Source organism: Sphingomonas sp. Leaf5 (assembly GCF_001421155.1).
GTDB lineage: Bacteria > Pseudomonadota > Alphaproteobacteria > Sphingomonadales > Sphingomonadaceae > Sphingomonas.
The window spans coordinates 55752-147274 of record NZ_LMJZ01000002.1; the positions used below are offsets into that span (position 1 = coordinate 55752).

93 protein-coding genes and 1 other RNA gene (1 of these 94 only partly in view) are annotated in these 91523 nt (G+C 66.8%); 38 read left to right on the forward strand and 56 right to left on the reverse strand.

Annotation, left to right across the window (positions count from 1 at the left end; all coding sequences use genetic code 11):
* The 3 genes from ASE50_RS03850 to ASE50_RS18935 form a co-directional block, all read right to left on the reverse strand.
* Positions 1-804: the 5' portion of a serine hydrolase domain-containing protein gene (locus tag ASE50_RS03850; RefSeq protein ID WP_082438783.1), read on the reverse strand. It extends 243 nt beyond the left edge of the window; only the first 804 of its 1047 coding nucleotides appear in the window; it begins with the start codon at positions 802-804; its stop codon lies off the left edge, out of view.
* 93 nt (positions 805-897) lie between these two features.
* Complete coding sequence (locus tag ASE50_RS03855) at positions 898-2199, reverse strand: MFS transporter (protein WP_056396063.1); 1302 nt, start codon at positions 2197-2199, stop codon at positions 898-900.
* Between the two features lie 44 nt (positions 2200-2243).
* On the reverse strand, positions 2244-2423 hold the full coding sequence (locus ASE50_RS18935) for a hypothetical protein (RefSeq protein ID WP_162236156.1): 180 nt from the start codon (positions 2421-2423) through the stop codon (positions 2244-2246).
* Between ASE50_RS18935 and ASE50_RS03860 the strand changes: the two genes are divergently transcribed.
* The 4 genes from ASE50_RS03860 to ASE50_RS03875 all read left to right on the forward strand — a co-directional run bounded on the left by ASE50_RS03860 (position 2422) and on the right by ASE50_RS03875 (position 8176).
* A complete protein-coding gene (locus ASE50_RS03860; protein WP_056396066.1) occupies positions 2422-4194 on the forward strand; it encodes a sensor histidine kinase in 1773 nt (590 codons plus the stop codon). The genes ASE50_RS18935 and ASE50_RS03860 overlap by 2 nt on opposite strands.
* The gene (locus ASE50_RS03865) at positions 4175-5476 is read left to right on the forward strand and encodes a sigma-54-dependent transcriptional regulator (protein ID WP_056395837.1); all 1302 of its coding nucleotides are present in this window, start codon (positions 4175-4177) and stop codon (positions 5474-5476) included. The genes ASE50_RS03860 and ASE50_RS03865 overlap by 20 nt, the downstream gene beginning before the upstream one ends.
* Positions 5473-6813 carry an FAD/NAD(P)-binding protein gene (locus ASE50_RS03870; RefSeq protein WP_056395840.1) on the forward strand — a complete coding sequence of 447 codons (1341 nt, stop codon included), beginning with the start codon at positions 5473-5475 and terminating at the stop codon, positions 6811-6813. Before ASE50_RS03865 ends, ASE50_RS03870 begins: the two co-directional genes overlap by 4 nt.
* 67 nt (positions 6814-6880) lie before the next feature.
* Positions 6881-8176, forward strand: a complete 1296-nt coding sequence (locus ASE50_RS03875; protein WP_056395843.1) for a dicarboxylate/amino acid:cation symporter — start codon at positions 6881-6883, stop codon at positions 8174-8176.
* 6 nt (positions 8177-8182) lie between these two features.
* Here the strand turns inward: ASE50_RS03875 and ASE50_RS03880 are convergent, their stop codons facing one another.
* Positions 8183-8779, reverse strand: a complete 597-nt coding sequence (locus ASE50_RS03880; protein ID WP_056395844.1) for an ankyrin repeat domain-containing protein — start codon at positions 8777-8779, stop codon at positions 8183-8185.
* A gap of 55 nt (positions 8780-8834) precedes the next feature.
* Here ASE50_RS03880 and ASE50_RS03885 point away from each other — a divergent pair, with 55 nt between their 5' ends.
* Genes ASE50_RS03885 through ASE50_RS03895 form a run of 3 tightly spaced genes read left to right on the forward strand, consistent with a single transcriptional unit; the run spans position 8835 to position 10674 of the window.
* Positions 8835-9443 (forward strand): SCO family protein, encoded by a 609-nt coding sequence (locus ASE50_RS03885; protein WP_056396069.1) that lies wholly within the window; start codon positions 8835-8837, stop codon positions 9441-9443.
* The gene (locus tag ASE50_RS03890; RefSeq protein ID WP_414881717.1) at positions 9440-9874 is read left to right on the forward strand and encodes a YcgN family cysteine cluster protein; all 435 of its coding nucleotides are present in this window, start codon (positions 9440-9442) and stop codon (positions 9872-9874) included. The genes ASE50_RS03885 and ASE50_RS03890 overlap by 4 nt, the downstream gene beginning before the upstream one ends.
* The gene (locus tag ASE50_RS03895; RefSeq protein WP_056395850.1) at positions 9871-10674 is read left to right on the forward strand and encodes a M48 family metallopeptidase; all 804 of its coding nucleotides are present in this window, start codon (positions 9871-9873) and stop codon (positions 10672-10674) included. Before ASE50_RS03890 ends, ASE50_RS03895 begins: the two co-directional genes overlap by 4 nt.
* On the opposite strand, the gene ASE50_RS03900 is transcribed toward ASE50_RS03895, so the two are convergent.
* The 11 genes from ASE50_RS03900 to rimP form a co-directional block, all read right to left on the reverse strand.
* A complete protein-coding gene (locus tag ASE50_RS03900; protein ID WP_082438778.1) occupies positions 10641-12791 on the reverse strand; it encodes a PBP1A family penicillin-binding protein in 2151 nt (716 codons plus the stop codon). The genes ASE50_RS03895 and ASE50_RS03900 overlap by 34 nt on opposite strands.
* Positions 12792-12997: 206 nt before the next feature.
* Positions 12998-15349 carry a polyribonucleotide nucleotidyltransferase gene (pnp, locus tag ASE50_RS03905; RefSeq protein ID WP_056395856.1) on the reverse strand — a complete coding sequence of 784 codons (2352 nt, stop codon included), beginning with the start codon at positions 15347-15349 and terminating at the stop codon, positions 12998-13000.
* A gap of 231 nt (positions 15350-15580) precedes the next feature.
* Positions 15581-15850, reverse strand: coding sequence for a 30S ribosomal protein S15 (gene rpsO, locus ASE50_RS03910; protein WP_055757416.1), 270 nt, complete (start codon positions 15848-15850; stop codon positions 15581-15583).
* An 11-nt stretch (positions 15851-15861) separates the two neighbouring features.
* Positions 15862-16818 carry a tRNA pseudouridine synthase B gene (locus tag ASE50_RS03915; RefSeq protein WP_056395859.1) on the reverse strand — a complete coding sequence of 319 codons (957 nt, stop codon included), beginning with the start codon at positions 16816-16818 and terminating at the stop codon, positions 15862-15864.
* Positions 16818-17393 (reverse strand): thymidine kinase, encoded by a 576-nt coding sequence (locus ASE50_RS03920; protein ID WP_056395862.1) that lies wholly within the window; start codon positions 17391-17393, stop codon positions 16818-16820. The genes ASE50_RS03915 and ASE50_RS03920 overlap by 1 nt, the downstream gene beginning before the upstream one ends.
* A complete protein-coding gene (rbfA, locus tag ASE50_RS03925; protein WP_056395865.1) occupies positions 17394-17807 on the reverse strand; it encodes a 30S ribosome-binding factor RbfA in 414 nt (137 codons plus the stop codon).
* Positions 17808-17810: 3 nt separating this feature from the next.
* On the reverse strand, positions 17811-18344 hold the full coding sequence (locus ASE50_RS03930; RefSeq protein WP_056395867.1) for a hypothetical protein: 534 nt from the start codon (positions 18342-18344) through the stop codon (positions 17811-17813).
* A gap of 68 nt (positions 18345-18412) precedes the next feature.
* Positions 18413-21274, reverse strand: coding sequence for a translation initiation factor IF-2 (gene infB, locus ASE50_RS03935; RefSeq protein ID WP_056395870.1), 2862 nt, complete (start codon positions 21272-21274; stop codon positions 18413-18415).
* Between the two features lie 4 nt (positions 21275-21278).
* Complete coding sequence (locus tag ASE50_RS03940) at positions 21279-22070, reverse strand: DUF448 domain-containing protein (protein WP_082438779.1); 792 nt, start codon at positions 22068-22070, stop codon at positions 21279-21281.
* On the reverse strand, positions 22015-23637 hold the full coding sequence (gene nusA / locus ASE50_RS03945) for a transcription termination factor NusA (RefSeq protein WP_056395876.1): 1623 nt from the start codon (positions 23635-23637) through the stop codon (positions 22015-22017). The genes ASE50_RS03940 and nusA overlap by 56 nt, the downstream gene beginning before the upstream one ends.
* A 1-nt stretch (position 23638) precedes the next feature.
* Entirely contained in the window at positions 23639-24199 is a 561-nt protein-coding gene (rimP, locus tag ASE50_RS03950) for a ribosome maturation protein RimP (protein WP_056395879.1), read from the reverse strand.
* 185 nt (positions 24200-24384) lie between these two features.
* Here rimP and ASE50_RS03955 point away from each other — a divergent pair, with 185 nt between their 5' ends.
* On the forward strand, positions 24385-25551 hold the full coding sequence (locus ASE50_RS03955) for a PQQ-dependent sugar dehydrogenase (protein ID WP_056395881.1): 1167 nt from the start codon (positions 24385-24387) through the stop codon (positions 25549-25551).
* 14 nt (positions 25552-25565) lie between these two features.
* On the opposite strand, the gene ASE50_RS03960 is transcribed toward ASE50_RS03955, so the two are convergent.
* The gene (locus ASE50_RS03960) at positions 25566-25982 is read right to left on the reverse strand and encodes a DUF1810 domain-containing protein (RefSeq protein WP_056395883.1); all 417 of its coding nucleotides are present in this window, start codon (positions 25980-25982) and stop codon (positions 25566-25568) included.
* Positions 25983-26178: 196 nt separating this feature from the next.
* Here ASE50_RS03960 and ASE50_RS03965 point away from each other — a divergent pair, with 196 nt between their 5' ends.
* Positions 26179-26721 carry a hypothetical protein gene (locus tag ASE50_RS03965; protein ID WP_156347290.1) on the forward strand — a complete coding sequence of 181 codons (543 nt, stop codon included), beginning with the start codon at positions 26179-26181 and terminating at the stop codon, positions 26719-26721.
* A gap of 19 nt (positions 26722-26740) precedes the next feature.
* On the opposite strand, the gene ubiG is transcribed toward ASE50_RS03965, so the two are convergent.
* Positions 26741-27481, reverse strand: a complete 741-nt coding sequence (gene ubiG, locus ASE50_RS03970) for a bifunctional 2-polyprenyl-6-hydroxyphenol methylase/3-demethylubiquinol 3-O-methyltransferase UbiG (protein ID WP_235512146.1) — start codon at positions 27479-27481, stop codon at positions 26741-26743.
* Positions 27482-27560: 79 nt separating this feature from the next.
* On the opposite strand from ubiG, the gene ASE50_RS03975 reads away from it, so the two are divergent.
* Entirely contained in the window at positions 27561-28808 is a 1248-nt protein-coding gene (locus tag ASE50_RS03975) for an aspartate kinase (protein ID WP_056396075.1), read from the forward strand.
* Positions 28809-29348: 540 nt separating this feature from the next.
* On the opposite strand, the gene ASE50_RS03980 is transcribed toward ASE50_RS03975, so the two are convergent.
* Entirely contained in the window at positions 29349-29765 is a 417-nt protein-coding gene (locus ASE50_RS03980; RefSeq protein ID WP_056396078.1) for a secondary thiamine-phosphate synthase enzyme YjbQ, read from the reverse strand.
* Positions 29766-29854: 89 nt separating this feature from the next.
* Between ASE50_RS03980 and ASE50_RS03985 the strand changes: the two genes are divergently transcribed.
* On the forward strand, positions 29855-30841 hold the full coding sequence (locus ASE50_RS03985; protein ID WP_056396082.1) for an NAD(P)H-dependent flavin oxidoreductase: 987 nt from the start codon (positions 29855-29857) through the stop codon (positions 30839-30841).
* Positions 30842-31284: 443 nt separating this feature from the next.
* On the opposite strand, the gene ASE50_RS03990 is transcribed toward ASE50_RS03985, so the two are convergent.
* Both ASE50_RS03990 and ASE50_RS03995 read right to left on the reverse strand, forming a co-directional pair.
* Entirely contained in the window at positions 31285-31692 is a 408-nt protein-coding gene (locus ASE50_RS03990) for a hypothetical protein (protein WP_056395889.1), read from the reverse strand.
* 54 nt (positions 31693-31746) lie between these two features.
* Positions 31747-32760: a polyprenyl synthetase family protein gene (locus tag ASE50_RS03995; RefSeq protein ID WP_056395890.1), complete on the reverse strand. Its 1014-nt coding sequence runs from the start codon at positions 32758-32760 to the stop codon at positions 31747-31749.
* Positions 32761-32876: 116 nt separating this feature from the next.
* Between ASE50_RS03995 and ASE50_RS04000 the strand changes: the two genes are divergently transcribed.
* Positions 32877-33170 carry a chorismate mutase gene (locus tag ASE50_RS04000; protein ID WP_056395893.1) on the forward strand — a complete coding sequence of 98 codons (294 nt, stop codon included), beginning with the start codon at positions 32877-32879 and terminating at the stop codon, positions 33168-33170.
* Entirely contained in the window at positions 33167-34276 is a 1110-nt protein-coding gene (locus ASE50_RS04005; RefSeq protein WP_056395896.1) for a glycosidase, read from the forward strand. The genes ASE50_RS04000 and ASE50_RS04005 overlap by 4 nt, the downstream gene beginning before the upstream one ends.
* Positions 34277-34428: 152 nt before the next feature.
* Here ASE50_RS04005 and ASE50_RS04010 read toward each other — a convergent pair whose 3' ends face one another.
* Positions 34429-35202, reverse strand: a complete 774-nt coding sequence (locus ASE50_RS04010) for a TSUP family transporter (protein WP_056395901.1) — start codon at positions 35200-35202, stop codon at positions 34429-34431.
* Positions 35203-35368: 166 nt separating this feature from the next.
* Positions 35369-35754, reverse strand: a transfer-messenger RNA (tmRNA) gene (gene ssrA, locus ASE50_RS18120).
* A 43-nt stretch (positions 35755-35797) separates the two neighbouring features.
* Between ssrA and ASE50_RS04015 the strand changes: the two genes are divergently transcribed.
* Positions 35798-36229, forward strand: a complete 432-nt coding sequence (locus ASE50_RS04015) for an RrF2 family transcriptional regulator (RefSeq protein WP_056395904.1) — start codon at positions 35798-35800, stop codon at positions 36227-36229.
* 116 nt (positions 36230-36345) lie between these two features.
* Here the strand turns inward: ASE50_RS04015 and mscL are convergent, their stop codons facing one another.
* Positions 36346-36816 carry a large conductance mechanosensitive channel protein MscL gene (mscL, locus tag ASE50_RS04020; protein ID WP_056396088.1) on the reverse strand — a complete coding sequence of 157 codons (471 nt, stop codon included), beginning with the start codon at positions 36814-36816 and terminating at the stop codon, positions 36346-36348.
* 77 nt (positions 36817-36893) lie between these two features.
* On the opposite strand from mscL, the gene ASE50_RS04025 reads away from it, so the two are divergent.
* Positions 36894-37418, forward strand: coding sequence for an NUDIX hydrolase (locus ASE50_RS04025; RefSeq protein WP_056395907.1), 525 nt, complete (start codon positions 36894-36896; stop codon positions 37416-37418).
* Positions 37419-37753: 335 nt separating this feature from the next.
* Here the strand turns inward: ASE50_RS04025 and ASE50_RS04030 are convergent, their stop codons facing one another.
* The 9 genes from ASE50_RS04030 to ASE50_RS04070 all read right to left on the reverse strand — a co-directional run bounded on the left by ASE50_RS04030 (position 37754) and on the right by ASE50_RS04070 (position 46233).
* Positions 37754-38512 (reverse strand): class I SAM-dependent methyltransferase, encoded by a 759-nt coding sequence (locus ASE50_RS04030; protein WP_082438781.1) that lies wholly within the window; start codon positions 38510-38512, stop codon positions 37754-37756.
* A 1-nt stretch (position 38513) separates the two neighbouring features.
* Complete coding sequence (gene prfB / locus ASE50_RS04035; RefSeq protein WP_056395911.1) at positions 38514-39641, reverse strand: peptide chain release factor 2; 1128 nt, start codon at positions 39639-39641, stop codon at positions 38514-38516.
* A 57-nt stretch (positions 39642-39698) separates the two neighbouring features.
* A complete protein-coding gene (locus tag ASE50_RS04040) occupies positions 39699-42209 on the reverse strand; it encodes a penicillin-binding protein 1A (protein ID WP_056395914.1) in 2511 nt (836 codons plus the stop codon).
* A gap of 88 nt (positions 42210-42297) precedes the next feature.
* Complete coding sequence (locus ASE50_RS04045) at positions 42298-42666, reverse strand: MerR family transcriptional regulator (protein WP_056395918.1); 369 nt, start codon at positions 42664-42666, stop codon at positions 42298-42300.
* 10 nt (positions 42667-42676) lie between these two features.
* On the reverse strand, positions 42677-42973 hold the full coding sequence (locus ASE50_RS04050) for an integration host factor subunit alpha (protein ID WP_056395921.1): 297 nt from the start codon (positions 42971-42973) through the stop codon (positions 42677-42679).
* Between the two features lie 73 nt (positions 42974-43046).
* Positions 43047-44015, reverse strand: coding sequence for a beta-ketoacyl-ACP synthase III (locus ASE50_RS04055; protein ID WP_056395924.1), 969 nt, complete (start codon positions 44013-44015; stop codon positions 43047-43049).
* On the reverse strand, positions 44012-45043 hold the full coding sequence (gene plsX / locus ASE50_RS04060; protein ID WP_055998921.1) for a phosphate acyltransferase PlsX: 1032 nt from the start codon (positions 45041-45043) through the stop codon (positions 44012-44014). Before plsX ends, ASE50_RS04055 begins: the two co-directional genes overlap by 4 nt.
* Before the next feature lie 26 nt (positions 45044-45069).
* Complete coding sequence (gene rpmF, locus ASE50_RS04065; RefSeq protein ID WP_055762192.1) at positions 45070-45249, reverse strand: 50S ribosomal protein L32; 180 nt, start codon at positions 45247-45249, stop codon at positions 45070-45072.
* A gap of 324 nt (positions 45250-45573) precedes the next feature.
* Entirely contained in the window at positions 45574-46233 is a 660-nt protein-coding gene (locus ASE50_RS04070; RefSeq protein WP_056395928.1) for an MBL fold metallo-hydrolase, read from the reverse strand.
* An 84-nt stretch (positions 46234-46317) separates the two neighbouring features.
* Here ASE50_RS04070 and pabB point away from each other — a divergent pair, with 84 nt between their 5' ends.
* The 5 genes from pabB to msrA all read left to right on the forward strand — a co-directional run bounded on the left by pabB (position 46318) and on the right by msrA (position 51579).
* Entirely contained in the window at positions 46318-48078 is a 1761-nt protein-coding gene (gene pabB, locus ASE50_RS04075; RefSeq protein ID WP_056395931.1) for an aminodeoxychorismate synthase component I, read from the forward strand.
* Between the two features lie 38 nt (positions 48079-48116).
* Entirely contained in the window at positions 48117-49316 is a 1200-nt protein-coding gene (locus tag ASE50_RS04080; protein WP_056395934.1) for a pyridoxal phosphate-dependent aminotransferase, read from the forward strand.
* An 88-nt stretch (positions 49317-49404) separates the two neighbouring features.
* Complete coding sequence (locus ASE50_RS04085; protein ID WP_056395937.1) at positions 49405-50568, forward strand: GGDEF domain-containing protein; 1164 nt, start codon at positions 49405-49407, stop codon at positions 50566-50568.
* 149 nt (positions 50569-50717) lie between these two features.
* Positions 50718-50864: a hypothetical protein gene (locus tag ASE50_RS18450; protein ID WP_156347291.1), complete on the forward strand. Its 147-nt coding sequence runs from the start codon at positions 50718-50720 to the stop codon at positions 50862-50864.
* 58 nt (positions 50865-50922) lie between these two features.
* Positions 50923-51579, forward strand: a complete 657-nt coding sequence (gene msrA / locus ASE50_RS04090) for a peptide-methionine (S)-S-oxide reductase MsrA (protein WP_056395940.1) — start codon at positions 50923-50925, stop codon at positions 51577-51579.
* Positions 51580-51775: 196 nt separating this feature from the next.
* Here msrA and ASE50_RS04095 read toward each other — a convergent pair whose 3' ends face one another.
* Both ASE50_RS04095 and mgtE read right to left on the reverse strand, forming a co-directional pair.
* Positions 51776-52174 (reverse strand): DUF1489 family protein, encoded by a 399-nt coding sequence (locus ASE50_RS04095; RefSeq protein ID WP_056395944.1) that lies wholly within the window; start codon positions 52172-52174, stop codon positions 51776-51778.
* Between the two features lie 31 nt (positions 52175-52205).
* Positions 52206-53597: a magnesium transporter gene (mgtE, locus tag ASE50_RS04100; RefSeq protein WP_056395947.1), complete on the reverse strand. Its 1392-nt coding sequence runs from the start codon at positions 53595-53597 to the stop codon at positions 52206-52208.
* A 124-nt stretch (positions 53598-53721) separates the two neighbouring features.
* On the opposite strand from mgtE, the gene ASE50_RS04105 reads away from it, so the two are divergent.
* Positions 53722-54183 carry a peptidylprolyl isomerase gene (locus tag ASE50_RS04105; protein WP_055998934.1) on the forward strand — a complete coding sequence of 154 codons (462 nt, stop codon included), beginning with the start codon at positions 53722-53724 and terminating at the stop codon, positions 54181-54183.
* 143 nt (positions 54184-54326) lie between these two features.
* Here ASE50_RS04105 and ASE50_RS04110 read toward each other — a convergent pair whose 3' ends face one another.
* Positions 54327-55214, reverse strand: coding sequence for a LysR substrate-binding domain-containing protein (locus ASE50_RS04110; RefSeq protein WP_056395950.1), 888 nt, complete (start codon positions 55212-55214; stop codon positions 54327-54329).
* Positions 55215-55491: 277 nt separating this feature from the next.
* Here ASE50_RS04110 and ASE50_RS04115 point away from each other — a divergent pair, with 277 nt between their 5' ends.
* From ASE50_RS04115 to ASE50_RS04135, 5 genes are all read left to right on the forward strand, one after another.
* Positions 55492-57780 (forward strand): CDC48 family AAA ATPase, encoded by a 2289-nt coding sequence (locus ASE50_RS04115; RefSeq protein WP_056395952.1) that lies wholly within the window; start codon positions 55492-55494, stop codon positions 57778-57780.
* A 194-nt stretch (positions 57781-57974) separates the two neighbouring features.
* Complete coding sequence (locus ASE50_RS04120; RefSeq protein ID WP_056395956.1) at positions 57975-58583, forward strand: class I SAM-dependent methyltransferase; 609 nt, start codon at positions 57975-57977, stop codon at positions 58581-58583.
* A 39-nt stretch (positions 58584-58622) separates the two neighbouring features.
* The gene (locus ASE50_RS04125) at positions 58623-59702 is read left to right on the forward strand and encodes a type III polyketide synthase (protein ID WP_056395958.1); all 1080 of its coding nucleotides are present in this window, start codon (positions 58623-58625) and stop codon (positions 59700-59702) included.
* Positions 59699-60385 (forward strand): methyltransferase domain-containing protein, encoded by a 687-nt coding sequence (locus tag ASE50_RS04130; RefSeq protein ID WP_056395962.1) that lies wholly within the window; start codon positions 59699-59701, stop codon positions 60383-60385. The genes ASE50_RS04125 and ASE50_RS04130 overlap by 4 nt, the downstream gene beginning before the upstream one ends.
* Positions 60364-61461, forward strand: a complete 1098-nt coding sequence (locus tag ASE50_RS04135; RefSeq protein WP_056395964.1) for an NAD(P)/FAD-dependent oxidoreductase — start codon at positions 60364-60366, stop codon at positions 61459-61461. The genes ASE50_RS04130 and ASE50_RS04135 overlap by 22 nt, the downstream gene beginning before the upstream one ends.
* On the opposite strand, the gene ASE50_RS04140 is transcribed toward ASE50_RS04135, so the two are convergent.
* Positions 61437-62189, reverse strand: a complete 753-nt coding sequence (locus ASE50_RS04140) for a molybdopterin-dependent oxidoreductase (RefSeq protein ID WP_056395967.1) — start codon at positions 62187-62189, stop codon at positions 61437-61439. The two genes, ASE50_RS04135 and ASE50_RS04140, sit on opposite strands and share 25 nt — an antisense overlap.
* On the reverse strand, positions 62186-62878 hold the full coding sequence (locus ASE50_RS04145) for a cytochrome b/b6 domain-containing protein (RefSeq protein ID WP_056395969.1): 693 nt from the start codon (positions 62876-62878) through the stop codon (positions 62186-62188). Before ASE50_RS04145 ends, ASE50_RS04140 begins: the two co-directional genes overlap by 4 nt.
* A 78-nt stretch (positions 62879-62956) precedes the next feature.
* Between ASE50_RS04145 and ASE50_RS04150 the strand changes: the two genes are divergently transcribed.
* A complete protein-coding gene (locus ASE50_RS04150; protein ID WP_056395973.1) occupies positions 62957-63562 on the forward strand; it encodes a flavin reductase family protein in 606 nt (201 codons plus the stop codon).
* 3 nt (positions 63563-63565) lie between these two features.
* Here the strand turns inward: ASE50_RS04150 and ASE50_RS04155 are convergent, their stop codons facing one another.
* From ASE50_RS04155 to ASE50_RS04175, 5 genes are all read right to left on the reverse strand, one after another.
* Entirely contained in the window at positions 63566-64324 is a 759-nt protein-coding gene (locus ASE50_RS04155; protein ID WP_056395977.1) for a TSUP family transporter, read from the reverse strand.
* A gap of 69 nt (positions 64325-64393) precedes the next feature.
* Positions 64394-65587, reverse strand: a complete 1194-nt coding sequence (gene rlmN, locus ASE50_RS04160; RefSeq protein WP_235512148.1) for a 23S rRNA (adenine(2503)-C(2))-methyltransferase RlmN — start codon at positions 65585-65587, stop codon at positions 64394-64396.
* Positions 65584-66201, reverse strand: coding sequence for an NYN domain-containing protein (locus tag ASE50_RS04165; RefSeq protein ID WP_200909474.1), 618 nt, complete (start codon positions 66199-66201; stop codon positions 65584-65586). The genes rlmN and ASE50_RS04165 overlap by 4 nt, the downstream gene beginning before the upstream one ends.
* 234 nt (positions 66202-66435) lie before the next feature.
* On the reverse strand, positions 66436-66885 hold the full coding sequence (locus tag ASE50_RS04170; protein ID WP_056395983.1) for a hypothetical protein: 450 nt from the start codon (positions 66883-66885) through the stop codon (positions 66436-66438).
* Positions 66882-67547, reverse strand: coding sequence for a histidine phosphatase family protein (locus tag ASE50_RS04175; protein WP_056395985.1), 666 nt, complete (start codon positions 67545-67547; stop codon positions 66882-66884). The genes ASE50_RS04170 and ASE50_RS04175 overlap by 4 nt, the downstream gene beginning before the upstream one ends.
* 131 nt (positions 67548-67678) lie before the next feature.
* Here ASE50_RS04175 and ASE50_RS04180 point away from each other — a divergent pair, with 131 nt between their 5' ends.
* The 4 genes from ASE50_RS04180 (at position 67679) to ASE50_RS04195 (ending at position 72398) form a co-directional block, all read left to right on the forward strand.
* Positions 67679-68338 carry an outer membrane protein gene (locus tag ASE50_RS04180; protein ID WP_056396095.1) on the forward strand — a complete coding sequence of 220 codons (660 nt, stop codon included), beginning with the start codon at positions 67679-67681 and terminating at the stop codon, positions 68336-68338.
* Positions 68339-68637: 299 nt separating this feature from the next.
* Positions 68638-69750 (forward strand): DNA polymerase III subunit beta, encoded by a 1113-nt coding sequence (gene dnaN / locus ASE50_RS04185; protein WP_056395987.1) that lies wholly within the window; start codon positions 68638-68640, stop codon positions 69748-69750.
* Positions 69751-69954: 204 nt separating this feature from the next.
* Positions 69955-71838: a signal peptide peptidase SppA gene (sppA, locus tag ASE50_RS04190; protein ID WP_056395990.1), complete on the forward strand. Its 1884-nt coding sequence runs from the start codon at positions 69955-69957 to the stop codon at positions 71836-71838.
* Positions 71835-72398, forward strand: a complete 564-nt coding sequence (locus ASE50_RS04195; protein WP_056395993.1) for a GNAT family N-acetyltransferase — start codon at positions 71835-71837, stop codon at positions 72396-72398. The genes sppA and ASE50_RS04195 overlap by 4 nt, the downstream gene beginning before the upstream one ends.
* Positions 72399-72729: 331 nt before the next feature.
* Here ASE50_RS04195 and ASE50_RS04200 read toward each other — a convergent pair whose 3' ends face one another.
* Complete coding sequence (locus ASE50_RS04200) at positions 72730-73359, reverse strand: trimeric intracellular cation channel family protein (RefSeq protein ID WP_056395995.1); 630 nt, start codon at positions 73357-73359, stop codon at positions 72730-72732.
* A 178-nt stretch (positions 73360-73537) separates the two neighbouring features.
* On the opposite strand from ASE50_RS04200, the gene ASE50_RS04205 reads away from it, so the two are divergent.
* A complete protein-coding gene (locus ASE50_RS04205) occupies positions 73538-74194 on the forward strand; it encodes a YoaK family protein (RefSeq protein WP_056395996.1) in 657 nt (218 codons plus the stop codon).
* Positions 74195-74494: 300 nt separating this feature from the next.
* Here the strand turns inward: ASE50_RS04205 and ASE50_RS04210 are convergent, their stop codons facing one another.
* A complete protein-coding gene (locus ASE50_RS04210) occupies positions 74495-74875 on the reverse strand; it encodes a response regulator (protein WP_056395998.1) in 381 nt (126 codons plus the stop codon).
* Between the two features lie 41 nt (positions 74876-74916).
* Between ASE50_RS04210 and ASE50_RS04215 the strand changes: the two genes are divergently transcribed.
* From ASE50_RS04215 to ASE50_RS04230, 4 genes are all read left to right on the forward strand, one after another.
* The gene (locus tag ASE50_RS04215; protein ID WP_056396000.1) at positions 74917-75189 is read left to right on the forward strand and encodes a DUF3572 domain-containing protein; all 273 of its coding nucleotides are present in this window, start codon (positions 74917-74919) and stop codon (positions 75187-75189) included.
* Positions 75186-75809 carry a hypothetical protein gene (locus tag ASE50_RS04220; protein WP_056396003.1) on the forward strand — a complete coding sequence of 208 codons (624 nt, stop codon included), beginning with the start codon at positions 75186-75188 and terminating at the stop codon, positions 75807-75809. The genes ASE50_RS04215 and ASE50_RS04220 overlap by 4 nt, the downstream gene beginning before the upstream one ends.
* A gap of 32 nt (positions 75810-75841) precedes the next feature.
* Positions 75842-76306, forward strand: a complete 465-nt coding sequence (locus ASE50_RS04225) for a RidA family protein (protein ID WP_056396006.1) — start codon at positions 75842-75844, stop codon at positions 76304-76306.
* Positions 76307-76573: 267 nt separating this feature from the next.
* Positions 76574-77407 (forward strand): TorF family putative porin, encoded by an 834-nt coding sequence (locus ASE50_RS04230; RefSeq protein ID WP_056396009.1) that lies wholly within the window; start codon positions 76574-76576, stop codon positions 77405-77407.
* A gap of 428 nt (positions 77408-77835) precedes the next feature.
* Here the strand turns inward: ASE50_RS04230 and ASE50_RS04235 are convergent, their stop codons facing one another.
* The 11 genes from ASE50_RS04235 to tldD all read right to left on the reverse strand — a co-directional run bounded on the left by ASE50_RS04235 (position 77836) and on the right by tldD (position 89217).
* Positions 77836-78237: a DUF3035 domain-containing protein gene (locus ASE50_RS04235; RefSeq protein ID WP_056396014.1), complete on the reverse strand. Its 402-nt coding sequence runs from the start codon at positions 78235-78237 to the stop codon at positions 77836-77838.
* Positions 78230-78733, reverse strand: coding sequence for a signal peptidase II (gene lspA, locus ASE50_RS04240; protein WP_055999261.1), 504 nt, complete (start codon positions 78731-78733; stop codon positions 78230-78232). Before lspA ends, ASE50_RS04235 begins: the two co-directional genes overlap by 8 nt.
* Positions 78733-81693: an isoleucine--tRNA ligase gene (ileS, locus tag ASE50_RS04245; protein WP_056396017.1), complete on the reverse strand. Its 2961-nt coding sequence runs from the start codon at positions 81691-81693 to the stop codon at positions 78733-78735. The genes lspA and ileS overlap by 1 nt, the downstream gene beginning before the upstream one ends.
* Positions 81694-81940: 247 nt before the next feature.
* Positions 81941-82870: a bifunctional riboflavin kinase/FAD synthetase gene (locus tag ASE50_RS04250; protein ID WP_056396019.1), complete on the reverse strand. Its 930-nt coding sequence runs from the start codon at positions 82868-82870 to the stop codon at positions 81941-81943.
* A 9-nt stretch (positions 82871-82879) separates the two neighbouring features.
* Entirely contained in the window at positions 82880-84076 is a 1197-nt protein-coding gene (locus ASE50_RS04255) for a dipeptidase (protein WP_056396021.1), read from the reverse strand.
* Positions 84077-84122: 46 nt separating this feature from the next.
* A complete protein-coding gene (locus tag ASE50_RS04260) occupies positions 84123-84602 on the reverse strand; it encodes a dihydrofolate reductase (protein WP_056396026.1) in 480 nt (159 codons plus the stop codon).
* On the reverse strand, positions 84599-85393 hold the full coding sequence (locus ASE50_RS04265; RefSeq protein ID WP_056396027.1) for a thymidylate synthase: 795 nt from the start codon (positions 85391-85393) through the stop codon (positions 84599-84601). The genes ASE50_RS04260 and ASE50_RS04265 overlap by 4 nt, the downstream gene beginning before the upstream one ends.
* Positions 85394-85730: 337 nt before the next feature.
* Complete coding sequence (locus tag ASE50_RS04270) at positions 85731-87095, reverse strand: ammonium transporter (protein ID WP_056396098.1); 1365 nt, start codon at positions 87093-87095, stop codon at positions 85731-85733.
* Positions 87096-87106: 11 nt separating this feature from the next.
* On the reverse strand, positions 87107-87445 hold the full coding sequence (locus tag ASE50_RS04275) for a P-II family nitrogen regulator (RefSeq protein ID WP_055999021.1): 339 nt from the start codon (positions 87443-87445) through the stop codon (positions 87107-87109).
* 147 nt (positions 87446-87592) lie between these two features.
* Positions 87593-87796 (reverse strand): DUF2007 domain-containing protein, encoded by a 204-nt coding sequence (locus tag ASE50_RS04280; RefSeq protein ID WP_056396030.1) that lies wholly within the window; start codon positions 87794-87796, stop codon positions 87593-87595.
* The gene (gene tldD / locus ASE50_RS04285) at positions 87796-89217 is read right to left on the reverse strand and encodes a metalloprotease TldD (RefSeq protein WP_056396033.1); all 1422 of its coding nucleotides are present in this window, start codon (positions 89215-89217) and stop codon (positions 87796-87798) included. The genes ASE50_RS04280 and tldD overlap by 1 nt, the downstream gene beginning before the upstream one ends.
* 153 nt (positions 89218-89370) lie before the next feature.
* On the opposite strand from tldD, the gene ASE50_RS04290 reads away from it, so the two are divergent.
* Positions 89371-89832 carry a hypothetical protein gene (locus ASE50_RS04290; protein WP_056396038.1) on the forward strand — a complete coding sequence of 154 codons (462 nt, stop codon included), beginning with the start codon at positions 89371-89373 and terminating at the stop codon, positions 89830-89832.
* A 301-nt stretch (positions 89833-90133) separates the two neighbouring features.
* On the opposite strand, the gene ASE50_RS04295 is transcribed toward ASE50_RS04290, so the two are convergent.
* Positions 90134-90361 carry a zinc-finger domain-containing protein gene (locus ASE50_RS04295; protein ID WP_055999033.1) on the reverse strand — a complete coding sequence of 76 codons (228 nt, stop codon included), beginning with the start codon at positions 90359-90361 and terminating at the stop codon, positions 90134-90136.
* A gap of 86 nt (positions 90362-90447) precedes the next feature.
* On the opposite strand from ASE50_RS04295, the gene ASE50_RS04300 reads away from it, so the two are divergent.
* Positions 90448-91383: an ABC transporter ATP-binding protein gene (locus tag ASE50_RS04300; RefSeq protein ID WP_056396041.1), complete on the forward strand. Its 936-nt coding sequence runs from the start codon at positions 90448-90450 to the stop codon at positions 91381-91383.
* Positions 91384-91523 lie beyond the last annotated feature (140 nt).

The following is a 91523-nucleotide window of genomic DNA, read 5'->3' on the forward strand; positions in this document are numbered from 1 at the left end:
CGCGCGCGGCGTCCAGCTGGTCCGCACCCAACCGGCCGGCAGGACGCGTTTGCCGTCGACCATGCCGTCCAGCCGATAGAGTTCGCCGAACCGGGCGAGCGCGCGCGGCGACAGCCGCATCTCGTTGCCGCCGAAATAGATGCCCTGGGGGTCGGCGGGCCAGACGGGAATCGTAATACCCAACGGTTCGCCCAGCCAGTCGCGGGCATTGGCCAGCGTACTGCGACCGCTCGCCCGGGTCAGCGCCGCCGACAGCAGGTGCGTCGATCCGGTTGAATAGAGCATGTCCGTGCCCGGATCGGCGACGAACGGCCGCGACAATGCGAAGCGGACCCAATTGGGGCTGGAAACCCAGCGACCATAATATTCACCCGAGGTCCGCTCCAGCCCGGCCTGCATCGACAGCAGGTTGCCGATCGTCACGCGGGCGAGGCGCGGGTCGGGGTTGGCCGGCGCATCGGCGCGCAGGATCGGCAGCACCGGCTGATCGACGCCGGTGAATACGCCACGCGCGACGGCGATGCCGACCAGCGCCGACATCACCGATTTCGAGGCCGATTTGATGTTGACCGGTCGGTCGAGCGCCGGACCGCCGTTGAAGACGCGTTCGGCGAGCGTCTGGCCGTCGCGCAGCACCAGCAGCGATCGTAATCGCGGCAGGCGTTGCGCATCGGCCATGGCCGCCTGCATCGTGTCGGCGTTCAGCCCGCGGGTCGCGGCGCTTGCTTCGGGTTGCGGCTGGGGCGTGGCACCGCCGTCACAGGCAGCGGTCAGGAACAACAGACAGGGGAGCAGTGCACGCATCGCTTCCATGTCGGCGGTCGTGGCTGCCATACAAGAAGGGCGGCGAGGTATCTCGCCGCCCGTCAGAGGTGGAAGGAGATCGGCGTAGGCGGATCAATCCTCCTGGATCAGGCTGTTCTTCGACGAGTCCCGCATCCGCAGATACACGACCAGCGAGATGCCGATCATCGCGGTGACGTACCAGTAGAAGCCGCGCTCCCACCCGGCATCCTTGAAACTCAGCGCGACATATTCCGCCGTGCCGCCAAAGATCGTGTTGGCGAGTGCATAGGGTAGCGCCACGCCCAGTGCGCGGATATGCGCCGGGAACAACTCGGCCTTCACCACCGCGTTGATCGAGGTGTAGCCGGTGACGATGATGAGCGCCGCCATCACCAGCAGGCCGGCGGTCATGGCGTCGCGGGTCTGTTCCAGCGCGCTGAAGATCGGATAGGTGAACAGCACCCCGGCGATGCCGAAGGCGATCATCAACGGCTTGCGCCCGATCTTGTCCGACAGGCCGCCGGCGATCGGCTGCAACAGCATGAACACGAACAGGGTGATCGCGTTGATCTGGGTCGCGGTTTCCTTGGTGAAGCCCGAGGTGTTGACCAGGAACTTCTGCATGTAGATCGAATAGGCGTAGAAGGCGAGCGTACCTCCGGCGGTCAGCAGCATGACCAGCGCGGTTTCCTTCGGGTGATTGCGCAGCAGCATGAGGAAGCCCGACTTGGGCGCATCGGTCTTCTTCGTGTTCTTGAAGCTCTCGGTCTCGGCGAGGCCGCGCCGCAGGTAGAAGACAACGACGGCAAGCACCGCACCGACGAAGAACGGAATGCGCCAGCCCCAAGCTTCCAGTTCGGCCTTCGGCATCACCGATTGCAGCAGCAGCAGGAGCAGGATCGCCAGCAACTGGCCCGAGATCAGCGTGACGTACTGGAAGGACGAGAAGAAACCGCGCCGGTCCTTGCCCGCCATTTCCGACAGATAGGTCGCGCTGGCACCATATTCGCCGCCGACCGACAAGCCCTGCATCAACCGCGCAAGGACCAGCAGCGACGGCGCGAGCAGGCCGATCGCTTCATAGTCGGGCGTACAGGCGATGATGAGCGATCCGGCGCACATCAGCGTCACCGACAGCGTCAGACCCGCCTTGCGCCCATGGCGGTCGGCGTAGATGCCCATGATCCACGCACCGATCGGCCGCATGACGAAACCGATCGCAAAGACGGCGGCGGCGCTCAGCAGCTGTGCGGTCTGGCTGGTCGATGGAAAGAAGTGCGGCGCGAAATACAGGGTGAACGCCGAATAGACATACCAGTCGAACCATTCGACCAGATTGCCGGTCGATCCGCCGATGATCGATTTCAGCCGCGAATTGGTCGACGGACCGGTCGCGACCGACGGGTGCGGTATGGAGGTCAAGGCATCTCTCCCAAGATTGCAGATTGGGTACGGAATCATGTTCCGCCCGATGGAGGAGAGAATGCAGGATCGCCTGCTGCCCGCAAAACAATATCGCGAATCCATACAAGTAATTGTGATACCATCATAAAATAACAATCTGACAGTCCGGCTATGGCATCCGGCGCGAAATTCCGCATGGTATGGCTGCAAGCATTGCGATATTCTGCACGCATGGGGTGGATCCATCGCCGGATGACGCTGCTGGCCGGGCTGATCGCGGCGATGGCGATGGTCGGGCTGATCTGGCTGGCCGCGCTAGTCTGGTTCGAGCGCGCCGGGATCGACCGGCTGCGCGAAGATACCGCCCGCACCGCCCGACAACAGGCTCGGTTGTTCGCCAGCGACCTTGCCCGGTTTCGACTGCTGCCGATCGTGCTGGGCGAATATACCGATCTGTTCGACACGCTGCGGCGGGGCGATCCCGATGCGACCCGGCGGATGAACGGCAAGCTGGCGTTGCTGGCGCAGCGGACTGGGGCGCCGGTGCTGTACCTGCTCGACCGGCGGGGCAGGACGGTGGCGGCCTCAAACGCCGGGACGGCGGAAAGCTTCGTCGGGCGCGACTATCGTTTCCGGCCCTATTTCATCCGGGCGATGCAGCGGGGGGCGGCCGAATATTATGCGGTCGGCAATGTCAGCGGCCGGCCCGGACTGTTCCTCGCGCGCCGGATCGGCACGGCGCGCGACCCGGCCGGCGTCATCATCGTCAAGGTCGAGTTCGACGACCTCACCCGGGCATGGTCGAGCGATCCGGGACAGACGCTGGTCGCCGATGGGCGCGGCATCCTGTTGTTCGCGACCGATGCCGCAGAGCGGTTCCGCATCACCCGGCCGTTGTCTGCCGCGGTTCGCGCCGACATCGCCCGCAGCGGCCAGTTCGGCGACGCGCCGCTGTCGTCCAGCCGCTATCGCTTCGGCCACGATACGGCGCGGGGGCCGGGGGGCGAGGACATGCTGCTCGCCCGCGCCGCCATGCCGCTGGCCGGCTGGCAGTTGCTGCATGTCGTGCCGACGCAGCGGACGCTTCGCGACGCCGCCGCGCTGGCGCGATTGACGACGATCGCCGCATCGCTGGCGATTGCCGCGTTGCTGGCGCTGTTCGTGTGGCGATCGGCGCGGGCGGCGCAGGCGGCACGCTATCGCGCGTCGCTGGAAACGGCGGTGGCGCAGCGGACCGCGGCGTTGCGCGCCGAGATCGCCGAGCGGACCGAGATCGACCGACGTTTCCGCGCGGCGCGGGAGGAACTGGCACAGGCCAATCGGCTGGGATCGCTGGGATCGATCACCGCCGGCCTTGTCCACGAAATCAACCAGCCGGTCGCGACGATCCGCACTCTGGCGGAAAATGCGCAACATCATCTGGCCAGCGGCCGGATCGACCGGGTGACGGCGAACCTGTCGACGACGGTCGACCTGACCGCCCGGATCGGTGCGATCACGCAGGAGATGCGACGCTTCGCCCGGCGGGGGAAGGGGACGATCGGTCCGGTGCCGCTCGATGCGGTGATTGCGGGCGCGCTGCTGCTGGTCGGGGACGGGTTTCGCGGCGCCGGAGTCGCGCTCATGCTGCCGCCGACCGGGCAGCCGGTGGTGCGTGCCGGTCGGGTGCGACTGGAACAGGTGCTGGTCAACCTGCTGACCAACGCGCTGGAGGCGGTGCGCGACACGCTCGATCCATGGGTGGAGGTGCGCGTCGATCCCGTCGGGCAGCAGGTGTTGCTGACCGTCGCCGATAACGGTCCCGGCATCGACCCGGCCATCGCCGACGACATCTTCCAACCCTTCGTCACCGGCAAAGCCGACGGCCTCGGGCTGGGACTGGGCATCGTCCGCGATATCGTGACCGAATTCGGCGGGACGGTTGCGGTCGTGCCATCCTGTGCAGGCGCAACGTTTCGCGTGACATTACAGAAGGAAGCCGGCGATGATCCTGCTGATCGATGACGACGACGCGCTGCGGGCGGCGCTGGTCGATTCCTTCGCCATTGCCGGGCTGGAGGTGGAGGCGTTCGCCGATGCCGCCAGCGCGCTGGCCCGGGTGCGACCGGATTTTCCCGGCATCGTCGTCACCGATATCCGCATGCCCAGGATGGACGGCCATGCCGTGTTCGAAGCGGTCAGCGCGCGCGACGGCGAGATTCCGGTGCTGCTGATGACCGGGCATGGCGATGTCGCGATGGCGGTGGCGGCGATGCGCGGCGGTGCGTTCGACTTCATCGCCAAGCCCTTTGCCGCCGACCATCTGATCGCCAGCGTCCGCCGTGCGCTGGAAACCCGGCGGCTGGTGCTCGAAAACCGGCGATTGCGGGCATCGGTCGAGGCGGCGGAGGAGGATTATCCGCTGATCGGTACGACGCCGGCCATGGACGCGCTGCGCGACAAGCTGCGGCAGCTGGCGCAGATCGACGTCGATCTGCTGATCGAGGGGGAGACGGGCACCGGCAAGGAACTGGCCGCGCGCCAGCTGCATCGCTGGAGCAAGCGGCGCAATCATGGCTTCGTGTCGGTCGATTGCGCGGCGCTGCCCGACCATCTGGTCGACGAGATCCTGTTCGGCACGCGCGGCAGCGGCGGGCGGATCGCCGAGGCCGATCGCGGCACGCTGTTCCTCGACGAGATCGACAGCATGTCGAGCGCGATGCAGGGCAAGCTGCTGCGCGTGATCGAGGAGCGCGAGCTGCCCGCCAATGGGCGCGAACCGCCGCGCGTCGTCAACCTGCGCGTCATCGCCGCCGCCAAGTCCAATCTGGCCGATGAGGTGGCAAGCGGGCGGTTCCGCGAGGACCTGCTCTATCGGCTGGAAACGATCCGGCTGCGCATCCCGCCGTTACGCGAACGCCGCGCCGACGTGCCGATGCTGTTCGCGTGGTTCCTGCGCGACGCGGCGACGCAGTACGACCGGCCGGTGCCCGCGATCACCGCCGAAGTAGAGGCGCGGCTGATGACCGATCCGTGGCGCGGCAACGTCCGGGCGCTCCGCAACTTCGCCGTGCAGACCGTGCTGGCGCTGGCCCGCGACGATCAGGACGGGGGGAGCCTGTCGCTGACCGAACGGCTCGCCCGGCTGGAAGCGGCGATGATCGCGGAGGCATTGCAACAGGCCGGCGGCGATGTAGCCGCGACGGCCGAGGCACTGGGGCTGCCGCGCCGCAGCCTGTACGACCGGTTGCAGCGCCACGGCATCGACGCCAGCAGCTTTCGTCGTCGCGAAGGGGATGTCGCATGATCGGTCATGTCGCGATCGTCGGGGCCGGCTTTTCGGGAACGCTGCTCGCCATCAACCTGCTGCGCCATGACGGGCCGCGCGCCACGCTGATCGAACGCGGCGACGCGGCGGGGCAGGGGGTGGCGTACGGCATGGCGCAGCCCGACCATCTGCTCAACGTCCGTGCCGCGAATATGAGCGCCTTTCCCGATCGGCCCGATCATTTCGTCCGCTGGCTCGCAGAACAGGGCGGCGCGCAGGGCGGCGGCGATTTCGTGCCGCGCGCGACCTATGGCGCATATCTGCGCGAATTGCTGGCCGGCGCGCAGGCAGCGGCGCCCGACCGGCTGACGATCGTCGCGGGCGAGGCGGTCGATTGCGACGGCGGCAAGGTGACGCTGTGCGACGGACGAACGATCGCCGCCGATGCGGTGGTGCTGGCGGTCGGCAATCTCGCACCGCAAGTGCCGCCGGGACTGGACGCGGTGACGGGATCGCCCGCCTATGTCGGCAATCCATGGGATGCGCGCGGGACCGCCGGGCTGTGCGACGACGACCGCGTACTGTTGATCGGTACCGGGCTGACCATGATCGATGTCGTGCTGACGCTGGAGGCGCGGGGCTTTGGTGGGAAGATCGTCGCCCTGTCGCGGCGCGGGCTGCTGCCGCATCGCCATGCCCCCGCCACGCCCGGCGAACCGCCATTGGCCGAACGCCCGACCCCGCCGCTGTCGGCGCTAGTGCAAGCGGTGCGGGCGCGCGGGCAGGCGATCGGCTGGCGCAGCGCGATCGACGAATTGCGACCCTTCACCCAGGGTATCTGGGCAGCGGCCGACCACGGTGAACGCCGCCGCTTCCTGCGCCATTTGCGGCCATGGTGGGATATCCATCGCCACCGGCTGGCCCCCGCCGTCGCCGACCGGATCGCGGCGCTGATCGATGGCGGGCGGCTGACCGTGCTGGCGGGCAAGACATGCGATGCGATGCCGGTGGGGGACAGCGTCGACGTGCGGTGGCGTCCGCGCGGGGACGATACCGTCCAGACCCTGCACGTCACCCGCATCATCGCGTGCACCGGCCCGCAGGGCGACCTGACCCGGACCGACGACCCGCTGCTCGCCCGGCTGCATGATGCCGGGCGCATCCGGCCCGATCCCGAACATCTGGGGATCGAGGTCGAATCGACCGGTCGCGTGCTGCGGGCCGATGGCACGGCGGACGAGCAATTGTTCGCGATCGGCCCGATGACGCGGGGAGCCTTCTGGGAAATCGTCGCCGTGCCCGATTTGCGGCGACAGGTGTGGGATGTCGCACGCTATCTGTCGAACGCACATTGGGTCGGCGGGGAGGGCCTGTAATACCGCGTTGCAGCAAGCCTAGTTTTGCTTGGTTGTCGCGGTGGCCCGTTCCCCCGACATATCTTCGATGCAGCTTTCCAGATATTGGCCGTCGTTCGGCGTGCAGGTCGCGATCGGCATGGCGGTCGGCATCGGCCTCGGTTTCGTCGCGGCGGAGGCGGGCGGCGCGGACGGTGCGCTCGGCACGACGCTGCACACGGTCGGGCAGATCTTCGTCCAGTTGCTGAAAACGCTGGTCCCGGCATTGGTATTCACCGCGATCGTCGGATCGATCGCGGCACTGCGCGACCTGCCCAATGCCGCGCGACTGGTCGGACAGACATTGTTGTGGTTCGCGATCACTGCGCTGATCGCGGTGTCGGTCGGCATCGTGCTGGGATTGGTGATGCAGCCGGGCCTGCATAGCAGCGCGCCCATCGCCGCCGCCGCTGCGCCGACCGCCGTGGGCAGCTGGCTCGATTTCCTGAAAGGGCTAGTTCCCGCCAATCTGCTCGGTCTGACCGCGGTGACGAAACTCGCCGATGGCGCGGCGACGACCACGCTGGGCTTCAACGTGTTGCAGATCATCGTCGTCGCCATCGCGGTCGGGGCTGCCGCCGTCCGGGTCGGGGCGGCGGGGGAGCCGTTTCTGGCGTTCAACACCTCGGCCCTGATGATCCTGCGCCGGTTGCTGCGGTGGGTGATCGCGCTGACACCGATCGGATCGGCGGCGCTGATCGGTGATGCGATCGTCCGCTATGGCTGGAGCACCCTGTCGTCGCTCGGCGCGTTCGCGGCGACGGTCTATCTGGGTCTCGGCATCGTCCTGCTGGTCGTTTACCCGCTGCTGCTGGCGGTGCATCGCATCGACCCGCTCTGGTTCTTCCGCCGGGCATGGCCCGCGATCCAGATCGGCTTCGTCACCCGGTCGTCGGTCGGGACGCTACCGGTGACGCAGGAACTGACCGAGCGCGCGCTGGGGGTACCCTCCGCCTATACCGCGTTCGCCGTACCGCTCGGATCGACGACCAAGATGGACGGATGCGCCGCCATCTATCCGGCGGTCGCGGCGATCTTCGTCGCGCAATTCTTCGGGCTGACGCTGCACGCCGGCGATTACGCGCTGATCGTGATGGTGTCGGTGCTGGGATCGGCGGCGACCGCCGGGCTGACCGGCGCAACCGTCATGCTCACGCTGACACTGACCACGCTCGGCCTGCCATTGGAAGGGGCGGGGCTGTTGCTGGCGATCGACCCGATCCTCGACATGGGGCGAACCGCGGTCAACGTCGCCGGGCAGATGCTGGTCCCGCTGATCGTCGCCAAGCGCGAGGGATTGCTGGCCGATCGGTCCGCGCCCGCCGACGTCGCGCTGGCCGGCTGAACCGCGTTACAGATTCGGGCCGGCGACCGCGCCCTTTTCCGCCTTGGCCGGCTTGTCGTCGATCGTCTTGAGCAGCACCGGCGATCGCGTATCGCGCTTGGCATAATCGCGCGCCGACAGGCCGGCCATCACGTCGGGCTGATCGGGATTGGCCCCGGCGGCGATCAGGGTGCGCACCATGTCGACGTTGCGCAGCTGCACCGCGCGGATCAGCGGCGTCTCACCGCTGCTGTTGCCGAGGTTCAGGTTCGCCTTCCGCGCGACGAGCGCGTTGATCGCCTCGACCGATCCGGCCTCGACCGCCAGCAGCGCGGGGGTGTTGCCGCGATTGTCCTGGATATTCGGGTTCGCGCCCTTGGCGAGCAGGAAGCGCAGATAGGTCAGGTTGCCGTTCTTCGCGACGATGTGCAGCGCGCTTTCGCCGGTCGAACGATCCTTGGTATTGATGATCGTCTGGCCCGGCTGGCCGAGGATGTCGTTGACCTTGTTCCCGTCCTCGTCGCGAACCGCCTTCAGGAACACATAGCCCGGCGACATCTGCTGCGCTCCGGCGGCGGCGGGCAGCATCAGCGCGGCGGCGAGGAGAAGGCGGATGGCGGACATGGGAACAGGCTCCGAAAGGACGTTACGCGGCTTGCAAGGCGTCGCCTATCAGATCATGGCTGGCAACACCATGAACAGCATCGTCCGTACCCTTGCGCCAGCGTTCGCGCTGGCCCTTGCCGCCTGTAGCGGGCAGGCCGAATCGCCTGGTGCCCCGCCGCTGGCCGGCGCGCGCATCGGCGGGCCGTTCGTCCTGACCGATCCTGCGGGCAAGGTGGTGCGCGACACCGACTTCGCCGGCAAATGGCGGATCATGTATTTCGGCTATACCTATTGCCCCGATGTCTGCCCGGTCGATGTCCAGAATATCGCGGCCGGTCTGAAGGCGTTCGAGGACGAAGCGCCCGAATTGGGCGCGAAGGTCGTGCCGATCTTCATCACCGTCGATCCCGAACGCGATACCCCGGCGGTGGTCGGCAAGTTCGTCTCCGCCTTCCACCCGCGCATGGTTGGCCTAACCGGTAGTGCGCAGGCGATCGCCGATGCGGCGCGTGCCTACGGCATCACGTACGCCAAGTCGCAGCCGCCCGGTGCCACCGAATATCTGATGGACCATAGCCGCACCGCGATCCTGATGGACCCGCAGGGTCGCCCGGTCGCGCTGCTGCCACAGGAAGAAGGCGGCCCGGCCGTCGCCGCCGAGCTGAAGAAGTGGGTCCGGTGAGCGGGCGCTTCTGGGAAGAGCTGCCGCTGGCGGCACTCGACCGCGCGCAATGGGAAGCCTTGTGCGACGGTTGCGGCAAATGCTGCCTCCACAAGCTGGAGGATGAGGATACCGGCGAAATCCATGCGACCAACGTCGCGTGCAAACTGCTCGACCGGCGCATGGGCCAGTGCAGCGACTATCGCCACCGCCATGCCTATGTTCCCGAATGCGTCCGGCTGAACGCGTGCAATGTCGGCGATATCGAATGGCTGCCCTCGACCTGCGCCTATCGTCTGCGCAACGAGGGCAAGCCGCTGCCCGACTGGCATTATCTGAACACCGGCGACCGCGAGAGCGTCCATGCCGCCGGCCAGTCGACGCGCGGCTGGACCGTGTCGGAAAATGACGTCGGCGATCTCGAGAACCACCTGACCGACCGTATCTTGTGATCGAAGGGGTCGAGGTCGTCCGCCATCCGCGCGCGCGTGTCGCGCGGCTGTCGGTCGACCCGGCGACCGGTCGGGTACGCCTCATCGTGCCGAAGCGGATGGCGCTGGCCAAGGCCGTGGCATGGGCGGGCGAGAAGGCTGACTGGATCGCAGCGCAGCGGGCAAGGCTGCCGCATGGGCGGCCGTTCGTCGATGGCGCGACGGTGCCAGTGGCGGATCGGGCGGTGTGGTTGCGGTGGGTCGAGGGGGGCTCACGGACGGTGCAGTTTGTGTCCGGTGACCAACCGCATCCGTCACCCCAGCGCAGGCTGGGGTCTTCCGCGGCGAGGAGCGACGCTCCTTTACCGGAAGACCCCAGCCTGCGCTGGGGTGACGTCGGTGGCGAAGGAGACGACGCCATCCTCACCTGCGGCGGCCCGATCGAACAATTCCCCGCCCGCATCGAACGCTGGCTCAAGCGCGAGGCGTTGCGCATGCTCGCCGAAGACACCGCGCACTATGCCGCAAAGGCCGGCGTTACCGTGGCGCAGGTTGCGATCGGCGACCCGAAAGCCCGCTGGGGCAGTTGCAGTTCGACGGGGACGATCCGCTATAGCTGGCGGCTGTTGCTCGCCCCCGGCTTCGTCCGCCGGGCGACCGTCGCGCATGAGGTCGCGCACCGCGTGCACATGCATCACGGTCCCGCCTTCCACGCACTGGTCGCCGACCTGTTCGAGGGCGATCCCGATACCGCCCGCCGCTGGTTGCGCGCGGACGGGGCGGCGCTTCACTGGTTCGGGCGGGCGTCTTCTTCGGAATAGCCGGGCGGCGGCTGACGACGATCGGGCAACGGTCGACGTTGTGCCGGCACGGGCTGCTCGGGACGCTGCTGCCCCCGGCCGAGCGCGCGGTCGATCCAGTCCTGATCGAGCTGTTCGTCGGGTACGCGCGGCTGCACCGGTGTTTCGTCGTCGTCCGGTTCGGCCTGCGGGTTGCTATCGCCGGGGCGCGGCTGTTCGATCGGGTTGCCGTCGGGATCGACATAGATCCGGTCGTCGGGCGCACTGTAATAGCTCTCCGCGTCGGGCTCCTCCTGCCATTCGGGCAGCGTCACCTTGGTATTGAACTCCTCGACCGGGCGGTTCGCCACTGCCTGTCGCATGAACGCAGCAAAGGCGCGCGCGGGGGCGGTGCCGCCCTGCAGCCCGCCGACCGCCTTCGCATCGTCGCGGCCCATCCAGACGCCGGTGGTGATCCCCGACGAGAAGCCCATGAACCAGCCGTCCTTGTACGAACTGGTCGTGCCGGTCTTGCCCGCGACGGGGCGTCCGATCTGCGCCGCGCGACCGGTGCCGGTATTGACCGCGGTCTGAAGCAGGTCGGTCATCTGCTGCGCGACATAGGGCGCGACCAGCACGCGCGAACTGTCGACCTGATGCTGGTAGATCACCGATCCGTTGGCGGTGACCCGGGTGATGCCATAGGGAACGACCGCCGTCCCGCCGCTGGCGACCGAGGCATAGGCGCGGGTCAGGTCGATCAGCCGCACGTCGGACGTGCCAAGCACCATCGCCGGCTTGGTGTTGACCGGGGTGGTGATGCCGAAGCGCCGTGCCATGTCGGCAACGGTCGCAAAGCCGACCTCCTGCCCCAGCCGTGCCGACACGGTGTTGAGTGAATAGGCGAAGGCGGTGCGCAGCGACACCTGCCCGCTATACCGCCGCGACGCGTTGCGCGGGCTCCAGCCGTCGATGGTGATCGGCGCGTCGGTGACCTGGCTGTCGGGGTTCATGCCCGCTTCGAGCGCCGAGAGGTAGACGAACAGCTTCCACGCCGACCCCGGCTGGCGCGTCGCCTGTGTCGCGCGGTTGTAGATCGACGACACATAGTCCTTGCCGCCGACCATCGCCCGCACCGCGCCGTCACGGTCGAGCGCGACCAGCGCGCCCTGTACCCCGGCGGGGGCATTGGCGCGGATCGCGGTATCGGCGCTCTGCTGCATCGACGGGTCGAGCGTGGTCCACACGTCGAGCGGCGCTTCGGTCTCGTCGATCAGTGTTTCGAGCTGCGGCAATGCCCAGTCGGTGAAATAGCGGACGCTGTTCTGCTGTGGTTCGGGGGCCAGCTTGATCGCCTTCGGATCGGCGTCCATCGCCTCGCTCGCGGTGATCGCGCCGGTTTCCTGCATCAGCTTCAGGACCACGCCGGCGCGGCCGACCGCTGCCTCGGCATCGGCGGTCGGCGAATAGCGCGACGGTGCCTTGACCAGCCCGGCGATGACCGCCGCTTCGGACAGCGACAAATCGGTGCCGGGATGGTTGAAGAAGCGCCGCGACGCCGCATCGATGCCGTATGCACCACCGCCGAAATAAACCTTGTTCAGATAGAGTTCGAGAATCTGGTTCTTGGTGAACTTGCGCTCCAGCGCCAGCGCGAGGATGATTTCGCGGAACTTGCGCCCGACCGTATAGCTGTTCGACAGGAAGATGGTGCGGGCGACCTGCTGCGTGATCGTCGACGCGCCCTGCAACCGCCGGCCGGTGCCACGGGTCTCGATCGCGAATTTGGTGATCCGCGCGAGTGCCACCGGATCGACGCCCCAGTGCGACCGGAACCGGCGATCCTCGACCGCGACCATCGCCTCGCGCATCGGAACGGGGATCTGCGAATACGGAATCCATTCGCCATAACTCGGCCCCAGCGAGACGAGGATCGACCCGTCGGCGGCCCGCACACGAATCATCTGCCCGTTCGGCGAGGATTTGAGCTGGCTGAAGCTGGGGATGTTCGACCTGGCATTATAGATCGCGACGACCAGCGCGATCGCCGCCATCACCGCAAGGCCGAACCCGATCCCCAGAGTCCAGCGCAAGATGCGCCGCCAGCGGGATGGAGCGGCGGCGGGCCGCTTTTGCGGACGTTGGGAAGAGCGTGCCATGAAGATGCGCCGGATACCGCTTCCGGGCGGTGGGGCACAAGCCCTGTGGTTTGTTCGCGGCGGTTGGGAAGAAGAATGGGTTCGCGCGGAGGCGCGGAGGCGTGGAAAGGGTTGTGTTTTCCTGAACCTGCCCGACGCCAGCCTGCACGCAATAAAAAAGGGGCCCGCGTCGCCGCGAGCCCCTCTTCAAAACCAATCGCGAACGATCAGTTGTCGGTGATGAACGACGGCAGGCCGGCATTGCCGCCTTCGTCCTTGCCCTCTTCGCGACGCGGACGGTCGCCACGGTCGCGGCGGGGCCCACGATCACCGCTGTCGCGGCGCGGGCCACGATCGCCGCCCTCGCCGCGGGGCCCACGATCGCCGCCATCACGGCCGCTGCCGTCACGACGCGGACCGCGCGGGCCACGATCGCCGCCTTCGCGCGGTTCACGTGCCGGACGCGAGTCTTCCAGCTCGGCACCGGTTTCCTGATCGACGACGCGCATCGACAGGCGAACCTTGCCGCGCGGATCGACTTCGAGGACCTTGACCTTCACTTCCTGGCCTTCGGACAGGACGTCGGCGACCTTCTCGACCCGCTCGTTGCGGATTTCGCTGACATGGACGAGACCGTCCTTGCCGCCCATGAAGTTCACGAACGCGCCGAAATCGACGAGGTTGACGACCTTGCCATTGTAGATCTTGCCGACCTCTGCCTCTTCGACCAGGCCCTTGATCCAGTTGATCGCGGCTTCGATCTGCGCCGGATCGGACGACGACACCTTGATGACGCCCTCGTCGTCGATGTCGACCTTCGCGCCGGTGGTGGCGACGATCTCACGGATCACCTTGCCGCCGGTGCCGATCACTTCACGGATCTTCGACTTGTCGATCGTGAAGGTCTCGATGCGCGGGGCATGGGCCGACAGCTCGGTGCGGGTCTCGCCCAGCGCCTTCGCCATTTCGCCGAGGATATGGGCGCGGCCTTCACTGGCCTGTGCCAGCGCGACCTTCATGATCTCCTCGGTGATACCGGCGATCTTGATGTCCATCTGGAGCGAGGTGATGCCCTCGCTGGTGCCTGCCACCTTGAAATCCATGTCGCCGAGATGATCCTCGTCGCCGAGGATGTCGCTGATGACCGCGTAATCCTTGCCTTCGAGGATCAGGCCCATCGCGATGCCCGACACCGGACGCTTGAGCGGAACGCCCGCGTCCATCATCGACAGCGAACCGCCGCAGACCGTCGCCATCGATGACGAGCCGTTCGACTCGGTGATGTCCGACAGGACGCGGATCGTGTACGGGAACTCGTCCTTCGACGGCAGCACTGGGTTCAGCGCGCGCCATGCGAGCTTGCCGTGACCGACCTCGCGACGACCCGGCGCACCGAAGCGGCCGACTTCACCGACCGAATAGGGCGGGAAGTTATAGTGCAGCATGAAGCGTTCATAGTGCAGGCCGTTCAGGCCGTCGATCATCTGCTCGGCGTCCTTGGTGCCGAGCGTGGTGGTGCAGATCGCCTGCGTCTCACCACGGGTGAACAGCGCCGAACCGTGCGCGCGCGGCAGGAAGTGGACCATCGACTCGATCGGGCGGACCGTCTTCGTGTCGCGACCGTCGATGCGGCGGCCGTCCTTCAGAATGGCGGTCCGGACGATCTCGGCTTCCAGCTTCTTTACGAGCTTGAGCGTGCCGAGATACTGCGCCGGATCGCTTTCCTTCAGGTCGGCAAGGGCTTCGCGTGCCTTGGTGCGGGCGTCGTTGATCGCGTTCTGACGGGCCTGCTTGTCGGTCAGCTTGTACGCGGCGGCAAGATCCTTGCCGATCAGCGTCTTCAGCTTCTTCTTCGCCGCCGACTGGTCGGCTACCGGCGTCAGTTCCCACGGCTCCTTGGCGGCCTGTTCGGCCAGATCGATGATGCAGTTCACGATCTTCTTCGACGCATCGTGCGCGAAGACGACGGCACCCAGCATGATCTCTTCCGACAGCTCCTTGGCTTCCGATTCGACCATCATCACCGCGTCGCCGGTGGCGGCGACGACCAGATCGAGATCGCCGGTCTTCACCTGATCCAGCGTCGGGTTCAGGATATAGTCGCCATCGACATAGCCGACGCGCGCGGCACCGATCGGCCCCATGAACGGCACGCCCGAAATGGTCAGCGCCGCCGACGCCGCGATCATCGCGACGATGTCCGGCTCGTTCTCGCCGTCATAGCTCAGCACCTGGGCGATGACGTTGATTTCGTTGTAGAAGCCTTCGGGAAACAGCGGGCGGATCGGACGGTCGATCAGGCGGCTGGTCAGCGTTTCCTTTTCGGTCGCACCGCGTTCGCGCTTGAAGAAGCCGCCGGGGATGCGGCCCGCGGCCGAATATTTTTCCTGATAATGGACGGTCAGCGGGAAGAAGTCCTGCCCTTCCTTGACCGAGCGTGCGGCGGTGACCGCGCACAGCACCACGGTCTCACCCAACGTCGCGATGACCGCGCCGTCGGCCTGACGGGCAACGCGGCCCGTTTCGAGGGTCAGCGTCTTGCCGCCCAGGTCCATGGTGCTTTTCTTGATATCGAACATGTCGTTTCCTTTACGCCGGCGGCCGGATGCGCGCCGGGGCAGCTTGGGTGGAGATCCACCCCTTTGATCGGGCCGTTTCGACCCGGTGTCCCGCGTCGCCGGATTGCGACGGGACGGCTTGGCCGGAGATCCGGTCGCAAAGCCTATACCCCGTTTTGCGGGGAATTGGGTGACGGAGTTCGTGCCGCCCCACATGGAAAAAGGGCGGCCCGTCGGACCGCCCTTTCTTCGTTACTTCCGAAGGCCGAGCTTCGCGATCAGCGTCGTATAACGCTCCGCGTCCTTTTTCTTCAGATAGTCGAGCAACGAACGCCGCTTGTTGACCAGCATCAGCAGACCGCGACGCGAATGATTGTCCTTCGCATGGGTCTTGAAGTGCTCGGTCAGGTTCTGGATGCGGGTGGTCAGGATCGCGACCTGCACTTCCGGGCTGCCGGTGTCGCCTTCGGCGCGGGCATGTTCCTGGATGAGGGCCTGACGGTTCTCAGCGGTAATCGACATCGTCGTCCTTTCTATTCGAGGTTGAAGCCGCGCACGACACGGGTTTCCCCGTCGAGTGTCTCGACCAGCGCCACCGGCACATCGTCCAGTGTCGCGAAGCCCAGACCGTCGTCCGCTGCAAACCCGATCAGTCGAAGCCCCTTGCGGAGCCGCCCTGCCTGATCGGGGTTCAGGGACAGAGCCGGGATGTCGTCCAGCCCCGCCCCCAGTGGCAGGAGCGTTTCTTCAAGCGCGTGGCCCTTACCCAATTCCGCCAGTTTGTCCAGCGAAATGGCCGATTCGAGGGTGAACGGGCCGGCTTTGGTGCGGCGGAGCATTCTGACATGGCCGACCGTGCCGAGCGCCAGCGCGATATCGCGCGCGAGGGAGCGGATGTAGGTACCCTTGGAAACGAAGGCAGAGAGGGTGATTTCCTGCAACTCCTCCCCGGCACGGGGAGGGGGACCATCCGTAGGATGGTGGAGGGGGGTGTCCGCGTCCACAACGGTTGCGTTGCGTGGTAGGCCCCCTCCACCAGCTTCGCTGGTCCCCCTTTGTCCGCCGGGTCGTCCGCTGCGGCACGGCGGTTCATTGATCGTACAGCCCCTTTCCCCTAAGGGCGCCGAATAGGCGGGCGGGACCTGCTCGATCGGCCCGGTAAACCGCGCCAGCACCGATTCGATGTCGGCAAGCGTCGGTCGAACCGGCGACTCGGCAATGACCTTACCCTCCAGATCGAGCGTATCGGTCTGCGCGCCGAAGCGAATCGTAAAATCATAGCGTTTCGACGCATCGAGCATTCGCCCGGCGAGCTTCGTCGCTTCGCCGATCGCGACCGGCAGCACGCCGGTCGCCAGCGGATCGAGCGTCCCGCCATGGCCGACCTTGTGCTTTCCATAGCCGCCGTCGCGCAGTGCGCGCTTCACTGCCGAGACGATCTGCGTCGATCCGGGGCCGAGCGGTTTGTCGATGATGATCCAGCCGTGCATCAGCGCATCGCCTCACAGAAGTGGCGGCGGCAGAGCGCAACATAGCGATCGTTGCCGCCGATCTCGGTCTGTTGCCCGTCGCGGACGGCGCGGCCTTGCGCATCGACGCGCAGGTTCATCGTCGCCTTCCGGCCGCAGGTGCAAACCGATTTGAGTTCGATCAGCGCATCCGCGATCGCCAGCAGTCGGGCCGAACCGGGGAAGAGGCTTCCCCGAAAATCGGTGCGCAGGCCATAGGCAAGGACGGGTACGCCGAGGTCGTCGGCAACCTTCGCCAGTTGGTCGACCTGATCCGCCGACAGGAACTGCGCTTCGTCCACCAACACGCAGCCGACGGCGTGCTGCCGATGCTGCGCAGCGACGCTTTCGAGCAGATCGGTGTCCGCGTCGAACGGCGTCGCCGGCGCAGACAGGCCGATGCGCGACCCAATCGTCCCGGTGCCTTCGCGGGTGTCGATCGCGGCGGTGAACAGCAACGTGGTCAGCCCGCGCTCGCGATAATTGAAATCGGCTTGCAGCAGCGTCGTCGATTTGCCCGCGTTCATCGACGCATAATAGAAATACAGCTTGGCCACTCAGTCCTCGGCCCCGCCCTCGCTATCGTCGCTTTCCAGATCGCGCGCGACCTTGGGATCGCGCAGCAACTGTTCGATGCGAGTGCCTTCGTCGAAACTTTCGTCGATCAGGAATTTGAGCTTGGCGGCGTATTTCAGGTTCACCCGCCGTGCGACCTCCGACTGGAGATAGGCGGTGTTGGTGCGCAGCGCCTTGAGCACCAGCTCCTCGTCCTTGCCAAGCAGCGGCTTCACGAAAACCGTCGCATGGCGCAGGTCGGGCGACATGCGGACTTCGGTGACCGACACCAGATGCTTTTCGAGCACCGGGTCATGCACATCGCCGCGTGCAAGGATTTCGGACAGGATATGGCGGACCTGTTCGCCAACGCGCAGCAGGCGGACGGAGCGGGTTTCGGGCGTGGTTTCTGACATGACTCAACCGAATTGACAGTGGAACCAATGACTGTCGAGTCGCTGGCACCAGATGGTGGAATTGCCGAAGACGTTTCGAATGTCGGCGGCGACCGGTCCGCCGTTCCAACCGCGCGCGGTGGCCATGCGGTCGGTGGGATCGTAAACGATGCCGGCCCGGTTTCCCGACACGCCGTTCACGGTTCGAAACACCATGCGCGGACCGGAACGCACAACATCGGCGACACCCTTCGGTATGGGACCACCGGCAAGCGCCCGATCGAACGAACCTTGTTCAGACCGCAGCCGCCACCAAGATGGCGCGACGTGCGACCAGTACAGCGCGTGGTTCGCACAAAACGCAGCAAAGGGCAGGGCGATGAGCGGGAGGAAGGCCGGCAACGACGCCGGCAATCCCGTCGCGCGCAGCTGCCAGCTTCGTACCAGTCCGTCGATCCACAGCGCCAGCCAGCACAGCGCCAGCAGCGCCGTGACGACCGGTATCGCCCAATAGGACAGCAGGTTGGCGACAAACAACACCGCCGCCCCGCCGGTCACCCATGCCGTGGCAAGGCGCAGCCGGGGCCGTAGGGTGGCGGCAAGGGTTGCCCCTTGCCGCCCGTCAATCACAGCGTGCGATCGCGCAGTTCGACTTCGTAGGTTTCAAGATAGTCGCCCGCCTTGATGTCGGTGAAGTTCTGCGTGAACGTGACACCGCATTCGAGGCCCGCGCGCACTTCGGGAACATCGTCCTTGAAGCGACGCAGCGACGCGATTTCACCCTGGTAGATGATGACGTCGTTGCGCGTGATGCGTGCCTTGAGCGCCTTGCGGATGATCCCTTCGACCACAAGCAGACCGGCGGCCCGACCATGTTTGCCCGCCGAGAAGACTTCGCGGATTTCGGCACGGCCGACGACGGTTTCGAACGCTTCCGGACCCAGCGTACCCGCCATGCCCGCACGAATATCGTCGGTCAGCGTATAGATGACGTCGTAATATTTGAACGCCACCTTGTTCCGTTCGGCGATTTCGCGCGCCTTGGCATTGGGACGGGTATTGAAGCCGATGATCGGCGCACCCGATGCCGCCGCCAGCGTCACGTCGCTCTCGGTGATGCCGCCGACGCCCGAATGCAGGATGCGCACACGGATATCGTCGGTCGAGATCTTGTTGAGCGCCCCGACAATGGCTTCGACCGAACCCTGGGTATCGGCCTTGACCACCAGCGGATATTCGATCGCCTGCTTCGACTTGAGCGCCGAGAACATGCTCTCGAGGCTTGCCGGTGCCTGGGTCGTGCGCTTCTGGAGCAGCACGCTCTGGCGATATTCGGCGACCTCGCGGGCACGCGCCTCGCTCTCGACGACCTGCAGCGGATCCCCCGCCATCGGCACGCCCGACAGGCCCAGCACCTCGACCGGGGTCGACGGGCCAGCTTCCTTCACCTGACGTCCCTTGTCGTCGATCAGCGCACGGACCTTGCCGCTTTCCGCACCGACAACGAACACGTCACCGACGCGCAGGGTGCCACGACGGACCAGCACGGTCGCAACCGGACCGCGACCCTTGTCGAGCTTTGCCTCGATCACGCTGGCTTCGGCCGGGCGATCGGGGTTGGCCTGCAGTTCGAGCAGTTCGGCCTGGAGCTGAATCTTCTCGATCAGTTGTTCAAGGCCGGTCTTCTTCAATGCCGAGACTTCGACGTCCTGGGTTTCGCCGCCCATTTCCTCGACCTGCACGTCATGTTCGAGCAGGCGTTCGCGGATACGCTGCGGGTTCGCCTCGTGCTTGTCGACCTTGTTGATCGCGACGATCATCGGCTTGCCAGCGGCACGCGTGTGATGGATCGCCTCGATCGTCTGCGGCATCAGCCCGTCGTCCGCCGCAACCGCCAGGATGACGATGTCGGTCACGTCGGCACCGCGTGCGCGCATCTCGCTGAACGCTTCGTGGCCCGGCGTATCGAGGAAGGTGATCCGCGACTTGTCCTTCATCGTCACCTGATAGGCGCCGATATGCTGGGTGATGCCGCCGGCCTCGCCGCGGACCACGTCGGTGCCGCGCAGTGCGTCGAGCAACGACGTCTTGCCGTGATCGACGTGACCCATGATCGTGACGACCGGCGGACGCGGACGCAGCGATTCGACCGCATCCTCGACTGTGTCGAGCGCGAGGTCGATGTCCGAATCACTGACGCGAACGATGTTGTGGCCGAATTCGGTCACCAGCAGTTCGGCGGTGTCCTGATCGATCGTCTGCGTCATCGTGACGGGCGAACCCATCTTAAACAGCATCTTGACCAAATCCGCACCCTTTTCGGCCATGCGGTTGGCGAGTTCCTGCACAGTGATGGTTTCGGGAACCTGCACGTCGCGGACCTGCTTGATCTGCGGCTCGCGCGGGCCACCAAAGCCACGCTTTTCCTTCTCGCGCGCACGCTTCAGCGCCGCGAGGCTACGCGAGCGCGCACCATCGTCGCCCAGAGCGCGCGTGACGGTTAGCTTGCCCGACTGGCGGCGATCGTCGCCCTTGCGGTCACGCGACGGCGCGGGACGCGCCGGTTCGTTGCGACGGGGGGTCGCCTGACCCGAGCCCGACGGACCGGGACGCGCAGGTTGACCGCCAGCCGCCGGACGGGCGGCAGGCGTCGCTGCCGCAGCGGCAACCGGCGCGGGGGCCGGCTCGGGCTTGGGCTGCGGCTTGGGGATTTCGGGACGCTGCACCGGGGTGAAGCGACGCGGCGCCGGCCGGTTGGGGTCGGCGGTGAGGACGATCGGCTGCGGTGCCGGTGCCGGCGCAGCGGCTGGACGCGGCGCAGGACGTGCCGGTGCAGGCTTGGCCGCAACCGGCGCGGGTGCTGGCGTCGGCTTGGGCGCAGGCGTCTCCGCGACCGGTTCCGGCGCCGGCTCCGCTACGGGCGCAGGTGCTGCCTCGACCGGGGCCGGAGCAGGCGTCGGCTCGGGAGCCGGCGTCGGTTCCGGGGCGGGTTCGGCAACCGGCGCGGGCGTCGGTTCCGGCGCGGGTGCCGGGGTCGGTTCCGGAGCAGGCGTCGGATCGGCGGCGGCACGCGCCTTTTCCTCGACACGGGCACGCTCGGCCTCGACGGCCTCGCGGGCGAGGCGCTCGTCGCGACGACGATGTTCCTCGGCCGCGTTCATACGTGCCTCTTCGGCCTCGCGCAGCAGCTTGGCCTGCAACTCGTGACGCGACAGACCGGCATTGCTGGCCGCCGGACGCGGGGCAGGGGCCGCCGGCGCGGGGGCCGGACGCTGCTGTGCGGGCGTCGCTTCGGGTGCGGCCTGTTCGACCGGCTGCTGTTCTTCGCCGGGACGGCCAAGCACACGGCGGCGCTTCACCTCCACGACCACCGTATTGGAGCGGCCATGGCTGAAGCTCTGCTTCACCTTGCCGGTTTCCACGGTGCGCTTGAGGCCGAGCGGCGCGCGTGTGCCCAGCTTCGGCTTGTCGTTGTCGATGTCGCTCATCCGGTTACTCAGGTTCCTGCTTCAATTGGTCGACGCCAATGTGACCGACAACGTCCGTGCCGGAAAATTGCGCCGTCGATGCGCCCTGCGAAGATGTTTCGCAAGCCGTAGGGATAGGTTCGGGTCCGATAAAGTGCAGCCAGCGGGACAGCGCGTCATTGGCCCGCTGTGCCGCCCGTGCGTCGGTCAGGCCGACATGTACCACATTTTCGCGCCCAAGCGCCAATGACAATATGGTGCGTGGGACCGGCAATGCCAATCCCTTGCGACCCGATCCTTCTTCGTCGCTGCCGACGCGCCATGCCTGCGCCAGTTTGCCGGCACCATCGGGCGCGGCGTCGGACGCATGGTACAGAGCGTACAGCTTGCCGCTGCGTGCCGCCTTGTCGATCGCGGTGCCGCCGACGACGACGAACCCCGACTTGGCCTCCAGTCCCAGCCGGTCGAGCGCATGACGCCGCAGCGCATCCTCGATCAACTGCGGAAGATCGGCGGGGATCGTCAGCGTCGCGCCCTTGAACGCACGCGCCAACGCCCCCTTCAACTTCCCCTTGGCCATCGCCGTTTCCAGCTCGGCCCGGGTCACCCCGATCCACGCACCACGGCCGGGAGCCTTGGCGCGGACATCGGGAAGTACGTTACCGTCGGGGGAGAGGGCGAGTCGCACCAGCCCGTCACGCAAACCGTGTTCGCGTGACAGGATGCAGCTGCGCTCGGGGCTGTCGGTTAGCCGCGCGGTGTCATTGTTCGGATTCCGCAACTGCGTCCTCCGACTCTTCGACCGCGACGTCCTCATCGGCGAACCAATGGGCGCGGGCGGCCATGATGATCTCGTTACCCTGTTCGTCGGTCAGGCCATATTCGGCGAGAATGCCGCCCTTGGGCGCTTCGCGCTTCGGTGCATCGTCGCCGCGACGACGCGGTTCCGCCTTCTTCTTTTCGACCAGTTCGTCGGTGGCGAGGTCGGCGAGGTCGTCGAGCGTCTTGATGCCCGCCTTGCCCAGCGTCACCAGCATCGCTTCGGTCAGATAGGGCAGCTCGGCCAGCGCATCCTCGACACCAAGCGCAGTGCGCTCTTCGCGGGCGGCCTGTTCGCGGCGTTCGAGTGCTTCCTGCGCACGGCTTTGCAGCTCCTGCGCAAGGTCTTCGTCGAAGCCTTCGATGCCCGCCAGTTCCTCGATCTCGACATAGGCGACTTCTTCCAGCTCGCCGAACCCTTCGGCGACCAGCAGCTGTGCCAGCGTCTCGTCGACGTCGAGTTCCTTCTCGAACATGCCCGAGCGTTCGATGAATTCCTTCTGACGCTTTTCCGACGCATCGGCTTCGGTCAGGATGTCGATCGCCTTGCCGGTCAACTGGCTGGCGAGGCGGACATTCTGGCCGCGACGGCCGATGGCGAGCGACAGCTGATCGTCGGGAACGACGACTTCGATGCGGTCCTCTTCCTCGTCGAGCACGACGCGCGCGACATTGGCCGGCTGCAACGCGTTGACGACGAAGGTCGCGGTGTCGGGCGACCACGGGATGATGTCGATCTTTTCGCCCTGCATTTCCTGCACGACGGCCTGCACGCGGCTGCCCTTCATGCCGACGCACGCGCCGACCGGATCGATCGAGCCGTCATGCGAAATGACGCCGATCTTGGCGCGCGACCCCGGATCGCGGGCAGCGGCCTTGATCTCGATGATGCCGTCGTAGATTTCGGGCACTTCCTGTGCGAACAGCTTCTTCATGAAGTCGGGATGCGCGCGGCTGAGGAAGATTTGCGGCCCGCGGTTCTCGCGGCGCACGTTCAGGATCAGCGAGCGGACGCGGTCGCCGACACGGACCGCTTCTCGCGGAATCTGCTGGTCGCGGCGGATGACGCCTTCGGCGCGACCCAGATCGACGACGACATGGCCGAATTCGACGCGCTTGACGACGCCGGTGATGATCTCACCCTGCCGATCCTTGAATTCCTCGAACTGGCGTTCGCGCTCGGCGTCGCGGACTTTTTGCAGGATGACCTGCTTCGATGCTTGCGCCTGAATGCGGCCGAATTCGATCGGGGGCAGCGGGTCGACGATATAGTCGCCGATCGCCGCACCCTTTTGCAGCTTCTGCGCGTCCTTCTCGCCGATCTGCTTGAAATGGTCGTCGACCAGCTCGGTGACTTCTAGCACGCGCCACAGGCGAAGGTCGCCGGTGTTCGGATCGAGCTTGGCGCGGATGTCGTTTTCCGACCCGTAGCGCGTCTTGGCGGCGCGCTGGATCGCGTCTTCCATCGCCTCGATCACGATGGCCTTGTCGATCATCTTTTCCGATGCGACCGCATTCGCGATCGCGATCAGTTCCGCCCGGTTGGCGGTGACGGCGGTGGCCATGTCAGTTCTGTCCTTCTGCGTCAGCCGGTTCGTCGTCGGCCGGTTCGTCTTCATACTCGTCGGCACCCGCGGTCGAAAGCGGCGCGGTCGCCTTCAGCAGGGCATCGGTAATGACCAGTTTCGCATCGATGATCGCGGCGAAGGGGACGGTCATCGGCTTGTGCTTGCGCACGTCGACAGTGACCTGATCGCCTTCGGTTCCCATCAGGATCCCCGTCAACTGCTTGCGACTGTCGATCGGGGCATCGAGCGTCACGCGCGCCTCGAACCCCTTCCAGTCGTCATAATCGGCAAGGCGCGTCAGCGGCCGGTCGATACCGGGCGACGACACCTCCAGACGATACGCCTCCTCGATCGGATCGTTCTCGTCCATCAGGTCGGAAATGCGACGCGACAGTTCGGCGCAGTCGTCGATGGTCAGCTGCCGCGTGTCGGGCCGTTCGGCCATGACCTGCAACGTCGGGTCCGACTTGCCACCGATCATCTTCACCCGCACGAGCGCAAAGCCCAGTGCCTGTGCTTCCGGTTCGATCAATCGCGTCAGTTCGGCGATATCCGCCATGCCGTCTCCATCAGCTACGCCGCTTCGCCGCCGGTCCCTGCTGGAACCGGCCTCGGCACGTTGGCGATGTCGAGGAAGCAACGTCCCTATATGTAAAATTGCATGTCTCGGCAAGGGGCACCGGATCGTGCCCGCCGGCACCGCGTTGCCAACGGCAACAATGTTGTTTCGAGAGGATTCCGCCGATGCCGTCATTCCGTTCGCTGATTCCCGCCGCCGCATTGCTGGCGGCGTGCAACGCCGGCAGCGACGTGGACGCGGCCCCCGCCATCGTCGCCCCGGCCCCGAGCGCCACCACGACTCCGGCCCCCGCACCCGGCCCGACCACCGGCGGCCTGCCGTTCGCAGCGCGGGAAGTGGCGACGTTCAACGCGCCATGGGCGATGACCTTCCTGCCCGACGGGCGGATGCTGGTGACCGAAAAGGGCGGCACGCTGCTGCTGGTCAGCACCGATGGGAGCCAGCGCACCACCGCCGCGACCATCCCGGTCGATTCGGCGGGGCAGGGCGGGCTGATGGACGTGGTGCTCGCCCCCGATTTCGCCAACAGCCGCCGGGTGTATCTCAGCTATTCGGTGGCCGGGGACGGCGGCAAGGGCGTCGTGCTGGCGCGCGGGGTGCTCGACGGCAACCGGCTGACCGGCATGACCGAATTGTTCCGCGCGACACCGTTCGTCAGTGGCGACGGCCATTATTCGGGCCGGATCGCGTTCGCCCCCGATGGGCAGCACCTGTTCTTCACCAATGGCGAGCGGCAGAAATTCGATCCAGCGCAGGACCCCAAGGCGACGCTGGGCAAGGTGCTGCGCCTGACGCTCGACGGACAACCGGCGGGCGATCCGGGGCTGACCGCGAACGGCTTCCATCCCGCGGTCTGGTCGTACGGGCACCGCAATCTGCTCGGCATCGCGTTCGATGCGCAGGGCAAATTGTGGGAACAGGAAATGGGACCGAAAGGCGGCGACGAGGTCAATCTGATCGTCGCCGGGCGCAATTACGGATATCCGCTGGTGTCGGAGGGCGATCATTATGACGGCCGTCCGATCCCGCGCCACAGCACCCGCCCCGATCTGGAAGCGCCGAAGGTCGCGTGGAACCCGGTGATCTCGCCGGGCGGGCTGATCGTCTATTCGGGCAAGCTGTTCCCGCAATATGCCGGCGACCTGTTCATCGGCGGTCTGTCGAGCGAGGCGCTGGTCCGGGTCGATGTGAACGGCACCAGCGCCGCCAAGGGCGACCAGTGGCCGATGAACGCCCGTATCCGCGAAGTCGAGGAGGGGCAGGACGGCGCGATCTGGGTCTTGCAGGACGGGGCCAATGCCAAGCTGCTGAAACTGACCCCGCGCGGTTGATACCCCGCGGCCGATTACAGGCGGGCGAGCGTGGCCGGATCACGCTCGCCGCCGTAGAAGCCGTCGAGGATCGCGGCGAAGACCGGTTCGCCGCCATCCGCTGCCGCGTCGAACAGCGTCATCGACGAGCGCAGCTTGATCGCGTCGATCGGGCCGAGGATGTGGGCGATGTCGTGACCGCGATGCGCGAGCAAGGCCTCGCTCGATTCGCGCAGTCGTTCACCGAGCAAGGGATGCGCCAGATAGGCGCGGGCTTCTGCCAGATCGCGAATCGCGAAATGCCGTGCGGTGGTGCTGTGGCCGAGGCCGGCGATCTGCGGAAACACGAACCATATCCAGTGGCTGCGCTTCGCACCGGCGCGAAGCTCGGCGAGCGCATCGGCATAGCTGTCGCGTTGCGAGGTGGTGAAGCGGTGCAGGTCGTCGTCCATCACCGCAAGATGGGAAGAGCGATCCCGACAGCCAATGCCGAGGGTCTGTTGCGAACCGCGCGAAAGGGCGAGTTTCGAGCCGGTGCCGCAACGCGCCTAACCGTGCGTTTCCGGACAGACCCTGACAACGTTTACCGTTGAACGGTCGACCACGATTCGCCTAGCATCCTCGCTCCAACATTCCTTGGGAGGGGATATGCATAAAAGCTGGATGGCAGCCGCGCTGGTTGCCGTGGTCGCCGCGCCGTCGACCGCGCAGACCGCCGAAGATTTTGCCGCAAAGGTCATCAACGCGCCGATGCCGGGCAGCCTGCAGGTCTATGGCATTCCGAAGCCGCCGCTGACGCGCAGCAAGGATGTCGATGGCGGCAAGGTGCTGAAGCTGTCGATTCCGGGTGCCGACAAGAATCCGTGGAACATCCAGCTCCAGTCGCCGACGACCGCGCCGGTGGCGAAGGGCGACCGCCTCGTCCTCGCCTTCCACGTCCGTGCGACGGGGATGCCGGCGGGGACCAAGGCGAAGATCGCCAGTGCGGGCATTCAGCTGAACAAGGAACCCTATACCACCATCGTCGGCGGGCCGATCGAAGCGGGTGAGGCGTTCGAGTTCCAGCAGGTAGCGGGCAAGGCCGATCGCGACTATGCGGCGGGCGAATTGATGGCGTCGCTGCAACTGGCGACCGGCAAGCAGACGTTCGAATTCGGGCCGCTGTTCATCATCAACCTCGACAAGAAGTGATGCGGGTGGCGACGCGGACCTAGCCCCGCGTCGCCGTCAGGAAATAGTCGAGCGAAACGTCGTCGGACAGTTTGAAGCCGTGCGTCGCCGAGAAGGCGAGGCCGGTCGGCGGCGATACGGTCATGCCCCCGGCGCGCAGGTGCGCCGTCAGTTCGTCGGGGGTCAGGAACCGGTCCCAGTCATGGGTGCCGCGCGGGATCAGGCCGATCCCTTCGCCGACCGAGATCATCGCTAGGCGCGAGAGCGGGGTGCGGTTGGGCGTCGACACGACCAGCAGCCCGCCCGGTGCCACCGCCTGTGTCAGCGCATGGACGAAGGCGGCGGGATCGGCGACATGCTCGATCACTTCGAGCGAGGTGACGAGGTCGAACCGGCGGCCGACGACGGCTTCGACACCGCCCGACAGATAGTCGATCGACAGGCCGCTCATCGCTGCATGGGCACGGGCCGCGCCGATATTTTCGGGCGCGGCATCGACGCCGGTGACCTGGCCGCCGAGCCGCGCGAGCGGTTCGGCGAGCAACCCCGCGCCACAGCCGACGTCGAGCACCGTCTTGCCCGCCAGCGGGGTGAAGCCGACGCCATCGCCGCCCCAATGCGAATCGATCGCGGTGCGCAGGAACGCGAGGCGTACCGGGTTCAGCCGGTGGAGCATCGCCGAGCTGCCGTGCGGGTTCCACCAGTCGGCGGCCATCTCCCCGAAATGGGCGGCTTCGCGCGCGACGACGCTTGATTGCGTGCCCAAGGCTTTTTCGGACATAAAGATTGCTTCGCTTGCGTTCGTCATGGCGCTCTCCTATCAGCCGCCGCCATTCCCCCCAAGGATGAATGGCAAACGCATGGCGCGGATCGTGATGAAGTTCGGTGGCACCTCGATGGCGGGGATCGAACGCATTCGCAACGTCGCCGAGCGCGTGAAGCGCGAGGTCGAATCGGGCAATCAGGTCGCGGTGGTCGTGTCGGCGATGGCCGGCGATACCGACCGGCTGGTCGGCTTTTGTCGCGAGGCATCGGCGCTGTACGACCCGCGCGAATATGATGCGGTGGTGTCGTCGGGCGAACAGGTGACCAGCGGGCTGCTGGCGATCGCGTTGCAGGCGATCGGCGTGCCGGCGCGCTCGTGGCTGGGCTGGCAATTGCCGATCCGCACCAGCGACGCCCATGCGACCGCGCGGATCGAATCGATCGACACGACCGCGCTCGACGAATCGCTGGCGCGCGGCGAAGTGGCGGTGATCCCCGGATTTCAGGGCGTGACCGACGACCGGCGCATCACCACGCTGGGCCGCGGCGGGTCGGACACGTCGGCGGTGGCGATGGCGGCGGCGATGCAGGCCGATCGCTGCGACATCTACACCGATGTCGACGGCGTCTATACCACCGACCCGCGCATCGTCCCGCGCGCGCGCAAGCTGGCGCGGGTGACGTACGAGGAAATGCTCGAACTCGCATCGGTCGGGGCAAAGGTGCTCCAGACCCGATCGGTCGGGCTGGCGATGAAGGAACAGGTCCGCGTCCGCGTGCTGTCGTCGTTCGACGATACGCGCGACGAGGACGGATATCGTGGAACGCTGATCGTCGGCGAAGAGGAAGTGACGGACATGGAACGGCAGCTCATCACCGGCATCGCGCACGACAAGAACGAGGCGAAGATCACTCTGGTCGCCGTGCCCGACCGTCCGGGTTCGGTCGGATCGATCTTTGCCCCGCTGGCGGCGGCCGGCATCAATGTCGACATGATCGTGCAGAATATCGCGCATTCGGCGGGGTCGACCGACGTGACCTTCACCGTGCCCGCCGCCGAACTGGCCCGCGCGCTCGACACGCTGGACAAGGCGAGCGGCGATATCGGTTTCGCCAAGCTGCTCCACGACACGCGGGTCGCCAAGATCTCGATCGTCGGCGTCGGCATGCGCAGCCATGCGGGTGTGGCGTCGACCATGTTCCAGACGCTGGGCGACCGCGGCATCAACATCCAGGCGATCACCACGTCGGAGATCAAGGTCAGCGTGCTGATCGAGGAGGATTATACTGAACTGGCGGTGCGGGTGCTGCACACGGCCTATGGGCTGGACGCCGAGGGGTAACGCTCCGTCCCGGCGAGCGGGCCGGAAGTTGACGAAGTTGACGGGACGTCGGGGTTGCGCAGCGGCCCCGGCGTTTTGTTTTTCGTGGTTGGTCAGGGGGTTGGTGGCTTGTCGGGGCGGCAGGGCTGCGTGGAAGTTGACACGGGGGCACTTGCAACCGTCGGTTTGTCACCCCGGACTTGAGCAAGACCACTGCGAAAGTACCTAGTCCGGTCCCCTGCCGCACCCCCGCGCAGGCGGGGGGGCCAGGGTTCCAGGCGCAAGCCGTTATTCTGCCTGGCTCTGGACCCCCGCCTACGCGGGGGTACGGTGCGTTTTCGGCGAAGCTTGCGACTTTCGCAGCGTTCTCGACTTGACCCGCGGTCCCTTGCGATGTGGGGGATCAAGGCCTGGCGGAAGGCGAAGGCTTACGAAGGGAAAGAACTTCGTGAGGCTGACAGGGTTGGCGGGTGTAGGAAAGCGCTTCCCGACTACCGTTCCGGGTGCGGAAATCTCCCTCCACCAGCTTCGCTGGTCCCCCTCCCCGTGCCGGGGAGGATTTTATTCGCCTAGCAGGTGGACGGCGATGCGTCGGCGATGCGCGCCCTTGCGGTGTTCGAACAGGTAGATGCCCTGCCAGATGCCGAGGACCGGGCGACGGCCGACGACGGGGATCGACAGCGACGTGTTGGTCAGCGCGGTGCGCAGATGCGCGGGCATGTCGTCGGGCCCTTCCTCGTCATGGGCATAGCGGTCGCTTTCGGGGGCGATGTGGCGGAAGAAGCGTTCGAGGTCGTCGCGCGCGGCGGCGCTGGCATTTTCCTGCACCAGCAGCGAGGCCGACGTGTGGCGGCAGAACATCGTCAGCAATCCGTCGCCGATGCCGGTCGCATCGACCCAGTGCCGGACCTGTCCGGTCATCAGGACCAGCCCCTGTCCGTTGGTGGTGACCACCAGCTCGCCATGTTCCTGTCGCATCATCGTCCCTGCTTGCCCGAAGCCGCCCGCCCGCGCTAGGCGGGGCAATGACCAACGCTTCGATCGGCGCCGAGCGCCTTGAGCGCCGCATGGCGCGCGGCCGCGACTTCCTCGGTTCCGAGACCGCCATCCTGTGTGGCGCGATGTCGTGGGTGTCCGAGCGCAACCTTGTCGCCGCCATCTCCAACGCCGGCGGGTTCGGCGTGATCGCATGCGGGGCGATGACCCCCGACCTGCTCGATGCAGAGATCGCCGGGACCAGGGCGCTGACGGACAAGCCGTTCGGCGTGAACCTGATTACCATGCACCCGGCGCTGTTCGACCTGATCGACGTGTGCGGGCGGCACGGCGTCACCCATGTCGTGCTGGCCGGCGGCCTGCCGCCCAAGGGGTCGCTGGAAGCGATCAAGGCGACGGGGGCCAAGGTCATCGCCTTCTCCCCCGCGCTGGCGCTGGCGAAAAAGCTGATCCGGTCGGGCGCGGACGCGCTGGTGATCGAGGGGATGGAGGCGGGCGGCCATATCGGTCCGGTGTCGACCAGCGTGCTGGCGCAGGAGATGCTGCCCGAGGTCGCCGAAAAGGTCCCGGTGTTCGTCGCGGGCGGGATCGGCCGTGGCGAGGCGATCGCGGGGTATCTCGACATGGGTGCGGCGGGGGTGCAGCTCGGCACGCGCTTCGTCTGTGCGACCGAATCGATCGCGCATCCGGCGTTCAAGAAGGCGTTCCTGCGCGCATCGGCCCGCGATGCGGTGGCCAGCGTACAGATCGACGCGCGCCTGCCGGTCATCCCGGTGCGCGCGCTGAAGAATGCCGGGGGCGAGCTGTTCACCGCGAAGCAGCGCGAAGTGGCGCAGATGCTCGACGAGGGCGGCGTGGCGATGGCCGAGGCGCAGTTGCAGATCGAACATTACTGGGCGGGCGCGCTGCGCCGCGCGGTGATCGACGGCGATGTCGAGCATGGCAGCCTGATGGCCGGCCAGTCGGTCGGCATGGTGACGAAGGAAGAACCGGCGGCCGAGATCATCGCGACGCTGATGGCGGAGGCGGCGCAGGCGTTGGAGAAGCGGGCGGTTTGAGGTCGAAGGTCACGAAGGTCACACTCGTGCGCGGTTTGTGGTGGTGACGTCGATGGGCTGACGGGCGCGCGGTTTTGACCGTGCGGGTCGGAATGGCGACGATGCGACAGAGCGTTGGGCGAGCCTGTCACGGGTTTGCGGTGTAGGAAAGTATGGGTCGGTGCCGGGAAGTGGTGTGTCCCGGTTCCATGGCTATTCATCGGCGTCGCGGCAGACCTTGCTCCCCTCCCTGACAAGGGAGGGGCTGGGGGTGGGTCGGCCCGCGAGGGAACGGTTAGCGCGCCACAACCGGCCTACCCACCCCCGACCCCTCCCTTGTCAGGGAGGGGAGATGCCCGATCCGTCGGGGGGGTGTCCGTAGATTGTCGATGCCCGGCAACGGGCGGACCTGCCTTCGCAGAGGTTTCAGTCAGGTCCGGGGTGACATCGAATGCCCGGAAGCGTCAGCGCGCCGCCGGCCCGTCCTCCGCCAACCACGCCAGTGCCGGCTCGCGTGCTTCGAACAGGGCGATGTTCGGCGCGAGGCGCTTGGCCTGCATCTTCAACAACGTGCTGTTAACGACGATCGCAATGCGGCGGGAGGAGACGCCGGGATTGGCGGCGATCTGTTCGAGCAGGGGCAGCACCTCGCGCGGCTGGACCGCGAACTGCGTCATGTCGAACAGCGTGACCTGCTGCCCCAGCGGACAGCCCAGTGCCGGCAGTCGGGCGAGCATCGTCGCCAGCGCATCGCGGAACCGCACGACGATCGCCGGGTCCCATAGCCCGCGCAGGTCGATGTCGAGCAGCTTGCGCGCCGGATCGATGCGGATGGTGAAGGCGGCGTCGTCGAGCGTCGGCGAATCAGGCATGGTAACCCATTCCGCCACAAGCGATTTTGGTGCAACCGGACGTGGCCGGTCCGATCAATAGGCGCGGCGAACCGCGAATTCGACCGCCTCGACCATCGCGTCCTTGGCCGGGCCATCGGGGAAGCGACCGATCGCGTCGATCGCACGCTGGCCGTAATGGCGGGCGCGGGCGAGCGTATCGTCGACCGCGCGCGACGACTGGACCAGCGTGATCGCATGGGCGAAATCGGCATCGCCCGCACGCTTGCCCGACACCGCGTCGCGCCAGAAGCTGCGCGCGGCTTCGTCGCCGCGGGCATAGGCGAGGATGACCGGCAGCGTCATCTTGCCTTCGCGGAAATCGTCGCCGGCATCCTTGCCCATGGTATCGGCGTCGGACACGTAATCGATGGCGTCGTCGACCAGCTGGAACGCGATGCCGAGATTGCGGCCATAGGCGTCGAGCGCGGCTTCGTCGGCGTCGGAACGTTCGGCGACGATCGCGGCGATACGGCAGGCGGCGGCGAACAGCGCGGCGGTCTTGGCACCGATGATGTCGAGATAGCGGTCCTCGGGCGTGTCGATGCGGCGGATCGCGGTCAGTTGGTTGACCTCACCCTCGGCGATGACGGCGGACGCGCCCGACAGGACGCGCAACGCCTTCAGGCTTTCGGCCTCGACCATCAGTTCGAAGCTCTTGGAGAACAGGAAGTCGCCGACCAGCACGCTGGCGGGATTGCCCCAGATGATGTTGGCGGTGCGCTTGCCCCGGCGCAGGTCGGAGCCGTCGACCACGTCGTCGTGGAGCAGCGTCGCGGTGTGGATGAATTCGACCGCCGCCGACAGCAGGTGGTGGCGCGTGCCGCCATAGCCGATCAGCCGGGCCGCAGCGAGCGTCAGCATCGGCCGCATCCGCTTGCCGCCGCCCGCGATCAGGTGGCCGGCGAGTTCGGGGATCAACGGGATCTTCGATTGCATCCGGTCGAGGATGACCGAATTCACGCGATTCATGTCGTCGGCGACGAGCGCCATCAGCGGATCGAGCGAAGGTTCGGTGCGCTTGTCGAGGCGGTGCAGGGTAGCCGTCATGTCCCAGCGATGTGGCGGTTCGGACACGCGAACGCAAGGGAAAGGCGGGGTTGCGTGACGCGGCCGGTCGCGCGAAAGGGGCATATTCCGGCACCGACCGCCCATGAAGGACGCCCATGCACGACGCGACGCTGCAACGCTTTCGCCAGAGCATCGACAATATCGATGCCGCGCTGGTCTTTTTGCTGGCCGAGCGGTTCAAGGTGACGCAGGCGGTCGGCCGCTACAAGGCGGACGAGGGGCTGCCCGCCGCCGATCCGGGGCGCGAGGAGGCGCAGATCGCGCGGCTGCGGTCGCTGGCCCGCGATGCCGATCTCGACCCCGAATTTTCGGAGAAGTTCCTGCGGTTCATCATCGACGAGGTGATCCGCCATCATCAGTCGATGCAGGACGGCAGTTCGGCCGCGTGAGCGACGACCGGATCGTCTTCGCCCCCGACGATGTCGACCTGACCCGATCGCCGCTCAGGCGGGGCATATCCGAACCGACCTATGTGCTGGGGGCGTTCAATCCGGCGCTGACGCGGTTGCCGAACGGCAATTTGCTGCTGCTGGTGCGGATCGCCGAGGCGCTCTGCGAACCGGTGCGGGGCGGACAGGTGCGCTCAATCCGCTGGACGGCGAAGGGCTATGTGCTCGACGGGTTCGCGGCGGACGCGGCCGATGTGCGCGATCCGCGATTCTTCGCGCTGACAGGCGGGGCCTATCCGTTTCTGGGGCTGACGTCGTTGTCGTGGCTGTTGCCGGTCGAATTGTCGGCCGACGGGCAGCGGGTGGTGGCGGTGCGGTACGACCGCGCGGTCGAACCCTCTGCCGACTACGCGCAATATGGCATCGAGGACCCGCGCATCGTGGCGATCGACGGTGTGTACTGGATGACGGTGTGTGGGGTGTCGGGCGGGCGGCTGTGTACGGTGATGTACCGGTCGGACGACGGGCTTGGCTGGCAGTCGCAGGGCATGGTGCTCGACCATGGCAACAAGGACATGGTCCCGTTCGAGGGGCGGGTGGGCGAGCGATTCGTGTCGCTGACCCGGCCGCTGTCGGATGCGTGGTTCGTGGCGCCGCCCGAGGGCGCGGAGGGCAGCGGGCCGAGCATCAACCTCGCCACCTCGCCCGACATGCTGCACTGGCGGCCGCTGGCCGAACCGGCGCTGCGACCGTTGAAGGGCGCGGCGGCGTATAAGCTGGGCGGTGGCACGCCGCCGGTGCGGACGGCGCGCGGGTGGATGCTGCTGTATCACGGCGTCGAGAAACAGGGGGCGGTCGGGGTGTACCGGACCTATCGCGCGCTGATCGATGCGGATGCCGGCCGGGTGCTGGAGCGCGACGAATCGGTCGTGGTGCTGGCGGCGGCACCGGCGCTGATCGCGCCGTTCGCGCATCAGGCGTATCTGCCGCAGCCGGTGGTGTTCACGACCGGCATCGTCCGCGACGACGACGACTGGATCGTCGCGTCGGGCGAGGCGGATCTGGCGTGCCGGCTGACGCGGATCGCGGGGCGGCGGCTGGATTGAGGCTTGCCGTTATTCCTCCACCATTTGCTTCGAGCGCAGGCTCGAGCCTGTCGAGAACCGAAGTCGAGAAGGGTGTGCCCCAAACGGGGCGTTCTCGACGGGCGCTTCTCGACAGGCCCGAAGCTGCTCGAACCGAACGGGTAGCGTAGAGATCAGACCCCCAGCCAGACCCGCAGCGGGTTGGCCGGGTCGGCCAGCAGCTTCACCGTCAATGCCAGCGACAGGACGACCAGCAGCGGCCGGATCGCGCGCCCGCCCCAGCGGATGGCGAGCGCCGCGCCGACCTGCCCCCCGGCAAGGCTGGCGAGCGCCATGGCGAGGCCGAGCGTCCACCACACATGGCCGCCCGCGACCAGCACGGCGACCCCGGCCAGATTGCTGGCGAGGTTCAGCAGCTTGGTATGCGCCACCGCGCGCGTCGCGCCCATGCCGGCGGCGGTGACCAGCAGCAGGGTGAAGAACGATCCGGTGCCCGGTCCGAAAAATCCGTCATAGGTTCCGATCGCTGCGATCGCGAGCAGCAGGCCGGCGGGGGCGAGGCGGACATGGGTATCGACGTCGGACAGGCGCGGCCCGAACAGGAAATACAGCGCCATCGCGATCAGCAGGACCGGCAGCACCGCCGACAGGAAATGCGGGTCGATCGCCTGCACCAGCGCCGCGCCGCCCGCCGCCCCGGCGAACGAAGCGAGCGCGGGCCAGGTGAAGCGGCGCAGGTCGATATGGCCCTTGCGCCAGAAGGCGAAGGTCGCACCGGCCGTCCCGCACGCGCTTTGCAGCTTGTTGGTACCCAGCGCCGCGACCGGCGGCACCCCGGCGGCGAGCAGCGCGGGCAGGGTGATGAGCCCGCCGCCCCCCGCCATCGCATCGAGCGTCGCCGCGCCGAACGCGACCAGCATGAGCAGGGCGATGAGGTCGATGTCCATGCGCGGGCCGTAGCGGGGATCCTGGTGGTGGGGAACCTTCCGTCGCTTTCCCTTCGTCATTCCCGCGCAGGCGGGAATACATAGACGCCGGTGCCAATGATGGGGGCGCGACGGCATGGGTTATGGGTTCCCGCCTTCGCGGGAACGACATCGGATGTTCGGAACAGGTGGGGAGCTTCTGTTGCCCGGTGCCCCCCGTACCGCTGGAATCCGATTCTGTTGCCCGGTTCGGTCCAACCGCGCTATTTTGGAGTAACTTCAGGCCGTGAAGCCCTTAGTTACGCCGCAATCGCGAGTGCTTCGTTATCGTTGGCACTTGTGTGTATGGGCCGTTGCGGTGGTCCCATTCCGAACGAAAACAGCGCTTTTCAACACACGTCGATCCTGGTTCGGCCCCGTCAGAAACGGTGTCCAGAAACACCACCTTATGGTGGAGCCGCCGGGTACTGCCCCCGGGTCCGCTGCGTCTATTGCACGCCGCAGTTTATCGTCATAGCCGGCTGGAAGCCGACACCGACCCATATAGGCGACTGTCCCTGCTTTGAAAAGAACCGTACTTCCCTTGCCGGAGCGCAAGTGGCATGGGCAGGGGACGATGTTGACCCAGCGTTCCCGCTATGCATTGCGCGCGATGCTGTTCCTTGCCGAACAACCCGCGGGCGAGGCACCCATGCCGATGCACCGCATCGCCACCGCCGCCAACGTGCCGCGCAAATTCCTCGAACTGATTCTGGCGGACCTGCGCGAGGCCGGGTTCCTGTCGTCGACGCGGGGCAAGGCGGGTGGCTATCACCTCGCGCGGGCGGCGCATCTGATTTCGCTGGGCGAGATCATCCGCGTGATCGAAGGGCCGCTGGCGCTGGTGCCGTGCGTTAGCCGCACCGCCTATCGCCCCTGCGGCGACTGCAAGGACGAAGCGGGCTGCGCGATCCGCCACGCGATGGCGCGGGTGCGCGACGAGACCGCGCGGATTCTCGACGGCACGAGTCTGGCGCAGGCAGCGGCGCTGGAATTGGCGGCGGCCTGAGCTAGCCCCTCCCCGGAAGGGAGGGGTTGGGGTGGGTTGGCCGGTTGTGGCGCGGGATCGTTTCCTCGCGGGCCGACCCACCCCCGGCCCCTCCCTTGTCAGGGAGGGGAGGAAGGTCAGGCTTCCGGCCGTGCCCGCGCCGCGCGCAGTTCGTCGCGGATTTCGCGGAGCAGCGCGACGTCGACCGGATCGGCGGCGGGCTCGGCTGCGCCGGTCTTCTGTTCTTCATGGACCACCGCGATCGCGCGGTTCACGAACTTGACCAGCAGGAAGACGATGAAGGCGAGGATCAGGAAGTTGATGATCACGCTGATGAATTCGCCATAGCCGAACAGCGGTACACCTGCCGCCTTGAGTGCCGCGTAGTTGTCGGGCGAACCGGTATAGCTGGCCGGGATCGGGCCGAGCTGCACGAAATAGCTGGAAAAATCGAAACCACCGAAGAGATAGCCGATCACCGGCATGATGATGTCGTCGGTCAGCGATTTGGTGATCGTACCGAACGCAGCGCCGATGATGACGCCGACCGCGAGGTCGAGGACGTTGCCGCGCGCGACGAAGGTTCGGAATTCCTTGATCATTCCCATGACCATCTCCCCATGGTTGAGGCCGCTGTTGTGCTTCGATACGGTGGCGACGCGCAAGGGCCATGACAGGACGTTCGATGATCGACAGCGATGCTCCCGAAGAAGTGATGTGGGCGGGACGCTTCATCACCGCGAAAAAACGCGGGCGATGGGAATATGTCGGGCGCGCGAACGGCATCGGCGCGGCGGTGATCGTGGCGATCGACGACGGCCATGTGCTGCTGGTCGAGCAATATCGCGTGCCGCTGGGCCGGGCCTGTATCGAACTGCCCGCCGGGCTGGTCGGCGACGACAGCGCCGGCGAGGCGGCGGCGGTCGCCGCGGCGCGCGAGCTGGAGGAAGAGACCGGCTATCGCGCGGCCAGCATGACCGCGCTCGGCGAATATCATTCGTCGCCGGGGATGGTGTCGGAAAGCTTCACGCTGTTCCGCGCGGGCGCATTGACGCGGGTCGGCGATGGCGGCGGTGTGCCGGGGGAGGACATCATCGTCCACCGGGTGGCGCTGGCGGACCTCGCCGGGTTCGTGGCGGACCAGCGGGCGGCGGGGAAGGCGGTCGATGTGAAGTTGTTGCTGTTGCTGGCACCGGTGTTGTTGGGGTGACGGTTAGGCCCGATCGACCATCAAGGGCCGATTTGATCTCTCCCCTCCCTGAGAAGGGAGGGGCCGGGGGTGGGTTGGTCCGTTGGCGGACGTGGCCTTTCCTCGCGGGCCTACCCACCCCCAACCCCTCCCTTGTCAGGGAGGGGAGCAACTTCGCTGAATGTCGATCGGGCTTGGCTTTCCCGCTCCGTTTGCTTCGAGCTTGTCGAGAACCGTCGTCGAAAAGGGGGTGCTCCAAGCGGCCGGGTTCTCGACGGACGTTTCTCGACTTCGCTCGAAACTGCTCGAACTGAACGGGTTTGGTGCGGGTGCTGAGGTAAGAGGGAGAGCGCCCGTCAGCCCTTGTGGTTGCCGCTGGGACTCGCACTCGGCGTGGGCACCGGCACGCGGCATGGTACGATCCTGTCCGGCGCGGGGCGTGCGCCCTCGGGCGTGAACATCGCGATATAGCCGCCGGCCGAGGGCATGCGCTGCAACTCGACCTGGCGGTATCCGACCGCTTCGAATTCGCATTTCAGCAGCGCGGGCGGGGTGCCGTGATTCTGGGTCGGACGGTCGGCGTCGACCACCACCACCTGTCCGCCGGGGCGCAGCGACGGGCGCAGGTTCCACAGGAACGCATACGGCTCGGCGATCTCATGGTACATATGGACCATCAGCACCCGGTCGAAACTGTTCGCGGGCAGCTTCGCATCATCGGGTTCGCCCAGCCGCACGCTGACATTGTCGAGCCGTTCGCGCGCCACGCGTTGCGCCAGCGCATCGCGGATCTGCGGAATGATGTCCTCGGCCAGCACCCGCCCGTCCGGGCCGACGCGCTGCGCCATGCGGATGGTGTAATAGCCCTCGCCCGCGCCGATATCGGCGACGGTCATGCCGGACGCGATGCCGGCGCGGTCCATCACCAGTTCGGCCTCGTTCAGCCGGTCGCGCGCTTCCTCGGTCGACCAGCGGGCCGACACGATCGTCGCCACCGGCCGGTCGGCCTTCGGAAAGTCGTGCCGGTCCTCCCGCTGCGCATTGGCACCCGCGCTCGGCTGCGTCGCATCGCAGCCGGCCAGCAGCAACAGCAGGGCCGGGAGGACGCGGCGCATCTCAGTCGACATCCTCGACTTCGACCGCTTCGCCGGTCACCCGCTGCGACAGCGCCGCCGCCATGAACGGATCGAGCGCGCCGTCGAGTACGTCGCCCGGCGCGGTCGAGACGACGCCGGTGCGCAGGTCCTTCACCATCTGGTACGGCTGCAACACATAGGAGCGGATCTGGTGACCCCAGCCGATATCGGTCTTGGTCGCGTTCTCCGCATTGGCCTCCGCTTCGCGGATCGCCAGTTCGCGTTCGTACAGGCGGGCGCGCAGCTGGTTATAGGCTTCGGCCTTGTTCTTGTGCTGCGACCGCTGATTCTGACACTGTACGACGATGCCGGTCGGAATATGGGTGATCCGCACCGCCGAATCGGTGGTGTTGATGTGCTGACCACCAGCACCCGACGCGCGATAGGTGTCGATGCGCAGGTCGCTTTCGTTATAGTCGACCTCGATATTGTCGTCGATTACCGGATAGACCCAGATCGACGCGAACGAGGTGTGCCGGCGTGCGGCGCTGTCATAGGGGCTGATGCGGACGAGGCGATGGACGCCGCCTTCGGTCTTGGCGAAGCCGTACGCATTCTCGCCCTTGATGAGCAAGGTCGCCGATTTGATGCCGGCCTGTTCGCCGGTATGCTGGTCGACCAGTTCGACCTTCAGCCCACGTCGTTCGGCCCAGCGGGTGTACATGCGTTGCAGCATGCCGGCCCAGTCCTGGCTCTCGGTCCCGCCCGCGCCGGCGTTGATCTCGATATAGGTGTCGTTGGCATCGGCTTCGCCCGACAGCAGCGCCTGTACCTTGTCGTGATCGGCGCGCTTCGCGAGTTCGGCGAGATTGGCGACGCCTTCGTCGGCCATCTCGGCATCGCCTTCCTCGTCGGCCATCTCGATCAGTTCGACGGTGTCGGACAGTTCACGCTCGATGGTGCGGGTGGCGGTGATCGCCTCGTCCAGCCGGCGACGTTCGCGCATGACGTCCTGCGCGGCCTTGGGATCGTTCCACAATGCCTGGTCCTCGACGCGCGCGTTCAGCTCGTCGAGCCGACGCAGCGCGCGGTCCCAGTCGAGGAAGCGGCGCAGCAGCGAGAGCGCATCGTTGATCTTGTCTACATGGGCTTGCGCTTCGGCGCGCATGGGGAAACTCCGGGAATAAGCGTAATCAGGGGGAATGCCGCCGATATAGGCGGCGCGCTAGTAGATTCCCCCTTCGCGTTGCAAGAAGTCGCTGTCGCGCGGTTGCGCCTGTTGCTGGGTGGGCACGGCGCGGGTCGGATCGCGGGTCACCGGCGCGCGCGCTTCGCCCAGCCGTCCGGTGGCGCGGCGCGCCTCGGTCTCGGGCTTGAACGCCTCCCAGATCACCGCCGCCTTGGGATCGGTGGTCGGCCACGCGCCATAGACCGGGCGGCCGCTCGCGCGATCGATGCGGACCATGCGGATGCCGGCGGGCGCGCGGAACGGCAGCGCCTCCATGTCCTTGTACGCCTTGACCGCGAAGGTCTTGTAGATCGGCGCGGCGATCGTCCCTCCCTGCGCATAGCCGCCGAGATTGCGGGGGCTGTCGAAGCCGAGATAGAGGCCGGCGATCATCTGCGGCGTGCCGCCGACGAACCAGACATCGGTCGGACCGGTCGAGGTGCCGGTCTTGCCCATGATCGGACGATTGAGGTCGCGCAGCGTCGTGGCGGTGCCGCGCTGGATCACCCCTTCCATGATGTGGACCATCTGGTACGCGCTCATCGCGTCCATGACCTGGCGCGACCTGATCTGCGGACGCGGCATCGGCTTGCCGTCCCAATCGGCGGCGTTGCAGCCGTCGCAGGCGCGCCAGTTTTCGGGCAGGATCACCTTGCCGCGCCGGTCCTGCACGAAATCAATGACCGTCGGCTTCAACTCGCGGCCCTGATTGGCAAGGATCGAATAGGCGTTGACCATGCGCAGCACCGTCGTCTCGCCCGCACCCAGCGCATAGGAGAGATAGGGCGGAAACTTCTCGTCGCTGATGCCGACGCGCTGGATCAGGTCGTTGACCTTGTCCATGCCGGTCTGGGCGGCGGCGCGCACCGTCATCAGGTTGCGCGACTGTTCGACGCCCCAGCGCATGGTATGCGGGCCGGCCCCGCCGCCGCCGAAGTTGCGGAAGCATTTCTGGCCCAGGCGCCCGCCCTGATTCACGCAGAACGGGCCGTCGACGATGATCGAGGCCGGGGTCATCCCTGCCTCCAGCGCGGCGGCATAGACGATCGGTTTGATCGTCGATCCCGGCTGGCGCATCGCCTGCGTCGCGCGGTTGAACGACTGGATCCGGCTGTCGAATCCGCCCTGCATCGCGAGGATGCGGCCGGTGCGCGGGTCCTCGACCACCATGCCGCCCGACACGCGCGGGACCGAGCGCAGCGACCAGTCGCCGCCCGCCGGTGCCACGGCGAGGATGTCGCCACGCTGGATCGCGCCGAATGCGTTGCCGGTGCCGCCGCGGACCGGCATCTGCGCATTGCCGCGCGGCAGGGTGCCGGTGCGGCCGTCGGCAAAGCCGATCCGCGCCTCGCCGCCCTCCTTGTCGATGACGATCGCCGCCTGCCAATCCTGATAATCGACGCCGATATTGGTGTTGAGCAGCGCCTGCTGCCAATTGTTGCCATCGATCGTCGTGCGCGGTTTGTTGAGCGGGCCGGACCAGCCGCGCCCGGCATCGAACCGGATCAGCCCGCTGCGCAGCGCATCCTGCGCATCCTGCTGGATCTTGGGGTCGAGCGAGGTGCGGACCCACAGGCCGCCGGCATAGACGCTGTACGGCCCGTCCTTCGCATTCTCCCCGAACTGGCCGAGCAGCTGGCGGCGGACTTCTTCGATGAAATAGCCGCCTGCCGTTTCCTGACGCGGAGTCTGGCGCGGGATGGTGCCGAGCGGCTGGACGATGGCGGCGGCGCGCTGGGCCGCGGTGATGAAGCCGTTGCGCTCCATTTCGCCCAACACCCAGTTGCGCCGCGTGATCGCACGATCATAGCCGCGCTCGGGCGTGTAGTTCGACGGTCCTTTCGGCAGGATCGCGAGATACGCCATTTGCGGCAGGGTCAACTCACGCAGTTCCTTGCCGAAATACGCATGCGACGCTGCCTCGACGCCGAACGCGTTCCGGCCGAGCGCGATCTGGTTGAGATAGAGTTCGAGGATCTGCTGCTTGGTCAGCGCGTCCTCGATGCGCCAGGCGAGCAGCGCCTCTTTCGCCTTGCGGACATAGCTGACCTCGCTGGTCAGCAGCAGGTTCTTGGCGACCTGTTGCGTGATCGTCGACGCGCCGATCGGGCGACCGTCGTTGCGCAGATTGGTGAGCATCGCCGATGCAATGCCAGGGTAATCGACGCCGTGATGCTCGAAAAACGTCCGGTCCTCGGCGGCGAGGAACGCGCGGACCAGCAGCGGCGGATATTCGGCATAGGACAGCTGCACGCGGCGTTCGCGGGCATAGCTGTGGATCGGATCGCCCTCTATTCCCCGGACGTTCGTGGGCAAGGGCGGTTCATAGGCGCGCAGCGAATCGACCGATGGCAGGGTGCGCCACAGCAGCAGCCAGATCAGGAATACGCCGATCCCCGACAGCAACAGCGCGATCGCGGGCAGGCGGAACCACCACCGTCGCCGGATGCGGGCGAAACGCGCCCGCCGGGACGGGGCGGGGGAGGTGTCGGGTTCGGATACGCTCATCGCCCGCGCGGTTTAGCAGGTTTGGCGGTCGGGGAAAGCGGCGCGTCGATCGGCGAAATGAGCCGCACCATGCCGGGGCGCTGCCGTGCTACTCGGCCGCGCCGTCGGTCGCGAGCGCGTCGGCAAGCAGCGATCGGATCGCGCGCAATTCGAGGATGCGTGCGGCGCGGCGGGTGATCGGGGCGACGGGGTTCGCCGGGGCCTTTGCCTCCTGCGCCAGCAATTGCTGCACGCCGCGCACGGTATAGCCCTGATCCCCCAGCAATGTCTGGATACGGCGCAGCAGCGCCACATCCTCCGGCCGGTAATAGCGGCGGTCGCCGGCGCGGGTCAGCGGGCGGATCTGCGCGAAACGCCCTTCCCAATAGCGGAGCCGATGCTGCGGCACCCCCAGTTCGCGCGCCACTTCGCCGATCGTGCGATAGGCGTTGGCGGATTTGTCGACCGGGGGCGGCAATCGGCCTCGTTCAGTTGGCGGTGATGCGGTCGCGCATCATCTGGCTGGCGCGGAAGGTCAGGACGCGGCGCGGCGCGATCGGCACTTCGACCCCGGTCTTGGGATTGCGGCCGACCCGCTCGCCCTTGTCGCGCAGCACGAAGCTGCCGAAGCCCGAAATCTTGACGTTCTCGCCCTGCGACAGCGCCTCGCACATATGATCGAGGATCTGTTCGACGACGCGCGCGGAATCGGCCCGCGACAGACCGATCTCGCGGTGCATCTCTTCGGAGAGATCGGCGCGGGTCAGCGTACCATCGGAAACCATCAGTGAAATCCTTTTTCGTCTACACCGCCTGCCGCTAGCATAGCGTATACGAAGATTCAAAAATACTAAAGGATTACCAACGCACTACGGCGGCACCCCAGGTGAAACCACCGCCCATCGCCTCCAGCACGACGATGTCGCCGCGCTTGATCCGTCCGTCGCGGGTGGCGACGTCGAGCGCGAGCGGAACCGATGCGGCCGAGGTGTTGGCGTGCATGTCGACGGTCACCACGACCTTTTCCCGCGGCAGGCCCAGCTTGCGCGCCGTTGCGTCGAGGATGCGGGCATTGGCCTGGTGCGGCACGACCCAGTCGACATCGTCGGAGGTCAGGCCCGCCAGTTCGAGCGATTCGCCCATGACGGTAGCCAGATTGACTACCGCATGGCGGAACACTTCCTTGCCCTTCATGCGCAGCTTGCCGACCGTGCCGGTCGTCGACGGACCGCCATCGACATAGAGCAAGCCATTGTGCCGGCCATCGGCGTGAAGGCGGGTCGCGAGAATGCCCTGCGGCGCGTCGCCACCGGTTTCGCGTGCTTCGAGGACGATCGCACCCGCGCCGTCGCCGAACAGGACGCAGGTGGTGCGGTCCTGCCAGTCGAGGAGGCGGCTGAATGTCTCGGCTCCGATCACTAATGCCCGGTGGTGGATACCGGTGCGCAGCATCGCATCGGCGACCTGCACGGCATAGAGAAAGCCCGAGCACACCGCCGCCACATCGAACGCGACGCAGTCGTCGATGCCGAGCATCGCCTGCACCTTCGTCGCGGTCGCCGGGAAGGTCTGGTCGGGGGTGGCGGTCGCCAGCACGATCAGGTCGATCGCCTGCGCTTCGATCCCGGCAGCGGCGATGGCGGCGCGGGCGGCATCGGCGGCGAGCGTCCCGGTCGTCTCATGCTCGGCGGCGATATGGCGGAAGCGGATGCCGGTCCGTTCGACGATCCATTCGTCGGACGTATCGACCTGTTCGGCCAGTTCGGCATTCGACACCCGCCGGGCAGGGAGCGCGGAACCGGTGCCGGTGACGACCGAACGGATCATGCCGCGCGCGCCTCGATCGCCGCGAGATCGCTGGCGATGCTGCGGGTCAGGTCGTCGCGCACCATCTTGGCCGCGACCTGGATCGCGTTCGAAATGCCGGCTTCGTTGGCGCTGCCATGGCTTTTGACCACCAGCCCGTTGAGGCCGAGAAAGACCGCGCCGTTGTGGTTGTTGGGATCGAGGTGATGGCGCAGCAATTCGGTCGCCGGGCGCGAGATCAGGAACCCGATCTTCGACCGGATCGACGAACGGAAGGCGCGCTTGAGCAGGTCGGCGACGAATCGCGCGGTGCCCTCGGCGGTCTTCAGCGCGATATTGCCCGAAAAGCCGTCACAAACGACGACATCGACCTGTCCGCGCGACAGGCGATCGCCCTCGATATAGCCCGAAAAGGTCATCGGCAAATGCGGCGAGGCGCGCAGGATCGCTGCTGCTTCCCGGACGCTGTCGATGCCCTTCAGCTCCTCGGTGCCGATGTTCAGCAGCGCGACGCGGGGCGATTCGAGGTCGAGCGCGGTGCGGGCATAGGCCGCCCCCATCACCGCGAACTGGACGAGGTTGCGGGCATCGCACTCGGCATTGGCGCCGAGGTCGAGCATGACGAGGTCATTGTCGCCGAGACTGGGCAGCAACGCCGCCAGTGCCGGGCGATCGATGCCCGGCATGGTGCGCAGCGCCAGCTTCGCCATCGCCATCAGCGCGCCGGTATTGCCCGCCGACACCGCAGCGGCGGCACGGCCCTGCTTCACCAGCCCGATGGCGACGCCCATCGACGTCGTCTTGGCCCGGCGAATCGCCTGGCTGGGCTTGTCCGACGATCCGACGACTTCGGGGGCGTGGACGATTTCCGACGCGGCGGACAGGTTCGGGTGCGATTCGAGTCCGGCACGAATCGCCGCTTCGTCCCCGACCAGCAGGAACCGCATCGATTCGTGGCGGCGTCGCGCATGGGCGACGCCCGCCAGCATGGTGGCAAGCCCTTCGTCACCGCCCATCGCGTCGATGGCGATCCAGGACCCGTCAGCCATGCGTGCTTCCCTGTCCGGTCCGGCGGTTACGCTTCGACCGAGACGACTTCGCGACCGTTATAATGGCCGCAGGCGTTGCACAGGTTGTGCGGACGCTTCAGTTCGCCACAGTTCGGGCATTCCTGGAACGATTCGACGCTCAGCGAATCGTGGCTGCGACGCATACCGCGCTTGGAGGGCGAGGTCTTTCTCTTGGGAACTGCCATTTCGGCACCTTTATCACTTGGGTATCGGTTGGTTTCACCACCAACTGACGACGCGGCCCAGGCAAGTGCCCGACCGCTTTCCGCGACCGGCGACCCGCCGGACCGGCAGACAGGCTGGTCGCGAAGCGAACCGCGCCTATAGCGTTTTCGAGCGGGGTTGCAAGCTTCGGGTTGGATTCAGCGCCCAGCGCGATGCCGATCTCTCCGCGTCATCCCAGCGAAGGCTGGGATCTCCCGGTGACGGTTCGGGACAGGAGCCGCGCAAGACCCCAGCCTGCGCTGGGGTGACGAACTTCAGGAAGGGCAGCCTTATATAAGGTGACGCTATCCCGCCAGCACCTTGTCACCGACAAATGGATTCGTCGCCCGCTCATGGCCGAAGGTACTGCCCGGACCATGGCCCGGCACGAACGCGATATCGTCGCCCAGCGGCCACAGCTTCGTCACGACCGAATCGATCAGCGCCTGTGTATCCGACAGCGGAAAGTCGGTGCGACCGATCGATCCCTGGAACAGGACGTCGCCGACCAGCGCGAATTTGGCGTCGGCGTGATGGAAGATAACATGGCCGGGGGTGTGGCCGGGGGTCTCGTACACCGCGAAGCTGGCCTCGCCGACGGTGACGGTGTCGCCCTCGACCAGCCAGCGATCGGGTTCGAACGGGACGCCGCGCAGGCCCCAGCGTTTGCCGTCCTCGTCCAGCCGCGCGATCCAGAACCGGTCGGCCTCGTGCGGCCCCTCGATCGGTACGCCCAGTTGCTCGGCGAGCGGCTTGGCCTCGCCGCAATGATCGATATGCCCGTGGGTGAGCAGGATCTTTTCGATTCGCACGCCATGGTGCTCGGCAGCGGCGAGCAGGCGCGGCAGGTCGCCGCCGGGATCGACGAAGGCGCCGCGCATCGTCGTGGTACACCAGAGCAGCGTGCAATTCTGCTGGAGCGGCGTCACCGGGATGATCGCCGCGCGGATCGGGGATGGGGTCATGCCCGTGCCTTACCGCCGAATACCGTACCGACAAAGCGCGGTTCGACGCTTGCCCCGCGCGGCGGCAAACGGCAAGCGTGGGCGATGTTCGATACGACCCGGCCTTTCGTGCTGTTCGACGATGCCCGGCCGGGCGGCTCGGGCAAGCTGTATCGCGCGCCGTCCCGCATCATTCGTGCCGATCACGTCGGCGAGGTGGCGGCGGCGCTGGCCGACTTGTCGACCGCGATCGGCGAAGGCGCGTCGGTCGCGGGTTATCTCCAGTATGAAGCCGGGGCAGCACTGGTGCCGGGGCTGCGGATGCGCAGCGGTACTGCGCCGTTGCTGTGGTTCGGCGTCTTCGCCGCGGCCGAAACGGTCGACGTCGCCGCTGCCTTGCCCGACCCGCAGGGCGCATGGATCGGCGAGGTCGAGCCGGCGATCGATGCCGATCGCTACACGGCACAATGCACCACCGTCCTCGACCTGATCGCGGCGGGCGACCTGTATCAGGCGAACCTGACCTTCGGCGCGCAGGTGCCGGTCGCGGGCCATCCGCTGGCGCTGTATGCCGCGATTCGGCCGTGCGCGGCGGCGGGGCATGGCGCGGTGGTGTGGACCGGCGAGGACTGGATTCTCTCCTTCTCGCCCGAACTGTTCTTTGCGGTCGACGGGCGGCGCATCACCGCGCGGCCGATGAAGGGCACCGCCGCGCGCGATCCCGATCCGGCGCGCGATGCCGCCGCCGCGCGCGCACTGGCCGCCGATCCCAAGCAGCGCGCCGAAAATCTGATGATCGTCGACCTGATGCGCAACGACCTGTCGCAGGTCAGCGTCGCGGGCAGCGTGCACGTGCCCGAGCGATTCGTCGTCGAAACCTATCCGAGCATCCATCAGATGGTGTCGTCGGTCACCGCCGACCTGCTGCCCGACCGGAATGGGGTCGATGCGCTGGCGGCGCTGTTCCCGTGCGGGTCGATCACCGGCGCGCCCAAGAAGCGGGCGATGGAGGCGATCGACGGTATCGAGGATCGCGCGCGCGGCATCTATACCGGGGCGATCGGCTGGATCAACGGCACTGGCGACGCGTCATTCAACGTCGCGATCCGCACGCTGCATCTGGCACCCGAAGGCGCCCATGCGACGCTGGGGCTGGGATCGGGGATCGTCGCCGATTCGCGCGCCGCCGACGAATGGTCCGAATGTCTCGCCAAGGCACGGTTCCTGAACCTGCCGCCGGCGCGCTACGATCTGGTCGAAACGATGGCGTTCGATCCGCTGGAGGGGATCGCCCTGCTCGAAGGGCATATCGCCCGCCTGACGCAAAGCGCGCGGCGGCTGGGCTTCGCGTTCGATCGCCATGCGACGCGCAACGAATTGCAGGCGGCGACCTTTCGCCTGCGCAATCCGTCGCGCATCCGGCTGTTGCTGTCGCGATCGGGCGCGATCTCGGTCGATGTCACGCCGCTGCCGACGCTGCCCGCCGGGCCGGTCCTGGTGGCGGTCGCGCCGCTGCCGCTGGCCGCGACCGACCTGCGCATCGCCCACAAGACCAGCGACCGGCGCTTCTGGCCCGCGCCGCCGCCGGGCTGTTTCGAAACGATCTTCACCCGCGCCGATGGCGAGGTGACCGAGGGCAGCTTCACCTCGATCTTCGTCCGGCGGGAGGAGGGCGGGCAGCTGCTGACCCCGCCGCTCGATCGGGGATTGTTGCCGGGGGTGCTGCGCGCCGAACTGATCGCGCGCGGCGATGCGGTCGAAATGCCGCTGACGCCGGCCGATCTTGCGCAAGGATTTTACATCGGCAACGCCGTTCGCGGATTGATTGATGCGCGGCTGGTTGCGGCGGGGGAACGGGGCGGCTAAGGGCGCGGCACCTGTTCCTTCTCAGCATCGGACGTCCCATGAAGCCCTCCGCCGCGCTCGACCGCATCAATCCGTCGCCGACCCTCGCCATCACGTCGAAGGTGCTCGAACTGAAGCGGCAGGGCGTCGACGTCATCGGGCTGGGCGCGGGCGAACCCGATTTCGACACACCCGATTTCGTCAAGGAAGCCGCGATCGAGGCGATTCGCGCCGGCAAGACGAAATACACCAATGTCGACGGCACCGCCGAGCTGAAGGACGCGATCATCGCGAAGTTCAAGCGCGACAACGGCCTGACCTACGCCGCGAATCAGGTCAGCGTGAATGTCGGCGGCAAGCACACGTTGTTCAACGCGCTGGTCGCGACGGTCGACGCCGGCGATGAAGTGATCGTGCCGGCCCCCTATTGGGTCAGCTATCCCGACGTCGTCCAGTTCGCGGGCGGCACGCCGGTGTTCATCGCCGCCGGGGCCGACCAGCAGTACAAGATCACGCCCGAACAGCTCGACGCCGCGATCACCGAACGCACCAAGTGGGTGATCCTGAATTCGCCGTCCAACCCGACCGGTGCCGGCTATACCCGCGCCGAACTGCGCGAACTGGGCAAGGTTCTGGAACGGCATCCGCATGTCTGGATCTTTGCCGACGATATGTACGAGCATATCGTCTATCCGGGATTCGAATTCGCGACGATCGCGGAGGTGAACCCGACGCTGTACGATCGCACGCTGACCGTGAACGGCTGTTCGAAAGCCTATGCGATGACCGGCTGGCGGATCGGCTATGCCGGCGGCGCGGCATGGCTGATCAAGGCGATCGCCAAGCTGCAGTCGCAATCGACCTCCAACCCGTGTTCGATCGCACAGGCGGCGGCCGTCGCCGCGCTGAACGGCGACCAGTCGTTCCTTGCCGAGCGCAATGCCGCGTTCCAGCGTCGCCGCGACATGGTCGTCGCCGAACTGAATGCGATCGACGGCGTGACCTGTCCGATGCCCGAGGGTGCCTTCTACGTCTATCCCGACCTGTCGGGGCTGATCGGCACGTCGACGCCCGCGGGCCGGCGGATCGCCACCGACGAGGATTTCGTCGGTTATCTGCTGGAGGATGCGAAGGTCGCGGCGGTGCAGGGCGCGGCGTTCGGCCTCTCGCCGGCGATGCGGATCAGCTATGCGACGTCGGATGCATTGCTGCGCGAGGCTTGTGCGCGTATCCGTACCGCGTGCGCCGCGCTGAAGTAACCACCGAGTAGAAAGAGACTATTAGGCCTTTTTGATCTATCGCGACTTTGGTTGCGATAGTGAGGACGGCTTGCTCGATCTTTCCACAATGTACGTCATGGTTTCGCTGGCATCGATCGTTGCCGGCATCATCCATGTCGTTCCGTGGGCGACCGGGCGGTTCGACAACTGGGCCGCATGGTGGGGGTTCGGGCATATCCTGCTCGGTGTCACCGCGGCCGGCGCGGTGTTCCGCGATATGGGTGGTGGCGACTATATCGTCTGGCTGGGCAACCCGCTGGCAGTGGTCGCCTATGCCGCGATCTTCATCGGCCTGCGCACCTTCGCCTATCCGGACGGCAGCAACCGGCTGATCCTCGCGGCGGCGCTGGTCGCGGCGACTCCGCTGTTCTTCTCGGTCCGGATCGAGGAACTCGGGTTCCGGGTCGGGTATCTCAGCAGCCTGCGCGCGCTGTTCGACCTTGCCATCGTGCTGACCGCGATCCGGCTGGCGCGGCGTGAATCGCTGCATACCGCGTGGATCGTCGTCGCGCTGTTCGCGCCGACCGTACCGCTGTTCGTCGCGCGATCATGGTCGGCGTATCATGGCGATATCGGCACCAGCCTGACGGGCATGAAACACGGGCTGGGGGCGTGGCTGACCGTGCTGCCGATCTCGTTCATCATGTTCCGCGGCGTGTCGCTGCTGACGATGGATGCCGAGCGCGGGCATCAGGCGCTGTCGGCGCTGCTCGAACGCGATCCGCTGACCAATGCCTATAACCGTGCCGGGTTCGACCGGCGGCTGGCGCGGTGGCGGGGCGGGGGCGCGGTGCTGATGATCGACCTCGACCATTTCAAGCCGTTGAACGATCGCTGCGGCCATGCGGTGGGCGATGCCGCGCTGGTCGCGCTGGTCCGCGCGACGACGGCGGCCTTGCCCGACGGGGGGCGGGTGTTTCGCTGGGGCGGCGACGAATTCGTGTGCGTCCTGCCCGATGCCGATCAGGCGGGGGCCGATGCCACCGCCGCCGCCATCGCCGTCCGCTATGCCCATGCGATGACGGGAATCGTGCCGGGCGACCTGCCCGTCGCGCTCAGCATCGGTACCGCGGTCGGGACGCTCGACCATATCACCGACCTGATCGTCGCCGCCGACCACGACATGTATGCCGTCAAGCAGCGCAACCGCACCAAAATGCCGGTCGTGCAACGCAGCGTTTCCGAAATCCACCCCGTCATCGACTTGATTTCGCACCCGCAACATGGTTGAGGCTGTGCAGGAGATGAACGGACGCGCCAGCATCGGTTCACCGCCCCCAACTATATCTTGCCGCTGAAGAACGGGTCGCCCGCCGCCATGGCGATCGACCCGCTGCCGCGCACCATCCGGGTGTGCGGCCGGGCAAGAGGATGAGACAGATGACCGCCAAGCGCACCGGATTCCTTCGCCATTTCGTCAGCGGCTTCGCCATGGGCGCCGTCGCGCTGTTCGCGGTGCAGATCGCCGATCCGAGCGATGCGAAGTCGGTCCGTTCCGCACCGGCGGTCGTCGAACGCATCGGTTGATCTGGCGGGGCGCACGGCCGCGCCCCATCTTTGGTCGGTTCGCGTCAAGGAACCGACCATGAAACCCCTGCTACCCCTGTCGATCGGTGCCATCGGCCTTGCTGCCGCACTGACGATCCAGCCCGCCACCGCCGAACGCGCGGTGCCGGTCCCCGCCATCGCCAGCGATGTTCCCGCCAGCCCCGGCGCTGCCACCGCTGTGCTGGCGGGTGGCTGTTTCTGGGGCATGGAGGCGGTGTTCGAACGGGTGAAGGGCGTGCGATCGGTCGTCAGCGGCTATGCCGGCGGCACCCGCGCTACCGCCACCTACGACCAGGTATCGACCGAACGCACCGGTCATGCAGAGGCGATTCGCATCACCTACGACCCGCGCGTCGTCAGCTATGGCACGTTGCTGCGCCTGTATTTCTCGGTCGCGCACGATCCGACGCAGGTCGACGGCCAATATCCCGATCGCGGCCCCAGCTATCGCTCGGCGATCTTTGCACAGACCCCCGAGCAGGCGGCGGTGGCGCGCCGCTATATCGCGCAACTGACCCGGGCGAAGGCGTTCCCCAAGCCGATCGCGACGAAGGTCGAGACGGGTGCCTTCTACCCCGCCGAAGCCGGTCATCAGGACTTCGCACGGCGAAACCCGTCGCATCCGTATATCGTGCGGTGGGACAAGCCGAAGGTCGCGGCGGCACGGGCGGCGTATCCGGGGCTGGTTGGGTAGAAGAAGATTCGGTTTCACGCGGAGGCGCGGAGACGCGGAGCAGTTGCGTTCGCTGCAACTGGATCGCGCAGCGATCAATCCTCTCGATCGCTGCCATGAAATGGAAGGTTCCGCTGACGCGGAACCGCGGGAAGCCGCAACCTCCTCCGCGCCTCCGCGCCTCCGCGCCTCCGCGCCTCCGCGCGAACCACTCTTCTTACAGCAACCCCAGCGCCATCAACTCCCCGACGAGACGCGGCGGCAACGCGTCCGCGCCCGTGCCCTCGCCACCCAGATCGGCGGGCGCGTCGGCCTCCTCCAGATAGCGCCACCCCTGATGCGCCCGCTTGGGTCGCGCCTCGACCAGCACCAGTTTCGGCCCCAGATGGATCGCAACGCGGCCACCCTCGGCCTCGCCGAAGCCGAGGATCGGCGAGCGCGCGACCAGCCGGTGCTTCAGGATCCAGAACAGCGACCCGCCCGCGATCTCGGCAGCGCGTTTCGGCAGATAGCGGGTGGTCAGCGCCCCGCCCTCGGCATGGCGCGCGGCCAGCCGTTCGGCGAGTTGTTCGACCGATTCGATGGCGAACGCGACTTTGGTGAGATGCAGCGGCACGCGACCCACATGGGAAGCGCAGTCGCGTGCCTCAAGCTGTCAGTCCGCTGACCGTCGCAAGGCCGAGAAACACCAGAAACCCCATCGAATCGGTGGTCATCGTCACGAAGATCGACGACGCGACCGCCGGATCGGCATTGAACCGGTCGAGCGTCAGCGGCACGAACACCCCGGCAAAGCCGGCGATGACGACGTTCAGCAGCATCGCCGTGCCGATCACCGCCCCCAGTTGCGGGTTGCCGAACCATAGCGTCACGCCGGTGCCGATCAGCGCGGCGACGGTCAGGCCGTTCATCAGTGCGATCACCATCTCGCGCCGGATCGCGCGCAGCGTGTTCGACTGGGTCAGCTGATTGGTGGCCAGCGCGCGGACGGTGACCGCCATGGTCTGCGTCCCCGCATTGCCGCCCAGACCCGCGACGATCGGCATCAGCGCCGCCAGCGTCACCATCCGGTCGATCGTCGCCCCGAATGCGCCGATGATCGTCGCGGGCAACAGCGCGGTGATCAGATTGGTAATCAGCCAGCGCACGCGCGCCTTGTACGAATCGCGGATCGGTTCGTTGATGTCGCCTTCGCCCGCGCCCGACAGCAGCAGCGCGTCCTCGCCCGCCTCGGCCTGGATGATGTGGACGACGTCGTCGACGGTAATCATGCCGACCAGCCGCCCGCTGCCATCGACCACCGCCGCGGAGATCAGCGCGTATTTCTGGAAACGGAGCGCGACTTCTTCCTGATCCATGTCGACCGGGATCAGTGTCTGTTCGCGCGCCATCACGTCGCCGATCGCGACGTCGCGCGGCGTCCGCAGGATCCACGACAACTGACAGGTGCCGATCGGCTTGTGCGCCGGATCGACCACGAAGATTTCCCAGAAATCGGTGGTCAGCACTTCGTCGGCGCGCAGATAGTCGAGCGCGTCGCCGACGCTCCAGTGCTCGGGCACCGCGACCAGTTCGCGCTGCATCAACCGGCCGGCGGATTCCTCGGGATAGGACAGCGCCTCCTCGATCGCGGCGCGATCGTCGGGGTCGAGCGCGCGCAGCACCGCACGCTGGTCGGCATCGTCGAGATCCTCGATGATCGCGACCGCGTCGTCGGTGTCGAGTTGCGCGGCGAGATCGGCGACCTGCGTCGCGGTCAGCGCGTCGATGACGGCGTCGCGGACCCAGTCGTTCATCTCGGCGAGCACGTCGCCGTTCAGCCGCTCGGCGATCGCCGCCGCCAGTGCCGCGCGCTGTTCGCCCGGCACCAGTTCGAACAGATCGGCGAGATCGGCAGGGTGGAGCGGCTCGACCAGCTCGCGCGCCGCCTCGTCGTCGCCGCGGTCGACCGCTTCGCAAACGGCGCGGACGAATTCGGGCTTCAGCCGGTCGTCCTCGTCCAGTTCGCTGGTCGTTTCGGGAAGGTCGAGTTCGGTCATGGGTGCAACCCTCCTGCCACGTGCGTCCGGCCGCTGTAGCCATGCTGCACCGCCGTGCAAACCCTGTGCGGTTGCCAGTGCCGTTCCGGCACCCTAGCTAGGCGCGACTTTCAAGGAGCTTTCAATGGCCGATACCCCCAGCACGCTCGTGATGACGCTCGACACGGGCGAAGTACGGATCAAGCTGCGCCCCGATCTGGCGCCCAACCACGTCGAACGCATCGTCAAGCTTGCCGATTCGGGCTTTTACGACGGCGTGGTGTTCCACCGCGTGATCGACGGCTTCATGGCGCAGGGCGGCGACGGCGGTCGCGGCGACGGCACCGGCGGGTCGAAGGAACCGAACCTCAAGCAGGAATTCAACGCCGAACCGCATGTGCGCGGCGTGTGTTCGATGGCGCGGACGCAGGACCCGAACTCGGCCAACAGCCAGTTTTTCATCTGCCTCGACGATGCGACCTTCCTCGACCGTCAGTACACGGTGTGGGGCGTGGTCGAGAGCGGCATGGACGCCGTCGACGCGCTGCCCAAGGGCGAACCGCCCCGCAACCCCGGCAAGATCGTGACCGCACGTAGCGAAGCGTAAGCGGTTTGCTCCCCCGTCCGTCATTCCGGCGCAGGCCGGAATCCACGGACGGGGGGGACGGCAGCGATCGTTCGATAGCGTCCGACACAATGGATTCCGGCCTTCGCCGGAATGACGGGGGGGCGGCGAAGGCGCTCCCGACCCTACTCCGCCGGCGCGCCCAGCGCCTGCACCAGCCAGTCGTGGAACAGCTTCACCGGTCGCTGCTGCAACATGCGCGGGCGGCACACGAACCAGTGGCTATAGGTCGAATCGACCGCGCGATCGAACAGCGGCACCAGCCGGTCGTCGCGCGCCGTTTCGAAATGCGATTCGAGCATGAAGGCGACGCCAAGCCCCTGCGCCGCCGCCTCCAGCATCAATGTGCCCGAATCGAACCGGTCGATCGCGGCAGGCTCGAGATCGGGCAGGCCGGCGGCGTGCATCCAGTCGGAAAAGGTGTCCGGCATGTCGCGGTGGATCAATGCGGTATGCTGCGCCAGTTGCGCCGGATCGGTGATCGGCGACCGGTCGATCAGCGCCCGTCCGGCGATGGCATAGACGCGGTTCCGGTCGAGCCGACGGGCATAGAGCGCCGGATCGATCGCATGGTCGAGCACGATCGCGACGTCGATCCCTTCGCCCAGCCGCCCTAACCCGTGATGCGCGGTATCGAAATCGAGATGCAGTTCGGGATGCTGGTCGTGCAGGTCGCCCATGCGCGGCATCAGCCGCTGGATCGCGAACAGCGGCAGCACGCCCAAGCGCAGGCGCAGCACCGTGACCGCACCCGACATCTGTTCGACCGCGTCGGACAGGGTGTCGAGCGCGCCCGACAACAGCGTCAGCAACCGTTCGCCATCGTCGTTCAGGCGCAATGCCTGATGCCGCCGTTCGAACAGTGGCTTGCCAATGAAGCGCTCCAGCGCCTGCACCCGGCGGCTGAGCGCGGGCGACGACAGCGCCAGTTCGTCGGCGGCAAGTTTGACCGAGCCGAGGCGCGCGACGTGCACGAATGCTTCGATGGCGGTCAATGGCGGAAGGCGACGCATCCGATACCCTAACTTCGTTGCGGTGCGATACAGGCTGCACCCCGATTGCGCGTATGGCAACTGCCGACCGGAAGCGTGTTGCAGAATTTGCAATATCGATTGCTCCGTTCGCACTTGCACAAAAATACGCTGCGCTGCAATTAGAGCAGGCCTTTCAGGCATCCTCTCCTAAAAACTTTCCGGCCGGTCCTTTGCGATCGGCCGTTTTTTTCGTCTTGTTGCCGGCGGCGCACCGCCCATATCCGCCGTTCAATTGCGTTGAGCATGGCAGGAATAGATGGCGGACAGCGAAACAGGCGGGCGGCGGTTGCAGGTGGCGAATGCCCGGCCCGAAGACAGCGGACGCGGCATCGCCCATTTGCCCCGCTCGGTCATGGCCCTGCTCGGCATCAACGAAGGCGACGTGGTCGAGATCGTCGGCAAGAAGACGACGCCCGCGCGCGCCATCGCCCCCTATCCCGAGGATGAAGGCCTCGACATCGTCCGCATCGACGGGTTGCAGCGCGCCAATGCCGGCGTCGGGTCGGGCGATCAGGTCGAGGTCCGCAAAGCCGAATCGCGTCCCGCCACCCGCGTCGTCTTCGCACCCGCACAGCAGAATCTGCGGCTGCAGGGATCGTCGAACGCGCTCAAGCGCACCTTTTTCGGGCGGCCGCTGTGTCAGGGCGATATCGTCGCCACCACCGGCCACCAGCGCGTCGACAATCTGTCGCCCAATGTCCGCCGCTATGTGAATGCGCCGGCCTTTTCGTTGCAGGAAATCCGCCTCCTCGTCGTCTCGGCGACGCCCAAGGGCGTGGTCCATATCGACGAATCGACCGAGATCGAACTGCGCTCGGAATATGAGACGCCGCGCGAGACGCGCCGGGCCGACGTCACCTATGACGATATCGGCGGCATGGGTCAGACGATCGACCAGTTGCGCGAGATGGTCGAATTGCCGCTGCGCTATCCCGAACTCTTCCAGCGGCTGGGCGTCGATCCGCCCAAGGGCGTGTTGCTGCATGGACCGCCCGGCACCGGCAAGACGCGGCTGGCACGCGCGGTCGCCAACGAATCCGATGCCGAATTCTTCCTCATCAACGGTCCCGAAATCATGGGATCGGCCTATGGCGAGTCGGAAAAGCGGCTGCGCGAAGTGTTCGAGGAGGCGACGAAGGCATCGCCGTCGATCGTGTTCATCGACGAGATCGATTCGATTGCGCCGAAACGTGGACAGGTGTCGGGCGAGGCCGAAAAGCGGCTGGTCGCGCAGTTGCTGACGCTGATGGACGGGCTCGAATCGCGCGCCAACATCGTCGTCATCGCCGCGACCAACCGGCCCGAGGCGATCGACGAAGCACTGCGCCGGCCGGGCCGGTTCGACCGCGAGATCGTGGTCGGGGTGCCCGACGAACGCGGGCGACGCGAGATCCTTGGCATCCACACCCGCGGCATGCCGCTCGACGAGCATGTCGATCTGGGCGAGCTGTCGCGCACCACCTATGGTTTTGTCGGTGCCGATCTGGCGGCGCTGACCCGCGAGGCGGCGATCGATTCGGTGCGGCGGATCATGCCGCGCATCGACCTGTCGGCGGGCACGATCCCGCAGGACGTGCTCGACAGCCTGTCGGTGACCCGCGACGATTTCGTCGAGGCGTTGAAGCGGGTGCAGCCAAGCGCGATGCGTGAGGTGATGGTGCAGGCCCCGACCGTCCGCTGGGACGATGTCGGCGGTCTTGACGATGCGCAGGTCAGGTTGAAGGAAGGCGTCGAGCTGCCGCTCAAGTCGCCGGAATCCTTCCGCCGGCTCGGCATCCGGCCGGCCAAGGGCTTTTTGCTCTATGGCCCGCCCGGCACCGGCAAGACGCTGTTGGCGAAAGCGGTCGCGCGCGAGGCGGAGGCGAATTTCATCGCCACCAAATCGAGCGACCTGTTGTCGAAATGGTATGGCGAGAGCGAGCAGCAGATCGCCCGCCTGTTCGCGCGTGCGCGACAGGTCGCGCCGACGGTGATCTTCATCGACGAACTCGATTCGCTGGTGCCCGCGCGTGGCGGTGGCCTTGGCGAACCGCAGGTGACCGAGCGGGTCGTGAACACGATCCTCGCGGAGATGGACGGGCTGGAGGAACTGCAATCCGTGGTGGTCATCGGCGCGACCAACCGGCCGAACATGGTCGATCCCGCATTGCTGCGTCCCGGCCGCTTCGACGAACTGATTTATGTCGGCGTGCCCGACCGGGCAGGGCGCGCGCGCATTCTCGGCATCCAGACGCAGAAGATGCCGCTGGCCGACGATGTCGATCTGGATGTGGTCGCCGGCCGGACCGACCGGTTCACCGGTGCCGATCTGGAGGATGTGGTCCGCCGTGCCGGCCTGTTCGCGCTGCGGGAATCGCTGGATACGCGCGCGGTGACGATGGCGCATTTCGAATCCGCACTTGGGGAGTCGCGCGCATCGGTGACGCCGGAGATGGAGGAGGAATATCGCGCCATGTCGTCGCGGCTGAAGCAGGATGCGCTGTCCATCCAGCCGCTGGGCTTCATCGCGCCGGGCATGGTCGAGGGGCGCGGTCCGAAAGGTTAGCCCGCGCCGCGCGTCGCTCCGGAGCCGGTTCGGGGGCACGCGACGACAGGTCCGGACCCGTCGTCGCGATCTTGCCGCGATGAGTCGCGCGACGTACCTGCGACGGACCGCGCAACCGATATGCTTGCAAGTTGGTTTCGCTTTTGCGACGACGCGATGACCATGGCCGCCCGGCCATCCGTTCGAGGATTTCCATGACGACGAGTTCCAACGCCGCGACCCGACGGAAGCCGCGCGGCGTACCATCGCCGGCCGGCATTTTCCTGCGTGGGTTCGTGAAGCATCCGGTCATGGTCGGGTCGGTCATCCCGTCGTCGAACCGCCTGATCCGCAAGATGCTCGGCCCGATCGACTGGGCCACGGCCAAGGTGGTGGTCGAATATGGCCCCGGCGTCGGCACCTTCTGTCGCCCGATCCTGCAACGCCTCGCCCCCGATGCGCAGTTGATCGTCATCGATACCAACCCCGATTTCATCGATTACCTCAACGCGACGATCCTCGATTCGCGGTTCTCGGCGGTGCATGGATCGGCGGCGGACGTCGAACGGATCGTCGCCGATCATGGGCAGCCCCATGCCGATTACGTGCTGTCCGGCCTGCCATTCTCGACGTTGCCCGCCGGAGTCGGTGACGACATCGCCGCGGCGACGCAGGCGGTGCTGCGGCCGGGTGGCGCGTTCCTCGTCTATCAGTTCAATCCGCGCGTCCGCGACTTTCTCGACCGCCAATTCGCGCGGATCGATCACGACATGGAATGGTGGAACATGCCGCCCGCCCAATTGTGGTGGGCGTGGAAGGACTGATGTCGTAGCCATTCGCGGCTCCGGTGCGTTGACGCCGCAATGACTTCGACCGCCGCGCCCGTCGCCTGGATCAACGCGATCGCCACCGCGACGCCCGATCACGACATCCATCACGCGTTTATCGACTGGGCACGCGAGCGACTGTCGCCGCGCGAGGCGCGGCTGTTCGACCGGATGGTCGAGCGGGCCGGCATCGCCCGTCGCTGGTCGGTGCTGCCGGTCGGCAGTGATGGCGGATCGCCAGTCGCGGCCGGTGGCTTCTATGCCGATGCGATGCCGGGCACCGCCGCCCGGATGCGCATCTATGCCGAAGCCGCCCCGGCGCTGGCGCTGTCGGCGATCGACCGCCTTTCCGCCCGCACCCCGCTCGGCCATGTCACCCATCTGGTCGTGGCGAGCTGCACCGGTTTCGTCGCGCCCGGCATCGATCAGATCGTCGCCGCTCGGCTCGGCCTGCCGTCCACCACCGAACGGCTGCTGATCGGGTTCATGGGCTGTTACGCCGCCGTCGCCGCATTGCGCAGCGCCCGCCATATCGTCCGGTCCGAACCCGATGCGCGGGTGCTGGTACTGACGGTCGAACTGTCGACGCTGCACCTGCAACCGGCCGTCACCCTCGAACCGTTGCTGGCGATGCTGCAATTCGGCGACGGTGCGGCGGCGGCGTTGGTCACCCGCAATCCGACCGGCCTCGCGATCGAGACGCCGTTCGCCGCCGCCCTGCCCGATTCGGCCGACCTGATCCGCTGGGACATCACCGATGCCGGTTTCGCGATGCATCTGTCGGGTGAGGTGCCCGGCCGCATCGCCACCGCGCTCACCGATCCGGGGTTTGCGGCGGCGGCGACCGGCGGGCGATCGCTCAGCGACGTCGACGGCTGGGCGGTCCATGCCGGCGGGCGGTCGATCCTCGACGCCGTCGAACGCAGCCTGTCGCTGTCGGCCGATGCGCTGAACGCATCGCGCGGGGTGCTGGCCGCGAACGGCAACATGTCGTCGGCGACGTTGATGTTCGTCCTTGCCGAACTGCTTGCCGGGCCGCCGGTCGCCAATGGCATCGCGCTCGCCTTCGGTCCCGGCCTCGCCGCCGAAGGCTTCGGCTTCCGGAGCGCGGCATGAGCTTCGCACGCGTCGATGCCGAAGAGGCGATGGACGATCCCGCGCTTGACCCCGCCGTCTATGCCGCGGTGCTGCGCGATCTGGCGCGGGTCAACCGGGTGACGATGGCGGCGCGACCGACGCTCGCCTTCCTATCGGTCATCGCCAAGCGCGGTGATCGGCTGAAACTGCTCGATGTCGGCTATGGCGATGGCGACATGCTGCGCCGCATTGCCCGCTGGGCGGCGGCACGGGGCGTCGAGGCGGAACTGGTCGGCATCGACCTGAACCCGCGCAGCGAAACCATCGCCCGTGCCGATACGCCTGCCGATCTGGCCATAACCTATCGCACCGGCGATTATGCCGGTCTGGCGGGGCAGGGCTGGGACGTGATCGTCTCCAGCCTCGTCGCGCATCACATGACCCATGACCAGCTCGTCGTGTTCTTGCGGTTCATGGAGGCACAGGCGACGCGCGGCTGGTTCGTCAACGACCTGCACCGCCATCGGTTCGCCCATCGCGGCTATCCGTTGCTGGCGACGCTGATGCGCTGGCACCCGATCGTGCGTGCCGACGGGACGCTGTCGATCGCGCGTTCCTATCGACCGGCCGAATGGTCGCCGATCCTTGCCGAAGCAGGGATTCCGGACGCGCGGGTGCGGCGGCATTTTCCGTTCCGGCTATGCGTCGAACGTCGGCGCTGATCGCGGGCGGCGGCCCGGCCGGCGCGGTCGCGGCGCTGCTGCTGGCGCGGCACGGCGCGGCACCGGTCCTGCTGGAACGATCGCGCGGCACGCCCGATGCGCTGTGCGGTGGGTTCCTGTCGTGGCGGACGCTGGCATCGCTGCGCGAGATCGGTGTCGAACCGGACGGCCATGTCGTGCGCCGGGTGGTGCTGTTCGCGGGCGGTCGCAGGTCCGAATCCCCCTTGCCCGCGCCCGCGATCGGCCTGTCACGGCGACGGCTCGACGCGCTGCTGCTCGAAGCGGCGCAGGCGGCGGGGGCGGGGGTCGAGCGCGGCGTGACGATCCGCTCGGCCGAGGCGCGTACCTTGCATACCGGCGACGGGGCGGACGTTGCCGGCGAGACGCTGTTCCTCGCCACCGGCAAACACGACCTGCGCGGGGCGATGCGCGATGCCGACCCCGGTCCCGATCCGGCGATGGGGGTACGCATCCGGCTGGGACCGCATCCGGCGCTGACCCGGGTGGTCGGCGATGCGATCGAACTGCACGCCTTTGCCGGCGGCTATGGCGGGCTGGTCGCGCAGGAGGATGGCAGCGCCAATCTGTGCATGGCGCTGCGCCGGTCGCGGCTGCGCGCGGCGGGCGATCTGCCGTCGCTGCTGCGGGTACTGGCGGACGAATGTCCGGCGCTGGGCGACCGGCTGGCCTATCTCGGCGAAACTCCGGCGATCGATGCGGTCGCCAACGTCCCCTATGGCTGGCGCGCGCGCGCGACCGAAACGGGCGTCTATCGGCTGGGCGATCAGGCGGGGGTGATCCCCTCGCTCGCCGGCGAAGGCATGGGTATCGCCATCGCCAGCGCGATCCGCGCGGTGGCGGCGTGGCAGCGTCAGGGCGCGGCGGGGGCGATCGGCTATCAGCGTGACCTGGCCCGTGCGCTCCGCCGTCCGATCATTCTGGCGGGGTTGCTCAGGACGCTCGCCGAAGATCGCCGGGGCAGCGCGCTGTTACTGGCCGGCGGGCGGGTGCGATGGCTGGTTGGCCGGGCGGCGGCATGGACCCGGGTCGATCAGATGCCGGCATACCAGTCGTAACCGGCGACATCCTCCCAGAACCCGCCCTTGCCGCCGGCAAGTCCGGTTAGCGAGGCGACCGCCTCGATCCGCTCGACATATTTGGCGTGTTTATAGCCCAGTTGCCGCTCGACCCGCAGCCGTAGCGGCGCACCGTTCGGCACACCCAGCAACCGGTCGTTGAGCGCCCATGCCAATATGGTCTGCGGGTGGAAGGCATCGATCAGGTCGATCGATTCATAATAAGGCCGCCCGCCGATCGCATCGGCGCAGTGGAACACCAGATAGCGGGCGTCGGGCCGCAATCCCGCGAGGTCGAGAATGCGCGACAGCCGCGGCCCCGTCCATTTGCCGATCGCGCTCCACCCCTCGACACAATCATGCCGCGTGATCTGCTGGCGCGACGGCATCGACCGGATCTGGTCGAGGCGGAGCGACAGCGGCCGCGCGACCAGCCCGTCGACCGTCACCCGCCAATCGGCGAAGCGGTTCGCGGCATGGGCGTTATAGTCGGGCGTGTTGGGATTGTTGGTGCCGTTGGCGCGAAAGATCGGCGAACGCTGATCCGGCCGATATTCGACCGCCAGCGCGTCACGCGCGGTGATCGCACGTTGCAGCCCGCGATGCGCGACCTCCGCTCCGCCAAGCAGCGTCTGGGCGGCGGGTAGCTGCGCCACTCGGTCGCACGCCGCGACCAGCCCGCCGGCACCGACCACCAGCGCCGATCGCCGCGACAAGATCCGGCTCATTCGGGCACCCGCCAGCGACCGGTGACCATCGACCGCACCTCGTTCACCGCTCCGGCCAATATCACCAGCACCAGATGGACGACGACGAACAGGGTGATGCCACTTGCCGCAAGGAAATGGACCGACCGCGCCGACTGCCGCCCACCGAGCAGGTCCAGCACCCACGGAAACGCCGCGTTCAGCCCCGGCGACATTGCGATGCCGGTCAGGATCGCGAGCGGCAACAGGCCGAAGATCACCAGCACATAGCTGAGTTTCTGGAGCACGTTATAGTCGCCCGGCGCTTCCGGATCATGGAAGCGGAACGCCAGATGCGCGCGGATATCGGCAGCCACATGCCGCCGCGACAATTCGCCCCGCCGTATCGCCAAGTCGCGCTGGAAATGGCGGTTGATCAGGCTGACGATCATATAGGCCAGCAACCCGAAGCCCAGCACCAGCGCAAAGGTCAGATGCCAGTTACGCGCCAGCGCCAGATTATAGGTCTGCGGAATCGTGACCCACCCCGGAAACCGGTCGAAGGTCAGCCAGGCGGCATCGAAGTTCGCGCCATAGCGTCCCCAATAAAGCCGGGGATGCGCGTTCAGGATCATCAGCCCGCTGCCGATCAGGATGATGACCGCCACCGCATTGACCCAATGCCACAGCCGTGTGGCCAGCCGGTGGCGATAGATGTTCTGCGCCGTCATGACCCGACCCTAGGCCCGATCGCGGCCGATGCGAAGCACGCTTGCGTCGATGGTGCGCATCGTGCGTTGGGGACGGGCATGACCGATTTCCATTCCTATGCGCCGGCCGACGGCCATCGCCTGCTCCACGATCCGTTCAACGCGATCGTCGCGCCGCGGCCGATCGGCTGGATCGCCAGCGTGTCGGAGCAGGGAAAACGCAATCTCGCCCCCTACAGTTTCTTCAACGCCTTCAACTATCACCCGCCGATCATCGGTTTCGCATCGACCGGGGCCAAGGACACGCTCGCCAATGTCCGCGCGACCGGCGAGTTCGTCTGGAACCTCGCGACGCGGGCGCAGGCGGAGGCGATGAACGCGACGTCGGCAATGACCGACGCCGACGAATTCACGCTTGCCGGCCTCGACACCGTGCCGTCGCTGGCCGTCGCCCCGCCGCGGGTCGCCGGGTCGCCGGTCCAGTTCGAATGCCGATCGACCCAGATCGTTCGCCTGACCGATCATGCGGGCGGCGAGATCGATACATGGCTGGTGCTCGGCGAAGTGGTGCAGGTCCATATCGACCCGGCGCTGCTGGAGGACGGCATCTACCGCACCGCCGCCGCGCACCCGATCCTGCGCGGCGGCGGGGCGGGGGACTATTTCGAACCCGGCGAACGCTTCGACATGCGCCGGCCGCGCTGACGTTCAGCCATAGGCGCGGACGAAGAACACCACCGTCACGCTGAACGTCACCAGCAGCGTCCACGCCCGGATCTGCCCCGGCGTCAGCTGTGCGCCCAGCTTCGCGCCCAGCCATCCGCCGAGGATTCCGCCAAGGATCATCGGGATACAGGCCGCCCACACGACCATCCCGCAGGCGACGAACACGATCGCCGCCGCGCTGTTGGCGGTGGCCAGCATCAGCGTGCGCGGCGCGGCCATCGACTGGACGCTCTGCCCGGCCAGCAGGCCATAGGTCGCGGTGACCATCATGCCGACGCCGCCGCCGAAATAGCCGCCATAGATCCCCAGCAGCACTTGCGCGACGACCAGCGTCGCCGGCCCGATCGTGACCCGGTCATGCAGCCAGTCCGCCGCCCGCCGCCCGACCGCAATGGCGAGGAACGCGACCAGCAACAGCCATGGCACGATCACGTCGAACAGGCTGCTGGGCGTCCACACCAGCAACAGGCTGCCGAGCAGCCCGGAGACGAAGGTAATGCTGGCAAGCAACCGGATCGGCAGCCCGCCGAGCGGCCCTAGACCCCGGCGATAGGCCCATGCGCTGGCGATCGCGCCGGGTTGCAGCGCGACGTTGGAGGTCGCGTTGGCGATCGATCCGGGCAGGCCCAGCCCGATCAGCGCCGGCATCGTCGCAAAGGTACCGCCCCCGGCCAGCGCATTCATCGCGCCGCCGAGCACACCGGCACCGGCGGCAAGGGCAAGGGAGGTCACGTCCAGCATCGTCGCGCTAGATACGATCGGGCCGGCGTTGTCGAGCGGGGCGATCAGGGCGACCGCCGCCCCGCCCGATCAATCCGCTCCGAGCGCGTCCGCTTCCTCGCGGTCGCGCTCGGCACGGCTCTTCTTCTCCGCCGCCGTCTTCAACTGGCCGCAGGCCGCGCCGATATCCTGCCCGCGCGTCCGGCGTACGGGCGCGGAGATGCCGCCTTCGAACACGATGTCGCTGAATGCCCGGATGCGTTCCGGCGTCGAACATTCGTAGACGGTGCCCGGCCATGGGTTGAACGGGATCAGGTTGACCTTGGCCGGCAGCTGGTACTTGCGCAGCAACCGCACCAGTTCGCGCGCATCGGCGTCGCTGTCGTTCTTGTCCTTCAGCATCACATATTCGAACGTGATGCGCCGGGCATTGTTGGCACCGGGATAATCGGCGCACGCCTGCAACAATTCCTCGATGCCGTATTTGCGGTTGAGCGGCACGATCTCGTCGCGGACTTCCTTGGTTACCGCGTGCAGCGATACGGCGAGGTTCACGCCGATCTCGGCACCCGCGCGTGCCATCATCGGGACGACGCCCGACGTGCTGAGCGTGATCCGCCGTTTGCTGAGCGCGAGGCCGTCGCCGTCCATCACGACGCTCAGCGCATCGCGCACCGCATCGAAATTATACAGCGGTTCACCCATGCCCATCATCACGATGTTGGTGAGCATCCGCCCCTCGGGCTGGCTCGGCCATTCGCCCAACGCATCGCGCGCCAGCATCACCTGTCCCACGATCTCGCCCGGGGTCAGGTTGCGCACCAGCCGCATCGTGCCGGTGTGGCAGAAGGTGCAATTGAGCGTACAGCCGACCTGGCTCGACACGCACAGCGTTCCCCGATCGGCATCGGGGATGAACACCATCTCGTAATCCTGCCCGTCGGGCGAGGTCAGCAGCCATTTGCGCGTGCCGTCGTTCGACACCTGCGCCTCCTTTACATCGGGGCGACCGATGACGAAGTGACGTTCGAGCGTCGGGTGCTGCGCCTTGGCGATATCGGTCATCGCCGAAAATTCGGTCGCGCCGCGATTATAGATCCAGTGCCAGATCTGCTTGGCACGCAGCTTCGCCTGTTTGGCGTCGAACCCGGCAGCTTCGAGCGCGGCGCGGATTTCCGGTTTCGACAGGCCGACCAGATCGGTCCGCCCATCGGGACGCGGGGCCAGCGGCCGCGGAACGGGCACGGGGTCGACATGGCCGGGAATCGGCATGGGGGGCATCATGGGCGATCTTCCGCTATCGGCGAGCCGATCTGCATCCGGCAATTGCGGACGCCATCGACATGTTGAAGTAGGTCCGGCGCGACATGCGCCGACATCGGGTCGAGAACGACATCGATTCCTTCGCGCCGTGCCAATTTGGCCGGTGGCACGAAATCGGCATCTGCGGTGACCATGACAATCTGGTCGACCTGCCGCTTATAGGCCATCGAGGCGACGTCCAGTCCGAGCCGCATATCGACGCCCTTCTGGATCACATCGAGTTCGAAGTCGTCATCGGTGGGTTCGAACCCGTCGCGTCGCCAGCGATCCACCGCACCGGGCTTTAATCGCCATGGTGACAGCTTGTCGTTCAGCCGGCCGAGCCGCACCGCGACCTTGCGGGTCCGATGCAAATGGTCGTGAACCGCCATGCGCAACTGCGCTTCCGGCGTCCGGCCGAAATTGATCGATCGTTTGCCGACGGGCGTATGCAGGCGCTTCGTCCAGGGAGGGCAGTCGTAGAAGAAGATCCGATATAATTCCGGCGTTTCTTCCGGGCGATAGCGTTCGCCGTCGACATTGCCGTTCCACGTCGGCGTCGCGTGTAACCGCGTCGAGACATGGAAGGCGGCCATACATTGTACGCCGAGCGCGACGTCCGCAGCACTGGCTGAATCGAGGTTTGGGAAAGCATTGCTGAACCGGCGCAGGAAAAAAGCGCCGTCGATAACGACCGCAGTCGGCATGATATGGCCCAAATACAGGTTGCCCCCGGGGGCGGCCTTGAGCTGATATCTGCTCTTGCGAGCGCCTCAAGACGGCTACCGGGGGCCTGATGGGTCAATACATAAACGTATAGCCGATAAAAATCAACCCCGCAGGCACCCCAGCGCCGCCGCATCGATCGCGGTCGCGGCACCCGCCAGCGCATAGACGTCGACGAACGCAGCGCCGTTTTCGGCGACGCTTTCGATACTCATCGACCGCCCGCCGCGCATCGCCGCCACGATCGCGCGGTCGGTGGCGGTGTCGGGGCTCCATGCGTCAACCCGCCCGGCCTTCAGTTCGAACCGCCGCTCGCCGATCGCCAGCACCACGCGCGCGCGGTCGCTGCGCGCGCGGCTCAACCGGATATGGACCTGACCGCGCGCACCCGCACCGGGCCAGTTGCCGATGCTGGCGAAGGATGCGCCGCTGCGCCCGCGCACCGGTCGGCTGATCGCATAGCAGCGTGTCGGCGCGTCGTCGCGAAACGCACCCCAACGCTGATGAATACCGATCGCCTGCGGTGCCGCCACCGCCAGCAGCAGCGCGATCAAGCCGGTGCCGCCATCGACGGCCCGCCGCTGCCCCGATGCGCGATCGTCTCGCGTCCGCCCTCGATCAGCGCGATCGATCCTTGCGGCAGATCGTCGGCGACCGGCGCGGCGAACCGCGGATCGACCGGTATGCCGGTCAGGACGCCGCGCAGCACCCGGCTCGACATGCCGTGCATGATGACCAGCCGGTCGCCGGGATCGTCGTCGGTATCGCCCGCCCACGCGCCCACCCGCGCCGCGATCGCATCATACCATTCGCCGCCGGGCGCGGGGCGGCGATACAGCCGCGCCTCGGCATCGAGGAAGTCGGCGTCCGGCCCGGTCAGTTCGCGATAATAGCGCCCCGACCAGTCGCCCATGCCGATTTCGACCAGCCGGTCGTCGCGCCGTGCCGCATGCCAGTCGAGTTCGAGATGCTCGGCGATGATCGCCAGCGTCTGGAGTGCCCGCCCCGCGCTCGACGCCCATAGCGTCAGCTTCGGCTTGACCCCCAGCAGGTCGCGCAGCGCCGCGCCCATCGCATCGGCCTGGGCGAACCCCGCGCGGGTCAGCGGGGTGTGCGGGTGATCGCCCTGCATCCGCTGCGCGATATTGTACACGGTCTCGCCGTGGCGGGCGATGAAATCGCGTCCCTTGCGGGCGGCGTGGGGGTGGATCGTCATGGTCCTGCTTTCAAGCCCGTGTTGCGCGAATGCAACGGTTTTCGCTGTTTAGGTGAGGTTCATGCAACGCCCGGCGAATGCGTCCATTGAACCCCGGCGTCCATATGGACGGTGTTTATGGAGTTTTGACGATGCGTACCCTCATCCTTGGTCTTGCCGCTGCCGGCACCGCCCTTTCCGCTACACCCGCCATGGCGCAGGACGTGAACCCGGCCTTCACCGGTTTCCGCGTCGGCGCGCTCGCCGGCTATGACGGCATCCGTCCGGGCAGTACCCAGGATACCGACCTCGACGGCGATAACCAGACGGTCAACGGCCTGCTCTATGGCGTCGATGCCGGATATGATTTCGCGCTGAGCAACTTCCTCGTCGGTGTCGAAGGCGAATATACCGGATCGACCGGCAAGGTCGAAACCGCGCGCACCGACCCGAACTTCTTCGGCTTCGGCACCGTGTCGACCGGCCGCGACCTCTATGTCGGTGCCCGCGCCGGTCTGGTCGTCGCGCCGACCACGCTCGCCTATGTGAAGGGCGGCTATACCAACGCCCGCCTGAACGTGCTGGCCAGCGACGGCACCGTCGACAGCCGCGAGAATTTCGAACTGAACGGCTACCGCGTGGGTGCCGGCGTCGAGCAGGCGATCGGGTCGCGCGCCTATGCCAAGCTCGAATATCGTTATTCGAACTACAACAACGCCGATTTTCAGCGCGTGGATGGCAGCACCACGTCGCAGTTCGACATCGATACCGACCGGCATCAGGTCGTGGCCGGCGTCGGCATCCGGTTCTGATCGTCGACGGGAACGCGCCGATGCGCGTTCCCGCAGGCGGTGCCGGCTCGCTCCCCCGCCCCGCGACCCACGACAGTATCCTGAATGGGTGGCGGGGCGGGGGAGCGGGCCGGCACCGCAAGTCGCTCGAGAGAGCGACCAGACCGTGTGCGTTTACATCCCGGTAACCAAGTTGCGCGAGGAGGGTCGGAGCAGTTTGCGCCGGCCCTTCTTTGCGCTAGACACGCTGCTCGGTTTTCTAAGGGGTCGGCACCGAATCCGCCGGCCCGAGTGCGAGCGCATCCGCGCGGGGGAACATCATGAAGGCGACGATCGAACGCGCGACCCTGTTAAAGGGCCTCAGCCACGTCCAGTCGGTGGTCGAGCGGCGCAATACCATCCCCATCCTGTCGAACGTGTTGATCGAGGCCGGCGAATCGACGCTGCGCCTGATGGCGACCGACCTCGATCTCCAGATCGACGAGACGATTTCGGCGGCGATCGATCAGCAGGGCGCGATCACCGTATCGGCGCACACGCTGTTCGACATCGCGCGCAAGCTGCCGGATGGCGCGCAGGTGCAATTGTCGGCAGCCGAAGGGCGGCTGACCGTGGTGGCCGGGCGCGCGCGCTTCAGCCTCGCGACGCTGCCGCGCGACGATTTCCCGGTGATCGCCGAAGGTGAGCTGCCGACCCAGTTCGAACTACCCGCGACGACGCTGAAGGCGATCATCGACAAGACCCGGTTCGCGATCTCGACCGAGGAAACGCGCTATTACCTCAACGGCATCTTCCTGCACGTCGCCGAAAACGACGGCAAGCCGGTGCTGAAGGCTGCGGCGACCGACGGCCACCGCCTCGCCCGCATGACCGTGGACCGGCCGGAAGGCGCGGAAAAGATGCCCGACGTCATTGTGCCGCGCAAATGCGTCGCCGAACTGCGCAAGCTGTTGGACGAAGTCGACGGCTCGGTCGGCGTGTCGCTGTCGGGCAGCAAGATCCGCTTCGATCTGGGGCAGGCGATCCTGACCAGCAAGCTGATCGACGGCACCTTCCCCGATTATTCGCGCGTCATCCCGACTGCGAACGACAAGCTGCTGAAACTCGACCCGAAAAGCTTCATGGCCGGCGTCGACCGCGTGTCGACCATCGCCACTGAAAAGACCCGCGCGGTGAAGATGGCGCTCGACCGCGACAAGATCACCCTGTCGGTGACCAGCCCCGAAAACGGTGCGGCGGCGGAGGAAGTGCCTGGGGAATATACCGCGCTCCCCTTCGAAATCGGCTTCAACAGCCGCTATCTGCTCGACATTCTTGGGCAGATCGACAGCGACCTGTGCGAAGTCCATCTGTCGGACGCAGCCGCCCCGACGCTGATCCGTGAAAATGACGCGTCGCCCGCGCTCTATGTGCTGATGCCGATGCGCGTCTGACGCAGCGTCTTTCTGCTGCCAAACACGTCATCCCAGCGAAGGCTGGGATCTCCCCGTGATGGCGCGGTCTGCTTGCCGCGGGAGATCCCAGCCTGCGCTGGGATGACGTTTATGGGGAAGACCGTTCGGGCATCCGTGCGGACTCCACTTTACTCGCCCGACCATCCGACTATTTATCGCTAGACGATAAATGAAGGAATTGCCGTGAAACTGGTCCGGGGTGCGTGGAAGCTGCTGGTCGGGATCAAGGACGCACTGGTCCTGTTCCTGCTGCTGCTGTTCTTCGGCAGTCTGTTCGCTGCCCTGTCCACCCGGCCCAATACCCGGGTGACCGATGGCGCGCTGCTGCTCGACCTGTCGGGATCGATCGTCGAGCAACCCGCCGAGACCGATCCGGTGGCGGTGCTGAGCGGTCAGCCGGTCGCCCAGCAATTGCGGTTGCGCGACGTGGTCCGCGCGCTCGATGCGGCAAAGGGCGATGCGCGGGTCAAGGTCGTCGTGCTCGACCTCGACAAGTTCGCCGGCGGCTATCCGTCGGCACTGGCCGAGGTCGGCGATGCCGTCGCCCATGTCCGAGCGTCGGGCAAGCCGGTGCTGGCCTATGCCACGCTCTATACCGATGGCGGCTATCGCATCGCGTCGAACGCCAGCGAGATCTGGCAGAATCCGTTCGGCGGCACGCTGTTCCGCGGCCCCGGCGGATCGCAGCCCTATTACAAGGGGTTGATCGACAAGCTGGGCGTCAATGCCCATGTCTACCGCGTCGGCCAGTTCAAGTCGGCGGTGGAACCCTTTACCCGCGCCGACCAGTCCGAACCGGCCCGCGCCGCCAATCAGGCGCTGTACGGCGCGATCTTCGACCAATGGCGCGCGGCGGTGCAGAAAGCGCGGCCCAAGGCGCAGCTAGACGCCTTCCTGACCCGCCCGGCGGAAACGGTGCAGGCGGCGGGCGGCGATATCGCGCAGGCCAATCTGCGCGGCGGGCTGATCGACCAGCTCGGCGACCGCATCGCCTTCGGCAAGCGCGTCGCGGCGCTGGCCGGTGAGGATGCCGGCAAGGCGGCGGGCAGTTTCCGCACGATCAAATATGCCAACTGGTTGGCGGCGAACCCGGTCCCGACCGGCGGCGACGCGATCGGGATCATCACCGTCGCCGGCACGATCGTCGATGGCGAGGCGAAGGCCGGTACGGCAGGCGGCGACACCATCGCCAAGCTGCTGCTCGACGGGCTCGCCACCAAGAACCTGAAGGCGTTGGTCGTCCGCGTCGATTCGCCGGGCGGGTCGGTGCTCGCCTCCGAACGCATCCGCCAGGCGATCCTGCAGGCCAAGCAGGTCGCGAAGATCCCGGTCGTGGTATCGATGGGCGGCCTCGCCGCATCGGGCGGCTATTGGGTGTCGACGCCGGGCGACGTGATCTTCGCCGAACCCAACACCATCACCGGGTCGATCGGCGTGTTCGGGGTCATCCCGACCTTCGAAAACACGCTGGCGAAGATCGGCGTCACGTCCGACGGCGTCGCCACCACGCCGCTTAGCGGCCAGCCCGACGTGATGCGCGGCACCAGCCCGGCGTTCGACGCGATCATGCAGGGCAATGTCGAGGATATCTATCGTCGCTTCACCGGCCTCGTTGCCGCGTCGCGCAAGCTGACGCCGCAGCGCGTCGACCAGATCGGGCAGGGCCGGGTGTGGGACGGCGGCACCGCGCGCCAACTGGGGCTGGTCGACCGCTTCGGCAATCTGAACGATGCCGTCGCCGAGGCTGCCCGCCGTGCGAAACTCGACCCGGCCAGCGCCCGTGCGATCTATCTCGACCGCGAACCCAGCGCCTATGAAAAGCTGCTGAAGAGCTTCGCCGACCGGGAGAAGGGCGAGACGACCGAGGCAGCCACCGACCTGCTCGGGGCCGCCGCGATCGAACAGCGGGCGTTGATGGCGCAGGCGCTGGGCGATGCCCGCCGGATGCTGACCGCGCGAACCGGCGTGCAGGCGCGCTGCCTCGAATGCGCCGGGCTGGGACCGGTGACGGTGTCGGCCGACGATGCGTCGCTGCTCGACCTGATCGTGGCGCGGCTGTTCCGATGATCGCGATCCGCGCCGCCCGGCCCGAGGACGCCGCCGCGATCGCCGCGATCTATGCGCCCTATGTGCTGGGCGGCACGGTGTCGTTCGAAACCGACGCCCCTGACACCCGCGCGATCCGCCACCGCATGGCCGCCAGCGACGGTTTCTATCCGTGGCTGGTCGCGACCACCGGGGAGGCGGGGGGCGATGCCGTGCTCGGCTATGCCTATGCGACGAAGTTCCGCGAACGGCCGGCCTATCGCTACGTCGTCGAAACCTCGATCTACATGGCCGGCAGCGCGCAACAGCGCGGCACCGGACGGCTATTGTACGAAGCGTTGATCGACACCCTGCGCGCGCAGGGGTTCACGCAGGCGATCGGCGTGCTGTCGCTGCCCAACGACGCCTCGATCACGCTGCACGAGGCGGTCGGCTTCCGCCGTGCCGGGGTGTACCGCGGGGTCGGGTTCAAACAGGGGCGCTGGATCGATGTCGGCTTCTGGCAATGCCGGCTGAACGAAGGGACCGTCCCGCCGAAGGAACCGCGGGCGTTCAGTGCGGTCGGGGTGGTGCGGGGGTAAACCGCGCCTACCTTCTTGCTCGCATCCGTTTGCCCCCCCAACCGTTCGGTTCGAGCAGCTTCGAGCGAAGTCGAGAAGCGCCCGTCGAGAACGGGCCGCTTGAGGCACCCCCTTCTCGACTACGGTTCTCGACAGGCTCGAACCTCCGCTCGAAGCGAACGGGGGAGGGGAGCGCCCGGCAGACGCAGACCGACAACGCCCGTGCCAAAACCGTTCGTGCTGAGTAGGGGCCGAGCCTGTCCAAGACCCGTATCGAAGCACGGCCCCGTCGATACGCTGTTTCGACAAGCTCGACAGCGACGCAGGACGAACGGCGTTCGACCGGCACCCCCTACCGCTTTCCCCGATACGCCGGCAGCGCGATCCGGAACCGGATCGCCGCCCCGCGCAGCGCGAAGCCCGCCGTCGCCGCCGGCAGCGCCGCCACGAACGGCGGCAGGCCCAGCGCGACCAGCACCACATGCAGCCCCGCCGCCAGCGCCGCCGCCGTCACATACAGTTCCGGCCGCATCAGGATCGACGGCACCCCCGCCAGCACGTCGCGCAGGATGCCGCCGACGCACGCGGTCAGCACCCCCATCACCGCCGCCTGAAGTGGTGGCACGCCATAGGTCAGCGCCTTGGCCGCGCCGAACACGCCGTACGCCGCCAGCCCCGCCGCATCGAGCCAGTCGAGCGCCTTGTCGCGCCACCAATGTTCGGGCGTGATCCACACCAGCATCGCCATGCCGACACAGATCGCCGCCACCGGCGATCCATGGACCCAGAAGACCGGCGCCCCGATCAACAGGTCGCGCACCGTGCCCCCGCCGACCCCGGTGATGAGCGCGAAGAACGCCGCCGTGACGAACGTCTGCGCCGCCCGCGTCGCTGCCAGCGCGCCCGACGCCGCGAACACCGCTATACCGATCATGTCGAGCGCCCCGAGCATTTGCCCCAGCGCCTGCGGAGAAGGAACCATGGCGTCTCGCTAACGTACCGCAGGGGAAGAGTCCGTTTCAAAAACATGCGGGCCGGTCGGTTTTTTCGATCGCCATCCATCGTCGCCACGCCGGCACCGGCGCGCAACGCCGATGGAGGTCGGATCGGCCGCGCCCCGCCCTTGCCGACCCACCGCCCGATCGGGCAAAGGAACCGCCATGCGACGCCTGTCCTCCGCCGCCACGCTCACCACCGTCCTGCTGGCCGCGCTGGCCGGTATCGTCGACGCGCTGGCGTTCAGCGGCCTTGGCGGGTTCTTCGCGTCGTTCATGAGCGGCAACTCGACGCGCTTGGGCGTCGGCCTCGCCCATGGCTGGGATTATGCCGCCGCGACGGCCGCCGCGCTGGTGCTGTCGTTCGTCGCCGGGGCGATGCTCGGCACCATCGCCGGCGCGGCCGCGGCCGAACGGCTGGGGCAGGGGCGTCGGGCGGAGGCGGTGATGGGGGTCGTCACCCTGCTGCTCGCGATCGGCGCGGCGATGGCCGCCTTCGCCCCACTGACGCTCGCCATGCTGCTGCTCGCCGCGGCGATGGGTGCGCAGAACGGCGTCGTCGCCCCCGATGGCGAGGTGCGGGTCGGCCTCACCTACATGACCGGCACGCTGGTCCGCATCGGCCAGCGCGCCGCGCGGCGGCTGCTCGGCGACCGCTCGGCACCGGGGCTGCGTCGCGACGCGCTATTGTGGCTGGGCTTCGTGGCGGGGGTGACGATCGGCACGATCGGCTGGAACTGGCTGGGGTTGGCGGCACTGTGGGTCGTTGCCGCGCTGTCGGCGCTGCTGACGATGCTGGTCGCGCGGGTCGACCTGCAATAGGTGCCGCAGATCTTTGCTCCTCGCCACCCGCTCAAATCCGTTATCCGTTTAGTTCGAGCAGCTTCGAGCTTGTCGAGAAGCGTCCGTCGAGAACTCGGTCGCTTGGGGCAACGCCTTCTCGACTTCGGTTCTCGACAGGCTCGAACCTGCGCTCGAAGCAAACGGGGAAGGGAATGTCCCCGTTCGTCCTGAATTGCTGTTGAGCTGGTCGAAATGGCGTATCGAAGGACTTAACAGGTGCTTCGAAACTTCGCTGAGCCCCCATCAGGCACGAACGGACCGGCTTCCGTACGACCGCCTTTAAACTTCCCCCTCCGCCGGCAACAACCCGCGCACTTCGCCGATGAACCGCACCACCGAAATCGGCTTGGTCACATAGGCATTGGCCCCCGCCCCGCGCACCCGGTCCTCGTCGTCGCGCCCCGAATAGGCGGTGACCGCCATGATCGGGATCGTCCGCAGCCGGCTATCGCCCTTCAGCATGGTGATGAGCTCGAGGCCAGTCATATGCGGCAGCTGGATATCGGTGATGATCAGGTCGGGCAGAAAGGCGCGCGCCCGCGTCACCGCCTCCCGCCCGTCGCGCACCGGTTCGGTGTCGTACCCGTGCGCGCGCAGCAGGTCGCAGAACAGTTTCAGGTTGAGTTCGTTGTCCTCGACAACGAGTACCCTTTTTGCCACGCGCGTTGCATCCCCTGATAGTTCCAACGACGGTGTAAGCGATGCGACAGCGCGAGACAAATCAAGACGCGGCAACCCTTGCGTTACAGGCACTTGGCTGGGTGATCGGCGATGAGACCCGCGCCTCGCGCTTCCTCGCGCTGACCGGCATCGACCCGGCCGATCTGCGCGCGCGGGCCGGTGAGCCGTCATTTCTGGCGCAGGTCGTCGCCCATCTCGAATCCCATGAACCCGATCTGCTGGCCTGTGCCGATGCGCTGGCGGTGCCGCCCGCCGCGCTGGTGCAGGCCCGCGCCGAACTGGAGACTGCATGAAACCGCTGCTCATCACCGATTGCGACGAAGTCCTGCTGCACATGGTCCGCCATTTCGGCACCTGGCTGAAGGACGCGCACGCGATCGATTTCCGCCTGCACGGGGGTGGATTCGCCGAATCCATGACCCGCGCCGACGGTACGACGGTCGAACCGCTGGAGATGTGGGGGTTGCTCGACGGCTTCTTCCCCGCCGAAATGGCGCGGCAGACGCTGGTGCCGCATGCCCGCGATGCACTGGCGGCGCTGGCCGAACAGGCCGACATCGTCGTCCTCACCAACCTGCAGGATCATTGCCGCAGCCACCGCATCGACCAACTGGCGACGCACGGCATCGTCCACCGCGTCGAATGCAATCAGGGTGGCAAGGGGCCACCGGTCGCGCGGCTGGTCGCCGAATATGCTCCCAGCGTTACCGTGTTCGTCGACGACCTCGCCGTGCATCACCAATCGGTCGCCGATACCGCGCCGGACGTGTTCCGGCTGCACATGGTGTCCGAACCCGACCTTGCGGTGCATGTCGCGCCGGCCCCCGCCGCCCATGCCCGTATCGATGACTGGGTGGAGGCCAGAGGCTGGATCGAGGCACGGTTTGCCGAAGGACGCCCGGCACAGGCTTGACCTTGCCCCCGATCAACGAAAGGAACGCATCCATGGCATATGACATCCCCGCAAAGCTGGCCGAACGCGGCCTTTCGCTCCCCGCCGCCGCCGCCCCGGTCGCCGCCTATGTTCCGGCCGTCGAGGCCGGCGGGCTGCTCCACCTCTCGGGCCAGCTGCCCTTCGAGGACGGCAATCTGATGACCGGCCGCGCCGGCGAGGACCGCGATCTTGCCTATGCGACCAGCGCCGCGCAGAAATGCGCGCTGATGATCCTTGCGCAGGCCGAAAAGGCGCTCGGCAGCCTCGACCGTATCGAACGCGTCGTGAAGCTCGGCGTGTTCGTCAATTCGGCGGGCAGCTTCACCGACCAGCCGAAGGTCGCCAACGGCGCGTCCGAACTGATGGTCGAACTGTTCGGCGACGCCGGCCGTCACGCCCGCAGCGCGGTCGGCGTGCCGGTCCTGCCGCTGGGTGCCGTGGTGGAGATCGACGCGATCCTCGCCATCCGGCCGTAAGCCCTTCGGCACCGGCCCACTCTCTCGTCCGGAGCGGGCCGGTGCCCTCCGTCGCGCGTATTCGCGTGGTTTACGAGCGGCGGGCTGTTGCGATCGCGCAACAGCCGGCGCGTCGTCTCTTGTCCACGCGCAATTCCGATTGTGCGGCGCGGTACGCTAAGACATATTCGATCGCAGAGCGTCAGACCGCACGGGCCAGCAGGCCCACCGAATCGCGGCGACGTTCGAACGCAGGAGAATCACCACGGAACCTAGAAAGGGTTTACGATGCGATTCTCGATCATTCTCCCGGCCGCCATTCTGGCCGCCACCACCGCGATGCCCGCCATGGCGCAGGACGAAACCGCGCCGCCCGCACCGATCACGATCAGCGGCAGCGCCGGCGTCACCTCCGACTATCGTTTTCGCGGCGTGTCGCAGAGCGACAAGAACGTCGCCGTTCAGGGCGGCATTACCATCGCCCATGACAGCGGTCTCTATATCGGCACCTGGGGCTCGAACCTCGCCGGTTGGGGCACGTTCGGCGGCGCGAACCTCGAACTCGATCTGATCGCGGGCTACAAGAAGACCTTCGGCACCGCGACCGTCGATGCCGGCGTCACCTGGTACACCTATCCAGGCGGTGCCGACGAAACCGACGTCGTCGAATTCTATGGCAAGCTGTCGGGCACCGCCGGTCCCGCCACGCTGACCGGCGGCGTGTTCTACGCGCCCAAGCAGACGTCGCTCGGTTACTTCACCGCCTCGGCCACGCCGCTGGTGGCGGGCGACGGCAGCCGCCAGAAGAACCTGTACCTCTCGGGCGACGCCGCGGCCGGCGTGCCGTCGACGCCGGTCACGCTGAAGGCGCATATCGGCTATTCGGACGGCAACCCCGGCCTCGGCCCCAACGGCACCAGCCTTGCCCCGACCGGCAAATATTGGGACTGGCTGGTCGGCGCGGACTATACCTACAAGAATCTGACGCTGGGCGTCGCCTATGTCGATACCGACATTTCGCGGTCGGAATCGGCCTATATCCAGCCGAACTTCAGCAAGACCACCAATGGCAGCCCGATCGCCGCCAGCACGGTGGTGGTATCGCTGACCGCGGCGTTCTGATCGGACGGCGGGCGGTACAACCGCCCGCCGACGGGACGGAGATTCACGACCATCGTCATGCCCACGCACGCCGGGATATTCCGTGGAACGGGCGACACCTTCGCCGCGAGAGACGCCAGTCTGCGCTGGGGGACGGTTGTGGTCGGGGTGTTAGCGTGACTGGCTGGGGCTGAAAGGTCACCCGCCCTATCCGTTCGGTTCGAGCAGCTTCGAGCTTGTCGAGAAGCGTCCGTCGAGAACGCCCCGTTTAGGGCACCGCCTTCTCGACTTCGGTTCTCGACAAGCTCGAACCTGCGCTCGAAGCAAGCGGATGGGGAATGGGAGATGGGGTTGAGGCCCAGAGCCCAACCCCTAAGGTCATGCAACCACAAAAAGGCCGGCCACCCGACAGGGCGACCGGCCTTTTCGCTTGTCCGAACCCGCAACCCTTACGGCGTGGTCGTCCGCGCGCTCTGTCCGTCGCCGGCAGGAGCGGCGATGATGTCGCGGGTCGTCGACCCCTTGTCGACGACGTTGGTGCCCGGATCGGCCACGGCCGAACGGATGCCGGTATCGGCGTCGGCATTGCCCGCCTGCTCCAGCGTCAGCCGCTCGGTGGCGCTGCGCGGGGCCGGGCCGCCGAACAGCGCCTGCATCGCCTGTGTCGACGCGGCGGTGTCCTGCGGACGCGCGGCACCCGGCTGCGGCGGCACCAGCGAATAATCGGGCGGGATCACCAGCGGTGCCTGCCGCGCGACCGCGAATTCGTCGGGGCGCGATCGGTTGAGGGCATTGCCCTGACACCCGGCAAGGATCAGGCCCAGGCTGCCGAGAACGATGAACTTACGCATTGGCCTTCTCCACAGGAACGTCGGTTTTCGGCTCTCGGGTGAACAATGCCCGGATGAGCAGGATCACGACGCCGATCGAAATCGCCGCATCGGCGAGGTTGAATACCATGAACAGGCTGTACCCGAAAACGTGCAGGTCGGCATAATCGACGACATAGCCGAACCGGATGCGGTCGACGATATTGCCCAGCGCCCCGCCGAGTACCAGCCCCAGCCCGATCAACTCGGGCTTCTGCGTCTCGCGCCGGATCCACACCGCCACACCGGTCGCGATCAGCGCGGTCATCGCCACCAGCGCCCAGCGCGCGGTATCGCTGCCCGCCTGCAACAGCCCCAGCGACACGCCGAAATTCTGCACGAAGCGCAGCGTGAAGATCGGCAGCACGTTCAGCTCGGCACCCGGATAGTCGATGCCCATCGGCCCGGTGACCCAGTATTTCACCAGCTGGTCGAACGCGAAGACGGCCAGCGCGATGACGATCGCGACCTTGCGCATCACGCCACCACCGCTGCACAGCGCCCGCACAGGTCGCCGTCGGTCGCCACGTCGGGCAGATGCCGCCAGCAGCGCCCGCACTTCGCTTTTTCGGTCCGGGTCACCGCGATCTCGCCATCGCCCGCCGCGACCTTCGCCACGATGAACAATTCGGCCAGCTCGTCGGCCGGCAGGGGCAGCGTCGGCACGGTCACCTCCGCCTCGAGACTCGACCGCACCGTCTTCGCGCGGCGCAACGGCTCGATCGCCTCGGTGACCTGCTGGCGCAGCCGGCGCACATCGGACCATTCGGTGCCGAGCGGCTGGTCGGCGGGCAGCGGCGGCACGTCGGGCCATTCGAGCAGATGCACCGATCCATCTTCGCTCGGAAACCGCGCCTGCCACACCTCTTCGGCGGTGAACGCGAGGATCGGCGCGGCATAGCGGACCAGCGCGTGGAACAGGACGTCGAGCACGGTGCGATACGCCCGCCGCCGCACATCGTCGGCCGCGTCGCAATAGAGCGAATCCTTGCGGATATCGAAGAAGAACGCCGACAGATCCTCGTTCGCGAAATCGGTCAGCGCGCGGGCATAGCGATTGAACTCGAACGCTTCCGCCGCATTGCGCAACTCGGTGTCGAGCGACCCCAGCAGATGCAGGACATAGCGTTCCAGCCCCGGCATCTCCGCCACCGGCACCCGCTCGTCCTCGCTAAACCCGTCGAGCGCGCCCAGCATGTAGCGGAAGGTGTTGCGCAGCTTGCGATAGGTATCGCCGGTGCCGGCCAGCACTTCCTTGCCGATCCGCACATCCTCGAAATAATCGGTCTGCGCGACCCACAGGCGCAGAATGTCCGCGCCCGATTCGCCGATCACCTTCAACGGATCGACGACATTGCCGAGCGACTTCGACATCTTCCGGCCATTGCCGTCCAGCGCGAAGCCATGCGTCAGCACCGTGTCATAGGGCGCCTGCCCCCGCGTCCCGCAGCTTTCGAGCAGCGACGACTGGAACCAGCCGCGATGCTGGTCCGACCCTTCGAGATACAGGTTCGCGCGGGTACCCGCCCCGAACCGCTTCTCGATCGTGAAGACATGAGTGCAGCCCGAATCGAACCACACGTCGAGAATGTCGGTCACGACCTCATAATCGGCGAGCGCGTAGTCCGGCCCCAGCAGCGCCTGATGATCGGCCGCATACCACGCATCGGCCCCGCCCTCGCGGAAGGCGGCGAGGATGCGGTCGTTCACCGCTTCGTCGCGCAGATAGTCGCCGGTCGTCCGGTTGACGTACAGCGCGATCGGCACGCCCCACGCCCGCTGGCGGCTGATGACCCAGTCGGGCCGCCCCGACACCATTGCCCCGATCCGGTTGCGCCCCTTTTCGGGCACGAACCGCGTCCGCTCGATCGCGTCCAAAGCGATTTCACGCAACGTAGCCCCATTCGACTCCCTCTCCCCTTCAGGGGAGAGGGCCGGGGAGAGGGGGAGTGCGGAGAGATTGGTTACATCAAGCAACGGATCGCCCGACAGCCCCTCTCCCAACCCTCTCCCCTGAAGGGGAGAGGGCTTCGAAAAAGCGCGGTCCATCGGGATAAACCACTGCGGCGTCGCGCGGAAAATGACCTTCGCCTTCGACCGCCAGCTATGCGGATAGCTATGCGCAAAGTCGTCCGACGCCGCCAGCAGCGCGCCGCTCAAGCGCAGGTCGCGACAGATCGGCCCTTCCTCCAGCTTGCCGCCACGCCCCGCCGCGACGAACTTCGGGTTGATGACGCTGCCTTCACCGCCCAGCCACGCCCAGTCGTCGCGATAGCGGCCGTCGCCTTGCACCGCGAACACCGGCTCGATGCCGTTCGCCTTGCACAGCTCGAAATCGTCCTCGCCATGGTCGGGGGCCATATGGACCAGACCGGTACCTGCATCGGTCGTGACGAAATCGCCCGGCAGCAGCGGACGCGGCTTGGCAAAGAACCCGCCGCGCGCGTGCATCGGGTGGCGCGCGGTGGCACCGGCGAGATCTGAACCCCTGCCAGACCAATGCTCGGAGATAGCCGTGAAACCGAGACGTTTTTGGGTGGCCGGGATCAGTTCCCGCGCAATCAACAGCTTCTTATGTGATACTGCTTCCGAATTTTCGAACGAAGTATCAGTCAGTTCCCGGCCATAGCTAGGCGTCAACAGGACGTATTCGATGTCCGGTCCATAGGCCAGCGCTTGGTTAACCGGGATAGTCCACGGGGTAGTCGTCCAAATTACGGCGTAGGCACCTGCCAACCATTGCGCATTCGGCGCGTCGACGATCTCGAACGCCACGTCGATCTGCGTCGACACGACATCCTCATATTCGACCTCGGCCTCGGCGAGCGCGGTCTTTTCGACCGGCGACCACATCACCGGCTTGGCCCCGCGATACAGCTGGCCCGACATCGCGAACTTCAGCAATTCCTCGGCGATGGTCGCCTCGGCGTCGAACTTCATGGTCAGATACGGGTCTTCCCAATCGCCCATGATGCCCAGCCGCTGGAACTGGCCCTTCTGCACATCGACCCATTTGGCGGCATAGGCGCGGCATTCGGCGCGGAACTCGGCCGGGGGGACCTCGTCCTTGTTGCGCTTCTTGGCGCGATACGCCTCCTCGATCTTCCATTCGATCGGCAGGCCGTGACAGTCCCATCCCGGGATGTACGGCGCATCCTTGCCCATCAGCGACTGGGTGCGGACGACGATGTCCTTCAGCACCTTGTTCATCGCATGGCCCATATGAATGTCGCCATTGGCGTAGGGCGGGCCGTCGTGCAGCAGGAACCGTTCGCGCCCGGCACGTGCCTGCCGCAGCCGCTCGTACAGCCCGATCTTCGCCCAGCGATCGAGGATCGCCGGTTCCTTGGCGGCAAGGCCGGCCTTCATCGGGAAGTCGGTCTTCGGCAGGAAGACGGTGTCGCGCCAGTCGCGCGTGGGTTCGGGCGTATCGGTCATAGGAATGCCCGCGATTAGCCGATGCCGCGTCACTACGCCAGCGGGTGGTTTTCTGTCGTGGGCGATGGTTGAAAAGAAGCAGAATTGGTTCGCGCAAAGGCGCGGAGGAGGTTGCGGATATGGCGCCCGCCCGGAGATCGGGAGACCCGACGCCGGTTGCAGCGGGAATAAAGGCCGCTGGCGCGGATGCGGTCGCGCCGAGCGAACCCCCTCCGCGCCTCTGCGCCTCTGCGCGAACCAAGTTTTTCTAGGCCGCCAGCACCGCCCGTGCCAGCTCACAATCCGCCGCCATCTGCACCTTCAGCGCATCGAGCGACTCGAACTTCGCCTCCGGCCGCAGAAACTCGATCAACGCGACCTCAATCACCTGCCCGTACAGATCGCCCGAGAAATCGAAGAAATACGGCTCCAGCAACTCGATCGGCTCGCCCGCGATCGTCGGCCGGATGCCCAGATTCGCCGCGCCCTGCAACACCCGCCCATCGGGCAGCCGCCCGGTTACCGCATAGATGCCATAGGCCGGGCGCAGATATTTGCCCATCGACAGGTTGGCGGTCGGATAGCCCAGTTGCCGCCCCAGTTGCGCGCCCGGCTCGACCACCCCCTCGACCGCGAACGGCCGGGTCAGCATCGCCGCCGCCTCGCGCGGACGCCCTTCGCGTAGGCAATCGCGGATGCGTGACGACGACACCACCGCCTGTCCGTCGCCAACCGGCGCGACCGTTTCGGCGACGAAGCCGTATTGCTCGCCCAGCGCCTTCAACACGCCGACGGTACCGCCGCGCCCCTTGCCGAAGGTGAAGTCGGTACCGGTCACGACGCCCGCCGCGCCGGCCATCGCCGCCAGCCGTTCGGCCGCGAACGCTTCGGCCGACAGCCCGGCGAGCGCCGTATCGAACGCGAAGACCAGCATCGCATCGGCCCCGGCGGCGGCGAACAGCCGCTCGCGCTGGTCGAGATTGGTCAGCCGGAACGGCGGCAGATGCGGCTGGAAATAGCGGCGCGGATGCGGGTCGAAGGTCGCGACGATCGCCGGTCGCCCCTCGGCCCGCGCGCGTGCGACGACGCGGGCGACCACCGCCTGGTGCCCGGCATGAAAGCCGTCGAAATTGCCGAGCGCGACGATCCCCCCGCGCATCGCCGCTGGAATCGTCGCGCCTCCGTCGAGACGCTGCATCGCCGCCCCCTAGCGTCCGGCGGCTTCGTGCGAAAGGGGCTGTATGCCGGCGCGCAGCACGCGCAGCGCATTGCCGCCAATGACCTTGTCGATCTCGCCCTGGTTCAGCCCCGCCTGTCGCAGCGCCTCGGCGACCAATCCGACCCATGCGGTGTCGAACCCGGTCGTCACCGCCCCGTCGAAATCGGACCCCAGCGCGACATGATCGATCCCGGCGACGTCGCGGACATGGACGATGGCGCGGGCGATCGCGGCCGGATCGGTCGAACACACCGCGCCCGGCCAGTAACCGATGCCGACGATCCCGCCGGTCCGCGCGATGCCCCGCACCTCGGCATCGGTCAGGTTGCGATTGACGTTGCAGGTCGCCTGCACCCCGCCATGGCTCGACACCACCGGCCGCCGTGCCTGCGCAAGCACATCGGCCAGCGCGGCATGGCTGGCATGGGCGACATCGACGATCATCCCCATCGCTTCCATCCGCGCGACCACCTGCCGCCCGAACGGGGTCAGCCCGCGCTTCGCCTCGCCGTGCATCGACCCGGCGACCTCATTGTCGTAGAAATGGGTCAGCCCCGCCATCCGGAACCCGCTGCGATACAGCCGGTCGAGATTGGCGAGACTTCCCTCCAGCCCGTTCAGCCCCTCGACCGACAGCATTCCCCCGACCGGCCGCACCGGCCCGCCGGCCGCGCGTGCCGCCAGCAGTGCGTCGAGTCCGGCCGGCGTGGTCACCACCCGCAACTGCCCGCCCGACGCCCGCGCCGCCCGCCGCAGCCGCGTGGCATGCCATAGCGACCGGTTGAGCAGCGATCCCCACGTCCGCACCGGCTGCAACTGCGCGATCACCAGCGGGGTGATATTGTCGCTGTTGCCCTCGTTTGCGTCGTAATTCTGCCCTCGCGGCGTCTTCGTCACCGACGAAAAGATCTGGAGCGCGACATTGCCCTCCTGCAATCGCGGCAGGTCGACCTGCCCCCGCGTCGCCCGCGTCAGCAGGTCGCGCGACCATAGCAGCGTGTCGGCATGCAGGTCGACGATCGGCCCGGCAAACGCCGGGCGGGGCGGGGTTGCGATCCGTCTGGCCAGCGCCGCCGACGGCTCGACCTTGTTCATCGATCGCTCGACGATGCCCGGCACCAGCGCGAAAAAGGCAGCCGCCAGCACCGCCAGCAACGCGACGCCCCACCAAACCGCCTTGCGCATCCGTCGTTTAACCCCTGCGGTGCTGGATTCGGCACCGACCAGTCCCTTACGCGGTCGGGGCCGGGCGGAGCAATGTGACGAAGCTGTAGGCCGGACGATCTCCCGCGGCACTGTGGTCCTCGCGCCACGCTTCGCGCCAGCCGGTAAATGGCGGCACGACAGCATCGCCCGCGGGTGTCGCATGGACTTCGGTCAATTCGATCCGTTCGATCCGCGGCAGCAGCAGCGCGAGGATCTCCGCGCCGCCGATTACCGCGGCGTCCGGCCCGGCCAGCGCCAGCGCCGCGTCGGGATCGTGCGCGACTTCCACCCCCGCCGCCTGCCACCCCGGCGCGCGGGTCAGCACGATATGGCGGCGGCCGGGCAGCGGCGATGGAAAGCTCTCGAACGTCTTGCGGCCCATCACCATCGCCCGGCCCATCGTCAGCGCCTTGAACCGCTTCAGGTCGGCGGGCAAATGCCATGGCAGGGTGCCATCGACGCCGATCACGCCATTGTCGGCACGGGCGAGGATCGCGTCGATCATATCGCTACCGCCGCCTTGATATGCGGTTGCGCGACATAATCGTGCAGCACGAAATCCTCGATCGCGTAGCCGTCGATCGCATCCGGCCGCCGCGCAATCTCCAGCCGGGGCAGAGGGCCGGGCGTGCGGGTCAGCTGCTCACGTGCCTGATCCAGATGGTTTTCGTACAGATGGCAATCGCCGCCGGTCCAGATGAACTCGCCTACGCCCAAATCGCATTGCTGCGCCAGCATATGGGTCAGCAGCGCGTAGCTGGCGATATTGAACGGCACGCCGAGAAAGATGTCGGCGCTGCGCTGATACAGCTGCAACGACAGCTTGCCATTGGCGACATGGGTCTGGAACAGGCAGTGGCATGGGCTGAGCGCCATCGCGTGCAACTCGCCCGGATTCCACGCGGTCACGATCTGCCGGCGCGAGGCGGGGTTGGTGCGGATCGTCGCGATCAGCTCGGCGATCTGGTCGATATGCCGCCCGTCCGCCGCCGCCCAGTCGCGCCATTGCTTGCCGTAGACGGGGCCGAGATCGCCCTTCGCGTCGGCCCATTCGTCCCAGATGCTGACCCGCTGCTCCTGCAACCACCGCACATTGGTGTCGCCGCGCAGGAACCACAGCAGCTCGATGATGATCGAGCGCAGATGCAGCTTCTTGGTCGTCAGCACCGGAAAGCCGGCGGACAGGTCGAAGCGCATCTGGTGCCCGAACACCGACCGGGTGCCGACCCCGGTGCGGTCGTCGGTCGGAACGCCTTGATCGAGAGCGCGCTGCATGAGGTCGAGATAGGGGGTCATGGCCCGTGTCTTAGGCTCCAAAATAGGAGAAGGAAAAGGGGTTCACGCGGAGGCGCGGAGTCGCGGAGGAGTCGCGGTTTCCGAACCGTTCCCCGCGCCAGCGGCCTCATCCCCGCTCCAAGCGCACGAATCGAGAGCGCTGACGCGCAACAGTGTCGCCGAACGCAACCCCTCCGCGTCTCCGCGCCTCCGCGCGAAACCCGATCTTCTTCCCCCCCACTCGCCCAAACACAAAAAAAGGGCCGATGCGTTTCCGCACCGGCCCAGGGGTTTTCCGCAGGAGGAAAGTGGTGACCGGACGGCAGGGGACTAGGCCGCCGCCCGGAAGAGGAGAAACTCAGTAGTTGTAGGCGCGCTCGCCATGCTCGCCGAGGTCGAGACCTTCCAGTTCGACTTCCTTCGACACCCGGCCACCGGTCAGCGCCTTGGCGATAACCCAAGCGATCGCGGTACCGACCGACGCCCAGACGATGGTCACGATCACCGCGAACACCTGCACGCCGAGCTTGGCACCCATGTCGTAATCGGCCGCACCCGGTCCGCCCAGCGACGGGGCATAGACCACCGCCGTACCGATCGCGCCGATGATGCCGCCGACGCCGTGGATGCCGAACGCGTCGAGCGAATCGTCATAGCCGAGCTTGGGCTTGAGCACCGTCACCGCGAAGAAGCAGACGACCGAGGCGATGGCACCCAGCACGATCGCACCGAACGGACCCGAGTTGCCGGCGGCCGGCGTCACCGCGACCAGCCCGGCGATGATACCCGAGCAGAAGCCGAGCGCCGAACCCTTATGCCCCGAGAACTTCTCGGCCAGCATCCAGAACAGCCCGGCCGAGGCGGTGGCGACGAAGGTGTTGATCATGGCGAGGCCGGCGGTGCCGTTGGCTTCGAGTGCCGAGCCGGCGTTGAAGCCGAACCAGCCCACCCACAGCAGCCCGGTGCCGACCATGGTCAGCGTCAGCGAATGCGGCGCCATGCGCTCGGTCGGGAAGCCGATCCGCTTGCCCAGCAGCAGGGCGAGCACCAGCGACGACACGCCGGCATTGATGTGGACCACGGTGCCGCCCGCAAAGTCGAGCGCGCCCGCCTTGAAGAAATAGCCGCTGGTCGCCCACACCATGTGCGCGATCGGGAAATAGGTGATCGTCAGCCAGACGATGGCGAAGACCATGACCGCGGCGAACTTGATGCGTTCGACCACCGATCCCAGCACCAGCGCGATCGTGATCGCGGCAAAGGTCATCTGGAAGCAGATGAAGACATATTCCGGGATTTCGACGCCGACGGTGAAGGTCGCCGCCTGCGACGCGGCGGTGACGCCCGACAGGAACGCCTTGCCCGGGCTGGCGATGAAGCCCGACAGCGTCGTGTTCGCGACGTCGGGACCGAAGGCCAGCGAATAGCCGTACATCACCCAGATGAGCATCGCGAGCGACGCGACCGCGCCGATCTGCGTCATCACCGACAGCATGTTCTTGGTGCGGGTCAGACCGCCATAGAACAGCGCGAGGCCGGGGACGATCATCATCAGCACGAGGACGGTCGACACCATCATCCATGCCGTGTCGCCCTTGTTCACCGTCGCGACGGGCGCGGCGGCGGCGGCCGGGGCCTGCAGCGCCACGTCCTGCGCCCAAGCGGGCAGCGCGGCGAACAGGCCGAGTGCGGCACCCGCCATCAATGTCTTCGGATGTTGCATGATGCCCCCCATCACAGCGCGGTCAGGTCGGTTTCGCCGGTGCGGATGCGCACCGCCTGTCCGACGTCGAGAACGAAGATCTTGCCATCGCCGATCGCGCCGGTGTTGGCGGCGGCCTGCACCGCTTCGACGACGCGCGCGGCGATGTCGGCGTCGCACACGACCTCGATCTTGATCTTGGGCACCATGTTGGTGCTGTATTCCGCGCCGCGATAGATTTCGGTCTGGCCCTTTTGCCGGCCGAATCCCTTGACCTCGGTCACGGTCATGCCCGCGACGCCGATCTCGGTCAGTGCTTCGCGTACCTCATCCAGCTTGAATGGCTTGATGATGGCGATGACTAATTTCATGTCGCCCCCTCGTCGCATGATTGCTCGTGGGGGAGCCTCGCAACCTCCGTGCCAAACCAGGTTTTGCGGTGTTTTGCGCCGATTGGCGGTTTGGCAAATTAGTTACCGCGCGGTTAATTTGTGCAATGCCGCACGACTGCCCGTTTTTCAGGCAGCTTGATCGACGATCCGGCGGGCATCGGACAGGTCGTCGGCATCGACCATCACCCGCACCGGGATCAACAGCCAGCTGCCGTCGCCGATGCTCGCCTCGCCATCGAACGCCACCGCCGGGATGCCTTCGCTCGTCAACCGCCCGACGATGATCTGCGCCTCGACGCGCGGAAAGCGGCCGAGTTCCGCAAGCGCCATCAGGCGGTGCCGCCGACGGTCAGCCCGTCGATCAGCAAGGTCGGCTGTCCGACGCCCGCCGGCACCGACTGCCCGGATTTGCCGCACATGCCGACGCCCTCGTCCAGCGCGAAGTCGTTGCCGATGCCGCGCACCTGCTTCAACACCTCCGGCCCGTCGCCGATCAGCGTCGCGCCCTTGATCGGGGCCCCGATCCGGCCATTCTCGACGCGGTACGCCTCGGTGCACGAAAACACGAACTTGCCCGACACGATATCGACCTGCCCGCCGCCGAAGGATTTGGCGAAGATGCCGTTCTTCACCCGCGACAGCAGCTCGGCCGGATCGTCCTTGCCGCCCGACAGAAAGGTGTTGGTCATGCGCGGCATCGGCGCATGCGAAAAATCCTGCCGCCGGCCGTTGCCGGTCGGCGCAACGCCCATCAGCCGCGCGTTGAGCCGGTCGTGGATATAGCCTTTCAGGATGCCGTCCTCGATCAGGATATTCTCCTGGGTCGGCGTGCCCTCGTCATCGATCGACAGCGATCCGCGCCGGTCGGCGATCGATCCGTCGTCGATCACCGTCACGCCGGGCGCGGCGACCCGCTCCCCGATCCGCCCCGAAAAGGCGCTGGTGCCCTTGCGGTTGAAATCGCCCTCCAGCCCGTGGCCGATCGCCTCGTGCAGCAGGATGCCGGGCCAGCCATTGCCGAGCAGCACCGTCATCTCGCCCGCCGGCGCGTCGACCGCCTCCAGATTGATCAGGGCCTGCGCCAGCGCGACGTCGATCGCGCGGTTCCACGTCTCGGGCGCGAACAGCGAGTCGTACAGATAGCGCCCGCCAATGCCGTAGCTGCCCGTTTCGCGCCGTCCGTTCAATTCGACCACGATCGACACGTTCATTCGCACCAGCGGGCGGACGTCGGTGGCGACGAAGCCGTCGGGACGGACGATCTCGACCACCGTCCACGACCCGAGCAGGCTGGCCGACACCTGGCAGACGCGCGGATCGCGCGCGCGGGCAGCGGCGTCGATCGACTGGCATAGCGCCACCTTGTCGGCAAAGGGGATCAGGTCGAGCGGATCGGCGGCGGTATAGAGATGTCGGTTGTTGCCGCGCGGCGGCGGTGCCTTGGCCCCCTTGGCCGGATCGATCAGCGCCATCGTCTCGCCCGCGCGGCGGATGGCCGCTTCGGACAGTTCGTTGGCATGGGCGAACGCGGTCGTCTCCCCCGACACGGCGCGCAGGCCGAAGCCGGCATGGGTGTCGTACGACGCGGTCTTCAACCGGCCGTCGTCGAACCCGAACGCCTCGGAGCGGCGATACTGGAGATAGAGTTCGCCATCCTCGGCATGTCGCAGCGTCTCCTGCGTGGCGCGAAGGGCGGCGGCGGGGTCGAGGTCGCCGGCATAGAGGTACGAGCGGGGATCGGTCGGGGTCATTGGTGGAATATAGGGTGGCGGCGGCGTGGGGGAATGGGGAACAGAGTTGGCGCAGAATGCGCAGGACGTGCGACACGGCGCACATCAGCGACCCAGATGACTCTTCGTATCTATTTGGGCATTGCAGGAAACCATCGATAGGCGGAGTGCCATGTGACCACTGTTCTGCTGAACGCTTATGGTGAGCCATTCGACCCCGGTCCACTGATCGAGGCATGGCCTGAAAGCGCGGCTTCTGAGGTCGTCCGCGAGCTGTGGGACAATCTATACCATCAAGGCTCGGTAAACTCGGCGTCCTATGCCGCCGTCCCCGGGATTGTGCGGATGCTGGAACAGGCGGAATTGCCCGATTGGAACGGCTATGCGTTGATTGCTTCGATCGAAGAGGCGCGTCTGGCGGGAGGCAGTGTGCCAATGCCGGTCGAACTCGCTGGTGATTACGAAACCGCTTGGAAATCTGCATTGCCGTTGGCGTTGCGCGATCTGCGGGAGGCACAGGACGACAGCTTGGTGCGCAGTTTGATAACGGTAATAGCGCTGGCGAAGGGACAGCGAACGCTAGCCGCGATCGCGCTATGCACTGAGCACGAGCGGATCGAAATGCTCGGCGGATAAGGCGTTGCGCGGCTACGCCGTTCAACGTGCGTGCTTATGCCGGTCCGACCGGGGACGTTCGAAAGAACGTATTGTCAGCGACCGGATAAACCTTCGCCCCAGCCTAGGCTGGGGCCTTCAGCGGCTCCTGTCACGCGTCATCATCGGGAGATCCCAGCCTTCGCTGGAATGACGTTCGGAGAGACGGGAGGGAGTTCAGCACCGCCGCGGCAAAGCCGCGTCGTCGGTCGGCGGGCAATGCCGAGCCTGCCCGCCGCCGGCCGGGCGCGGGCCTGCTGGTTCGTCCGAACTGCGTTCGGCCTTACCGGCCCGCGCCGTCCCCATGATCCTTCAGCTTGCTCTGGTCCGCCCCATCGGCCGGGCCACCGATCAGCACGAAGCGCCGGTCGCAATAGCCGCAATCGACGTAGCCCGTGTCGTCGATCTGCAACCACACGCGCGGGTGGCCCAGTGCGGCGGCGATTTCGCCGGAGCCGTCGCAGGCGACGCGAGGGGTGGAGACGCGGAGGAGTTCGGGCGGGGGCAGCATGGTTCCTGCGATAGCAATGCCGCGATGGCTCGACAAGTTGGATCGGTGCTTGGCTTGGGGCCGGGGCGGGCGTATCGGCGGACGCTATGGAAACCCAAGCCGCCATTTCGATCCGCGACCTGTGCAAGACCTATGCCGCCGGAAAGGGCGGGGCACCGGCCAAGGTCGCACTCGACGGCGTGTCGTTCGATGTACCGCGCGGCCAAATCTTCGGGCTGCTCGGCCCCAATGGTGCGGGCAAGTCGACGCTCATCAATACGCTGGCGGGACTCGTCAACAAGACCAGCGGCACCGCGTCGATCTGGGGCTTCGACATCGACCAGCATCCGCGCAATGCCAAGGCGTCGATCGGCATCGTCAATCAGGAGATCCTGTTCGACCCGTTCTTCACCCCTGCCGAGACGCTGGAGATCCAGGCTGGCCTGTACGGCGTGCCGAAGGCGAAACGCCGCACGATGGACCTGCTGCGCGCGGTGCATCTGGAGGACAAGGCCAACGCCTATGCCCGCACCCTGTCGGGCGGCATGAAGCGGCGGTTGATGGTGGCCAAGGCGATGGTCCATTCGCCGCCGGTGCTGGTGCTCGACGAACCGACCGCCGGCGTCGATATCCAGCTTCGCCAGCAGCTCTGGGACTATGTCCGCGAACTGAACGCCGACGGCGTGACGGTGGTGCTGACGACCCATTATCTGGAAGAGGCGGAGCAGTTGTGCGACCGCATCGCCATCATCAACCATGGCCGCGTCGTCGCCAACCAGCCGACCCGCGAACTGCTGGGCATGGCGCAGGAAAAGGCCGTCGAACTGACGCTCGACCGCGACCTGACCGACCTGCCCGCCGCCGGGGTCTTCGAAAAGGTCGAGCGCAAGGGCGACCGGCTGCTGGCGATCACCTATCGCAAGGATGTCGCGAATGCGGGTGAGGTGCTGGCGGCGGTGGCGGCGCAAGGATACGGCATCGTCGACGTGGTGACGCGCGAGGCCGATCTGGAGGATGTGTTCCTCAACCTGACGAACAACTGAGTTCTACCGATAAGTATGCGACGTCACGCCGGCCTTGAGCCGGGTGTGGATTCACATTCGAAGTGCAACGGGATGAAGGCTTCGGCGGGGGTTTGGAAGCCGAGGCATTTTCGGGGCGTATGGTTGTGTTTGGCGAGGAT

Bases quoted from the DNA above. Each gene is read 5' to 3' on its own strand.
- ASE50_RS04175 (WP_056395985.1), bottom strand. From the start codon at position 67,547: ATGACGATCCACCCCCACGCCGCCCGCAAGGGACGCGATTTCATCGCC.
- ASE50_RS04025 (WP_056395907.1), top strand. From the start codon at position 36,894: ATGATCGACAGCGATGCTCCCGAAGAAGTGATGTGGGCGGGACGCTTC.
- ASE50_RS04155 (WP_056395977.1), bottom strand. From the start codon at position 64,324: ATGCTGGACGTGACCTCCCTTGCCCTTGCCGCCGGTGCCGGTGTGCTC.
- ASE50_RS04225 (WP_056396006.1), top strand. From the start codon at position 75,842: ATGGCATATGACATCCCCGCAAAGCTGGCCGAACGCGGCCTTTCGCTC.
- ASE50_RS03860 (WP_056396066.1), top strand. From the start codon at position 2,422: ATGGGGTGGATCCATCGCCGGATGACGCTGCTGGCCGGGCTGATCGCG.
- ASE50_RS04150 (WP_056395973.1), top strand. From the start codon at position 62,957: ATGACCGATTTCCATTCCTATGCGCCGGCCGACGGCCATCGCCTGCTC.
- ASE50_RS04040 (WP_056395914.1), bottom strand. From the start codon at position 42,209: ATGAGCGTATCCGAACCCGACACCTCCCCCGCCCCGTCCCGGCGGGCG.
- ASE50_RS04115 (WP_056395952.1), top strand. From the start codon at position 55,492: ATGGCGGACAGCGAAACAGGCGGGCGGCGGTTGCAGGTGGCGAATGCC.
- ASE50_RS04180 (WP_056396095.1), top strand. From the start codon at position 67,679: ATGCGTACCCTCATCCTTGGTCTTGCCGCTGCCGGCACCGCCCTTTCC.
- ASE50_RS04130 (WP_056395962.1), top strand. From the start codon at position 59,699: ATGAGCTTCGCACGCGTCGATGCCGAAGAGGCGATGGACGATCCCGCG.
- mscL (WP_056396088.1), bottom strand. From the start codon at position 36,816: ATGGGAATGATCAAGGAATTCCGAACCTTCGTCGCGCGCGGCAACGTC.
- ASE50_RS04125 (WP_056395958.1), top strand. From the start codon at position 58,623: ATGACTTCGACCGCCGCGCCCGTCGCCTGGATCAACGCGATCGCCACC.
- ASE50_RS04050 (WP_056395921.1), bottom strand. From the start codon at position 42,973: ATGGTTTCCGATGGTACGCTGACCCGCGCCGATCTCTCCGAAGAGATG.
- ASE50_RS03955 (WP_056395881.1), top strand. From the start codon at position 24,385: ATGCCGTCATTCCGTTCGCTGATTCCCGCCGCCGCATTGCTGGCGGCG.
- rpsO (WP_055757416.1), bottom strand. From the start codon at position 15,850: ATGTCGATTACCGCTGAGAACCGTCAGGCCCTCATCCAGGAACATGCC.
- ASE50_RS03975 (WP_056396075.1), top strand. From the start codon at position 27,561: ATGGCGCGGATCGTGATGAAGTTCGGTGGCACCTCGATGGCGGGGATC.
- ASE50_RS18935 (WP_162236156.1), bottom strand. From the start codon at position 2,423: ATGCGTGCAGAATATCGCAATGCTTGCAGCCATACCATGCGGAATTTC.
- ASE50_RS04275 (WP_055999021.1), bottom strand. From the start codon at position 87,445: ATGAAATTAGTCATCGCCATCATCAAGCCATTCAAGCTGGATGAGGTA.
- ASE50_RS04105 (WP_055998934.1), top strand. From the start codon at position 53,722: ATGGCCGATACCCCCAGCACGCTCGTGATGACGCTCGACACGGGCGAA.
- ASE50_RS04140 (WP_056395967.1), bottom strand. From the start codon at position 62,189: ATGAGCCGGATCTTGTCGCGGCGATCGGCGCTGGTGGTCGGTGCCGGC.
- ASE50_RS04250 (WP_056396019.1), bottom strand. From the start codon at position 82,870: ATGCAGCGTCTCGACGGAGGCGCGACGATTCCAGCGGCGATGCGCGGG.
- ASE50_RS04080 (WP_056395934.1), top strand. From the start codon at position 48,117: ATGAAGCCCTCCGCCGCGCTCGACCGCATCAATCCGTCGCCGACCCTC.
- infB (WP_056395870.1), bottom strand. From the start codon at position 21,274: ATGAGCGACATCGACAACGACAAGCCGAAGCTGGGCACACGCGCGCCG.
- ASE50_RS04295 (WP_055999033.1), bottom strand. From the start codon at position 90,361: ATGCTGCCCCCGCCCGAACTCCTCCGCGTCTCCACCCCTCGCGTCGCC.
- ASE50_RS03940 (WP_082438779.1), bottom strand. From the start codon at position 22,070: ATGAGGACGTCGCGGTCGAAGAGTCGGAGGACGCAGTTGCGGAATCCG.
- ASE50_RS04235 (WP_056396014.1), bottom strand. From the start codon at position 78,237: ATGCGTAAGTTCATCGTTCTCGGCAGCCTGGGCCTGATCCTTGCCGGG.
- rbfA (WP_056395865.1), bottom strand. From the start codon at position 17,807: ATGTCAGAAACCACGCCCGAAACCCGCTCCGTCCGCCTGCTGCGCGTT.
- rimP (WP_056395879.1), bottom strand. From the start codon at position 24,199: ATGGCGGATATCGCCGAACTGACGCGATTGATCGAACCGGAAGCACAG.
- ASE50_RS18450 (WP_156347291.1), top strand. From the start codon at position 50,718: ATGACCGCCAAGCGCACCGGATTCCTTCGCCATTTCGTCAGCGGCTTC.
- tldD (WP_056396033.1), bottom strand. From the start codon at position 89,217: ATGACCCCGACCGATCCCCGCTCGTACCTCTATGCCGGCGACCTCGAC.
- ASE50_RS03980 (WP_056396078.1), bottom strand. From the start codon at position 29,765: ATGCGACAGGAACATGGCGAGCTGGTGGTCACCACCAACGGACAGGGG.
- rlmN (WP_235512148.1), bottom strand. From the start codon at position 65,587: ATGATGCCCCCCATGCCGATTCCCGGCCATGTCGACCCCGTGCCCGTT.
- ASE50_RS04255 (WP_056396021.1), bottom strand. From the start codon at position 84,076: ATGCGCAAGGCGGTTTGGTGGGGCGTCGCGTTGCTGGCGGTGCTGGCG.
- ASE50_RS04030 (WP_082438781.1), bottom strand. From the start codon at position 38,512: ATGCGCCGCGTCCTCCCGGCCCTGCTGTTGCTGCTGGCCGGCTGCGAT.
- rpmF (WP_055762192.1), bottom strand. From the start codon at position 45,249: ATGGCAGTTCCCAAGAGAAAGACCTCGCCCTCCAAGCGCGGTATGCGT.
- ASE50_RS03875 (WP_056395843.1), top strand. From the start codon at position 6,881: ATGCAGCTTTCCAGATATTGGCCGTCGTTCGGCGTGCAGGTCGCGATC.
- msrA (WP_056395940.1), top strand. From the start codon at position 50,923: ATGAAACCCCTGCTACCCCTGTCGATCGGTGCCATCGGCCTTGCTGCC.
- ASE50_RS03985 (WP_056396082.1), top strand. From the start codon at position 29,855: ATGGCGCGCGGCCGCGACTTCCTCGGTTCCGAGACCGCCATCCTGTGT.
- ASE50_RS03960 (WP_056395883.1), bottom strand. From the start codon at position 25,982: ATGGACGACGACCTGCACCGCTTCACCACCTCGCAACGCGACAGCTAT.
- ubiG (WP_235512146.1), bottom strand. From the start codon at position 27,481: ATGTCCGAAAAAGCCTTGGGCACGCAATCAAGCGTCGTCGCGCGCGAA.
- ASE50_RS04195 (WP_056395993.1), top strand. From the start codon at position 71,835: ATGATCGCGATCCGCGCCGCCCGGCCCGAGGACGCCGCCGCGATCGCC.
- dnaN (WP_056395987.1), top strand. From the start codon at position 68,638: ATGAAGGCGACGATCGAACGCGCGACCCTGTTAAAGGGCCTCAGCCAC.
- ASE50_RS04110 (WP_056395950.1), bottom strand. From the start codon at position 55,214: ATGCGTCGCCTTCCGCCATTGACCGCCATCGAAGCATTCGTGCACGTC.
- ASE50_RS04260 (WP_056396026.1), bottom strand. From the start codon at position 84,602: ATGATCGACGCGATCCTCGCCCGTGCCGACAATGGCGTGATCGGCGTC.
- plsX (WP_055998921.1), bottom strand. From the start codon at position 45,043: ATGGCTGACGGGTCCTGGATCGCCATCGACGCGATGGGCGGTGACGAA.
- ASE50_RS04135 (WP_056395964.1), top strand. From the start codon at position 60,364: ATGCGTCGAACGTCGGCGCTGATCGCGGGCGGCGGCCCGGCCGGCGCG.
- mgtE (WP_056395947.1), bottom strand. From the start codon at position 53,597: ATGACCGAACTCGACCTTCCCGAAACGACCAGCGAACTGGACGAGGAC.
- ASE50_RS04010 (WP_056395901.1), bottom strand. From the start codon at position 35,202: ATGGACATCGACCTCATCGCCCTGCTCATGCTGGTCGCGTTCGGCGCG.
- ASE50_RS04230 (WP_056396009.1), top strand. From the start codon at position 76,574: ATGCGATTCTCGATCATTCTCCCGGCCGCCATTCTGGCCGCCACCACC.
- ASE50_RS03900 (WP_082438778.1), bottom strand. From the start codon at position 12,791: ATGGCACGCTCTTCCCAACGTCCGCAAAAGCGGCCCGCCGCCGCTCCA.
- nusA (WP_056395876.1), bottom strand. From the start codon at position 23,637: ATGGCCACCGCCGTCACCGCCAACCGGGCGGAACTGATCGCGATCGCG.
- ASE50_RS04165 (WP_200909474.1), bottom strand. From the start codon at position 66,201: ATGGCCGCCTTCCATGTCTCGACGCGGTTACACGCGACGCCGACGTGG.
- ASE50_RS04070 (WP_056395928.1), bottom strand. From the start codon at position 46,233: ATGACCCCATCCCCGATCCGCGCGGCGATCATCCCGGTGACGCCGCTC.
- ASE50_RS04215 (WP_056396000.1), top strand. From the start codon at position 74,917: ATGCGACAGCGCGAGACAAATCAAGACGCGGCAACCCTTGCGTTACAG.
- ASE50_RS03995 (WP_056395890.1), bottom strand. From the start codon at position 32,760: ATGACGGCTACCCTGCACCGCCTCGACAAGCGCACCGAACCTTCGCTC.
- prfB (WP_056395911.1), bottom strand. From the start codon at position 39,641: ATGCGCGCCGAAGCGCAAGCCCATGTAGACAAGATCAACGATGCGCTC.
- ASE50_RS03880 (WP_056395844.1), bottom strand. From the start codon at position 8,779: ATGTCCGCCATCCGCCTTCTCCTCGCCGCCGCGCTGATGCTGCCCGCC.
- ASE50_RS04220 (WP_056396003.1), top strand. From the start codon at position 75,186: ATGAAACCGCTGCTCATCACCGATTGCGACGAAGTCCTGCTGCACATG.
- pabB (WP_056395931.1), top strand. From the start codon at position 46,318: ATGTTCGATACGACCCGGCCTTTCGTGCTGTTCGACGATGCCCGGCCG.
- ASE50_RS03990 (WP_056395889.1), bottom strand. From the start codon at position 31,692: ATGCCTGATTCGCCGACGCTCGACGACGCCGCCTTCACCATCCGCATC.
- ASE50_RS04300 (WP_056396041.1), top strand. From the start codon at position 90,448: ATGGAAACCCAAGCCGCCATTTCGATCCGCGACCTGTGCAAGACCTAT.
- ASE50_RS04265 (WP_056396027.1), bottom strand. From the start codon at position 85,393: ATGACCCCCTATCTCGACCTCATGCAGCGCGCTCTCGATCAAGGCGTT.
- ileS (WP_056396017.1), bottom strand. From the start codon at position 81,693: ATGACCGATACGCCCGAACCCACGCGCGACTGGCGCGACACCGTCTTC.
- ASE50_RS04145 (WP_056395969.1), bottom strand. From the start codon at position 62,878: ATGACGGCGCAGAACATCTATCGCCACCGGCTGGCCACACGGCTGTGG.
- ASE50_RS03915 (WP_056395859.1), bottom strand. From the start codon at position 16,818: ATGCACGGCTGGATCATCATCGACAAACCGCTCGGCCCCGGATCGACG.
- ASE50_RS04200 (WP_056395995.1), bottom strand. From the start codon at position 73,359: ATGGTTCCTTCTCCGCAGGCGCTGGGGCAAATGCTCGGGGCGCTCGAC.
- ASE50_RS03865 (WP_056395837.1), top strand. From the start codon at position 4,175: ATGATCCTGCTGATCGATGACGACGACGCGCTGCGGGCGGCGCTGGTC.
- ASE50_RS04270 (WP_056396098.1), bottom strand. From the start codon at position 87,095: ATGCAACATCCGAAGACATTGATGGCGGGTGCCGCACTCGGCCTGTTC.
- ASE50_RS04000 (WP_056395893.1), top strand. From the start codon at position 32,877: ATGCACGACGCGACGCTGCAACGCTTTCGCCAGAGCATCGACAATATC.
- ASE50_RS04085 (WP_056395937.1), top strand. From the start codon at position 49,405: ATGTACGTCATGGTTTCGCTGGCATCGATCGTTGCCGGCATCATCCAT.
- ASE50_RS04280 (WP_056396030.1), bottom strand. From the start codon at position 87,796: ATGGCGCTTGCGGAACTCGGCCGCTTTCCGCGCGTCGAGGCGCAGATC.
- lspA (WP_055999261.1), bottom strand. From the start codon at position 78,733: ATGCGCAAGGTCGCGATCGTCATCGCGCTGGCCGTCTTCGCGTTCGAC.
- pnp (WP_056395856.1), bottom strand. From the start codon at position 15,349: ATGTTCGATATCAAGAAAAGCACCATGGACCTGGGCGGCAAGACGCTG.
- ASE50_RS03965 (WP_156347290.1), top strand. From the start codon at position 26,179: ATGCATAAAAGCTGGATGGCAGCCGCGCTGGTTGCCGTGGTCGCCGCG.
- ASE50_RS04120 (WP_056395956.1), top strand. From the start codon at position 57,975: ATGACGACGAGTTCCAACGCCGCGACCCGACGGAAGCCGCGCGGCGTA.
- ASE50_RS04205 (WP_056395996.1), top strand. From the start codon at position 73,538: ATGCGACGCCTGTCCTCCGCCGCCACGCTCACCACCGTCCTGCTGGCC.
- ASE50_RS03870 (WP_056395840.1), top strand. From the start codon at position 5,473: ATGATCGGTCATGTCGCGATCGTCGGGGCCGGCTTTTCGGGAACGCTG.
- ASE50_RS03885 (WP_056396069.1), top strand. From the start codon at position 8,835: ATGGCTGGCAACACCATGAACAGCATCGTCCGTACCCTTGCGCCAGCG.
- ASE50_RS04055 (WP_056395924.1), bottom strand. From the start codon at position 44,015: ATGATCCGTTCGGTCGTCACCGGCACCGGTTCCGCGCTCCCTGCCCGG.
- ASE50_RS04015 (WP_056395904.1), top strand. From the start codon at position 35,798: ATGTTGACCCAGCGTTCCCGCTATGCATTGCGCGCGATGCTGTTCCTT.